This is a genomic window from Streptomyces hebeiensis (assembly GCF_052983195.1).
In genome coordinates, this window is sequence record NZ_CM129812.1 from 1,095,296 (window position 1) to 1,207,691 (window position 112,396).

Consider the following 112,396-nt stretch of genomic DNA (forward strand, 5'->3'; position numbering starts at 1 on the left):
GCAAGTACGGACCAAGCCATCACGTAACGTGACAGCGGGCGTGCCCCATACCGACCAGTCGGAAATCAACCCGGGAGAGTGGCCAACTCGGCTTGACCACGGGGCGGGACAGGTCTTACGTTCTCAATGTGCGGCTTTTCGGAGCCGCCGCGGACGCGAAGCCCCCGGTTGTTCCCCCGTGATCGGGGGCTTCGTTCTGCCTTTTTCGCCCCACCCACACCTCGGACCCCCCTGACACGCTCACCCTGGGTCACCGCCTCGAGTCCCTGCGGTGCCCTTATTCGCACACGCTCCGCGCAGGTACGATGCCTCTGGGTGCGGTCAATTCCCGTCCGCGAAAAGGTGGTTCAGCGCGCTGCCCGTGGGCGCCCGCCCGGCGGGACGTCACGGGGGCACGGTTTGTGGGGGACCTGATGGAAATCGGCACGCAGGGCACCGGAGCCCCCGCCGACCTCGCCTGGGTGCGCGGCGTGGACGCCTACACCATGGGGGCCTACCCCCAGGCGGAGGAGGAGTTCAGGACGGCGGTCCGGCTCGACGCCGGAATGGCCGACGGCTGGCTGGGGCTGCACGCGCTGCGCGTCGACACCACCTCCGCCCTGCTGCACATGTACCGCCACCGGGACCGCTTCGGCGAGCAGCGCTCCCGTCACCGGCGCACGCTCAACTCCTGGTACTGGCTGGGCTGGTGGGTCCAGCCGTTGCTGGAGAGCGGGCGCGACCTGCTGCTCGCGCACGCCTCGCACTGGCTGGACGGCCGGCACGTGCCGGAGCTGGACCGGGCGCTGGCGGGGCTGCCCCCCGTGGACGCCGACCCGCAGGTGCGCTTCCTGCACGCCTGCCGCGCCTATCTGGTCAAGGACTGGGAACAGTTGGTGCGCCACACGGACCCGCTCGCCGACGATCCGCTGCTGGGGATCGAGGCGGGACTGTTCGGCGGGATGGCGCGGGTCCGGCTGGAGATGTACGGGCAGGCGCTGCCCCTGCTGTCCACCGCGCTGATGCGCTGCCGCAGCGAGCAGCCCCAGCGCAAGGAGCTGCGCTACTGGCTGGCGCGGGCGCACGAGGGGACGGGGCGCAGCGCGGCGGCGCTGCCGCTGTACCGGGCGGTGCACCGGCTCGATCCCGCCTTCATGGACACGGCGGCCCGGCTCGCCGCGATCACGGACTCGGACGGCTACGAGGGCCCCGACGACCCCGGTCTGGCATCGGTGACGCTGGGGGGCTTCGGCCAGGAGATGATGGACGCGGTCGACGCGCAGGGCGATCTGGAGGGGCCTCCGGGGTCCGATGTCCTGCTGGGCGGTGAGGGCGGACCACCGCTCGGCGGCGGCGCGGCGCCGGTGGTGCCGGATCCGCCGACGCCCGGGCGGGACGCGCGCGACCCCCGGGAGCTGCGGGACGGGCGGGAGGTACGGGACGTGCGGGAGAAGGCCCCACCGCCCGTGCCCCCGCAGCCGGGGGTCCCGGTGCCGCTCCTGGGCCCGCGCTTCCCGGACGGCCCGACGGATCCGGAGCTGCTCGCCGAGGCGCTGGCGGAGCTGGAGCGGATGGTCGGCCTGGAGCCGGTGAAGCGCCAGGTCAAGGCGATCTCCGCACAACTGAACATGGCGCGGCTGCGGGCCGGGGAAGGACTGCCCGTCCAGCCGCCGAAACGTCACTTTGTCTTCTCCGGTCCGTCGGGCACCGGGAAGACCACGGTCGCGCGGATTCTCGGCCGGATCTTCTACGCGCTCGGCCTGCTGCACGGCGATCACCTGGTGGAGGCCCAACGGGCTGACCTGGTGGGCGAGTTCCTCGGCCAGACGGCGGTGAAGGCGAACGAGCTGATCGACTCGGCGATCGGCGGGGTGCTGTTCGTGGACGAGGCGTACAGCCTGTCCAACTCCGGCTACAGCAAGGGCGACGCGTACGGCGACGAGGCGCTCCAGGTGCTGCTGAAACGCGCCGAGGACAACCGCGACCACCTGGTGGTCATCCTGGCCGGATACCCGGAGGGCATGGACCGCCTGCTCGCCACCAACCCGGGCCTGTCGTCCCGTTTCACCAGCCGGGTGGACTTCCCGAGCTACCGGCCGCCGGAACTGACGGCCATCGGCGGTGTCCTGGCGGCGGAGAACGGGGACGTCTGGGACGAGGAGTCGGCGGACGAACTGCGCTCGATCAGCGGGCACGTGGTGGAGCAGGGCTGGATCGACGAGCTGGGCAACGGCCGCTTCGTCCGCACGCTGTACGAGAAGAGCTGCGCGTACCGGGACCTGCGCCTGTCCGGCTACCGAGGCGTCCCGACCCGCGACGACCTGGCGACCCTGCGCCTGCCGGACCTGATGCAGGCGTACGGCGAGGTACTGTCGGGCCGGGGCCCGGCGGACCGGGGACGCCGGACGGACCCCCCGCCGGAGGTCTGAGCGGGGCCCTGGGCCGGGTGTGAGACGTCCCGGGCCGGGGGCCGAGCTCATCGCGGTCGGCGACTTCGACGACAAGTCCGTCCGGCCCCGGAAGCGAGGGCGAGCCCACGGAGACGGGGCGGGCCCCGGAGAGGGGCCACGGCCCGAAACCGGAGTGAGCCCTCGGGGGCCGGGGCGGCCCGGCCCCCGAGGGCGGCGGCTCAGCCGGCCAGGACCTGGGTCGACCGGTCCTGCCGGCGCTGTTCGCCCACCAGGGGCGTCCGGGCGGCGGTCAGGCGGTGTGACGGGTCGCGGACCTCACCGACCAGCATCTCCAGCACGTCCTCCAGCGCCACCAGCCCGAGCACCCGGCCGGACGCGTCCGCGACCTGGGCCAGATGCGTCGCCGCGCGGCGCATCACGGTCAGGGCGTCGTCCAGCGGGAGTTCGGCCCGCAGCGTCGCCATCGGCCGCCACACGTGCTGCGGCACGGCCCGTTCGGCGGCCTCCAGGTCCAGCACGTCCTTCACGTGCAGGTAGCCCATGAAGGCCCCGCCGCCCTCCGCGCACACCGGGAAGCGCGAGTAGCCGGTGCGTACCGTCAGCTCCTCGATCTCCCGCGGGGAGACCGTCGGCTCCACCGTCACCAGGGACGCGCGGGTGAGCAGGACGTCGGTGACCGGGCGGCTGCCCAGCTCCAGCGCGTCCTCCAGCCGCTCCTGCGCCTCCGGCTCCAGCAGCCCGGCCTGGCCGGAATCCTCGACCAGCCGGTTGAGCTGATCGCTGGTGAAGACCGCCTCCACCTCGTCCTTGGGCTCGACCCGGAAGGCGCGCAGCACCACCCGGGCACAGGCACCGAGGCCGGCGGTCACCGGGCGGCACAGCCGGGCGAAACCGACCAGGCCGGGGCTGAGCCAGAGCGCGGTCTTCTCAGGCGCCGCCATGGCGAGGTTCTTCGGGACCATCTCCCCGATGACCAGGTGCAGGAAGACCACCACCGCGAGGGCTATGACATAGCCGAGCGGATGGATCAGCCCCTCGGGCACGTGCACCGCGTGGAAGACCGGTTCCAGCAGCCGCGCCACCGTGGGCTCGGCGACGGCGCCGAGCGTCAGCGAGCAGATGGTGATGCCGAACTGCGCGGCGGCCATCATCTGCGGCAGGTTCTCCAGCCCGTACAGGGCCTGTCTGGCGCGTGCGGAACCGAGGGCGGCGTGCGGCTCGATCTGGCTGCGCCGTACGGAGACGAGGGCGAACTCGGCTCCGACGAAGAATCCGTTGGCGAGCACGAGCAGGAGCGCGAAGGCGAGTTGGAGGGCGCTCATCGGGCGCCCTCCGCCACCGGGAGGGACTCGGCCGGCGCGGCGGGCCGTGAACCCGGCGGCACGCCGGGCCACCCGCCCTCCGACGCCTGCTCCGAGGTCTGCCCCGGTGTCCACTCCGCGGTCCGGTCCGAGGTCCGGTCCGGTGTACGCTCCACGGTTTCCACCGGGACGTCACCGGTCCGTACCAGCCGGACCCGTTCCGCCCGGTAGCGGTCCACCTGGCGTACGTACAGCCGCCAGCCGGGCAGTTCGGCCCGGTCGCCGGGGGCCGGGATACGGCCGAGGAGGTCGGCCACCAGGCCCGCCAGTGTCTCGTACGGCCCCTCGGGCGCCGCCAGGCCGATCCGGCGCAGCGTGAGGACCCGGCAGCTGCCGTCGGCCTCCCAGGCGGGCCGGCCGTCCTCGGGCGCGCCGGGAGCCAGTTCCGGCCGGCCGTCGGCCTCCGCGTCGTGCTCGTCGCGGACCTCGCCGACCAGTTCCTCGACGATGTCCTCCAGAGTCACGACCCCGGCCGTGCCGCCGTACTCGTCCACCACGACGGCTATGGGCTGCTCACTGCGCAGCCGCCCCAGCAGCTGCTGTACGGGCAGCGTCTCGGGGACCAGCAGCGCCGGAACCGCGATCCGGCCGGCCGGGGTGCGCAGCCGCTCCGCCACCGGCACCGCGAGCGCGTCCTTGAGGTGCACCATGCCCACGATCTCGTCGATGCGGTCCCGGTAGACCGGGAAGCGCGACAGACCGGTGGCTCGGGTCAGGTTCAGGACGTCCGCCGCGGTCGCTCCGGTCTGGAGGGCGCTCACCTTCACCCGGGGGGTCATCACGTGCTGCGCGGTGAGCCGGCCGAGGGAGAGGGTCCGGACGAACAGGTCGGCCGTGTCCTGTTCGAGCGCGCCGGCCCGCGCCGAGTGCCGGGCCAGGGAGACGAGCTCGCCGGGGGTGCGGGCCGAGGCGAGTTCCTCGGTCGGCTCGACGCCCAGCAGCCGCACCAGCCGGTTGGCGACGGCGTTGAGCAGGGTGATCACCGGACGGAAGACGGTGGAGAAGAGGTGCTGCGGGCCGGCCACGAACCGGGCGACCTGGAGCGGCTTCGAGACCGCCCAGTTCTTCGGTACGAGTTCGCCGATCACCATCTGGATCGCCGAGGCGAGCAGCATGCCGATCACGACGGCGATGCCGGAGACGGCACCGTCGGGCAGGCCGGTGGCCGAAAGCGGCCCGTCCAGCAACTGCGCGAGGGCCGGTTCGGCGAGCATGCCGACGACGAGCGAGGTGATCGTGATGCCCAGTTGGGTGCCGGAGAGCTGGAAGGACAGCTCCCGCAGGGAGGCCACGACGGTCCGGGCGCGCCGGTCACCGGACGCCGCGGCGCGCTCGGCGTCGGGCCGGTCGACGGTGACGAGGCCGAACTCGGCGGCCACGAAGAAGCCGTTGGCGAGGATCAGAAGGAAAGCTGCCACGAGCAGCAGGAGGGGGATGGTCATGCCGCCGCCTCCTCGGAGGGGGCGGCGCAGGTACTACCGGACGATCCGTCCATTGCTGGAGGGAGTCACTCCTCGGGTCGCAGGGGTCCCGCGGGCCGGTGAGCCGGCCGTCGTGTGCGGGAGGGGCGCACTCGGCGCCTCCGCACACCAGAGTAAACAAGACAGGCCCCGTCGGGCAGTGCCGTGGTCCGTCTCCTCGCGGGAGCGGACGCCGGGGTACGGAGGCCCGGCCACGCGGGGTGCCCGGGGAGCCCGGGCCCGGTCACCCGCCCGCCGACAGGCGCCGACGAGCCACGAGGACCGGACCGGGGCCACGGCCGGACGGGGTACGGAACGGGGCCGGTCCGGTGACGCGGTCAGGCGCCGGAGGTGCCCGGGGAGTCCGGCGTCTCCGGAGAGCCCGGGGAGTCCGAGGCCCCCGGGGCGGATGACTCGGTGCCCGATGACTCCGTGCCCGATCCCCGCGACTCCGTCAGCGCCCGCAGGGCCCTGGCGTCCCGGATAGCCCGCGCCTTGCCGATCCCCGGCTGGATGCCGAGGGCCGGCAGACTGCTGCCGTCACTGAGGTCGAGGAAGACCCAGGGATCGCCGGGACGCAGATTGACCCGCAGGATCTCCGCCCAGTCGAGCCGGCGGCTGCGCGTGATGTTGACCACGGTCACCCCCGCCTCGTCCGCGACCACCTTGGGCCGGCTGAGCAGCGCCAGGACGCCGAGGAAGAGCGCGGCGGTCAGGATGAAGCTCAGCCGCTCCCCCGGATTCAGCTTCTCCAGCAGCAACGCGACCGCCGTTATGACCGCGAACATGACCACTCCGACGGTCAGCAGCACGATCCGGGTACGGACCGGCCGGAAGGTGACCGGAAGCGCGGGCGCGGGAGCCGGCTGGGGCGCGGGGGCAGGCATGACTTCTCTTCCGTGCTGATGCCGCGCAGGCGGATGCGGCAGTCGGGTCGGGACGGCGGAACGGCGGGGCGGCGGAGGTGACGTGGGACGGCTGGGGCGACGGGCGGGACCGTGCCCGGGGCCCCGTGCCCGGTGGCCGCAGCCGTGGCCGGTTCTCGTCGGGTCAGAGTCGGCAGGCGTGGATCGCGGTGGTCAGGATGGCGCGGGCCCCCAGGTCGTAGAGGTCGTCCATGATCCGCTGCGCCTCCTTGGCGGGGACCATCGCGCGCACGGCGACCCAGCCCTTGTCGTGCAACGGGGACACGGTCGGTGACTCCAGTCCCGGGGTGAGGGCGACGGCGCGCTCCAGGTGCTCGGCGCGGCAGTCGTAGTCCATCATCACGTACGTACGCGCGACGAGCACGCCCTGGAGACGGCGCAGGAACTGACGCACCTTGGGCTCGTCCGCGTCCGCGCCGGTCCGGCGGACGACGACGGCCTCGGACGTCATGATGGGCTCGCCCACCACCTCCAGCCCCGCGTTGCGCAACGACGTGCCGGTCTCCACGACATCGGCGATGACCTGCGCCACACCGAGCTGGATGGCCGTCTCGACCGCCCCGTCGAGGTGGACGACGGACGCGTCGATGCCGTGGTCGGCGAGGTGCTGCGCGACGATCCCCTCGTACGAGGTGGCGACGGTCATCCCGCCGAAGTCCTCGACGCCGCCGGCCGTGCCGGGTTTGGTGGCGTAGCGGAAGGTCGAGCGGGCGAAGCCGAGCGGCAGGATCTCCTCGGCGTCGGCGCCGGAATCCCGCAGCAGGTCGCGGCCGGTGATGCCGATGTCGAGCTTGCCGGAGCTCACGTAGATGGCGATGTCACGGGGGCGCAGGTAGAAGAACTCGACCTCGTTCTCCGGGTCGACCAGGACGAGTTCCTTGGACTCCTTGCGCTGCTGGTAGCCGGCCTCATGGAGCATCGCCGACGCGGGGCCGGACAGTGAACCCTTGTTGGGAACGGCGATGCGCAGCATGAAAGGCATTCCTTTGTACGGAGACAGGTGAGTGCGGGTGTACGAGTACGTCGGGTGCGTGGGATGCGGTGGCGCGACCGGGGACGGCGGGGCGTACGTCGGATACGTCAGAGATGGGCGTACACGTCGTCGAGGGAGATCCCGCGCGCGACCATCATCACCTGGACGTGGTAGAGGAGCTGCGAGATCTCCTCGGCCGTGGCGTCCTTGCCCTCGTACTCGGCGGCCATCCACACCTCGGCCGCCTCTTCGACGACCTTCTTGCCGATGGTGTGTACGCCCTTGCCCACCAGTTCGGCGGTGCGGGACGTGGCGGGATCGCCGTCGGCGGCCTTCTGCTGGAGCTCGGCGAAGAGCTCCTCGAACGTCTTCTTGGACATGGTGTCGCCTACTTTACGCGGCTCGCCGAGGGCCCCTGCGCCAGGGCCCGCGCGCCGGCTCCGGGGGCCGGCGCGGGGCACGCGGCAGCACCCGGATCAGGCGACGGCCCGCAGCGCTGCCACGGTGGCGACGGCGGCGGTGACCGCCTCGTGGCCCTTGTCCTCGTGCGAGCCCGGCAGGCCCGCGCGGTCCAGGGCCTGCTCCTCGGTGTCGCAGGTCAGCACGCCGAAGCCGACGGGCACGCCGGTGTCGACGGAGACCTGGGTGAGGCCCTGGGTGACGCCCTGGCACACATAGTCGAAGTGCGGGGTGCCGCCGCGGATGACGACGCCGAGGGCGACGACGGCGTCGTAGCCACGCGCGGCGAGGACCCGGGCGGCGACCGGCAGTTCGAAACTGCCCGGCACGCGCACCAGGGCGGGGTCGTCGATGCCGAGATCGCCCAGGGCGCGCAGGGCGCCGTCGACGAGTCCGTCCATGATCTTCTCGTGCCACTGGGCCGCGATGACGGCGACCCGGAGGTCTCCGCAGTTCCGTACGGTCAGCTCGGGTGCGCCCTTGCCGCTCACGTCGTACCTCATCCACTCTCTCCGCCGTACCCGGCGGTGCTCGCGCGGTGCTCTTGGCGTCCGGTACCGGTTCGGCCGGACCGGGTCACTGGTTGCCGCAGACGGACACCTCGGCGGTGTCCAGCCACGGCAGGTCATGGCCCATCCGGTCACGCTTGGTGCGCAGGTACCGGAGGTTGTGCTCGCCCGCCTGTACGGGCATCGGCTCGCGTCCGGTGACCCGCAGGCCGTGCCGGAGGAGGGCGGCGGTCTTGTCGGGGTTGTTGGTCAGCAGGCGCAGGCTGCGCACCCCGAGGTCGCTGAGGATCCGCGCGCCCGCCGCGTAGTCACGGGCGTCCGCGGGCAGCCCGAGTTCGAGGTTGGCGTCGAGGGTGTCGTGGCCGCGTTCCTGGAGCTCGTACGCGCGCAGCTTGGACAACAGGCCGATGCCGCGGCCCTCGTGGCCGCGCAGGTAGACCACCACTCCGCGCCCGGCGGCGGCGACGCGCCGCATGGACTCCTCCAACTGCGGGCCGCAGTCGCAGCGCTGGGAGGCGAAGATGTCGCCGGTGAGGCATTCGGAGTGGACGCGGACCAGCACGTCCTCGCCGTCGCCGAGGTCCCCGTGGACGAGGGCGACGTGCTCGACCCCGTCGACCGTGGAGCGGTAGCCGTAGGCGGTGAACGCGCCGTGGGCCGTCGGCAGCCGGACCTCGGCCTCGCGGCGCACGGTCGGCTCCGCGCCGCGGCGGTAGGCGATCAGATCCTCGATGGAGATGATCGACAGGCCGTGCTTGCGGGCGAACGGGACCAGTTCGGGCAGGCGCAGCATCACGCCGTCCTCGCCGGCGATCTCCACGATCGCGCCGGCCGGGCGCAGCCCGGCGAGCCTGGCCAGGTCGACGGCGGCCTCGGTGTGCCCGTTCCGCGCGAGCACCCCGCCGGACCTGGCGCGCAGCGGGAAGACATGGCCGGGCCTGACGAGGTCGCTCGCCTCGGCCGCCCCCGAGGCGAGCAGCCGGAGCGTGGTGGCCCGGTCGGCGGCGGAGATCCCGGTGGTGACGCCGTGGGCGGGGCCCGCGTCGACGGAGACCGTGAAGGCGGTCCGCAGGGACTCGGTGTTGCGGCCGACCATCTGCGGCAGGTCGAGCCGGTCCAGCTCGGCGCCTTCCATGGGGGCGCAGATCAGGCCGCGGCACTCGCTCATCATGAAAGCGACGATCTCGGGGGTCACCTTCTCGGCGGCCACGACGAGGTCGCCCTCGTTCTCGCGGTCCTCGTCGTCCACGACGACGACCGGGCGGCCCGCCGCGATGTCGCGTACGGCCTGCTCCACGGGGTCGAGGGAGAACTCCCCCGCGGTGCCGGACGGTCGGGACGTCATGCTGCTGCTCCTTCCAGGGGCACCGCGGCGGCGCGGGACCGGAGCCACCAGTCGCGCATCCCCCACAGGACGAGGGCGAGGTAGACCACGTACACCAGGCCCGAGAAGGCCAGTCCGCTGCTGAAGGCGAGCGGTACGCCGACGATGTCGACCAGCAGCCAGGCGAACCAGAACTCGACCAGCCCACGGGCCTGGGCGACCATCGCGGCGAGCGTGCCGACGAAGATGTACGCGTCGGGCCAGGGGTTCCAGGACAGTTCGGGGACGGCGACGAACAGCCCGCCGACGGCGAGGGTGCCCACGGCCGTGCCGGCCAGCAGCACCACCCGCTCGCGCCCGCTCGCGAAGCGGACGGCGATCGAGCCGTCCTGGGCCTGCTGCCTGCCGCGCTGCCACTGCCGCCAGCCCCACAGGGCCACGCCGATGACGAGCAGTTGCTTGCCGACGCCCCCGCTGAGCTGGGCGGAGGCGTACGCGCCGACCAGGATGGCCCCGGACAGCAACTGGGCGGGCCAGGTCAGGATGGAGCGCCGCCAGCCGAGTGCCAGGGCCGCCAGGCCGATGACGTTGCCGATCATGTCGGACCACAGGATGTGCTGACCGACGGCCGTGAAGGCCTCGCCGTTCAGCCAGGACAGGACGCTCATCGGGAGGGCTCCCCGGCTCGGTCGCCGAGCATCCGCTCGACGTACTTCGCGATGACGTCGACCTCCAGGTTGACCGGGTCGCCCGGCCCCTTGAGACCGAGGGTGGTCAGCGCGAGGGTGGTGGGAATGAGGCTGATGGTGAAGTGCTCGGCTCCGGCCTCGACGACCGTGAGGCTCACGCCGTCGACGGTGATCGAGCCCTTCTCCACGACGTAACGGCTCAGCCCGGCGGGGAGGGAGACGGTGACGACCTCCCAGTGCTCGGACGGCTCACGCCCGACGATGGTGCCGGTGCCGTCGACGTGGCCCTGGACGATATGGCCGCCGAGCCGGCCGCCGACGGCCGTGGGCCGCTCCAGGTTGACCCGGGAGCCGGGCACGAGCGCGCCGAGGCTGGAGCGGTTCAGCGTCTCGGCCATCACGTCGGCGGTGAACTCGCCGTCCGCGAGGTCGACGACCGTCAGACAGACGCCGTTGACGGCGATGGAGTCGCCGTGCTTGGCGTTCTCGGTGACGAGGGGACCGCGCAGCCGGAAGCGGGAGGAGTCGCCGAGGTTCTCGACGGCGGCGACCTCACCCAGTTCTTCGACGATTCCGGTGAACACTCAACGCTCCTTCGTGGCGGGGCCGTCGGCGGGAACGCGGACGGCGGCGGCGACCTCGGCGGCCGGGCCGGGGACAGGGGACTTGGCTGCGGCGGACTCGGGCAGGGCGGCGGGCTCGGTGACGGGAGGCTCCGTGACGGCGGACTCCCGGGTGGCGGGTCGCGTGGCAGGGACCTCCGGCACGGCGGTGATCCTCACGTCGGTGCCGATCCGTACGGTCTCCGTCATACGGAGCCGCAACGCGTCGGCGAGGGTGGCGATTCCCGCGTCGGAGAGCGCCGCCGGGCCGGCGCCGAGCAGGACGGGGGCCAGGTAGCCGATGACCCGGTCGACCGCTCCCGCGGCGACGAAGGAGCCGGCCAGGGCCGGCCCTCCCTCGAGGAGCACGGAGCGCACGCCGCGCGCGTCCAGGGCGGCCAGCAGGGCCGGCACGTCGAGACCGCGGGCGGCGCGGGGCAGTCGTACCACCTCGGGCAGATGACCGGCGGCCCGGAGATCGGCGTCCTCGGCGACCGCGACGAGCGTGGCCGATGCGCCGTCCAGGATCCGGGCCCCGGGCCGCACGGCGGTGCCCTCGGTGTCCACGACGACGCGCAGCGGCTGGACGGCGTCCGGGACGCCCCGTACGGCGAGATGGGGGTCGTCGGTGCGGGCGGTGCCCGCACCGACGACGACCGCGTCGGCCTCGGCGCGCAGCCGGTGCGCATCGGCGCGCGACTCGGCGGAGGTGATCCAGCGGCTGGTGGCGTCGGCGGCGGCCGAGCGGCCGTCGAGGGTGGCCGCGTACTTCCAGGTCACGTGCGGGCGGCGCAGGCGTACGGAGGTGAGCCAGGCGACGTTGCCGGCCTCGGCCTCCTCGGCGAGCAGCCCCCGCTCCACCGCGACCCCGGCCGCGCGCAAGGTGCGGGCGCCGCCGCCCGCCCGGGGGTCCGGGTCGGCGACCGCGTAGACGACCCGGACCACACCCGCGTCGAGGAGCGCGCGGGAGCAGGGGCCGGTGCGGCCGGTGTGGTCACAGGGTTCCAGGGTGACGTACGCGGTGCCGCCACGGGCCCGTTCCCCCGCCGCCCGCAGGGCGTGGACCTCGGCGTGCGGCCCGCCGGCCCGCCGGTGGTAGCCCTCTCCGGCCGGCCGTCCCGCGCTGTCGAGGACGACGCATCCGACGACGGGATTGGGGCTCGTACGGCCCAGGCCGCGAGCGGCCAGCACGAGGGCCCGACGCATCGCGTCGGCGTCGGTCACGGTGTCCGCTTCGGTGGCCACCCGGGTCCTCCTGCCTCTTCGGGCACGGACTCCGGGGCCTGTCGATGACGACAGAATCAGCGGGAACGCATACGCCGGGACGCCGGGACCGACGATGTGGATCGTCCGAGGACGACCATCGACGGCGACGCACCTGCCACGGCCCGCCGCGCACTGCCTCCCATCCGGACTTTCACCGTCGGTCCAGGAATTTCACCTGGTCAACCGCCCACTGGATGCGGGCGGGTCGCGGACTGTAACCGCCGGTTCGGAATTACACCGACCCCGGAGTGCGCTGCTTCTGGTACGGGACCAGTCTGCCACGGCTGATCGTCGGCCATCCGGGGCAGGGATGTGTCCTGTCTCACAGAACGGCGGGATCCGGGGCCGCACCGGGCCCACCGCGGGGCGGCGCCCGGAGCGGACTTCGGGGGCCGATCGGGCGACGCGCGGGGCCCGGCGCCCGTGATCCTCACCGCCGCGGCCGGATCGGCCCTCCGTGGTGAAGTCGCTCACACGTCCCCGGCGAACAGCGCGTCCTGCGCCGCCTCACGGGCCGTCAGCAGCGCGCCCCGCAGGACCGCCGCGCCGCCCAGCGCGCTCGCCCTGACCTCCGTGCGCAGCGGCGACAGCGCGGCGAGCCGGGTCTCGGTACGGGACGCCAGGGCCGCCCCGCCCGCCTGGCCCATCTCACCGCCCAGGACGATCCGGCCGGGGTCGAGCACCGCGCTCACCGCCGCCGCGCCGAGCGCCAGCCGGTCGGCCAGGGCGTCGAGGAACTCGCCGGGGGCCGCCCCCCGCCCCGCGACGGCCGCCCGGACAAGCGCGGCGGACGGCGGCTCGGCCGCCACCGGCACCGCCTTGACCCCGTACCGCTCCGCGAGCGCGCTCACCGCCCCCGAGCCCGCCAGCGAGTGAAAGCCACCGTCGCAGGCGACCGCCGAGGGCAGTCGCGAGGTGCCGGGGACGGGCAGGAAGCCGATCTCGCCCGCGCCGCCCGAGGCCCCTCGGCGCAGCTTCCCGTCGAGCACGAGGGCCGCCCCCACGCCGTGGCCGAGCCAGAGCAGGACGAAGGTGTCCGGGCCGTGCGCCGCTCCCAGCCGGGCCTCCGCGAGCGCGGCCAGATTGGTCTCGTTCTCCACCAGGACGGCCGCCGCCAGCCGCTCCTGGAGCGCCCCGACGAGCCGGCGGTGCCAGGCGGGCAGGCCCGAGGTGTCGCGCAGCTCGCCGGTGACCGGGTCGACCAGTCCGGGCGCGCCGATGCCCACACTGTGCAGCCGGCTCGCGCCGGCTTCGCGGACCGTCCGTTCCAGCAGGGTCGCGACCCGCTCCACGGCCGTCTCGGTGGCGGTGTCGCCGCCGACGGGAGAGGCGGCCTCCGCCAGGGTGGTGCCCAGCAGGTCGGCGACGACGACGGCGACGCCGTCCGTCCGTACGTCGAGGGCGGCGAGGTGCGCGCGATCGGCGACGATCCCGTACAGCCGGGCGTTGGGGCCCCGGCGCCGGCCCCCCGCCTCACCCACCACCCTGACCAGCCCCGAGTCCTGGAGCCGGTCCACCAGATCGGCGACGGTGGGGCGGGAGAGCCCGGTGAGCGAGGTCAGCTGTCCTGCCGTCAACGGGCCCTCCCGGAGCAGGCGCAGGGCCAGCCGGTCGTTGATGGCCCGGGCGGTGCTCGGGGATGCGGCCATGCCGGGATCCTTCCAGAAGGGCCGAGCGGAGTCTATTTATCAGGAAGGGTTCCTGATAGTTTACTGCAGCCGCTGACGGCTGCGGCAGCGGCGGCACCGGCGAGGTGTCCGCCGGTAGGGGCAGTCTCTCGGGAAGGTCGGGGCCGATGCCGGCTGAAGAGGTCGCTGGGGAGTTCGCCGGAAAGCCCGGTGGACCCGATGGACGTGACGGAAAGACCGCCGGGGCCGCCGGAGGCGTCCACGACAAGCGGCGGTGGGGGCGCGCCCGGGTCGCGATCGCCCTCGTTTTCTGTGTGCACGGCTCGGTGACCGGCAGCTTCGCCACCCGGATCCCCTGGATCCAGGACCACACCGGCGTCAGCGCGGGCCAGCTCGGACTGGCGCTCGCCTTCCCCGCGCTGGGGGCCTCGGTGGCGATGCCGCTGGCCGGGGCGATCAGCCACCGCTTCGGGGCGCGCACGGCGCTGCGCGTCCTGCTCGCCCTGTGGACCCTCGCGCTGACGCTGCCGTCGCTCGCCCCCGATCTGGTGCTGCTGTGCGCGGCGCTGTTCCTGTACGGCGCCTCCTCGGGCCTGTCCGACGTGGTGATGAACGCCATCGGGGTGGAGGTCGAGAACCGGCTCGCCAAATCGATCATGTCCGGCCTGCACGGCATGTGGAGCGCGGGCGCGCTGATCGGCTCCGCGGCCGGCACGCTCGCCGCGCACCTGGGCAGCGACGCGCGCCTGCACCACGCGCTCGCGGCCGCCGTGCTCACGGCGGCCGGGCTGGCCGCCTGCCAGGCGGTCCCGGAGGTGCGCGGCACACGGGACGAGGAACCGCCGCCCCGGTTCGCGCTGCCGCCGAAGTCCGCGGTGCTCATCGGCGCGGTCGGCTTCTGCGCGGTCTTCGCGGAGGGCGCGAGCCTGGACTGGTCGGCGGTCTACCTGCGGGACGCGCTGGACACCTCGGCCGGGCTCGCGGCGGCCTCGACCACGGCGTTCGCGCTGACCATGGCGGTGGCGCGGCTCGTGGGCGACCGGGTCGTCGACCGGTTCGGCGCCGTACGCGCCGTACGCGTGGGCGGGGCACTGGCGACGGCGGGCGGGGCGATGGTGGTCGCGGCGCCGCATCCCGCGGTCGCCATGGCGGGCTTCGGGTTCATCGGGCTCGGGGTGGCCGTGGTCGTCCCGCTCGCGTTCGCCGCGGCGGGCCGGGCGGGCCCGAACCCGAGCCAGGCCATCGCAGGCGTCGCCACCATCACGTACACCTCGGGCCTGATCGCGCCCTCGGCGATCGGCGCGGTCGCGAACGCGACGTCGCTGGTGGTCTCCTTCGGGCTGGTGACCCTGCTGGCCTGCGGGCTGATGGTGGGTGCCGGGGCGCTGCGCGCGGGTGACCGGCGCGCGGCCCCGGTCACCACGGGCGAGCCCGCCCCGGCGGCGGACCCGACGACCTGAGCCACGGCCGCGGGTTCCCGCCGCGCGGGCCCACGGTGCGGTACGGGCTTTGACGCCGCACGGGCCGCCGGGCCGTACGGGCTGCGCGCCGAGCCGCCCGGCCAGATCGCGGCTCTCGGTTACCGTCGACGATCCCGGTCTTGCCGACGGCGCCGAGGTGGTCGACGACCTCGCAGCGCACTCCGGGGCTGACGGCGCAGCCTCGCTCGGCGAGCAGGGGCCGCACCCCGCCGATTGCGCGGACGACGGTGGAGCGGTCCACGCCGAACCAGCAGGCCAGTACGTCATGGGTGGTCGCGTGTCGGAGGTGCACGAGGGTGGCCAGGAGTCGGTCGACGAAGACCAGCCGGTGTTTCGCGCCGCGCCCACGGTCCGCTTCCGTGGCCCGGCCACACGCCGGGCCGGGTGGCGTTCATGCCGCAACAGGTCCGGCTCAGCCACGAGTTCGGCAATCGGCCGACAGTCCTGTGATCCTCCGGTCGCTGGTGATCGTTTCACGAGAGGCGTTCCCCACCACACGACCATGATCGACGATCAGGAACCCGACGCGTCACCGTTACGGCACACGCACTTGCAAGGGTTGTCCCGTGATCCCCGGCGGGCGCACGACGACAGCCACGGCACCTCGCCGGATTGTCGCAACGCCCGCGTACATCCAGGATGCGGGCACCCCTCCGCCGTGCGAAGCAGCGCATCTGACGGCGCCTGCTGATCCACCGGGGATTACGGGACAGGCCTCAGACAGCGAGGAGCCCTGGTGCGGCGAGTTGACCGTCAACTTTACCGCCTTTAAAGTACATTCATGATTAGCAATCACATCTCTGCGGACGAAGCGGCGGCGTGTGTCGCCGCCGGTGAGAAGGCCGGCGCTGAGGCTCGTCGCGCGACCCGCTGGTTCCCGGTGTTCGTGGGCCTGCAGGCGGGGTTTGCGCTCGCGTTCACCTTCGCGGTCGATGTCCTCCACGTGTACTACTGGACGGCGTTCGGGCTCCTGTCGCTGGGCTCGATCTCGATCTGGACGATCGCACTGAGGAATCAGGTCTCCGCGCCTCGCAACGGTCTGCGGAACATGCAGATCGCGGTGGCGACATGGTTCGCGCTCTACACCCTGATGCTCGATCCGGCTCTTCAGCTCGTCGGAGCGACCCGGCCGTGGTGGTGGATGCTCGCCGGTGTCATCGCCGTCAGCCCGATCGTGGCGTGCCTCTTCGCGAGCTCCAGGCGATGAGCCACCCACGCAAGGACCTCGACTCGCTCATCCACTCGCCCGTGAGATTCTCGCTGCTGGCGGCGCTGCGGAACCTCGAAGACGTCGACTTCCGGTTCCTCGCCGACCTGCTGGAGGTCAGTGACTCCACGCTCTCCCAGACGCTGACCGTGCTGTCGGATGCCGGGCTGGTCACGGTGCGAAAGGAGCCGGTGGGGCGCCGCACCCGCACCTGGGTCGGCATCACCGACACCGGACGCGACGCGTTCGCGCATCACCTGGCCACTTTGCAGGCCATCGTCGATTCCGGCACCGGCACCGCCGCGGCAGCAGACCCCGAACGGAGGGCCACGACGTGACCACCTCCGCCGGCCTCGCGACACCGGATGACCTCGGCCCTGCGGCCGATGCACTCGCTGCGAGGTTCGGCGGTCACGGCCTGCAGACCCCGCCCGGCCTCATACATCACAGCGACAAGGACTCTCACTACACCAGCCTGACGTTCGGTCAGCGATGCGACGCGGCGGCGATCCGGCCCTCTACCGGCCGTACCGGCTCGGTCGGCATCGTAGTCCCCGGCGGCAATTACCGGGCGCTACTGGCGCCCTTGTCGTAGTCGGTGGTGCCGCCGTCCAGGAGGGGAGGCTGCTGGGTTCCGGCGGCCTTCGAAAGCCAGCGCAGGGCGTGGTAGCCGGTCAGAACTATGAGCGTGCCCAGCGCGATGCCGGACAATTCGAAGTTGTCGGTGAACTTCAACGAGACACCGCCGATGCCGATGATGACGCCGGCTGCGGTCGGCACCAGATTGAGGGGCTGGGAGAAGTCGACCTTGTTGCGAACCCAGATCTGCGCACCAAGCAGCCCGATCATCCCGTAGAGAATCACCGTGATCCCACCGAGAACCCCGCCGGGGATGGCCGCGACGACGGCGCCGAACTTCGGGCATAGCCCGAACAGCAGCGCGAAGCCCGCGGCGGCCCAGTACGCGGCGGTGGAGTAGACGCGGGTCGCGGCCATCACACCGATGTTCTCCGCATACGTGGTCGTCGCGGGTCCCCCGACCGCGGTGGACAGCATGGTCGCCGCGCCGTCCGCGGCAATGGCCCGGCCCATCTGGTCATCCAGCGGATCCCCCGTCATCTCACCGACCGCCTTGACGTGCCCCGCGTTCTCGGCGATGAGCGCTACCAGGACGGGCAGGGCGACCAGGATCGCCGAGGCGGAGAAGTTCGGGGCGTGGAAGGTGGGCACGCCGATCCATTCGGCATTGGAAACCCCGGAGAAGTCGATCCGCCAGTGATCGGTGATCTTGCCTGACCCGTCCGCCGAATGAATCTTGCCCAGGGTCTTGTCGAAGATCCAGGACAGGCCGTACCCGAAGACCAGGCCCAGGAAGATTGCGATGCGGGCCCAGAAGCCGCGCAGCACCACCAGGGCAAGGCCGGTGAACAACATGGTGGCCAGCGCCGTCCACTGGTCCTGGGGCCAGTATGTGGAAGCTGTCACCGGGGCCAGGTTGAAACCGATGAGCATGACCACCGCGCCGGTCACCGCAGGCGGCAGCACCGCATGGATCACCCGGGCGCCCAGTACATGGATGGCGATGCCGCACCCGGCCAGACACGCACCGACCACCAGCAGGGCGCCCGTCAAGGTGCCGGCATCCCCGCCCTGGCTCGCGATGACTGCGGACACGCCCACGAAGGACAGCGAAGAGCCCAGGTAGCTGGGAATACGGCCACGGGTCATCAACAGGAACAGCGCCGTCGCCACCCCTGACGCCATCAGCGCCAGGCTCGGATCCAAGCCCATAAGGATCGGGGCGACGAAACACGCGCCGATCATCGAAACGACGTGCTGGGCACCCAAGCCGATGGTGCGCCCCCAGGACAGACGCTCATCGGGCCTGACGACCTCGCCCGGCCGCAGGTGCTTGCCATCGCCGTGCAGCTTCCACCCGACGCCCGCCATTATCACTCTCCGCTTTCCCATGGCCCGCACGCCGCGGAGCCGAGGTGATTAATAGCCGAACACCCTCATCGAGACAAACCGAGTCAGTCGACGCATTGCGTGTGGCGCTCGGCTGGCCTCCGTCAACCCTGGGCCTCGGACCGCCCAATCATGCCGGCAGGCTGACCAGCAGGCGGCATGGTCTCGCTCAACACAGGACGTACGGCCCCGATGCAGCCGGCCAAGCGCATCGAAACTCCCCCACCGACCTCGGTCCGGCTGCGCCCCGTCAGCACGACACAGGCGCCTACCACCGTACGGCGCCGCAAGCGTGGCCTCGTTTACATTCGCGTCTCCATCGCCCCTCCCGACGTGATCAGTCCGGAACTCCGGATCGGGCATGGAGCTGGCCGTGTATGGTCGGAGCCACATTCGTGGCCCCGGTCCTCATCGGCCTCGACCCGAACCTCGCGATCATGATGTCCGGTGTCGCGACCATCATCTTCCTGCTGGCGACGCGCGGCCGGGTGCCGAGTTGCCTGGGCTGTTCGCTCTCGTTCGTCGGGGTCGCGGCCACGATCCGGACCTCGGGCGGCGACAGCGCCACCGTCACCGGGGCGGTCCTCGTCGTTTGCGCCGTGCACGTACGACACGGAAGACACCGACGACGCGGGCGATACGGGCGATACGGGACCGCGGACCGGCCCGGAGGGGAACGGGGGAGGCGGCACGGGAGAACGGCGCCGTCAGCCGCTGTCCGGCCACCGTACGGCGGGCCCGCGCTCGCGTGACGCGACGGGGTCCGGCCCGGCGAGACGCGGTACGCCGGGCCCCGCCGTTTCCCGCGCGCGGCCCCGGCGACACCGGGCGGCCCGGCGTCGCGCGGGCGATCGCCGTTCCCCGCGCGCGGACTCAGCCCGTCACCGGCGTGTAGGCGTATTCCGGCGCGAACGTCCCCGCCGCGCCCTCGCACCCGCCCGACTCCCCCCGCAGCTCGACCCACCACAGCAAGGCGTCGATCCGCCGCCTCGCCCGTGTCGGTCGTCGGCGCCCGGCCCGCCGGACCGCACCACCGGCCGTTCGCCGGGCGAGGATGGGAGCGGCCGGATCCAGCCGGTCACGCCCCCACCGGCACCACAAAAGGTTGATGAATTAACTACTGCTGTGCTTACGGTGGTTCCCCGACCCGTCCGCCACGAAGGAGTGCACGCATGCCGGTCACACTCGGTCTCGGTCTTCCGCAGTTGAAGCACCACGTCCTCGGCCGCGACGTGGCCGCCGTGGCGCGCGCCGCGGAAGAGACCGGTTACGAGAGTCTGTGGGTCTTCGAACGCGTCCTCTTCCCCGAGCCCGCCACCCAGGGCCTGTTCGGTGTGCCGGGCGTCCCGTGGCCCGACACGTACCGCAGTGTGGCGGACCCGCTGGTCACGCTGACGCTGGCCGCGGCGGCCACCGAACGGGTCCGGCTCGGCACCAGCGTCCTGATCGCGCCGTTGCACGTCCCGTTCCAACTGGCCCGGACGCTCGCCTCGCTGGACGCGGCGAGCGGCGGCCGGGTGGTCGCCGGTTTCGGCACGGGCTGGTCGCACGACGAGTACGCCGCCGCCTCCGTCGCCCCGTTCGACAAGCGCGGCGCGGTGCTGGACGAACTGCTGGACGTGTGCGCGGCCGTGTGGGGGCCGGACCCGGTCTCGTACACGGGCGAGCTGACCACCATCGCCCCGTCCGAGGTGGGCCCCAAGCCGGCCCGGCCCATCCCGGTCCTCCTCGCCGCAGCCGGCCCGCGCGCCAAACGCCGGCTGGTGGACCGGGCGGACGGCTGGATGCCGGTGGCCATGGGGGCGCGGGAACTGACCCGGGAGTGGCGGCACCTGCGCGAACTGGCCGAGGAACGGGGCAGGACGAGGCCGCTCGACGCCTGCGTCCGCATCAACGCGCAGTACAGCGCGAAGCCGTACGAGGGCGACGGCCGGCAGCCCTTCCAGGGCAGTGTGGCCCAGATCGTCGAGGACCTGGTGGCGCACGCGGAGTCCGGCGTCCCCGGATTCCTGCTGGACGTCCAGACCACGACCCGGGACGCGGCCGAACTGATCGACGTGGCGGCCGAGGTGTACACGGCTGCGCGCGCGGCGGGCGTGTGACGGACGGCCCGCAGCCCCGTGTACGCGGGGCCGGCGCCCGGCGGCAGAGATCCCCGGCCCACACGGACCGGGGATCTCCGTGTCTACGGTTTCAGGTTGACTTTGCTGGCCGTGAAGCAGTTGCGGTCCTTGTGCTGGGACTCCTGCGTGGTCGCTGGGCCCGTGCGGACTGGTATGACGACGCCCGCGCCCGGCTGCGCTCCGCGTCCCTCACCCGCACCCTGCGCACGCCGCTGTTACCACTGGACGGTCCGCCCGCGCCCGCGCCGTGCTCGGCCGCACCCGCGCCGCTGTCCTGCGCGGCGACACGCCGGCTCCTCGATGACCGCATGCGAGAACAGCGAGGACGCTGCTCGGTTACTCGACCAGCAGCCCCGCCCGCAGCCGCCCGGTGATCCGGGCCAGCAGCCGGGAGACGTGCATCTGCGACACCCCCAGCTCGGCGCCGATCTCGGACTGCGTCATCTCGTCGCCGAACCGCATCCGCAGGATGCGCCGCTCCCGGTCGTCCAACTCCTCCATCAGCGGCTTCAGCGCCTGGACGTTCTCCGCCGTCTCCAGTCCCGCGTCGGGCGCGCCCAGCCGGTCCGCGATCGCGCCCGTGTGGTCCGATTCATCCGCGGGCATGTCGATCGAACCGGCCGTGTAACCGTTGCTCGCGACGACACCCTCGATGACCTCGTCCTCGTCCAGGCCGAGGTGTTCGGCCAGTTCGGACGTGGTCGGCGCGCGGTCGAGCCGGTGCGAGAGCTCGTCGGTCGCCTTGGCCAGGTCGATCCGCAGCTCCTGGAGCCGGCGGGGCACGTGCACGGCCCAGCTGGTGTCCCGGAAGAACCGCTTGATCTCGCCGACGATGTAGGGAACGGCGAAGGTCGCGAACTCCACCTCCCGCGTGAGCTCGAACCGGTCGATCGCCTTGATCAGGCCGATGGTGCCGACCTGGACGATGTCCTCCATCTGGTCGGCCCTGTTGCGGAACCGGGCAGCCGCGTAGCGGACCAGGGCCAGATTCAGCTCGATCAGCGTGTTCCGGACGTAACTGTGCTCGTGGGTGCCTTCCTCCAGCTCGGCCAGCCGGGTGAAGAAGACCTTGGAGATGTCCCGGGCGTCCTTGGGCGCCATCTCCGCCGGACATTCGACGTAAGGGAGATCCAGCTGCGCCGCCTCGGCCCGCTGCTGGGATCCGTACCGCGCGTCTTCGGTCGGGACCGTGCTCGCCGTGGACACTTCGTCCTCCCCTTTGGTGCGTGTTCCGCTGTCAGTGGAGGCCCGTCTACCCGGTTCCGCCCGGGACATGCGTGGGAGTTCTCGCGGATCTCGCACCGGTTCGCCGGGAGTCCGCGCGGATCCCGTCCCGGCTCGGGCCGTCCGGCCACCGCGCGGAGCGCGCGAGTCGCGCCGTGGCCGGCCGGGACGGTGTGCCGCGGTGCGGTGGCCTTGGCCTGCCCCGTTACCTTTCTCGTGGCTCCGAAATGGGGCGCCTGGCCCCCGGGCCCGGTATGGCTGTCTGCCCCCTGTCGAGGTGATGACCTGGGGGGTGTTGCCGCCGGGTCTCGGGGCACCGCTTGACCGCTGATGAGGGGCCTGACGACCGCCCGGCCCGGCGCAACGCCGGACCACTTCGGGGACGGGATGTCTGCGTAACGTGGTTGCCGGCGTGTGGTGCCGCAGGGACGGCCAGGATCGGGCACGAGTGCACGTCGAGGGGGCACGCGAGCATGGTCGACACCGTCGACATAGATCTGTTCCTCGGCCTTGACCTGGGCAAAGAGTTCCACCACGCCCATGGTCTGACCGAGCTGGGCAAGACCGTCCACGACAGGCGGCTGCCCAACACCGAACCGAAGCTGCTGGAACTGTTCGGAAAGCTGGTCACGAAGTTCGGTACCGTCCTGGTGGTTGTGGACCAGGTCGCCAACATCGGCGCACTGCCGATCGCCGCGGCCCGCGCGGCAGGCTGCCGGGTGGCTTACCTGCCCGGTCTGTCGATGCGGCGGGCCGCCGATCTCTACCCGGGTGAGGCCAAGACCGACGCCCGCGACGCCTTCGTGATCGCGGACACGGCCCGGACCATGCCGCACACTCTGCGCGCGATCGACCGGGACGACGAGACGCTGGCGGCGCTTACCATGCTCACCGGCTACGACAACGACCTGGCCGGCGAGGTGAACCGCACCACCAACCGGCTGCGCGGCCTGCTCTCCCAGATCCACCCCTCCCTGGAACGCGTGCTCGGCCCTCGTCTGGCCTACCCCTACGTTCAGGCCCTCCTGGCGAAGCACGGCTCTCCCACGAAGATCAGGAAGCTGGGGCGTGCACGCTGCGAGGCCCTGCTCCGGGCGCACGGCTCGCGCAAGGCCGCTCACCTCACCGGGGAGATCTTCGACGCACTGGCCGAGCAGACCCTCGTGGTCCCGGGCACCGAGACCTCCGCGCTGATCGTGCCCGGCCTGGCCGCGCAGCTCGCCGCCGCCCACACCCAGCGACGCCAGGCCGAGCAGGAGATCGCCGCCCTGCTGGAGGCCCTCCCTCTTTTCCACCTCCTGACGTCCCTGCCCGGCATGGGCGTCAGGACCACAGCGGCCGTGATCGTCGCGATCGGTGACGGCACCACCTTCCCCACCGCCGGACACCTCGCCTCCTACGCCGGACTCGCCCCGGCCACGAAGTCCTCGGGCACCTCCATCCGCGGCGAGCACGCACCCCACCGCGGCAACCGGCTCCTCAAACGTGCCCTGTTCCAGGCCGCGTTCGCCGCGATCGGCTGCAAAACCGACCCGTCCTCCCGGATCTACTACGACCGCCAACGCGCACGCGGCAAGACCCACACCCAGGCGATCCTCCGCCTGGCCCGCCAGCGCGTGAACGTCATCCACGCGATGATCCGCACCGGCGCCCTCTACGAAGCACGCACCCCCGGCGACGTCGACCTCGCCGCCTGACGACTCCACCACCCCTGCCCTCCAGGCCCCATCACGCCCGCGCACCGGCACGGTCGCTCCGGCCCGGCCGGCCACCGGGCTGCCCATCAGCCACCCGATCCGCCAGGAACGTCCCGCTTCGCGGGACGTTCCCGAAAACCAGGATCAATCCCTACAAGCCGACGCCGCCGGGGTTGACGAAACAGATAGGGGCACCCCCCGCTCAGCGTTGCCGCGGCCCAGCGGCGTTGCCGCGGCTCAGCGTTGACGCGGCTCAGCTCCAACTGGCGTGCAGCGGCTGGCCCTCGGCGTAACCGGCGGCGCTCTGTACGCCGACGACCGCGTTCTCCGCGAACTCCTCAAGGGTGTTGGCGCCGGCGTACGTGCACGCCGAGCGCAGTCCCGCGATGATCGAGTCGATCAGGTCCTCGACGCCGGGGCGCTCCGGGTCCAGGAACATCCGGGACGTGGATATGCCCTCCTCGAACAGCGCCTTGCGCGCCCTGTCGTAGGCCGACTCCTCGCTCGTGCGGTTGCGGACGGCGCGGGCCGACGCCATGCCGAAGGACTCCTTGAACAGCCGTCCGTCGGCGGACTGCTGGAGGTCGCCGGGAGACTCGTAGGTGCCGGCGAACCAGGAGCCGATCATCACATTGGAGGCGCCCGCCGCCAGGGCCATGGCCACGTCGCGGGGGTGCCGGACGCCACCGTCGGCCCAGACGTGCTTGCCGTACTTGCGCGCCTCGGCAGCGCACTCCAGGACCGCGGAGAACTGCGGCCGGCCCACCCCCGTCATCATGCGGGTGGTGCACATGGCGCCGGGGCCGACGCCGACCTTGATGATGTCCGCGCCGGCGTCGACGAGGTCGCGTACGCCGTCGGCGGCGACCACGTTGCCCGCGACGACCGGCACCGTGGGGCCGAGCGCGCGGACGGACTTGACCGCGGCGAGCATCGACTCCTGGTGGCCGTGCGCGGTGTCGACGACGAGCGTGTCCACGCCCGCCTCGAGGAGCTGCGCGGCCTTGCCCGCGACGTCCCCGTTGATCCCGACGGCGGCGGCGATCCGCAGCCGGCCGTCGGCGTCGGTCGCGGGCGTGTAGAGGGTGGCGCGCAGCGCGCCCGTGCGGGTCAGCACCCCGACCAGTGCGCCGTCGGCGTCGACGGCCGGGGCGAGCTTGCGATGGGCGTTGTCCAGGGTGAGGAACGCGTCGCGCGGGTCCGTGTCGGCGGGAATCACCAGCAGGTCCTTCGACATGACCTCGGACAGCTGCGTGAAGCGGTCCACCCCGGCCAGGTCGTGCTCGGTGACGACACCGACGGGCCGGTTCCCGCCGTCGACCACGACTCCCGCGCCGTGGGCGCGCTTGGGCAGCAGGGACAGCGCGTCGCCGACGGTCTGGGCCGGGGCCAGGACGATGGGGGTGTCGAGGACGAGATGGCGCGCCTTGACCCAGGAGACGACCTCCGCGACGACGTCTATCGGAATGTCCTGGGGTATGACCACGAGGCCGCCGCGCCGGGCAACGGTCTCGGCCATGCGGCGCCCCGCGATGGCGGTCATGTTCGCGACCACGAGGGGGATCGTGGTGCCCGTGCCGTCGGTGGTGGACAGGTCCACGTCTTGCCGGGAGCCGACGGCGGACCGCCTCGGCACCATGAAGACGTCGTCGTACGTCAAGTCGTACGGCACCGAAGGACGTAGGCTCGTATCCCCGGACTGGGGGTTCAAAAAGCGCATAAGGCCAGGGTACGGGCTATCGCTCGCAAGTGGCTTTACTTGGATCGGCACGCAAAATGGACCCCAGACGCCTCCGACGGGGGGCGGCGTCCGGGGGCCGGCGGGCGGCAGAGAGCCGACCGGAGGGCCTCCGCCCTCATCCCGTGCGACAGGAGGGCACCCCGTCGCACGGGGGTCCAGAGGGTCAGTCGTCCCACACGTGGATCGCGCTTGATCGTGGAACGAAGGCGTAGTGGGTGACCGGCGGATTGATGTACCCGCCCTTGTGCATCGGACATGCGCAGGTGCGCAGATAGCCCAGCTTCCGGTTCGGCTCCGCTGTCCCGTCGACCCGGTACTCCGGCACCGTCTCGGTCCGGGTGCCGTCAGAGGCGACCCGGTAGACGCGAATCGTCATGTCCACTGCACCGCCACCTTCCCGCGACGACGGAAGACACGGACGCGCAGCCCCGGGCAGGTGCACGACGGGATCCAGACGCCCGGACGCCGCGCCGGCCGTGCCGGTCGACGGCTCATGTCGGCGGGGAGTCCCGCGATCGACGTCGTCACGCCCTCTCCCCCGTCTTCGCGTTCGCAGCGACGGCCGCCCGCTTCCACACGCTGCGCAGACTCCGCGCCGTCGGGCAGTCCACGCCGTACTCACGGCACGGCTGGCACTTCTCCATGTGCTTCAGCAGCGCGCGGTACGCGGTCTTGACGGCCCCCTCCAGGGCCGGCCGACGGTTCTCGGCGTGATCCCGGAGCCCCGTGTCTTCCACCGGGCGGGAATGACTAATCTGTTCCATTGTTGGCGCTCCTTCATAGCGCTGACCACGTCCCGGGCCGTTCGCGCGGCGCCGGGACACTTACGCCTACGAAGGATTTCGCACGACGGGTGAGACGAGGTAGGGGCATCAGCAGGGGCAAGCTCCCACGCACGCCTGTGTGTTCGCCCGCGCAGGGGCGCCTGTAGGGGCAAGATGGGTGCATGTCCATGGGAGCACTGATCAGGGACCTTCGGCGGGCTCATGGTTGGAGCCAGGGGCGGCTAGCCTCAGAAATCAACGACGCTTTCGGCACGGCCCTTGAGCGGGAGTACATCAGCCGCTGGGAGCGTTGCAGGACGGTACCCGGGCCCTACTACCTCCGGTGTCTGTCCGCAGTCCTGGACGTTCCGCTGGCTGTTCTTGAGGGTGAAGTGAAACGACGCACATTCATCAGTGACATTGCCGCTACTGCGATAGCTCCCGTGGTCGCGTCGGATCTCCTGTCCGCCGGCTTCGCCGCTCGCCTCGATGGCGGACCGACACTCGACGCGTGGGAAGACCGGCTTTCCACGTACGGCACTGAGTACATGAGCCTTGGCGCGTCGGACATTCAGCGCCGCGTGTCGGGAGAACTCGTCATCGTTCAACAACAGCTCGATACCCCGCATCTATGGTCGGTCGCGAGCCGCCTGATGACGCTCTATGCCAAGACCTTCCCCGGCTCGGACGGCTCGAAGACCGTCGGCTGGTACCGCACGGCCGCGCGTGCCGCCGACGAGAGTAGCGACGAGAACACTCGTGTATGGGTGCGCGGCCGCGCGGCTATCGCACTGGGCTACGAAGGCGCGTCCCTTGGCGTGGCCGATCTTCTCGCCGATCAGGCAATGGCGATTTCCGACCGGCCGTCCCTCGGACTCCTCAACGCCGTCATGGGCAAGGCGCATGTGGCTGCTATTCGCGGGGACCGAGACACGGCGTACATTCTGGCGGACCAGGGCCGGAGAATTTTCGACGCTGCCGGGTCGGACAACGAGCCAAGCGATTACGCCGTCCCTTGGTGGCGGATGAACGTCTTCCTGTCCCTGCTGTTCGCCAGGCTCGGCGATGAGAGGCTCGCCGTCGAAGCACAGGCGAACGCACGCCGCGAACTCCCCCCTTCACTTCCGCGGTTCGCCACCCACCTGGAGCTTCACCGCGGACTGATGCTCGCGCGCTCCGGGGACAAGGCGGGCGGGATGGCGTACGCCCAAGGCGCCATGGACGCGCTTCCACCTGAAAAGCACTCGCTGACGTTGCGAATGCTGATGGACGAGGTTGCGGCCTGACATCACGCAGGAAGCCCATGAGAGCGCATGCGACGTCGCCACGGACGCCCGTGCTCTTGGGAACAGAACTGCCTTACGCGTCCGCGCCCCGGTTCCTGGTCCGGGCGGGGACGGCTCGGGGCGGGTCACTCCGCCGGGCGCGCGCACCGTACGCGTACGGTGACGCGGATCTCGCGCGCGGCGCGGGCCGGCCGTACGCCCGACGAGTGGCCGACGGCGTCCATCGGCGCCGCTCGGCCCGCCACCGGCAGGGCGCCCACCGGTGTCGCGCCGCTCGGACGGCACGTCGCCCCGGCTCTGGCGAGCATCGCCCCTCCGGGGCCGACCGGCCACCGGATCACCGGGCCCCGGCGCCGTGGCCGTGGCCGTGGCCGTGACCGTGACCGTGACCGACGGTACGTGCCGGGCGCCGCGCGCCACGAACCCGCGCGGTGGCGGACCGCCGTCAGTCCGCGTCCGGGTCGCAGCGCTCCAGGGCCGGGCGGGGTCCCGGGGCGAACTCCGTCAGCAGGAAGTCCGCCGCCGCCGTGTCGGTGACGAGGCTCGTGACCAGCCCCGACCGCAGTACCGCGCCGATCGCCTCGCCCTTGCGCAGCCCGCCCGCGATCGCCACCACCTCCGGGACCCGCCGCAGCCGCTCGGCCTCGACCGTGATGCACCGTTCGCCCAGGTCGCGCCCCACCCGGCGGCCCTCGGCGTCGAAGAGGTGCGCGGACATCTCGGCGGCGACCCCCAGCGTGGCGTAGTGGCCGCGCTCCTCCTCGGTGAGCATGTCGTGCACCGTGGAGATGCCGGCCTCCCACGAGCCGATCGACACGGCGGCCACCGTGACCTTGTCGAAGTAGTCGAAGGCGCGCGCGATCCCGGTCTGGTTGCGCAGCGCGGCGGCCGTCGCCGGGTCGGGCAGCAGCATCGGAGCGTAGATGGGGTGTGCCTCTCCCCCGGACACCTGTGCGGCACGCCGTACCGCCTCCACCGAGCCGCGCTCGGCGGTGCCCGCGTCGTACACGCCCGTGAGCTGGACGACGGTGCACGGCGGCAGCCGGTCGAGCGCCGCCGCCATGTGAATCGTGGACCGGCCCCAGGCCAGTCCCAGCACATCGCCCTCGGTGACCAGCTCACCGAGGAGATCGGCGGCGACCTCGCCGAGGTTCTCCGGGTCCGGCGACTCGTCCACGCCCTCGGCGGGCGATTCGACGACCACCGCGTGCCGCAGCCCGTAGCGGGCGCGCAGCGCGTCGGAGCGCTCCGCGTCCAGCTCCGCGGGCACCCTGATCTCGATCCTCACGAGGTCGCGTTCCAGGGCCGTCTCCAGGACCCGGGCCACCTTGAAGCGGCTGACGCCGAACTCCTCGGCGATCTGGATCTTGGACTTGCCCTCCAGGTAGAAACGGCGGGCCATGGCCGCCGCCTGCACCAGCTCCGCGGGTCCCATCCGCAGGGCTGACCGACCCGCCGACATTGCAGACACCGCGATCTCCTCACTGCTGTTCACACTCTGCTGTTCACACTGTGGACTCGCATCGCATCCTGTCAGATGCGGCGGTCCTTGATCGGCCCCGAGGGGCCGCGTTCACGTTCCCGTGGCCCACTGGCCCACTGGCCCCGGGGCCACCGGCACCCGGCTCACTCGGTCCCCGCGCCCGGGGACGCGTGGCGGCTCAGTGACCGCACGCCCAGGCGGCCGAGCCGGTTGCCTCCTCCGCCTGGTTGCGGAGCATCCGGACCGCCGCCGCCGGGTCGTCCGTCCCGTACACCGCGGAGCCGGCGACGAACACGTCCGCGCCCGCCTCCGCGCACCGTTCGATCGTCGTCGCCGAGACCCCACCGTCCACCTGGAGCCACAGTTCGAGACCGTGCTTGGCGATCAGCTCCCGGGTACGGCGGATCTTCGGCAGCATGATGTCCAGGAACGCCTGGCCGCCGAAGCCGGGCTCCACCGTCATGATCAGCAGCATGTCCAGCTCGGGGAGCAGGTCCTCGTACGGCTCCACGGGCGTCGCGGGCTTCAGCGCCATGGAGGCCCGCGCCCCCTTGGCGCGGATCTCCCGCGCGAGCCGTACGGGCGCGGCGGCGGCCTCCACGTGGAAGGTCACCGAACCTGCGCCCGCCTCGACGTACTGCGGGGCCCAGCGGTCGGGCTCCTCGATCATCAGGTGGCAGTCCAGCGGGATGTCCGTCGCCCGCGCGAGCGACTCGACCACCGGCGCCCCGAGGGTCAGGTTCGGTACGAAGTGGTTGTCCATGACATCGACATGGAGCCAGTCCGCGCCTTCGACCGCCTTCGCCTCCTCGGCGAGTCGCGAGAAGTCGGCGGACAGGATGCTGGGATTGATCTGCGCCATGTGCCAAGCCTGCCATGCTCCGGACCGCTTCCTGACCGTTCCTGACCGTCAGGCGGAGATCGGAACGTGCCCGTGGACCGGGCGACGGCCCGTCGGCCCCCGCCGAACCTCGCAGTCGACGCAATTCACATGTTTCGGCAGCGGTACGAAAGCCTCCGGTCCGGCCGGACCGGAGGCTTTCGTACGGACCGGCCGACCTGGTTCGGATTCACTCGGCCCCGTTCGCCGCGCTGCCCCGCTCGTCATCTTCGTAGGGCCGCGTACGTACATCTACGAACACCTACAGACAACAACGGACACGCGGCCGAACATCGTAGGGACATTTACGGACGCGCGGAGCCCCTACGATTGCGGGGTTCACGGAGATCTCACGGATCACGGTCGTCGGCGGTTCACGCGGTCCGCCGCAGCAGCGCCAGATACATCGCGTCCGTGCCGTGCAGGTGCGGCCACAGCTGTACGTCGGGCCCCTCCCCCAGCGCCGGTACACCCGGCATCAGCGGCCGGGCGTCGATCCACTCGGCCCGGACCGCGGGACCACCGCGCCCATGGCCGGTGCCGCGCCCGCGCAGGACGTCGTCCACGACGACCCTGGTCTCGGCGAGGTGCGGAGAACAGGTCGCGTAGCCCACGACACCGCCGATCCGTACGGCCTCCAGCGCCTCGCGCAGCAGAGCGCGCTGGAGCGGCGCGAAACCGTCCAGGTCCTCCGGGCGGCGCCGCCAGCGCGCCTCGGGCCGCCGACGCAGCGCGCCGAGGCCCGAGCAGGGGACGTCGACCAGGACCCGGTCGAAGGTACCGGGGGCCCAGGCCGGACGCGTACCGTCCGCGACGACGACCTGGTACGGCCCGGGGTTCCCGGCCAGTGCCCGCTCGACCAGCCGGGCCCGGTGCGGCTGTTTCTCGGCGGCGAGCAGGGCGGCCCCGCGCCCGGCGGCCAGCGCGCCCAGCAGGGCCGCCTTGCCGCCGGGCCCCGCGCAGCCGTCCAGCCAGCGCGTGTCCCGGCCCTCCAGGGGCGCGGCCGCGAGGGCGAGCGCGACGAGCTGGCTGCCCTCGTCCTGGACGCCGGCGCGCCCTTCCCGTACGGCGTCGACCGCGCCCGGCTCACCGCCGTCGGCGAGCCGTACGGCATGGGGCGACCAGCGGCCGGGGAGCCCGCCCTCCTCGCCCAGCGACGCCAGCAGCTCCTCGGTGGTGGCCCGGCCCGGCCGGGCCACGAGGGTCACCTCCGGCCGCTCGTTGTCGGCCTCGAGGAGTTCCTCGATACCGGCCCGGCCGCCGCCCAGGGCGTCCCACAGCGCGGAGACGATCCAGCGCGGATGGGAGTGCACGACCGCGAGATGGTCCTCGGGGTCCTCGTCGTACGGTGGGGCGACCCGCCGTACCCAGGTCTCCAGGTCGTCCTGGGCGATCTTGCGAAGGACGGCGTTGACGAACTTTGCCCGGCCGTCCCCGAGGACCACACGGGCCAGCTCCACGCTGGCGGAGACCGCCGCGTGACTCGGGATCCGCGTGCCCAGCAGCTGGTGCGCGCCCAGGGAGAGCACGTCGAGGACCGGCGGGTCGACCTCGCGCAGCGGCCGGTCGACGCACGAGGCGATGATCGCGTCGTAGGTGCCCTGACGGCGCAGCGTGCCGTAGACGAGTTCCGTGGCGAGCGCCGCGTCCCGCGCGTCGAAGCCGCCGCTCTCGCGGGCCTTCCTGAGCAGCGGCGGGAGGACGAGGTTCGCGTACGCGTCCCGCTCGTCGACGGCCCGCAGCGCGTCGAAGGCGAGTACCCGGACAGGGTCCTTCTTGGGGCGGCGGTACGGCTTGGCGGGACGGCGACGGGCCTGGTCGTTCAAAGGTGCTCCGCGGTGAGAGGGGTCGATCCCCGCCAGCGTACGTCCGGCGGCCCGGCGCGCGGGCGGGCAGGGTCGGACGGCGAGACGGGCGGCGGGTGAACCCAAGGCCGCCGGGCGACGGGGAGTCCGGCCGCCGGGCCCGTCCGGAGACGGTCCCGGCACGCCGAGGGCAGGGGAAAGGGCCGGGACAGGGGCAGGGACCGACGGGCCACCGTCCGATTCGGCCCAGCGCGATCAGACTCGGTCCGCTCCGAACCGGCCCAGTCCGAACCGGTCCGCTGAGATCAGGTCCGGTCAGGCGGGCGCGCCCAGGCGCTCACCCTGCGCGATCCGTACCCCCCGGGCCCAGTCGGCTGCGCGCATCGGCTTCTTGCCCTGCGGCTGGACCCAGCGGAGTTCGACGTCGTGCGAGCCGGTGCCCACATGGACGCTGTTCTTGGCGGCGGCGATCTCGCCGGGTGCCAATTCCCCGCGGTCGGGCAGCGGCGTCACCTGGATCAGCTTGAGCCGCTCGCCGCGGAACACGGTCCAGGCCCCGGGCGCGGGCGTGCAGGCGCGCACCAGACGGTCCACGCGCAGCGCCGGCGCGGCCCAGTCCACCCGGGCGTCCTCGACATTGATCTTGGGCGCGAGGGAGACGCCCTCGGCGGGCTGCGGCTCCGGCTCGAGCGTGCCGTCCTCGATGCCGTCCATGGTCGCGACGAGCAGACCCGCCCCGGCGAAGGCCAGCCGGGTCAGCAGGTCCCCGCTGGTGTCCGCGGCACGCACCTGCTCGGTGAGCACGCCGTACACCGGCCCGGAGTCCAGCCCCTCCTCGATCCGGAAGGTGGACGCGCCGGTGACCTCGTCCCCCGCCAGCACGGCGTGCTGCACGGGCGCGGCGCCGCGCCAGGCGGGCAGCAGCGAGAAGTGCAGGTTCACCCAGCCGTGCGTGGGCACGTCGAGGGCGACCCGCGGCAGCAGCGCGCCGTAGGCGACGACCGGACAGCAGTCGGGGCCGATCTCGCGCAGCCGTGCCAGGAAGTCCTCGTCGCGCGGCCTGGCCGGCTTGAGCACCTCGATCCCGGCCTCCTCCGCGCGCTGCGCGACCGGGCAGGCGACGAGCCTGCGGCCGCGCCCCGAGGGCGCGTCGGGCCGGGTCACGACGGCGGCGACCTCGTGCCGGTCGGAGGCGATGAGTGCGTCCAGGGCGGGTACGGCGACCTCGGGGGTGCCGGCGAAGACGAGCTTCATCGGTGGCTGACTGCCTCTCGGGCTGATGGCGTACGGGGCGGGGCGGGCGGGCTGTCGCCGGGTGACCCGGCCGTCGGACCGGCCGACCGGACGGACCGGCGCGACGAGCAGCGCACCAGTCTAGGGTCCGCCCGCCGTCAGCACTCCCGGGGGCCGCTCGCCGTCCCGGGGCGTACGGCGGCCCGGGGGCGTACGGCGGCCCGGGGGCGTACGGCGGCCCGTGCGCCCCGCCCGTGGACGGATACGCCCCGCAGCGTGACCACAACGGCCGTCGGCGCGTTGTCAAGACAGATTGACCCACGGGCCGCTCGCAATCGGCCCGGTCCTTTTCAACGCCGGTTCGAGAGGCTTGTTCATGGCCGACCACGCAACCCACGACGCACAAGCCCGGGCAAGTCTGCACCTGTTGGTGCGGGACATCGAGCGGGTACGACGGCAGGTGGACGCGCTGCGCACCCTCACCGCCCAGTTGGGCAATGTCTACCGCCCACGGCGCTCGGGCCCCGCCACGGGCTTCGTCGTCTACGGCAGGGCCCCCGCCCCCACCGTCCGGCTCGCCCAGGAGCTGCGCGACAGCGTCGAGACGCTGGTGACGGCGGCGGTGGACTTCGACCGCTCGCTGGGATTCTCGTGGGACGCCGTGGGATCGGCACTGGGCGTCACCAAGCAGGCGGTGCACCGGCGTTACGGCACCCGCAGGGCCGCGCAGCAGGCGAGCGCGGCCGACACCGACCGCGCGCAGGACGCCACGACGCCCCGTCAGCACCCGACGACCGTCCCGGGCACCCCCCTCCCGGCGGTCCCGGCGGCTCGTTCGATGCCTCCGCAGCCGACGGCGGGCGCGCAGTCGCTCCGCGGCGAGTCCCGCACGACCGCCTTCCCGGGCCCGCGCGGCGGCTGACCCGTCCGTCGCCGCCGGGCGCACCGGGAGCATCAGCCGCCCTGCGACGCGGAACGAGGCAGGTCGGCGGCGCGGGCCCGTCCCAGGGCGGGGGCGGCGCCGAAGGCCCTGGCCCCAGGATCGGGGCGGTGCGGCCGTCAGCCGCCCGACCGCACCGCACTCACGTGGGCCCCACGCCGCCCACGCGGCGGCCGCTCCCGCCCACGGCGTACGTCTCAGCCGATGTCCGGCGGGTCGATCCTGACCCGCACGGGATCGCCGCCCCGGGCGGACCGCCCCGCCCGCGCCGCCTTCAGGGCGGCCGCCAGCGCGGCCCCACTGCCGGGCGGCACCCGCACCAGAGCCCGCTCCCAACGCTCCCCCGGTGGCGGGTCGCCGGTCCTGCGGGGCCGGCCCGGATCGGTCATCGGCAGGGGCACGGGCCCCAGCACCTCGGCGTCGCCCGGCAGTGCGACCGAGGCGAGGAACGCGGTCAGCGCGTCCGGCGGGCCGGTCACGGCGGCCATCCGGGAGACGGGCGGGAATCCCAGCTCCGCGCGCTCGGCCAGTTCACGCCGGGCGTGGCCCACCGGGTCCCAGCGGACCAGCGCCTGCACCGGACGCAGCGTCGGTTCCGCGACCACCACCACCGTGCCGCCCTCGGCCTGCCCGCGTACCAGCGAGCCCGCGTGTATCCAGCGGCGCAGCGCTTCCTCCCCCGCCCGCAGATCGGGGCGGCCGAGCATCGCCCAGCCGTCGAGCAGCAGCGCGGCCGCGTAGCCGCCGTCGGCCACCGGCTCGGCGCCGGGGGTGGACACCACGAGCGCGGGGCGGTCGGGAACGGATTCCAGCACATGGTCCCGCCCCGACGTACGGACCGGGACGGCGGGGAACGCCCGGCCCAGTTCCTCCGCCGTACGCCGTGCCCCCACGACCCGCGCGCGCAGCCGGGTGGAGCCGCACTCCGCGCAGTGCCAGCCCGGCTCGTCCCGGCCGCACCAGCCGCAGCGCAGGTCCCGTTCGGCGGGCGCCTGGAGCGGGCCCGCGCAGTGCCGGCACCTGGCGGGCGCCCGGCAGCGCTCGCAGGCCAGCCGCGGCACATAGCCGCGCCGGGGCACCTGTACGAGCACCGGCCCGGTCCTGAGCCCGTCCCTGACGGCCTGCCAGGCGAGACTGGGCAACCGGGCCACCCGGGCCGCCTCGTCACGGGCCAGCTCGCCGTCGCCGACCGTACGGACCAGCGGGGCGGCCGCCCGCACCCGCTCTCGGGGCGCCGCGAGGGGCAGCGCCCAGCCGGTCGCGACGAGCTGGGCCGCCTCGACCGTGCAGGACGTGCCGCCCAGCAGGAAACCGCACTGGTCGTGCGCGGCGCGCAGCAGCAGCACCTCACGGGCGTGCGGCTGGGGGGCGTGCTGCTCGCTGTGGCTGCTGTCGCCGTCGTCCCAGACGGCGACCAGCCCCAGGTCCTGGACGGGCGCGAACATGGCCGCCCGGGTCCCGACGACCGCCCGTACGGAGCCGCGCCGGACGGCGAGCCACTGCCGGTACCGCCGCTCGGGGCCCGCCTCCGCCGTCAGCAGCGCGTGCCGCCCCTCGCCGAGGAGCGCGGTGAGCGCGGTGTCGACCCGCGCGGCGGCCCGCCCGTCCGGCACGACGACCAGCGCGCCCCGCCCGGAGGCCAGCGTCGCCGCGACGGCGGCGGCCAGCTCGCCCGCCCAGTGCGGCCCGGGCAGCGCCGTCCACACCGCCCGCGGGGACCCGCCGCCCGCGAGCGCGTCGAGGAACGCCGGCCCGTCGGCATACCGCTCCCAGGTGCCCGGCCCGGGTGCGGCGGGCGGCGGCAGCGGCTCCGGCGAGGGCTTGGCCTCGGCGCGCGCGTTCCGCGGCGGGACGGCGAGCTGGAGGACATCGGCCAGGGTGCCCGCGTAGCGGTCCGCGACCGCCCGGGCGAGGCCGAGCAGCTCCGCGCTGAGCACCGGCTCCGGCGACACCACGTCCGCCAGCGCGGCGAGCGGCCCCGAGTAGTCCGAGGCGGCCCGCCGCTCGACGATGAACCCGTCGATCAGCCGCCCGCCCTCGCGCCGCCCGCCCCGCACCTGATGTGCCCCGGCCCCGAAGCGCACCCGCACCCGCACCCCGGGCCGGGCCACCTCGTCGAGCTCCTCCGGCACGGCGTAGTCGAAGAACTGGTCGAGATGCAGCACCCCCTTGTTGACCACCACCCGCGCGACCGGCATCTCCCCCGCCAGCGCGGCCCCCCGCCATGTCCGCGGCTTCGCCCGCGGCACTCGCGCCGTGCGCACCGTCTCCCGGATCAGCGCAAGCTGCTCCGGCCCGCCACCGGCGGATTCCCCGGACTGCCTGTCGTCGCTGCGCACAGTTCCATACCTACCAGACCGCACCGACACACCCTTCTCCGTCGCGTCCGGCGTCCGCGAGCGGCGCCCCCGGCACACGCGGAACGGCCCCGACCGTCCTCGAGGGGCGGTCCGGGGCCGTTTCCGTACGGCTGTGGGGCGGTGGGGCGGGTCAGACGCCCGCGGCCTTGCGCAGCTCCTCCACGCGGTCCGTGCGCTCCCAGGTGAAGTCGGGAAGCTCGCGGCCGAAGTGGCCGTACGCCGCGGTCTGGGCGTAGATCGGGCGGAGCAGGTCGAGGTCGCGGATGATCGCGGCGGGGCGGAGGTCGAAGACCTGGCCGATGGCCTGCTCGATCTTGTCCGTGTCGACCTTGGCGGTGCCGAAGGTCTCCACGAAGAGGCCGACGGGCTCGGCCTTGCCGATCGCGTACGCGACCTGGACCTCGCAGCGCGACGCCAGGCCCGCGGCGACGACGTTCTTGGCGACCCAGCGCATCGCGTAGGCGGCGGAGCGGTCGACCTTGGACGGGTCCTTGCCGGAGAAGGCGCCGCCGCCGTGGCGGGCCATGCCGCCGTAGGTGTCGATGATGATCTTGCGGCCGGTCAGGCCGGCGTCGCCCATCGGGCCGCCGATCTCGAAGCGGCCGGTCGGGTTCACCAGCAGGCGGTAGCCCTCGGTCTCCAGCTTGATGCCGTCGTCCACGAGCTGCTTGAGGACGTGCTCGACGACGAATTCGCGCACGTCGGGGGCGAGCAGCGAGTCCAGGTCGATGTCGGAGGCGTGCTGCGAGGAGACGACGACCGTGTCGAGGCGGACGGCCTTGTCACCGTCGTACTCGATGGTGACCTGGGTCTTGCCGTCGGGGCGCAGGTACGGGATGGTCCCGTTCTTGCGGACCTCGGACAGACGGCGCGAGAGCCGGTGGGCCAGGTAGATCGGCAGCGGCATCAGCTCGGGCGTCTCGTCGCTGGCGTAGCCGAACATCAGGCCCTGGTCGCCGGCGCCCTGCTTGTCGAGCTCGTCCTCATCGCCCTCCACCCGCTTCTCGTACGCCGCGTCCACGCCCTGGGCGATGTCGGGGGACTGCGCGCCGATGGACACCGAAACGCCGCAGGAAGCGCCGTCGAAGCCCTTCTTCGAGGAGTCGTAGCCGATCTCCAGGATCTTGTTGCGCACCAGCTGGGGGATGGGCGCGTAGGCCTTGGTCGTCACCTCGCCGGCCACGTGCACCAGACCGGTCGTGATCAAGGTCTCCACGGCGACCCGGGAAGTCGGGTCCTCCCGGAGCAGCGCGTCAAGAATGGTGTCGCTGATCTGGTCAGCGATCTTGTCGGGGTGACCTTCGGTCACGGACTCCGAGGTGAACAGACGGCGGGACACATCGCTCCCTGGGGTTGCAGCGGCTGCTGGCTGATCATGGGTGGAACGGCGGAGGGGCCGGGCCCGCCGACATTCCACGACCACTTTATCGGTCGTACGAGGCTACAGGGCGAAGTGTCTCGATCTGTGGGAGTCCCCGTCGCCCGCGGCACTGCATTATGCGACACACCGGTTCGGCGTGGCCAGGGCCGCCGGACCGGGGCTCGACCGGTTCTCGAGCCGTCCCCGCTCCCCCGTGCGCCCGTGATCCGCCGCCCGCGCCCGCGCCCCGCCCGCAACGGGGTATTCACGCAACGCCGGACGGACCGGGCGCCATGGCCCGGTGCGCGCTCAGCCCGCGAGCCGCGCCGCCACCTGGTCCCAGACCACGTCCGCCAGCGCCTCCTTCGGCCCGTGCGGCACCGGTGTCTCACTGCCGTCCGCCGCCAGGACCACCGCTTCGTTCTCCTCCGAGCCGAACGTCTTCCGTTCCCCCACCTCGTTCACGACGAGCAGGTCGCACCCCTTGCGCCGGAGCTTGGAGCGCCCGTTGGCCAGGACGTCGTCCGTCTCCGCCGCGAAGCCCACGACCACCTGCCCCGGGTGGGCCCGCTCGGCCGAGATCTCGGCGAGGATGTCCGGGTTGCGGACCAGGACGAGCGGCGCGGGCTCCTCGCCGTCCTTCTTCTTGATCTTGCCCTGGGCGTAGTCGGCGGGCCGGAAGTCCGCGACCGCCGCCGCCATCACCACCGCGTCGGCCTCCGCGGCGGCCTTGAGCACGGCCTCCCGCAGCTGCACGGCCGTGCCCACGTGGACCACGTCCACGCCCGCCGGGTCCGCCAGCCCCGTGTTCGCCTCGATGAGCGTGACGCGCGCGCCACGGGCGGCGGCCGTTCCGGCCAGTGCGTAGCCCTGCTTGCCCGAGGAACGGTTCCCCAGGTAGCGCACCGGGTCGAGCGGCTCGCGCGTACCCCCGGCGCTGACCACCACATGGCGCCCGGCCAGGTCGGGCCCGGTGACGCCCCGGGCCAGCACCCGGCGGCAGACCTCGAAGATCTCCCCGGGGTCGGGCAGCCGTCCCTTGCCGGTGTCCACGCCGGTGAGCCGGCCGACGGCGGGCTCGATGACAACGGTGCCGCGGCGGCGCAGTGTCGCCACGTTCTCCCGGGTGGCCGGGTGCTCCCACATCTCGGTGTGCATGGCCGGGGCGAGGACGACCGGACAGCGCGCGGTGAGGAGCGTGTTCGTGAGCAGGTCGTCGGCGAGCCCGTGGGCCGCCCTGGCGAGCAGGTCGGCGGTGGCGGGGGCGACGACGACCAGGTCGGCGGACTGCCCGATCCGGACGTGCGGGACCTCGTGGACATCGGTCCAGACCTCGGTCGCGACCGGGTGGCCGGAGAGCGCGGACCAGGTCGCCTCCCCCACGAAGTGGAGCGCGGAGGCGGTCGGTACGACGTGTACGTCGTGCCCGCTCTCCGTGAGCCGGCGCAGCAGTTCGCACGCCTTGTACGCCGCGATGCCGCCCGCGACTCCCAGCACGACCTTCGGCTCGGCCACCGTGCCTCTCCCCTCGTCCGGGACCCTCCGGCCCCACGTCTCATCCTCCGACATGACACACCACAGGCCCGGCAGTCGTGCTGCCGGGCCTGTGGTGGAAGTGCGCCGCGAAGACCGTGCGCCCGTCGGGACCGTACGCCCGTCCGGGCCGTGCGCCTTACTGGGCCGGGCCCTCGATGGCCTCGGACGTCAGCAGACCCGCGTTGATCTCGCGCAGGGCGATCGAGAGCGGCTTCTCGTGGACGTGCGTGTCCACCAGCGGACCGACGTACTCGAGCAGGCCCTCGCCGAGCTGCGAGTAGTAAGCGTTGATCTGACGCGCGCGCTTGGCGGCGTAGATCACGAGGCTGTACTTCGAGTCCGTGGCCTCGAGCAGCTCATCGATCGGCGGGTTGATGATGCCCTCGGGCGTGGTGATGGAAGAGGACACTCTCTAGCCTTCCGAAGAAAATTCAAGGAGATCGTGATCGAAGGGACCACGACAGATCATGCGACTGCCACCAAGGCTAGCAGTTCGCGCGCCACGTCCTCGACGGAGGTGTTGACCAGCGTCGTATCGAACTCCGACTCCGCGGCCAGCTCGACCTTGGCGGCCTCGAGCCGGCGCTCGATCACCTCGGCCGACTCCGTCCCCCGGCCGGTGAGCCGGCGCACCAGCTCCTCCCAGCTCGGCGGCGCCAGGAAGACCAGCCGGGAGTCGGGCAGGGACTCCTTGACCTGTCGCGCGCCCTGGAGGTCGATCTCCAGCAGGACGGGCTCCCCCGCCCGCAGCCGGTCGAGGACCGCCTGGCGGGGGGTGCCGTAGCGGTTGCCCGCGAACTCCGCCCATTCCAGCAGCTCGCCGTTGGCGACCAGCTTGTCGAATTCGTCGTCGGAGACGAAGAAGTACTGGACACCGTCGCGCTCGCCGGGGCGCGGCTTCCTGGTGGTGGCCGACACCGAGAGCCAGACCTCGGGGTGGACCTTGCGCATATGCGCGACGACCGTGCTCTTGCCGACCCCGGAGGGGCCGGAGAGCACGGTCAGCCGCGGTCGTACCTCTGCTGCCATGCGGCGATTATCCAGGTTCCCGGCAGTGCCCGGGAACGTCAGGCTCCGCCGCCGCCGAACTCCCGCTCGAGCGAGGCGATCTGGTTGGAGCCGAGACCACGTACACGACGGCTCTCGGAGATGCCGAGCCGCTCCATGATCTGCTTGGCGCGGACCTTGCCCACGCCGGGCAGGGACTCGAGCAGGGCGGACACCTTCATCTTGCCGATGACGTCGTTCTCCTGTCCCTGCCTGATGACGTCATGGAGGGAGGCGCCGGAGTGCTTGAGTCGATTCTTGACCTCGGCCCGCTCCTGGCGAGCCGCGGCGGCCTTTTTGAGCGCGGCTGCGCGCTGTTCAGGGGTAAGGGGCGGAAGAGCCACGCCTACGTCACCTCGGATGTCGAACTGTCGGATACGGACCGGTGCGGGACCTGATCGCCCCACACCAGGCGAGCAACGGGCAACGCACTGCACGTGAACTGCACGTCGGCTCTCGACGGAGACTAGCGGCCATGACCGCCCGAGTCAGCGAGAACAGACGAAAAGTCCTGGTCAGCATCGCATAGGTGCGACGTTTTGGTCATTTTGTCCAGGTATTTGGACAGGAACTTGGCCATCGTCCCAGCTGGAGTTCCCCCGCGCTGTCGCCTCCGGCTCCGTCCCGGGCTCTCCGCCGACCGGGTTCAGGGCGGGCCCGGGTCGGACGGAGGACGTCCTCAGCCGCCCGCGACCGCCGTCCGTACCTCGTCGGCGAACCGCAGCGCGGCCTCCCGCAGCGCACTGACGTCCGGTCCGTGACGCAGAACACCCCGGCTGACGCTCGGGACGACGTCCCCGACGGCCGCCCCGAACACCCGGGGCAGATCCGCCGGGGTCGCGCCCTGCGCGCCGATGCCGGGAGCGAGCAGCGGACCGTTGATCGCGAGATCCGCGCCCGGGTCGCCGATCGTGGCGCCGACGACCGCGCCGGCCGAGCCGAGGGGCGTGGCTCCCGCGTTCTCCGCCGCCAGGTGGTCCAGCATCACCTGGGCCAGCGACCTGCCGTCCGCGGCCGTGGCGCGCTGTACCTCGGCGCCCTCCGGGTTGGAGGTGAGGGCCAGCACGAAGACTCCCGAGCCGGCCGCGGCCGCGGCGTCGAGCGCGGGCCGCAGGGACCCGAAGCCGAGGTACGGGGAGACCGTCACCGCGTCCGAGAACAGCGGCGAGTCCGGCGCCAGGTAGGTCCGCGCGTACGCGTCCATGGTCGAGCCGATGTCACCGCGCTTGGCGTCCATCAGGACCAGCGCCCCGGCCGCCCGCGCCTCGGCCACCGCCTTCTCCAGTACGGCGACGCCGCGCGAGCCGAAGCGCTCGAAGAACGCCGACTGCGGTTTCAGCACGGCGACCCGGTCGGCCAGCGCCTCCACCGTCGTACGGGTGAAGCGTTCCAGGCCCGCGACGTCGTCGTCCAGGCCCCAGGCCGTGAGCAGCGAACCGTGCGGGTCGATGCCCACGCAGAGCGGGCCGCGGGTGTCCATGGCGCGCCGCAGCCGGGCCCCGAAGGGCTCCGGGACCGGGCGGCCGGTCCTCGTACCGACGGGCGTGGTGCCGGGAACGGCGGGCGGCGTGGCGCCGGGCGTGCGGTCGGTCATTCGGTCACCTTCCGGGTGTCTGCTCCGACGGCCTCGGCGAGCGTGGCGTAGGGGCTGGCGGCCAGCCGGGCCGCGAGCCCGTGGTGGATCTCACGGCTCCACAGCGGCCCCTCGTAGATGAACGCGCTGTAGCCCTGCACCAGGGTGGCGCCGGCGAGGATGCGTCGCCAGGCGTCCTCGGCGTTCTCGACGCCGCCCACGCCGACCAGCGTGATCCGGTCGCCCACCCGGGCGTACAGCCGGCGCAGGACCTCCAGCGAGCGCGCCTTCAGTGGCGCTCCCGACAGGCCGCCCGTCTCGGCGGTCAGGGCCGGGTCCGAGGCCAGGCCGAGCCCTTCCCTGACGATGGTGGTGTTGGTGGCGATGATGCCGTCGAGGCCGAGTTCGACGGCGAGGTCCGCGACGGCGTCGATGTCCTCGTCCGCGAGGTCGGGCGCGATCTTCACCAGGAGCGGGACCCGGCGGCGGGTGACGCCGCGGTCGGCGGCGGCCCGTACGGCGGTCAGCAGCGGCCGGAGCTGGTCGACCGCCTGGAGGCCGCGCAGGCCGGGGGTGTTGGGCGAGCTGACGTTGACCACGAGGTAGTCGGCGTGGGCGGCCAGGCGCTCGGTGGACAGGACGTAGTCGGCGACGGCCTCGCTCTCGGGGACGGCCTTGGTCTTGCCGATGTTGACGCCGACCGTGGTCCTGAAGACGGGCCTGCGGGCCGCGAGCCGGGCCGCGACGGCCGCGGACCCGTCGTTGTTGAAGCCCATCCGGTTGATCAGGGCCCGGTCGGGCGTCAGCCGGAAGAGCCGGGTGCGGGGGTTGCCCGGCTGCGGCCGGCCGGTGACCGTGCCGATCTCCACATGGTCGAAGCCGAGCATCGCGAGGCCGTCGATACCGACGGCGTTCTTGTCGAAGCCGGCCGCGAGCCCGAAGGGGCCGTGCATCCGCAGGCCGAACGCCTCGGTGCGCAGCTCCTTGTGGCGGGGGGCGAGGAAGGCCGCCAGAAACGTCCGCAGGACGGGGACGCGCGCGGTGAGCCGGATCCACCGGAACGCCAGGTGGTGGGCCGCTTCGGGGTCCATCCGCCGGAACACGAGCCGGAAGAGCAAGCGGTACAGGTGCATGGGAGGGGGCGTCCGTCTTCTTCTCGTCGGACCTCAAAGGTCGGTGGGGTCTCGTCGGAAGGGGGGACACCGAGGCCGGTGTCCCCCCTTCCGACGGGACGGGCTTGCCTGCCGCCGGCGGTCAGACCTGGCGCGCGGCCGTCAGGTGTGCCGCGTGTTCCTGGAGGGAGCGAACCCCGACCTCGCCGTTCTTGAAGGCGTCGATGCCCTGGACGGCGGCGGCCAGCGCCTGCACCGTCGTCAGGCAGGGGACGCCCCGGGCCACCGCGGCCGTCCGGATGTCGTAGCCGTCGAGGCGGCCGCCGGTCCCGTACGGGGTGTTGACGATCAGGTCGACGCCGCCGTCGTGGATCAGCTGGACGATGGTCTTCTCACCGCCGGGCCCCTCGCCCTCGCTCTGCTTGCGCACGACGGTCGCGTGGATGCCGTTGCGCTTGAGGACCTCGGCGGTGCCGGAGGTGGCGAGCAGTTCGAAGCCGTGCGCCACCAGCTCGCGCGCCGGGAAGATCATCGAGCGCTTGTCGCGGTTGGCGACGGAGATGAAGGCGCGGCCCTTGGTGGGCAGCGGACCGTACGCGCCGGACTGCGACTTGGCGTACGCCGTGCCGAAGGCGGAGTCGATGCCCATGACCTCCCCCGTCGAACGCATCTCCGGTCCGAGGACGGTGTCCACCCCGCGCCCGTGGATGTCGCGGAACCGCGACCACGGCATCACGGCCTCCTTGACGGAGATCGGCGCGTCCAGCGGCAGGGTGCCGCCGTCGCCGGTCGCGGGCAGCAGGCCCTCGGCGCGCAGCTCGGCGACGGTGGCGCCCAGCGAGATGCGGGCCGCGGCCTTGGCGAGCGGTACGGCCGTGGCCTTGGAGGTGAAGGGGACCGTACGGGAGGCGCGCGGATTGGCCTCCAGGACGTACAGGATGTCCCCGGCCATCGCGAACTGGATGTTGATCAGCCCGCGTACGCCGACGCCCCGGGCGATGGCCTCGGTCGAGGCGCGCAGCCGCTTGATGTCGAAACCGCCCAGCGTGATGGGCGGCAGGGCGCACGCCGAGTCGCCGGAGTGGATGCCGGCCTCCTCGATGTGCTCCATGACGCCGCCCAGGTACAGCTCGGTGCCGTCGTAGAGCGCGTCCACGTCGATCTCGATGGCGTCGTCGAGGAAGCGGTCCACGAGGACCGGCCTGCTGGGACCGATCTCCGTGGACTCGGCGATGTACGCGGAGAGCCGGGTCTCGTCGTACACGATCTCCATGCCGCGTCCGCCGAGGACGTACGAGGGCCGTACGAGCACCGGGTAGCCGATCTCGTCGGCGATGGCCTTGGCCTCGTCGAAGGTGGTGGCCGTGCCGTGCTTGGGCGCGGGCAGCCCGGCCTCGGCGAGGACCCGGCCGAAGGCACCCCGGTCCTCGGCCGCGTGGATCGCCTCGGGAGGCGTGCCGACGACCGGTACGCCGTTGTCCTTGAGCGCCTGCGCGAGTCCGAGCGGCGTCTGGCCGCCGAGCTGGACGATGACGCCCGCGACCGGTCCGGCCTGCGTCTCGGCGTGCACGATCTCCAGGACGTCCTCCAGGGTGAGCGGCTCGAAGTAGAGACGGTCGGAGGTGTCGTAGTCGGTGGAGACGGTCTCCGGGTTGCAGTTGACCATGACGGTCTCGTAGCCGGCGGCGCCGAGTGCGAAGGAGGCGTGCACGCAGGAGTAGTCGAACTCGATGCCCTGGCCGATCCGGTTGGGGCCCGAGCCGAGGATGATCACGGCGGGCTTCTCGCGCGGCGCGACCTCGCTCTCCTCGTCGTAGGACGAGTAGAAGTACGGCGTCCTGGCCGCGAACTCGGCGGCGCAGGTGTCGACCGTCTTGTAGACCGGACGCACGCCGAGGGCGTGCCGCACCTCGCGGACGACGTCCTCGCGCAGACCCCGGATCGCGCCGATCTGGGCGTCGGAGAAGCCGTGCCGCTTGGCCGCCGCCAGGAGTTCGGGCGAGAGCTCGGGCGCGGCGGCCAGCTCGTCCGCGTACTCCTTGATCAGGAACAGCTGGTCCACGAACCAGGGGTCGATCCGCGTCGCCGCGAAGACCTCCTCGGGGGTGGCTCCGGCGCGGATCGCGCGCATGACGGTGCTGATCCGGCCGTCCGTGGGGATCCTGGCGGTCTCCAGCAGCGCGTCCTTCACGCCCGGCTCGTCGAGGCCCTGGTCGGCGCCGCCCGGCTCGTCGGTGAAGGAGAACTGGCTGCCGGACTTCTCCAGGGAGCGCAGGGCCTTCTGGAGCGCCTCGGTGAAGTTGCGGCCGATGGCCATGGCCTCGCCCACCGACTTCATGGTGGTGGTGAGGCTGGAGTCGGCGGCGGGGAACTTCTCGAAGGCGAACCGGGGCACCTTGACCACGACGTAGTCGAGCGTGGGCTCGAAGGACGCCGGGGTCTGCTCGGTGATGTCGTTGGGGATCTCGTCCAGCGTGTAGCCGACGGCGAGCCGGGCCGCGATCTTGGCGATCGGGAAACCGGTGGCCTTGGAGGCCAGCGCGGAGGAGCGGGAGACGCGCGGGTTCATCTCGATGACGATGACCCGGCCGTCCTCGGGGTTGACGGCGAACTGGATGTTGCAGCCGCCCGTGTCGACGCCGACCTCGCGGATGACGGCGATGCCGATGTCCCGCAGGACCTGGTACTCGCGGTCGGTGAGCGTCATCGCGGGCGCGACCGTGATCGAGTCGCCGGTGTGCACGCCCATCGGGTCGAAGTTCTCGATGGAGCACACGACCACGACGTTGTCGTTCTTGTCGCGCATCAGCTCCAGCTCGTACTCCTTCCAGCCGAGGATGGACTCCTCCAGGAGGACCTCGGTGGTCGGGGAGAGCATCAGGCCCTGTCCGGCGATCCGGCGCAGGTCCTCCTCGTCGTGTGCGAAGCCGGACCCCGCGCCGCCCATGGTGAAGGAGGGCCGGACGACGACGGGGTAGCCGCCGAGTCCGTCGACCCCGGCCAGCACCTCGTCCATCGAGTGGCAGATGACCGAGCGGGCGGACTCGCCGTGGCCGATCTTGGCGTTGACGGCCGCGACGACCTCCTTGAAGAGGTCACGGTCCTCACCCTTGTTGATCGCCTCGACGTTGGCGCCGATCAGCTCGACGCCGTAACGGTCGAGCGTGCCCGCGTCGTGCAGCGCGATGGCGGTGTTGAGCGCCGTCTGGCCGCCGAGGGTGGGCAGGAGCGCGTCGGGGCGCTCCTTGGCGATGATCTTCTCCACGAAGTCGGGGGTGATCGGCTCGACGTAGGTGGCGTCGGCGATCTCCGGGTCCGTCATGATCGTGGCGGGGTTGGAGTTGACCAGGATCACCCGCAGGCCCTCGGCCTTGAGGACCCGGCAGGCCTGGGTGCCCGAGTAGTCGAACTCGGCGGCCTGGCCGATGACGATCGGACCCGATCCGATGACCAGGACGGACTGGATATCGGTGCGCTTAGGCACGCTGGGCCTCCATGAGCTCTGCGAAGCGGTCGAACAGGTACGCGGCGTCATGCGGGCCCGCGGCCGCCTCGGGGTGGTACTGGACGCTGAAGACCGGCCGGTCGAGCAGCCTGAGCCCCTCCACGACGTCGTCGTTGAGGCAGACGTGGGAGACCTCGGCGCGGCCGTAGGGGGTGTCGGAGACGCGGTCGAGCGGGGCGTCCACGGCGAATCCGTGGTTGTGCGCGGTGACCTCGACCTTTCCGGTGGTCCGGTCCTGCACGGGCTGGTTGATGCCCCGGTGGCCGTACTTGAGCTTGTACGTGCCGAAGCCGAGCGCCCGGCCCAGGAGCTGGTTGCCGAAGCAGATGCCGAACAGCGGCGTGCCGCGCTCCAGGACGCCCTTGACGACGGTCAGGTCGGCGGTCGCCGGGTCGCCGGGGCCGTTGGAGAGGAAGACGCCGTCGGGTCCGCAGGCGTACACCTCGTCCAGGGTGGCGGTGGCGGGCAGGACGTGCACCTCGATGCCGCGCTCGGCCATCCGGCGCGGGGTCATGCCCTTGATGCCGAGGTCGAGGGCGGCGACGGTGAGGCGCTTGGTGCCGACGGCGGGGACGACGTAGGCCTCCTCGGTGGCGACCTCGGCGGACAGGTCGGCACCGGTCATCTCGGGGGCCCGGCGGACGCGGTCCAGCAGCGTCACGTCGTCGGCCACCGCCTCGCCGGAGAAGATGCCGACCCGCATCGCGCCGCGTTCGCGCAGGTGGCGGGTGAGCGCGCGGGTGTCGACGCCGCTGATGCCGACGACGCCCTGGGCGGCCAGCTCGTCGTCGAGGGAGCGCCGGGAGCGCCAGTTGGAGGGGGTGCGGGCGGGGTCGCGGACGACGTAGCCGGAGACCCAGATCCGCTTCGACTCGGGGTCCTCGTCGTTGACGCCGGTGTTGCCGACGTGCGGGGCGGTCATCACCACGACCTGGCGGTGGTAGGACGGGTCGGTGAGGGTCTCCTGGTAGCCGGTCATGCCGGTGGAGAAGACGGCCTCGCCGAAGGTCTCCCCCACGGCCCCGTAGGCGCGGCCGCGGAAGGTGCGGCCGTCCTCCAGGACCAGTACGGCGTCGGGCGCCGTGGGGCGGGTGCTTCCCCCGGTGGAGGTGGTCATCGTGCGGGGCCTTCCTTCGTGGTGGTGCTGAGGTGGTTCGGGGGGCCGACGGTCCCGTCGGCGGTCGTGCGGACGGCACCGGCTCCTTCGACGGCCGCGTTGAGGGCCTCGACCCAGTCAGCGTGTTCGGCGGAGCGGTCGGAGCGGAAGCCGGAGTCGATCAGCGTGTCGCCGTGGCTCCAGGTGACGATCAGCAGGCCGCCCTCGGTGAGGACCTTGCCCGCGATGCCCTTGTCGAGCCGGGCCTCGCGCAGTTGCCCGGCCGGGACGAAGAAATCGGCCGCCCCCGGGCGTACGACGGTGAGGCCCGCGTCCGTGAGCGTGAGCTCCGCCCGGCTGCGGACGCCCAGGCCGTGCGCCACGATGCGGTCGAGCCACTGCCCGGCCGTCGTGGAGCCGTGGTAGCGGCCCGTCATGCGCAGCACGGGCTCGCCGGGGCTGTCCGGCGCGGTGGGCAGCTCGGGCAGCGCGGACTGGAGGCTGCCGCGCCACCGCCAGCCCTGGCGCATCAGCCAGTACACGAAGGCGATGAACAGCAGCAGTCCGGCCACCCAGCCGAGGCGGGCGGCCCAGTCGGTCACGTCCGCCGACTTCTGCTCGGCGGCCAGGGGCAGGAGGTGCTTCGCGCTTGTCACGCTTGTTGTCAGGCTTGTCACGCCAGAATCCCGTCGACGACCGTGGCACGGCCCCGCAGGAAGGTGTGGGTGACGCGTCCCGGCAGCTCACGTCCCTCGTAGGGGGTGTTACGGCTGCGGGAGGCGAAACCCGCGGGGTCCACGGGACCACGGTAAGCCGGATCGACCAGAGTGAGGTTCGCGGGCTCGCCTGCCGAGACGGGACGGCCGTGCGACTCGAGACGGCCGATGAGGGCGGGCCGGAACGACATCCGGTCGGCGACCCCCGCCCAGTCCAGCAGTCCGGTCTCGACCATCGTCTCCTGGACGACCGAGAGCGCCGTCTCCAGGCCCACCATGCCCATGGCCGCGGCGGCCCACTCGCAGTCCTTGTCCTCGTGCGGGTGGGGCGCGTGGTCGGTGGCGACACAGTCGATCGTGCCGTCGGCCAGGGCCTCGCGCAGGGCCGTCACGTCGGCCTCGGTGCGCAGCGGCGGGTTCACCTTGTAGACGGGGTTGTACGACCGCACGAGCTCGTCCGTGAGCAGCAGGTGGTGCGGGGTGACCTCGGCGGTCACCTGCCAGCCCTTGGACTTCGCCCAGCGGACGAGCTCGACGGAGCCGGCCGTGGAGAGGTGGCAGATGTGTACCCGGGAGCCGACGTGAGCGGCGAGGAGGACGTCACGGGCGATGATCGACTCCTCGGCGACGGCGGGCCAGCCGCCGAGGCCGAGTTCGGCGGAGACGACGCCCTCGTTCATCTGGGCGCCCTCGGTGAGCCGTGGCTCCTGGGCATGCTGGGCGACGACCCCGTCGAACGCCTTCACGTACTCCAGCGCCCGGCGCATGATCACGGCGTCGTCCACGCACTTGCCGTCGTCGGAGAAGACGCGCACGCGCGCGGCGGACTCGTGCATGGCGCCCAGCTCGGCCAGGTTCTTGCCCTCCAGGCCGACGGTGACGGCGCCGACGGGCTGGACGTCGCAGTAGCCGGATTCCCGGCCGAGCCGCCAGACCTGCTCGACCACACCGGCGGTGTCGGCCACGGGGAAGGTGTTGGCCATGGCGTGGACGGCGGTGAATCCGCCGACGGCGGCGGCCTTGGTGCCGGTCAGGACGGTCTCGGAGTCCTCGCGGCCGGGTTCGCGCAGATGGGTGTGCAGGTCGACCAGGCCGGGCAGCAGGACCTGCCCCGCGGCCTCGACGACCGTGGCGTCCCCGGCCTCGATGCCGGTGCCGACGCGGGCGATGGTCTCGCCGTCGATCAGGACGTCCGCCGCCTCGCCGCCGAGGATCTTCGCGCCCCGGATCAGGATCGTGCTCATGGTTGCGTGTTCTCCTCGGTACGGGGGAGCGAGTGGGTGACGGCGGGCTCGTTGCCGCCCAGGAGCAGGTAGAGCACGGCCATCCGGATCGAGACGCCGTTGGCGACCTGTTCGACGGCCGTGCAGCGGCCGGAGTCGGCCACCTCGGCGGTGATCTCCATGCCCCGGTTCATCGGACCGGGGTGCATCACGACGGCGTGCCCGGGCATGCGGCCCATCCGGTCGCCGTCGAGGCCGTAGCGGCGCGCGTACTCCCGCTCGGTCGGGAAGAAGGCGGCGTTCATCCGCTCGCGCTGCACCCGCAGCATCATCACGGCGTCGGAGTCGGGCAGTACCCGGTCGAGGTCGTAGGAGACCTCGCAGGGCCACCGCTCGACCCCGATCGGGACCAGGGTGGGCGGGGCGACCAGGGTGACGTGCGCGCCGAGCGTGTGCAGCAGCAGCACGTTGGAGCGGGCGACCCGGCTGTGCAGCACGTCACCGACGATCGTGACGCGCCGCCCTGCGAGGTCGCGCCCGAGGCCCGCGTCCGCGCCGACCAGCCGACGGCGCAGCGTGAACGCGTCGAGCAGCGCCTGGGTGGGGTGTTCGTGCGTGCCGTCGCCCGCGTTGACGACGGCGCCGTCGATCCAGCCGGAGGTGGCGAGCCGGTACGGGGCACCGGAGGCGCCGTGCCGGATGACGACGGCGTCGGCGCCCATGGCCTCCAGGGTCAGCGCGGTGTCCTTGAGGGACTCGCCCTTGGAGACGGAGGAGCCCTTGGCGGAGAAGTTGATGACATCGGCGGAGAGCCGCTTGGCGGCGGCCTCGAAGGAGATCCGGGTGCGGGTCGAGTCCTCGAAGAACAGGTTGACGACGGTGCGGCCGCGCAGGGTCGGCAGCTTCTTGATGGGCCGGTCGGCCACCCGGGCCATCTCCTCGGCCGTGTCGAGGATCAGCACGGTCTCGTCGCGGCTGAGATCGGCGGCGGAGATCAGATGGCCGGGTGTGCGGGGGTTCGTCCCCGGGGGGCGCAGCATCGGGAGGGTGCTCCGGTGTGTCGGTGTGCGGGCGTACGGGCACGCGGAGGCGCGGCCGTACGCCCGGGTGGCGTACGGAGGGCGTCGCTGCCGCTACTGCTCGCCCGCGGCGGCGGCCTGCTGGGTACCGGTGGCCTGCTGGAGGCCGAGCAGCACGGTGTCCCGGCCGTCCTCCTCGGCGAGCTGGACCTTGACCGTCTCGCGCAGGGAGGTGGGCAGGTTCTTGCCCACGTAGTCGGCGCGGATCGGCAGCTCGCGGTGGCCCCGGTCGACCAGCACGGCGAGCTGGACGGCGCGGGGCCTGCCGATGTCGCCGAGCGCGTCCAGGGCGGCTCTGATCGTCCGGCCGGAGAAGAGCACGTCGTCCACGAGGACCACGAGCCGCCCGTCGATCCCGTCGCCCGGGATGTCGGTGCGGGCCAGCGCGCGGGCGGGCCGCAGGCGCAGGTCGTCGCGGTACATCGTGATGTCGAGGGAGCCGACGGGGACCGGCCGACCGGTGATGTCTGCGAGCTTCGCGGCCAGTCGGCGGGCGAGGAAGACCCCGCGGGTGGGGATGCCGAGCAGGACGACGTCGTCCGCGCCCTTGGCGCGTTCGACGATCTCGTGCGCGATGCGGGTGAGGACCCGCGCGATGTCGGGGGCCTCCAGAACGGGGCGCGCCGCACCGGCGTCCACAGCCGTTTTCCCGGGGCTGCGCGCGTTTCCTGTGTCCATACGAAACGGACCTCCTTCTCCGCCTCACGGGACGGACATTAAAGGACGTCGAAACCAAAACTACGCCGACCAGGTTAACAGGGGGCACCGACAGGCCCGCCGCCGCCCCGGCGCGGGACGGCCCGACGGCCCCGTGGTGGCACTGGTCCGTACCTCCCGGCTTGACTGATTCAGGTAACGCTGCGTAACCTCACAGTGAGTTACCAGACTTCGTCCGGGGAGCTATATGTCCAGCGAATACGCAAAGCAGCTCGGGGCCAAGCTCCGCGCCATCCGCACCCAGCAGGGCCTCTCGCTGCATGGCGTCGAGGAGAAGTCCCAGGGCCGCTGGAAGGCAGTGGTGGTCGGTTCGTACGAGCGCGGCGACCGTGCCGTCACGGTGCAGCGCCTGGCCGAGCTGGCGGATTTCTACGGGGTTCCGGTGCAGGAGCTCCTTCCCGGTACGACACCCGGCGGCGCCGCCGAGCCGCCGCCGAAGCTCGTCCTGGATCTGGAGCGCCTCGCGACCGTGCCGCAGGAGAAGGCCGGTCCCCTCCAACGCTACGCGGCGACGATCCAGAGCCAGCGTGGTGACTACAACGGCAAGGTGCTCTCGATCCGCCAGGACGACCTGCGCACGCTCGCCGTCATCTACGACCAGTCGCCGTCCGTCCTGACCGAACAGCTGATCAGCTGGGGCGTCCTGGACGCGGACGCGCGCCGGGCGGTCGCCCACGAGGACAGCTGATCCGGTCGGCCGGGCCCCGCCCGGCCTCCGACCGGTCACGGTGCGGACGTCAGGCGCCGGAGGGCGGCCCCCCGTCGGACGGGGGGCCGCCCTCCGGCGCGTTCCGGGGCCGCTCCCCCGACGGACGTCAGTCGGTCGCGGCGCGGCGCAGGCTCGGCTTCAGTTCCTTGAACCGGCCGAGCATCCCGTTCACGAAGGACGGGGACTCGTCGGTGGAGAATTCCTTGGCGAGCTGGACCGCCTCGTCGATCACCACGGCGTCCGGGGTGTCGTCCACCCACAGCAGTTCGTAGGCGCCGAGGCGCACGATGTTCCGGTCGGCGGCCGGCATCCGGTCCAGCGCCCAGTCCACCGCGTAGGTGGTGATGAGCTCGTCGATACGGGCCGCGTGGCGCGCGTATCCCTCGACCAGGTCCATGGTGTACTCACCGACCGGCGGCTGGCGGTCGTCGGTCCGGGCGTGCCGTACCCAGTCCGCGAGGACGTCCCGTACCGGCGCCTCGCGCTGGTCGGCCTCGAAGAGGATCTGGAAGGCGCGCTTGCGGGCCTTGTTCCGGGCGGCCACGGTTAGCTGTTCACCCGGCCGAGGTACTCGCCGGAGCGGGTGTCGACCTTGATCTTCTCACCCGTGGTGATGAAGAGCGGGACACCGATCTCGTAGCCGGTCTCCAGCGTGGCGGGCTTGGTGCCACCGGTGGAACGGTCGCCCTGGACGCCCGGGTCGGTGTGCTGGATGGTCAGCTCGACGGCGGCCGGCAGCTCGACGTAGAGCACCTCGCCCTCGTGCTGGGCGACGCTGGCGGTGAAGCCCTCGATCAGGAAGTTGGCGGCGTCGCCGACGGCCTTGCGGTCGACGTGCAGCTGATCGTAGGTCTCCATGTCCATGAAGACGAAGTAGTCGCCGTCCATGTAGGAGAACTGCATGTCACGGCGGTCAACGGTGGCCGTCTCGACCTTCACACCGGCGTTGAAAGTCTTGTCGACCACCTTGCCGGAGAGCACGTTCTTCAGCTTGGTGCGCACAAAGGCGGGGCCCTTGCCCGGCTTGACGTGCTGGAACTCGACGACGGACCAGAGCTGGCCCCCGTCGAGCTTGAGCACCATGCCGTTCTTGAGGTCGTTCGTGGAAGCCACGGTTGCGGAATCTCCTGGACTGAAAGCTGGCGGACGACCGAGGGTACGCGCTAGAGCGCGAGCAGTTCCTTGGTCGTGATGGTGAGTAGCTCGGGTCCGCCGTCCGCCTCGGGGCGGACGACGAGCGTGTCATCGATCCGGACCCCGCCCCGGCCCGGGAGGTGAACCCCCGGCCCGACGGTGACCGGCACACAAGCGTCCAGTTTACCCATGGCCGTGGGGGCGAGCTGAGGGTCCTCGTCAATTTCCAGGCCGACACCGTGTCCCGTACGGGGTGCGAGCCGCTCACCGTGGCCCGCGGCCTCCAGCGGGGCCCGCGCCGCCCGGTCCACGTCCCGGTAGCCCGCGCTCGGTACGAGGGTCTCCCGCCCGGCCCGCTGGGCGGCGAAGACCAGCTCGTACAGCTCGATCTGCCACTGGGCGGGTGAGGTCCCGATCACGAAGGTGCGGCCGATGAGGCACCGGTACCCGCGGTAGTCGGCGCCGAGGCCGACGGAGAGGAAGTCCCCCTCCTCCACCCGCCGGTCCGACGGCGGGTGTCCGTGGCGGCCGGAGTTGGGGCCGGTGGCGACGGTCGTGGGGAACGCGGGGCCGACCGCTCCGTGGTCGACGAGCCGGCGCTCCAGCTCCAGCGCGAGATGGCGTTCGGTCCGGCCGACGAGGATCGACTCTAGCAGCTCGTTCAGCGCCTGGTCGGCGATCTCGGCCGCGATCCGCAGGCAGCCGATCTCCTCCTCGTCCTTGACGATCCGCTGTTGTTCGACGGCGCGGCCCAGGTCGTCCAGGCGGAGCCGGGGCGCGGCCGCACGGATCTCGCGGTGCCGGGCGACGGTCAGATGGTGTTCCTCGACGGCGAGCGAACCGGCGGTGGCGGCGGCGAGGACACCGGCGGCGACGGCGGGGTCGCCGGCCCCCGGCAGGACCGTCAGCCGCAGCCCGGCGGCGGGCCGCCCGTCGAAGGCGTCGGCCGCCGGTGCGCGGGGACACAGCAGCGTGTCCCCGTCGGGGCCGAGCAGCAGGACGGCGCCCCGCGGGGCCGCGCCCGCGAGATAGCGGACGTTGGCGGGACGGGAGACCAGGGCCGCCGCGTCACCGGCCGCCGCGCACCGCTCACGCAGCCGCGCGCGACGGGCCGCATACACGTCGGACATGACCCGATCGTATGAGCGTCGTGCCTCCCCGGCCGGTTCGGCGCGTCCGACCGGGGTGCGGACGGGACGCACCTGCGGACGCGGCGCGCACGCCGGCCGGGGCGGGGACCGGAAACCGCGGCGGGGAACCGCCGGCCCGCCCGGGCCTCACCAGTTCGGCGGGCTCTTCAGGGCGCGTGCGAGGACATCGTCCAGGGCCCGGGCGGTCGTCTCCACGTCGTACTTGGAATTGTCGATGATCGGCAGCCCCGAGCCGTACCAGCCGGCCATCCGGCCGTGGATGCCGGCGACCTCCTCGTCGGAGAGCCTGCGGTTGCCGCTGCGCTCGGCGTTGCGCTCCAGCACGACCTCCAGCCCGGGGAGCAGGACGACGGGGAGCAGGCCGGGGCCGACATGGCGTTTCCAGCCGCCGAGCCCGACGACCGGGCGGTCGGGGAAGACCGCGTCGTCGAGGATGCAGGAGATGCCGTTGGCCAGGAAGTTGCGCGCGGCGAAGCCGCAGGTGCGGCGGGCCAGCCGGTACTGCGCCTCGGAGTGGTCGTTCCAGCCGTCCTGCGGGTCGGCGAAGCCGGAGCAGACCCATTCGCGGACGTCGTCCAGGCTGATGTGCGCGGTGGACACGGGCCGGTTCCTGGCCCAGTGGCGGGCGACGGTCGTCTTGCCGGCGCCGGCGGGCCCGATCAGCAGGACGGCGAGCGTCGCGGTGCCGGTGCCGCTGTCGGCCGGCGGCGGCGCGGGGACGGGCACCGGTCCCCCGGGCGGGAGCTGGACGTGCCCGGTGGATTCCCCCCTCGGCCCGCCGCCCCGCGGCGGTGCGGGCGGCGGCGCGGCGTGCTGCGGCGCGGGGCCGGGAGGCTGGTGCGGGGGCGCCGCGGGCGCGTGGTGCGGCTGCGGCCGGCCGGGCACCGGCCCGGGGGGCTGGTGCGGGACGGCGCCCGGATGAGGTCCCGCCGCCGGATGCGGACCGGAACCGACCGGGCCGGCTCCCCCGTGAGGGCCGGAGGCCGGGTAACCGCCGGGGCCCGGGTACATGCCCTGGCCCTGGTACGGACCGGGCGCCTGCGGGATCCCCGCGCCGGGCGCCCCGCCGGAGCCCTGCCGCGCCACCGGGCCGCCCGGCCGTGCTCCGTACCCCGGCCGGCCGGCTTCCGCGGCTCCCGGCGCCGGGGGGTACTGCGGGACCGGAGGTCCGCCCGCGACGCTCGCGGACGGGCCTGGGACCGGTCCGCCCCGCGATATCCCCGGCGACGGCGCCTGGTGCCCCCACCCGCCCGGGGTCTGCCCCGGCCTCCGGGAGGGCGGCAACGGAGCCGGAGCCCCCACTGCGTGCTGCATCCGGTGCCACTCCGTCTCGTGCGACTGACTCGTGCGACTGTGACCGCGACCGCGGCCCGTGCCCCTCCGGCACGGTCGTCCGGCGGGGCACTGGTCGGCGGCCTGACGGGCCGCGCGCTACCGAACGGTACCGCCCCCGGCCGTCGACGTGGGAACGTCTCCGGCATTCCCATCGTGCCCCGTCAGGACCCCTCAGCCCGTCAGTTCCTCCGCGAGCGCCCGCAACGCCAGCCGGTACGAGCCGATTCCGAACCCCGCGACCGTACCGCTCGCCACCTCGGCGACCACCGATGTGTGGCGGAACTCCTCGCGCGCGTGGGGGTTGGAGATGTGCACCTCGATCAGCGGCGCGGTGCGCTGTGCCGCCGCGTCCCGCATCCCGTACGAGTAGTGCGTGAACGCCCCCGGGTTGAGAACGACCGGAATCGAACCGTCCGCGGCCTCGTGCAGCCAGCGGATCAGCTCGCCCTCGTCGTTCGTCTCCCGCACGTCGACGTCGAGGCCGAGCTCCTTGCCGAGGGTCCGGCAGACGTCCACCAGGCCCGCGTACGAGGTCGCCCCGTAGACATCGGGTTCGCGCGAGCCCAGCCGGCCCAGGTTGGGCCCGTTGAGAACGAGGACGCGCCGTGTCACGCGGACACCTCCCCGTACGCGGCGAGCAGCACCGCCGGGTCCGGTCCCTCCAGCACGGTCGGCTTGGCCAGGCCGTCCAGCACGATGAAGCGCAGCAGGTCACCGCGCGACTTCTTGTCGACCTTCATCGTCTGCAGCAGCTTGGGCCACTGGTCGCCCCGGTAGGTCAGCGGCAGTCCGACGGACTCCAGCACCGCGCGGTGCCGGTCGGCCGTCTCGTCGTCCAGCCGCCCGGCGAGCCGGCCCAGCTCGGCGGCGAAGACCATGCCGACCGAGACGGCCGCGCCGTGCCGCCACTTGTAGCGCTCGTTCTTCTCGATGGCGTGCGCCAGGGTGTGGCCGTAGTTGAGGATCTCGCGCAGTCCGGCTTCCTTGAGGTCGCCCGAGACGACCTCCGCCTTGACCCGGATCGAGCGCTCGATCAGCTCGGCGGTGTGCGGCCCCGCGGGTGTGCGGGCGGCCCCCGGGTCGGCCTCGACCAGGTCCAGGATGACGGGGTCCGCGATGAACCCGGCCTTGATGATCTCGGCCAGTCCGCTGACGTAGTCGTGGACGCCGAGGGAGTCCAGCGCGGCGAGGTCGCAGATGACGCCGGCGGGCGGGTGGAAGGCGCCGACGAGGTTCTTGCCCTCGGCGGTGTTGATCCCCGTCTTGCCGCCCACCGCCGCGTCCACCATGGCCAGCACGGTCGTGGGCACGGCGATCCAGCGCACCCCGCGCAGCCAGGTCGCCGCCACGAAACCGGCCAGGTCCGTGGTGGCGCCGCCGCCGACCCCGACGATCACGTCGGTGCGGGTGAAGCCGGTCTGCCCGAGCGCCTTCCAGCAGTAGGCGGCGACCTCGGCGGTCTTGGCCTCCTCGGCGTTGGGCACCTGGACCGCGATGGCCTCGTACCCCTGGTCCGCGAGGTCCTGGCGCAGCGCCTCGCCCGTGCCGGCGAGCGCCTCGGGGTGGATGACGGCGACCCGCCGGGCCCGGGGGCCGACGAGCGTGGGCAGCTCGCCCAGCAGCTGCCGGCCGACCAGCACCTCGTAGGGGTCGTGCCCGGCCGAGCCGCCGACCTGGATCCGGGTGACTGACTGGTCCGTCATGCGGGATTCTCCTTGGCGTGCGTTCCCGGGGCCCCGGCGTCGTCCGCCGCCGGGCCCGCCTCGGGGAGGTGTTTCAGCTCCAGGGCGTCGAGGACGGCGTCGGCGACCTCGCCGGGTGTACGGCCGTCGGTCGTGACGACCACCCGGGCCACTTCCGTGTAGTGGTGGCGGCGGGCCTCCATCAGCCGTTTCCACTCCTGCCGGGGGTTGACCGCCAGCAGTGGCCGCGCCGTGTTCAGCCCGACGCGCCGGGCCGCCTCGGCGACCTCCATCGACAGGAAGACCACGGGCAGCCCGGCCAGCAGCTCACGGGTGCCGGAGTCCAGCACCGCGCCGCCACCGAGCGCGAGGACACCCCGGTGTTCGGCGAGCGCGAGCCGTACCGCCTCCCGCTCCAGCGACCGGAAGTGCGCCTCGCCGTTGTCGACGAAGATGTCGGCGATCTCACGGCCCTGCGCGGCGACGATGTCGGCGTCGCTGTCCCTGAAGCCGGTGCCGAGCCGCTCCGCGAGCAGTTCGCCCACGGTGGTCTTGCCGACGCCCATCGGCCCGACCAGCACGATCACCGGCGTCTGCGCCTGCGCCGGCCGTTCCCCGCTCATCGGATCCGGAGGCTGTCGAGGTACGAGCCGACGTTGCGGCGCGTCTCCGCCACGCTGTCCCCGCCGAACTTCTCCGCGACCGCGTCCGCCAGGGTCAGCGCCACCATGGCCTCGGCCACGATGCCGGCGGCCGGCACCGCGCACACGTCCGAACGCTGGTGGTGCGCCTGCGCCGCCTCCCCGGTGGCCACGTCGACGGTCGCCAGCGCCCGCGGCACGGTCGCGATCGGCTTCATCGCGGCCCGTACGCGCAGCAGCTCGCCGGTGCTCAGCCCGCCCTCCGTACCGCCGGAGCGGCCCGAGGCACGCCTGATGCCCTCGTCGGTCGTCACGATCTCGTCGTGCGCCCGGGAGCCGGGCACCCGCGCCAGGTCGAAGCCGTCACCCACCTCGACCCCCTTGATCGCCTGGATCCCCATCAGGGCGGCGGCCAGCCGGGCGTCCAGCCGGCGGTCCCAGTGCACGTGCGAGCCGAGTCCGACGGGCACCCCGTACGCGAGGACCTCGACCACGCCGCCGAGCGTGTCACCGTCCTTGTGGGCCTGGTCGATCTCCGCGACCATCGCGTCGCTGGCCTCCGGGTCCAGGCAGCGCACCGGGTCCGCGTCCAGCCGCGCCACGTCGTCCGGCGTGGGGTAGACCCCGTAGGGCGCCTTGGCCGTGGCCAGCTCGATCACGTGGGACACGATCTCGATCCCGGCCGTCTCCTTCAGGTACGACCGGGCGACGGCGCCGAGCGCCACCCGCGCGGCGGTCTCCCGGGCGCTGGCCCGCTCCAGGACCGGCCGCGCCTCGTCGAAACCGTACTTCTGCATGCCCGCGAGGTCGGCGTGGCCCGGCCGGGGCCGGGTCAACGGCGCGTTGCGCGCCAGCTCCGCCAGCTCGGCCGGATCCACCGGATCGGCCGCCATGACCTTCTCCCACTTCGGCCACTCCGTGTTGCCGACCATGACCGCGACCGGTGAGCCCAGCGTCAGGCCGTGCCGCACCCCGCCGAGGAAGGTGACCTCGTCCCGCTCGAACTTCATCCGCGCGCCGCGACCGTAGCCGAGGCGTCGCCGGGCCAGATGATCCGCCACCGCGTCCGTGGTGATCGGCACACCGGCGGGAAGCCCCTCCAGCGTCGCCACCAGTGCCGGGCCATGCGACTCCCCCGCGGTCAGCCAGCGCAACCTGCTCAACGGTGCTCCTCATCTTCGCGCCTGGAACGACAAGCGGCTCACCGGGTGCGCGGCCCCGGTCCGCCACTGTCGATCCTCCCACGGGGAGGGCCCGGCCCCGCCTCCGGTCCAGCAACCGGACGCGGTTCCACACATCCGGAACCACTCGCACGGTCCCACCGCGCGGGCCTCCGCCCGGAGCGGCCCTACCGGGCGCCGAGCGCCTGCTCACCCGCTTTGCGCATCGCGGCGAGGGGGGCGGGCGCGCGGCCGGTCATCTGCTCGACCTGCTGCACCGCCTGGTGGACGAGGAGGTCGAGGCCGGAGACGACCGCGCCGCCCCGGGCCGACCAGGCGGCGGCGAGCGCGGTGGGCCAGGGCTCGTACAGCACGTCGAAGAGCGCGCCCGGCCGCTCCGGCAGCCGCGACGCGAGCGCGTCGGTGGTGCCGGCCGGGGTGGTCGCGATCACCAGCGGCGCTTCAAAGGCCGCGGCGGCCGCGGCCCAGTCCGCCGTGCGGACCTCGACACCGAGCCGGTCGCCCCACCCGCGCATCTCGGCCGCGCGGGCCTCGCTGCGCACGTACGCGGTGACCGGGCCGGCGCAGATCCGGGACAGGGCCGCCAGCGCCGAGGACGCGGTGGCGCCCGCGCCCAGGACCGCGGCGGACTCCACCGCCGTCACCCCCCGCTCCCGCAGGGCCGCCACCATGCCGGGGATGTCGGTGTTGTCACCCCGCCGCCGGCCGTCCGCGCCGAACACGACGGTGTTGACCGCCTCGACCGAGGCGGCCGTGTCCGAGATCTCGTCGAGCGACGGGATGACCGCCCGCTTGAGCGGCATCGTCAACGACAGGCCCGCCCAGGAAGCGTCCAGCCCGGCCAGGAACCCCGGCAGAGCGGCCTCGTCCACCTCGAAGCGGTCGTACGACCAGTGGCCGAGGCCGAGCTCCGCGTACGCGGCGCGGTGCAGCACCGGTGAGAGGGAGTGCGCGATGGGCGACCCCAGGACGGCCGCCCGGCGCGTCTCAGCCGCCGCTGCCGCGGGAGTTGAACTTGTTCTTGAGCTCCTGGAACTCATCATGGGTCTTGGCGAACTCCGTCTTGTGCTTGCCGTCGGTCGCCACGAAGTAGAGCCAGCCGTCGTCGGTCGGATCCAGCGCGGCAGCGAGTGCCTCGGGGCCCGGGTTGCTGATCGGGCCGGGCGTGAGGCCCTTCTGAGTGTAGGTGTTGTACGGGTCCTGGTTGCTGTTGATCTCGGACTCGCTGATCTCGATCTCGCTCTGGCCCTTGAGGTAGTTGAAGGCCGAGTCGAACTGGAGCAGCTGGTTCGTTTCCGTGTTGGTGGGCTTGAGGCGGTTGTAGACGACCTCGGCCATCTTGCGGAAGTCGTCCTGCGTCTTGCCCTCGACCTGCACGAGGCTGGCGACGGTGAGCAGGTCCCAGGGGCTGTCGAGGTCGTACTTCTTGGCGTTGCCCTCCAGGTCCAGCTTGTTGTACTCGGCGTTGGAGCGGGCGACCATCTTCTTGAGGACGTCCTCCGGCTTGGTCCCCTTCGCCACCGGGTAGCTGGCGGGGTAGAGGAAGCCCTCCAGCGGGTCCTTCACCGGTGAACCGCTCTTCGCCCACTTGGGCAGGCCCAGCTGGCCGTAGTGCTCCTTCGCCGCCTTCTCCGTCGTCCCGTCGGGCAGGTCCAGCTGCTTGTCGATCTGTGCGTAGACCTTGGCGTTGCGGGTGCCCTCGGGAATGATCAGGGAGTTGTGGCTGCTGGGGCTGAGCATCCGCTCGACCGCGCTCGCCGCGGACATCTCCTTGGCCAGGGTGTAGACACCCGCCTGGATCGTGTTGCCCTTGGGGTTGGCCTGCTGCGCGGCGACGAACGCGCGCTGGCTCTTGACCACGCCGTTCTTCACCAGGATGGCGGCGATCTCGTAGCCGGCGGAGCCCTGCGGGATCTCGACCTGGATCGTTCCCGAACCCTTGCCCGCGAAGTCCGGCGGCGGTCCGTACCTGTCGGCCCAGAACTGGAAGCCCACGTAGCCGACCCCGCCCACCCCGCCGACCAGCACCACCGTGACGAACAGGCAGGCCACACCGTTGCGGCTCTTCTTGCCCTTGCCGGTCTTGCCGCCCTTGCCCCGGCGGTCGCGGCGGGCCGGGCCGCCCGCCGTCTCCCCGGCGCCGTCGTCCCCGGTCGTCTCCTTGGTGTCCCGGGCGTCGTCGTCCGCCGTGCCGGCGTCGGGACCCGGCTCGGGGTCGCGGTGCGCGGGCGGCCGGGGCGGCGGGTAGGCGTCGGGGGTGACGTAGTCGTCCGGCCGCTGTTCGGGGCCGCCCGCCTGCCGCACGTCGTAGGGGGGTGCGGGCTGGCCGCCGTACGGCATCGCGGCCTGCTGGCCGGTGTCCCAACCGCCGTTGTACTGGGGGTCGTTGTACTGGGGATCGTTGTACTGCGGATCGTTGTACGGGGTTCCGCCGTAGTGCGCATCGTCGTGCTGGGCGCCGCTGTACCGCTGCGGAGGCTGCTGCCCCTGCGCCCCGTACGAGGGGTCGTGGTAGGGCTGCTCGGGGGCCGGGGCGTAGTGGTGCTGGCCACCGTGGAACTGGCCGCCCGCATACCCGTCGCCGACCTGCTGACCGGTGTACTGGGGTTGCGGCTGCGTCTGGTGGACCTGCTGGTACGGATCGTGCCCGGTCTCGTAGTACGTCTGGGGCTGTGCCTGCTGCGCGTACACCTGCTGCGGCTGCCCACCGTGGGGAGCGGCGCCGTCCACGGACGCCTGCGCTCCCCACCCCGGGCCCCCGTACTGGGGTTCCTCAGGGTGCCACGGTTCGGAGCCTGGGCCCCGGCCATAGTCAGTCATCGATCCCCTTGAGCCGCGAGGCGCGGGTACCGCGTCACGGGCACGGCTTCCGTCTCGCCTCTTTACTGTGCGGCGGCTGTTCGAAACCGCCGCATCGCGCGGAACGTTACCGTATCGCGATCAGATGACCACTTCGACGCCATCACCCGGAGGATCACCGGAGACCCGTTCGGCCTCCAATGCACTCTGGAGAATGACGACCGCCGCCACCTGGTCGATCACGGCGCGGCCCTTCTTGGATCTGACGCCCGAGGCGCGCAGCCCCTGACTGGCCGTCACGGTGCTCATCCTCTCATCCACCAGTCGTACCGGCAGCGGCGCGATGCCCCGCGCGAGGTCCTGGGCGAACGCGCGTACCTTCACGGCCGCCGGTCCCTCGCCGCCGTGCAGCGAGCGGGGCAACCCCACGAGCACCTCGATGGGCTCGTACTCCGTCACGATCTGCCGCAGTCGCCGGTGGGCCGCCGGGACGTCGCGCCCCGGCACGGTCTCCACCGGTGTGGCGAGGATCCCGTCGGGGTCGCAGGAGGCGACCCCGATCCGGGCGTCCCCGACGTCGATCGCGAGTCGGCGTCCGCGTCGCATCGGCGTCAGCCCGCCTCGCCGACCAGGCGTTCGACGGCGGCGACGGCGTCCCCGACGGCGGCCGGGTTCTGGCCACCGCCCTGGGCGACGTCGGGCTTGCCGCCACCGCCGCCGCCGAGGGTCTTGGCGGCGGTACGGACCAGGTCACCGGCCTTGAGCCCGCGCCGGCGGGCGGCCTCGTTGGTGGCGATCACCGTCAGCGGGCGGCCGCCCGCGGTGGTGAACAGGGCGACGACGGCCGGCCGGTCGGCGGCCCCCGCCTGCTGGTCCAGCCGGCCCCGTACGTCGAGGACCAGCCGGCGCAGGTCGTCGGCCGAGGTGCCGTCCGGGACCTGCCCGGTGACCAGGGCGGTGCCGCGCACGTCCCTGGCGCTCTCGACCAGCCCGGCGGCGGCGGCGAGCACCTTCTCGGCGCGGAACTTCTCGATCTCCTTCTCGGCGTCCCGCAGCTTGGCGAGCATCCCGGAGATCTTCTCGGGCAGTTCCTCGGAACGGCCCTTGACCAGCTCCTGGAGCTGGGCGACGACGGTGTGCTCCTTGGCCAGGAAGTTGTAGGCGTCGACGCCGACGAGGGCCTCGATGCGCCGTACGCCGGAGCCGATGGACGACTCGCCGAGCAGCTTCACCAGACCCAGCTGGGCGGTGTTGTGCACATGCGTACCGCCGCACAGCTCCTTGGAGAAGTCACCGATGGTGACGACCCGGACCCGCTCGCCGTACTTCTCGCCGAACTCGGCGATGGCGCCCTGCTTCTTGGCCTCGTCGATGCCCATGACCTCGGCGTGGACGTCCAGCTCCCGGGCGAGGACCTCGTTGATCTTCTGCTCGACGTCGGTGAGGACCGTGCCGGGTACGGCGGCGGGCGAACCGAAGTCGAAGCGGAAGCGGCCCGGCGAGTTCTCCGAACCGGCCTGGGCGGCCGTCGGGCCGAGCGCGTCGCGCAGCGCCTGGTGGGTGAGGTGCGTGGCGCTGTGGGCGCGGGCGATGGCGCGGCGCCGGTGGCCGTCGATGGCGGCGTAGGCGGAGGCGCCGACCGTCACCTCGCCGACCTGGACGGTTCCCTTGTGCACGGAGACGCCCGGGACCGGCTGCTGCACGTCGCGGACCTGGATGACGGCGCCGGAGTCGAGCCTGATCCGGCCCTGGTCGGCGAGCTGGCCGCCGCCCTCGGCGTAGAAGGGGGTGCGGTCGAGGACGACCTCGACGTCGTCCCCCTCGGTGGCGGCGGGCGAGGGCACCCCGTCGACCAGCAGGCCGACGACCGTCGACTCGCCCTCGGTGGCGGTGTAGCCGGTGAACTCGGTCGAGCCACTGGTGTCGGCCACGGCCCGGTAGGCGGAGAGGTCGGCGTGGCCGGACTTCTTGGCCCGGGCGTCGGCCTTGGCGCGCTCCCGCTGCTCCTTCATCAGGCGGCGGAAACCGGACTCGTCCACGGACAGGCCCTGTTCGGCGGCCATCTCCAGGGTGAGGTCGATCGGGAAGCCCCAGGTGTCGTGGAGCAGGAACGCCTTGTCGCCGGAGAGGACGGTGCCGCCGGTGGCCTTGGTCTCGCTGACGGCGGTGTCGAGGATGTTCGTCCCGCCCTTGAGGGCCTTGAGGAAGGCGGCCTCCTCGGCCAGGGCCACGGTCTCGATCCGCTTGCGGTCGGTCACCAGCTCCGGGTACTGCTCCCCCATCGTGGCGATGACCACGTCGACCAGGTCGGCGACGACCGGCCCGGTGGCACCGAGCAGCCGCATGTTGCGGATGGCGCGGCGCATGATGCGGCGCAGCACGTAGCCGCGGCCCTCGTTGCCGGGGGTGACTCCGTCCCCGATGAGCATCACGGACGTGCGCATGTGGTCCGTGACGACGCGGAGGGAGACGTCGGTGTTCTCGGCGTCGCCGTAGCGGACGCCGGTCAGTTCGGTGGCCTTGTCGATGACGGCCATCGAGGTGTCGATCTCGTACAGGTTGCGCACGTCCTGGAGGATCATGGCGAGGCGTTCGAGGCCGAGACCGGTGTCGATGTTCTTCGACGGCAGGTCGCCGAGGATCGGGAAGTCGTCCTTGCCGCTGCCCTCGCCGCGCTCGTACTGCATGAAGACCAGGTTCCAGATCTCCACGTAGCGCTCGTCGTTGACGGCGGGGCCGCCCTCGACGCCGAACTCGGGGCCCCGGTCGTAGTTGATCTCGGAGCAGGGGCCGCAGGGGCCGGGGACGCCCATGGACCAGAAGTTGTCCTTCTTGCCCAGGCGCTGGATGCGCTCGGCCGGCACGCCGATCCTGTCGCGCCAGATCTGCTCGGCCTCGTCGTCGTCGAGGTAGACCGTGATCCACAGCCGCTCGGGGTCGAGGCCGTAACCGCCCTTGTCCCGGGGCGTGGTGAGCAGCTCCCAGGCGTAGGTGATGGCGCCTTCCTTGAAGTAGTCGCCGAAGGAGAAGTTGCCGCACATCTGGAAGAACGTGCCGTGCCGGGTGGTCTTGCCGACCTCTTCGATGTCCGGCGTACGGACGCACTTCTGCACGCTGGTGGCGCGCGGGGCGGGCGGCTTGACCTCCCCCAGGAAGTACGGCTTGAAGGGCACCATGCCCGCCGGGACCAGCAGGAGAGTCGGGTCGTCCGCGATGAGCGACGCCGAAGGCACGACGGTGTGCCCGCGCTCCTCGAAGAAGCTCAGCCAGCGGCGGCGAATTTCAGCCGACTCCATCAGTGGTCCTCATTCCGGTCGTACGGATCGTAGGAGTGTGCGGTTCTGGGGTGTTCGTCGGTACGGGAGGTCTCGGCGGTACGGGAGCTGTCGCCGGTACGGGGGGTGCCGGCGGCCGGGAGCCGGTCGGACGGGCGGAGCCGCTCGGCGTATTCGATCGCGGCGCGCCGCCGGGGCGCGGGCAGTGCCGGATCGGCCGGTGCGTCCAGGCCGAGGGCCGCGCCCAGTTCGGACTCGCGCCGCACCATGCCGGTGCGGACGTCGACGGCGAACTCCCGCACGCGCAGGCCGACTCGGGCCCCCGCGTCCAGCGCCTTGTCGGCGGCCTGGGCCGCGAGGCTCTCCGGGGTCAGCTGCCTCAGCTTGCGGTTGACCTTGGTGGTGGCCCAGACACCGGCGGCCGCGCCCGCTGTGAACCAGAACGTACGGCGGAACATCGCTGCGTCAGTCCCTCTTCTTTCCGTTCTTCCCGTTCTTCCCGCGCCTGTCGGAGGGGAGCGTACGGCCGACGACCACCCTGCGGCGGGCCGCCGGACCGTCGGCCGGCTCGCCCGTGGCCGCCGCTCCCCGGCGGTTCATGGCCTGGCGCACGCCGTAGCCGAAGGCCGCGACCTTGACCAGGGGGCCACCGAAGGTGGAGGCCACGGTCGTGGAGAGCGCGGAGGCGTTGGAGGTGACTTCCTGGACGTCCGTCGCGATGGCGTCGACCCGGTCCAGCTGGGTCTGCGCGGAGCGGACCGTCGCCGAGGCGTCCGCCAGCAGGGGCACGGCCTGCTCGGTCACGTCCGCCACGAGTCTGGTGGTCGCCTTGAGCGTCTGTGCCAGCCTCACCAGCACCACGGCCAGGAAGGAGACCAGGATGGCCCAGAACACGGCCACCAGGATCCCGGCAACCTCTCCACCGGTCACACCGCACCGCTCCCTGATTCTTCGGATTGCCGGCACCGTGGCCGACTGTCATCTGGAAGGCGACTGGGAAGTCGTCCTCAGACCCTATCGCGCCCGGGGCCAGGTCCCGTACCGCATTAAGGGGTCCCCGCGGCGGCGGGCCGTGCCCCCGTACGGGGCTCCGCGTACCGTCCGGCGAACGCGGCAGCCCGCCGCTCCCACCTGCGAGGGCGGGCGGCGGCGGGCCGTGGCGCCGCTGGGACGCGGCGCTGGGGTGCGTCCGCGTCAGCGGGCGTAGTACTCGACGACCAGCTGCTCGTCGCAGATGACCGGGATCTCCTTGCGCTGCGGGTCACGGTCCAGGCGGAACGCCAGGGCCTTCAGGTTGACCTGGAGGTAGCGCGGGGTCTCGCCGTCGGTGTCGTAGCCACCCTCACGCGCGACCTGGAAGGGAACCTTCGAGCGGCTGCGCTCGCGGACCATCACGACGTCGTCGGGACGGACCCGGAAGGACGGCTTGTCGACCTTGGAGCCGTTGACCTCGATGTGGCCGTGGACGACCATCTGACGGGCCTGGTAGATGGTGCGGGCGATGCCCGACCGCAGCACCAGGGCGTCGAGGCGGCGCTCCAGCTCGATCACCAGGGCCTCGCCGGTCTTGCCCTCGGCCTTGCGGGCGCGGTCGTACGCGCGGACCATCTGGCGCTCGCTGATGTCGTACTGCGCGCGCAGGCGCTGCTTCTCCAGCAGACGGACCTTGTAGTCACTGTTCTGCTTGCGTCCACGACCGTGCTCACCCGGCGGGTACGGACGGGCCTCGAAGTACTTGACGGCCTTCGGCGTCAGGGCGATACCGAGCGCACGGGACTTCTTGACCTTGGGACGCGACTGGTTAGGCACGTTCTCCAGACCTCCATTGTAGGTTAGGTTAGGCTCACCTTACTCAAAGGAGATCGCATGTCTCGACCCTGGGAACACCACACGCATCACGAACAGCCTCGACGCACAGGGCACCGACTCGACGGAGGTCCGATCAGCTCATGGTCAGCCGCGTCCCAGCGGGCTTGAAACCGCCCGGATGCCGTCAGCAGCCGAGCGCACACGAACTCTCGTACAGGGTACATGCTCGGCGGTGCTGCTCATTCCGGGGCTGGAGGCGGCGGGGCCCTGCCAGCTCATGCCCGATTCACGGCACATCGGACCGGACGGGGAGGTGTGCCTCGTCTTCCCGGCCGGCTCCCCCGCCGTCCCGTACCGGCTTGGGGAAGTCGAAGTGCTGTTCGACGCGGCGGCCCGCTGAGGGACCCCGGGCCCCGCGGAACCGGTCAGCCGCCGCCGCGCAGCCGCTCGCGCACCTTGTCCACGACATCGGCGTAACGCGCCTCCGCGCCGTACCGCGTCGGCTCGTAGTACCGCTTGCCGCGCACCCCGTCGGGCGCGTACTGCTGTGCGGCGATGGCGCCCGGCACGTCGTGCGGATAGACATAGCCCTGGGCGTGCCCCAGCTTGGCCGCGCCCTTGTAGTGCCCGTCCCGCAGATGCGCCGGGACCGCGCCCGCCAGGCCCTTCCTGACGTCGTCGAGAGCCGCCCCGATCGCGGTCGTCGCCGCGTTCGACTTCGGGGCGAGTGCCAGCGCGATCGTCGCGTGGCTGAGCGTGAGCGCCGCCTCCGGGAAGCCGATCATCGCCACGGCCTGGGCGGCGGCCACCGCCAGTGGCAGGGCGGTGGGGTCGGCGAGACCGATGTCCTCGCTCGCCGAGATCATCAGCCGCCTGGCGATGAACCGGGGGTCCTCCCCCGCGTCGATCATGCGCGCCAGGTAGTGCAGCGCGGCGTCGACGTCGGAGCCCCGGATCGACTTGATCAGCGCGCTCGCCACGTCGTAGTGCTGGTCGCCGTCCCGGTCGTAGGCGACCGCCGCGCGGTCGACGGTCTCCTCCACCGTGCCGAGCGAGATCTCATCCTCGCCCTTGTCGAGCGCGGCCCCGGCCGCCGCCTCCAGCGCCGTCAGCGCGCGCCTCGCGTCACCCCCCGCGATCCGCAGCAGATGAGCCTCCGCGTCACCGGACAGTGTCACCGCGCCGCCCAGGCCGCGCTCCTCGGTGAGCGCCCGGTGCAGCAGACCGCGCAGGTCGTCGTCGTCGAGCGGCTCCAGTGTGAGCAGCAGGGAACGGGAGAGCAGCGGGGAGATCACCGAGAAGTACGGATTCTCCGTGGTGGCCGCGACGAGGGTGACCCAGCGGTTCTCCACGGCGGGCAGCAGCGAGTCCTGCTGGGCCTTGCTGAACCGGTGGATCTCGTCCAGGAAGAGAACGGTCTCCTTGCCGTAACCGCCCGAGGCGCGGCGGGCACCGTCGATGACGGTCCGTACCTCCTTGACGCCCGCGGTGATCGCGGACAGCTCCACGAAGCGCTTGTTGGTCGCCCTGGAGACGACGTAGGCGAGAGTCGTCTTGCCGGTGCCAGGCGGCCCCCAGAGGATCACGGACGACGCCCCCGCGGGCCCTCCGTTCCCCTCCCCCACCAGCCGGCGCAGCGGGGACCCCGGCTTCAGCAGATGCCGCTGCCCCACCACCTCGTCCACGACGCGCGGACGCATCCGGACGGCCAGGGGACTGCTGGACGGGTCCTTTTCCTGCCGTTCTTCGGCCGCTGCGGTAAAGAGGTCGGGCTCCACGCGGAAAGCCTATGACACTTCTTTATGGGGCTCGGTTCGCCTCCGGGGCGCTTTATGCCCCTGTCGACGGTCGACCGTGCTCGGCTCCTCGTTCCTCGGAGCCTCCGCCCACGCGGCGGAGCCGCATATCGAGCACAACCTCCCTTCCGACAGCGGCGCGCCCCTTCGGCTCACTCGCCGGCGGACGTGGCTACCCCGGCCGTATCAGGCACCCCGGCGTGCCCCCGCGCCTCCGGGGGGCGAACCCGGTCCTCGGGTCAGCTCGTCCAGAAGTCCCACCAGCGCGTGAGGACCAGCATCCCGATCACCCCGATGTGCACCGCCGGCAGCACCCACGTGAACTCGTCCAGGAACCCCCGCACCGCACCCGGCGCCGCGATCACACCACTACGCACATTGTGCGAGGTCACGTACCAGAACATCAGGATCGTCGCGACCCACGCCAGCGAACACCACAGACACAACGCGTTGATCTCGTACAACGACTGGTACTGCAGCCACGTACAGAACCCCACCCCGAACAGCGTGCCCGCGTTCAGCCCCAGCCAGAACCACCGCCGGTACCGCGCCCCCGCCAGCAGCCCCATCCCCACACAGACCACCACGCCGTACGCCACCAGCCCCAGCATCGGATTCGGAAAACCGAACACCGACGCCTGATCACTCTCCATGACACTGCCGCACGACACCACCGGATTCAGACTGCACCCCGGCGTGAACCCCGGATCCACCAGCAGCTTGAACTTGTCGATCGTGATCACCCACGCGGCCAGCAACCCCGCCGCCCCCGTGACCACCAACAACAGCGCCAACGCCCGGCTCCCACCGACCGTGTGCACGGCACGTGTCTCCTCCTGGTCCGAGGAGATGTCGTCAACCGTCGCACGTGTCATATCGCCGTTCCGTCCATCGCTGGGAGGCCGATAGGGGCACGGCCATTCTGCCGCACACACCCCCATGACCACCGTTCACCGTGCATAAGTGGCCATCGGGCGAGTACGTGGCGGGCGGCGGGCGCGCGGGGCACCGGGCGGGGCGCCCCATGAGTGAGGGCCCGGACGGTCGGCCGACGACCGTCCGGGCCCTCACACGTGGGGGAATCGCTCAGCCGAGCCGGCGGATCAGCTCCGGGACGAGGGCGTCGAGCGCCACCGCCTCCTGCTCGCCGCTCTCCATGTCCTTGAGCTGGGCCACGCCCTCGGCGAGATCACGCTCGCCCGCGACGATCGAGTAGCGCGCGCCCGAGCGGTTGGCGGACTTCATCGCGCCCTTGAGGCCCCGGCCGCCGAAGGCGAAGTCCGTGGCGACTCCCGCCTTGCGCAGTTCGGTGACCACCGCGAACAGCCGCCTGCGCGCCTCCTCGCCGAGCGGCACCGCGTACACGCTGGTGGCGGCCGGGATATCGAGTTCGATGCCCTCGGCCTGGAGCGCCAGGACCGTACGGTCCACTCCGAGCGCCCAGCCGACCGACGGCAGGGCCGGGCCGCCGATCATCTCGGACAGCCCGTCGTAGCGTCCGCCGCCGCCCACCGCGGACTGCGAGCCGAGGCCGTCGTGGACGAATTCGAAGGTCGTGCGCGTGTAGTAGTCGAGTCCGCGCACCAGCTTCTCGTCGTCCTCGAACGCCACCCCGGCGGCGCTCAGCAGTTCCCGCACCTCCTCGTGGTACGCCTTGCACGCGTCGCACAGGTAGTCCCGGAACAGCGGTGCGCCGACGAGCTGCTTCTGGACCTCGGCGCGCTTGTCGTCGAGCACCCGCAGCGGGTTGATCTCGATCCGGCGGCGGGTGTCCTCGTCCAGGTCGAGCCCGCGCAGGAAACCCTGGAGCGCCTCCCGGTAGACCGGCCGGCACTCCTGGTCGCCCAGCGAGTTGAGCAGGATACGGAAGTCCGCCAGGCCGAGCGAGCGGTACGCCTGGTCGGCCAGGATGATCAACTCGGCGTCCAGTGCCGGGTCCTCGGCCCCGATGGCCTCGGCGCCGACCTGGGAGAAGTGGCGGTACCGGCCCTTCTGGGGGCGCTCGTAGCGGTAGTACGAACCCGAGTACCAGAGCTTGACCGGGAGGTTGCCCGCCTTGTGCAGGTTGGCCTCGAGCGCGGCGCGCAGCACGGAGGCGGTGCCCTCGGGGCGCAGTGCCAGCCGGTCGCCGCCCTTGGTCTCGAAGGCGTACATCTCCTTGGAGACGATGTCGGTGGACTCGCCGACGCCCCGGGCGAACAGCTCGACGTTCTCGAAGCCGGGGGTCTCGACGTATCCGTAACCGGAGTTGCGCAGGGGCTCGGAGATCGCGTCCCGGACCGCGAGGTAGGTCGCGGAGACGGGCGGGATCAGGTCGTACGTGCCCTTGGGGGCCTGGAAGGCGCTCATGGAGATCGGTGCTTCACATTCCTCGTCGTGGAGCGGCGCTCGGGCCGCTGCCGGCGGCCACCTCCCGCAGATACGGGTTTGCGGCGCGCTCCCGGCCGATGGTGGTCTGGGGGCCGTGGCCGGAGAGGACCACGGTCGAGTCGTCGAGCGGCAGGCACACCCGGCCCAGTGACTCGAGCAGCTCGGCGTGGTCGCCACCGGGCAGGTCGGTGCGTCCGACGGAGCCGGCGAACAGCAGATCGCCCGAGAAGAGGACCGGCGGGATGTCGGCTCCGCCGGTGGCCTCGGGCAGTCCGAAGGTCACCGACCCCTTGGTATGGCCGGGCGCGTGCGCGACGGTGAACTCCAGCCCCGCGAGGGCGAGTCGGGCGCCGTCGGTCAGCTCCTTGACGTCGTCCGGCTCGCCCACGGTCAGCTCGCCCATCAGCGGCATCCCGATGGAGCGGCCGAGGGCCTTCTCCGGGTCGCTCATCATGTAGCGGTCCTCGGGATGGATCCAGGCCGGTACGTCATGGGCTCCGCACACCGGTACCACCGAGGCGACATGATCGATGTGGCCATGGGTGAGGACGACGGCGACGGGCTTGAGCCGATGCTTCCCGACGGCGTCCGCGACGCCCTGGGCGGCCTGGTGGCCCGGGTCGATGATCACGCACTCCTCACCCGCGGCCCGGGCGACCAGGTAACAATTGGTCCCCCAGGCCCCGGCGGGGAACCCGGCAATGAGCACGATCGTCCTTATGTGTCGTCCGTCGGAGAACGCATCGCCCGTCGGGGGAATGCGGCAGACCAGAGCCTACCGGCGCTCCTCAATCCACAGCGAACCCATATAGCGTACGGGCCAGTCAGGCCGATGGCTCACAGCGACCGATGGCTCACAGCGACGAGGAGAAGACCCGGTGGTCAACAGCGATCAGAGGCGGCGCCAGCTCGCGCGGGAGAAGTTCGAGCGGCAGCAGCGGCGCAGGGCGGAGGCCCGGGGCAAGGCGAAACGGCGCAATGTGATCATCGCGTCCACGCTGGCCGTGGTGGTGGCCGCCGGCGTCGGCGCGTACGCCACCGGTCTGACCGACGGCGCCAAGGAGAAGGACGACAAGGCGGCGGAGGCCGCGGCCCCGCCCTCGCCGTCGGCGAGCGAGAGCACCACCCCGGAGCCGAAGATGGCGATCGACGCCTCGGCGAAGTACACGATGATCCTCAAGACCGATCAGGGCGACATCCCGGTCGCGATGGACGCGAAGAAGACGCCGCACACGGTGAACTCGTTCAAGTCACTCGCGGACAAGGGCTTCTTCGACAAGACGAAGTGCCACCGGCTGACCACGCAGGGTATCCACGTCCTCCAGTGCGGTGACCCGAAGGGCGACGGCACCGGCGGGCCGGGCTACACGATCGAGGACGAGAATCTTCAGAGCCTGGGCAAGCCCGCCGCGGACGGCCTCGTCACGTACAAGGCGGGCACGGTCGCCATGGCGAACACCGGCCAGCCGCACACCGGCGGCAGCCAGTTCTTCCTGGTCTACAAGGACTCCAAACTCCCGCCCGCCTACACCCCGTTCGGGACCATGGACGACGAGGGCCTGAAGGCCGTCGAGACCGTGGCGAAGGCCGGAGTGGAGGGCGGCGGGGGCGACGGCCCGCCCAAGACGGCCGTCACGGTCGAGAAAGCGACGGTCGACAAGGTGTGACCTTGCGAATTTCGGCCGCGCTGAGTGCGGACAGCCGGGCGGCCGGTCGCCTAGATTGGCGTTGTGCGGGGCGGGCGAGGCCCGCCCTTGGAAACTGTGGACGATGCCCGGGGAGCCCATCCCCTCACGGGCATCAGGTGGAGGAGGCGCTGTGAGCAGCGACCCGTGGGGCCGTGTCGACGACACAGGCACCGTGTACGTGCGGACGGCCGAGGGCGAGCAGGTCGTCGGATCGTGGCAGGCCGGCTCTCCGGAAGAGGCTCTGGCCTATTTCGAGCGCAAGTACGAGGGCCTGGTCGTCGAGATCGACCTCCTCGAACGGCGGGTGAGGACCACCGACCTGTCCGCGAAGGATGCGATGGCCGCCATCGACCATCTGCGGACACAGGTCGACGAGCACCACGCCGTGGGAGACCTGGACGCGCTGCGCGCGCGGCTCGACTCCCTGGTGGCGACCGTCGAATCGCGTCGTGAGGAGCGCAAGGCGCAGCGCGCCAAGCAGGCCGACGAGGCGCGCCGGGCCAAGGAGGCGCTGGTCACCGAGGCCGAGGAGCTGGCGCGGAGCGACCAGTGGCGGGCGGCAGGCGAGCGGCTGCGGGCCCTGGTGGACACCTGGAAGGGCCTGCCGAGGCTCGACCGGAAGTCGGACGACGAGCTGTGGCACCGCTTCTCGCACGCCCGCTCGGCGTTCTCGAAGCGGCGCAAGGCGCACTTCGCGGCGCTGGACGCGCAGCGCGAGGAGGCCCGTAAGGCCAAGGAGAAGCTGGTCGCGGAGGCCGAGGCGCTGTCCGGTTCGACGGACTGGGGGGCGACGGCCGCCCGGTACCGCGAGCTGATGGCGGACTGGAAGGCGGCGGGCCGCGCCCAGCGCGAGGCGGAGGACGACCTGTGGAACCGCTTCCGCGGCGCCCAGGACGTCTTCTTCGCGGCGCGCGGCGAGGTCTTCGCCGAGCGGGACGCCGAGCAGGCCGAGAACCTGAAGCTGAAGGAGGAGCTGGCGGTCGAGGCCGAGCGGCTGCTCCCGGTCACGGACCTCAAGGCGGCCAGGGCGGCCTTCCGGTCCCTGAACGAGCGCTGGGAGGCCATCGGGCACGTGCCCCGGGACGCGCGGCCCAAGGTCGAGGGCCGGATGCACGCGGTGGAGCGGGCGCTGCAGGAGTCCGAGGAGAACGAGTGGCGCCGGACGAACCCGGAGGCGCGGGCGCGCGCCGAAGGTCTGACGGGCCAGCTCCAGGCGGCCGTGGACAAGCTGCGCGGCCAGATCGACGCGGCGCGCGCGGCGGGCAACAACGCCAGGGCGGACAAGCTCGCCAAGGAGTTGGAGGGCCGCCAGGCACTGCTGGACCAGGCACTGAAGGGCCTCCAGGAGTTCGGCGGCCAGTGAGGCGCGACGAGAGGGGTTCCCCGTACGTTGAGGTACGGGGAACCCCTCTCGTCGTCCGTTACGGCCTGCGCGCCGAGGTGACCCGGTAGACGTCGTAGACGCCCTCGACGCCCCGTACCGCCTTCAGCACGTGCCCCAGGTGCTTCGGGTCGCCCATCTCGAAGGTGAACCGCGAGGTGGCGACCCGGTCCCGGGAGGTCTGGACGGCCGCGGACAGGATGTTCACGTGCTGGTCGGAGAGCACCCGGGTGACGTCCGACAGCAGCCGGGACCGGTCCAGCGCCTCGACCTGGATGGCGACCAGGAAGACCGACGACTGGGTCGGCGCCCACTCGACCTCCAGGATCCGCTCGGGCTGCTGGGACAGGGAGTCCACGTTGACGCAGTCCGCGCGGTGCACGGAGACGCCGCTGCCCCGGGTGACGAAGCCGATGATGGGGTCGCCCGGGACCGGCGTACAGCAGCGGGCCAGCTTCACCCAGACGTCGTCGACGCCCTTGACGACCACCCCGGGGTCGGCGTTCGAGCGGCGCTTGCTCCGGCCGCGCGAGGGCGGGGCGCTCTCGGCGATGTCCTCGTTGGCGGCCTCCTCGCCGCCGAGCGCCTGCACCAGCTTCTGGACGACGCCCTGGGCGGCCACATGGCCCTCGCCGATGGCCGCGTACAGGGACGAGATGTCGGGATAGCGCATCTCGTGCGCGAGCGTGACGAGCGAGTCCCCGGTGAGGATCCGCTGGATCGGCAGATTCTGCTTGCGCATGGCACGCGCTATGGCGTCCTTGCCCTGTTCGATCGCCTCGTCGCGGCGTTCCTTGGAGAACCAGGCGCGGATCTTGTTCCTGGCCCGGGGCGACTTGACGAAGCCCAGCCAGTCGCGCGAGGGGCCGGCCCCGGACGCCTTGGAGGTGAAGACCTCCACGAGATCGCCGTTGTCGAGCGTCGATTCGAGCGGGACGAGCCGCCCGTTGACGCGCGCTCCTATCGTGCGGTGGCCGACCTCCGTGTGCACGGCGTACGCGAAGTCGACGGGGGTGGCCCCGGCGGGCAGCGCTATCACGTCGCCCTTGGGCGTGAAGACGAAGACCTCGTTGCGGGAGAGGTCGAAGCGCAGCGACTCCAGGAACTCGCCGGGGTCCTCGGTCTCCTTCTGCCAGTCCAGCAGCTGGCGCAGCCACGCCATGTCGTTGACGGTGTCCTGGCCCGCGCCCCTGCCCGCGTGCCGGGGCACGTCGGTGCGGACCTTGGAGGCGCCCGCGACGGCCTCCTGCTTGTACTTCCAGTGCGCGGCGATCCCGTACTCGGCGCGACGGTGCATGTCGAAGGTGCGGATCTGGAGCTCGACCGGCTTGCCGTTGGGCCCGATGACCGTCGTGTGCAGCGACTGGTACATGTTGAACTTGGGCATCGCGATGTAGTCCTTGAACCGTCCGGGGACCGGATTCCACCGGGCGTGGACGGTGCCGAGCGCCGCGTAGCAGTCACGGACGGTGTCGACCAGGACGCGGATGCCCACCAGGTCGTAGATCTCCGCGAAGTCCCGGCCGCGGACGATCATCTTCTGGTAGACGCTGTAATAGTGCTTGGGCCGGCCGGTGACGGTGGCCTTGATGCGGGCGGCGCGCAGGTCCGACTGGACCTCGTCGGTCACTATGGCCAGGTACTCGTCCCGCTTGGGGGCGCGCTCCGCGACGAGCCGGACGATCTCGTCGTACATCTTCGGGTAGAGGATCGCGAACGCGAGGTCCTCCAGTTCCCACTTGATGGTGTTCATGCCCAGCCGGTGGGCCAGCGGAGCGTAGATCTCCAGGGTCTCGCGGGCCTTCTTCTCCTGCTTCTCCCGTTTGAGGTAGCGCATCGTGCGCATGTTGTGCAGACGGTCCGCGAGCTTGATGACCAGGACGCGCGGGTCCTTGGCCATGGCGACGACCATCTTGCGCACGGTCTCGGCCTGCGCGGCCTCGCCGAACTTGACCTTGTCCAGCTTGGTGACGCCGTCCACCAGGAGGGCCACCTGGTCGCCGAAGTCGCGGCGGAGCGTGTCCAGGCCGTACTCGGTGTCCTCGACCGTGTCGTGCAGCAGGCCCGCCATCAGGGTGGCCGGGTCCATGCCCAGCTCGGCGAGGATGGTCGTGACCGCGAGGGGGTGGGTGATGTACGGGTCGCCGCTCTTGCGCTTCTGGCCGCGGTGCCAGCGCTCGGCGACCTGGTAGGCGCGCTCGATCTGGCGCAGGGTCGCGGTCTCGATCTTGGGGTCGTTGCCGCGCACGGTCCGCAGCAGGGGCTCCAGGACCGGGTTGTACGGCGACGAGCGCTGCACCCCGAGCCGGGCGAGGCGGGCCCGTACGCGGTTGGAGGAGCCGCCGGAGCGGGGCGCGGCCGTGGGGCCCGGCTTGGGGGCGGTGACGGGGGTCGCGGGGCGCTCCGGGGCCGGGCGTCGCTCGGCGGGCGCCGAGGCCCGGCGGTCGGGCGGCGCGGGCTTCCCGGCGGGGCTCTGGCCGGGGCGCGCGTCGGAGGTGCCTGCCGGAGCGTGCGCGGTCGTGCGCGCGGCCGTTCCGTCCGCCGGGACGGACGTGTCCCTGGCCGCGGCGGCTGCGGCCCGCGGCTGGTCCTGGCGGGGCTCGGACGGCACGGCGGCCACTGGCTGGACCTCGTCTGGCAAGAGCGCTCCTCGTAGCGGATCCAGGGCCCGGGTCGGGCCCGGGGAACTTCCATGGTACTGACCTCAGGGGTCCGGTTCTCCCGGGGGCGGAATCGGACCGGGGTCCCACAACGCGGGACGGGCACCCGGTTGTTCCCGGGTGCCCGTCCGTCGTGTGCGCGCCGCGCGTATCGACCACGCGTGGCTTCCGCCCGCGCTCAGAGCGTGATCAGGGCCTCCAGCGGCGCCCCGTGCAGGGCGGGCTCCAGCCGCTCCCGGCCCTTCAGGAACGCGAGCTCCATCAGGACGGCGACGCCGACGACGTCGGCGCCCGCCCGCCTGACCAGCTCCAGCGACGCCTCGGCGGTGCCACCGGTGGCGAGCACGTCGTCGATGACGAGGACGCGGTCCCCCGCCTCCAGGTCCTCGGCGTGCACCTCGATCTCGGCGGTGCCGTACTCCAGCTCGTACGCCTGTGCCAGGGTCGCGCCGGGGAGCTTGCCCGCCTTGCGTACGGGGATGAACCCGACGCCCGCGCGGACCGCCACCGGCGCGGCGAGGATGAAGCCGCGCGCCTCCAGGCCGATGATCTTCGTCGCCCCGTGCCGTACGCACGTCTCGGCCAGCGCCTCCGTCAGCGCGGTGAACGCCTTCGGGTCGGCCAGGAGCGGGGTGATGTCCTTGAACACCACTCCGGGCTTGGGGTAGTCGGCCACGTCACGGATGCGGCTGAGCAGCAGCTCCCGCGTGCTCTGGTCGGTCATCGGCGCCCGCCCGTGGACCGGCCGCGTCCACCGCGGCCACGCTGACCCGCCACGGCGGGTGCCGCGTCCTGCGGGTCGTCCTCGCCACTGCCCACGGCCGCACCGGAGGCGCCGGCGTCCGCGCCCGCCTCGGCGGCCTCGCCCTTGGCGGCGGCGGCCTCCCGCTTGGCGAGCACCCGCTTGCGCAGCGCCCGCATCTTCGGGTCGCGCTCCTTGAAGTCGGCGACCAGCGGGGTGGCGATGAAGATCGAGGAGTACGCGCCCGCCGCGAGGCCGACGAAGAGCGACAGCGAGATGTCGTTCAGCATGCCGGCGCCGAGGACGCCACCGCCGATGAACAGCAGTCCCGCCACCGGCAGCAGCGCGACCACGGTGGTGTTGATGGACCGCACCAGCGTGCTGTTGATCGACCGGTTGGCGATCTCGCCATAGGTCCAGCGGGTCTGCTTGGTGATGTCCTTCGTGCCTTCCTTGAGGCTGTCGAAGACCACCACCGTGTCGTACAGGGAGTAACCGAGGATGGTCAGCAGACCGATCACCGTGCCCGGGGTGACCTCGAATCCCACCAGCGCGTACACACCGACGGTGATCGTGAGGTCGTGGATCAGGGCGATCAGGGCCGCGAGGGCCATCCGCCATTCGAAGGCGATCGCGAGGTAGATCACCACCAGGATCATGAAGATCCCGAGGCCCGTCCACGCCTTGTTGGCGATGGTCTCGCCCCAGTTCGGACCGACGAGATCGGCGTTGATCTTCGTCTCGTCGACCTTCAGGTTGTCGGCCAGCTCGCTCTTCACGGCGTTGGCCTGCTGGGTGTCCAGCTCGGTGACCTGGATCCGCAGTCCGCCGCTGCCGAGTTTCTGGACGATCGCGGGGTGCCCCGACGCCTTCTGGGTGATCTCCTGGGCCTGGGTCACCGTGGCACTCGTGCTCGGGGTGGTGAAGACGGCGCCGCCCTGGAACTCGATGCCCAGGTGCAGGCCGCGCACCGCCAGGCCGACGATGGCCGTGATGGTGATCAGGATCGAGATCCCGTACCAGATCTTGCGCTTCCCGACGAAGTCGTAGCCGACTTCGCCGCGGTAGAGCCGGGCGCCGAGTACGCCGAGTCTCGACATCTCACGCCTCCTTCGGGTCGATGGGGGCGCTGATACGGCGGGAGCGGCGCAGCGGCGGCTGGACGCCGAGCCTCTTCGGGTCCAGTCCGGACCAGGAGTGGCCACCGGCGAAGAACTTCTTCCGGGCGAGGAGCGTCATCACCGGCTTGGTGAAGAAGAACACCACGACCACGTCGAGCAGGGTGGTCAGACCGAGGGTGAAGGCGAAGCCCTGGACCTTTCCGACGGTCACCAGGAACAGCACCGCGGCGGCGAGGAACGACACGAAGTCGGAGACCAGGATCGTGCGCCGGGCGCGCGGCCAGGCCCGCTCGACCGCGGGCCGGAGCGTACGGCCCTCCCGGATCTCGTCGCGGATCCGTTCGAAGTAGACGATGAACGAGTCCGCGGTGATACCGATGGCGACGATCGCTCCGCAGACCGCGGGCAGGTTCAGCGCGAACCCGATGGCGGGGCCGAGCAGCGCCATGATCGTGTACGTCAGGATCCCGGAGGCGATGAGGCTGACGATCGCGATCGCGGCGAGGCCCCGGTAGTAGGCCACCAGGTAGACGATCACCAGGGCGAGGCCGATCGCACCGGCGATCAGGCCCGCCTCCAACTGCTCACCGCCCAGCGCGGGCGTGACCGTCGTGACGCTCTGCTCCTGGAAGCTGAGCGGCAGCGCGCCGTAGGAGAGGATGTTCCCCAGGTCCTGGGCGGACTGCTGGTCGAAGCTGCCGGAGATCTCGGCGCTGCCGCCGAGCCGCTGGCTCACCGAGGGCGCCGAGACCACGTTGCCGTCGAGCACGATGGCGAACTGGTTCATGGGCGGCTGCTGCTGCGAGAGCTTGCCGGTGATCGACTGGAACTTCTTCGTGCCGGCCCCGGTGAAGTCCATCGTGACGATCCACATGCCACGCTGCTGGTCGAAGACGCCCTGGGCGTCGTCGACGTCCGTGCCCTCGACCTCGGCGGGACCGAGGATGTACTTCTCCCACTGGCCCTGGGTGTTCTTGCCGCAGGCCACGATCGTGTCCTTGGGCGAGGTCCCCTGGTTGGCCTTGGTACGGGCGGCCTGCGTCGTGCAGTCCAGCTCCTCGAACTTCTTCTGGAGGGCCGCGGTCCCCGGGTCGGCGGACGGCGCCGGGCTCGGCGAGTCCTTCGGGGAGTCCTTGCCGTCGGAACCCTTGTCCGAGCCGCCGGAGTCGGAGGAAGCGCCGGGAGAGGGAGTCTCGTCCGCCGTGAGGGCGCCGGTGACGGCCCGGCCCTGGGCGGTGGCGTCGGCGGAGGGCTTGGCCGGGTCGGACGGCTTGTCGGCCGTCTCCCCGGCCTTGTCGCCCTTGTCCGCCGCGTCACCCTCGCCCGCCGAGGCTCCCGGCGAAGGGCTCCCGGAGGGCTTCGGGGCGGTCGGGGTGCCGGCCTGGTAGGTCAGCACGGGCCGGAAGAACAGCTGGGCGGTCGTACCGACCTGCTCCCGGGCCTGCTTCTCGTTGGTGCCCCGGGGGATGTTGACGATGATGTTCTTCTCGCCCTGGGTCTGGACCTCGGCCTCGGAGACGCCAAGACCGTTGACACGGCGCTCGATGATGCTGACCGCCGTGTCCATGTTGGTCTTGTTGATGGCGTTCGGCTTGCCCGGCGTGTTCTTCGCCTCGAGCGTGATGCTCGTGCCGCCGGCCAGGTCGATCCCCAGCCGCGGAGTGACATGACCGGACCAGAACATCCCGCCGGTGAGGGCGACCATGGCGATCAGGAAGAACACCAGGGTGCGCCCCGGCCTCCCTGGCGAGCCCGCCGGCTTTCTGCCCTTGCCCTTGTTAGGTGCTGCCACCTTCTCGATTCTCCCTGTCCAACCGCCCCGGTCCGGGTGTGTGCCGGAGCGGCCACGAAGTGTAGTGGGGGCCTGCCCCCGCAGGATTCCGCCCGGTCCGTGGGCGGCGGTGGCCGCCCGGCCGGCCGGCCGCCGTGGACGTGGCTACTTCGCGTCGGTGTCGCCGTCGCCCTTGCCGTCCTTGGGCTCGGGCTTCGCGTCCTTCACGTCCCGGGCCGCGTCGCCGTCGGCCTCGGCGCCCTTCACCAGGTCGATCTTGGTGCCGTCCGTCGTGTCCTCGGCGCCCTTGGCGTCCTTCTCCGGCTTCTCGGCGGCCTCGGCCGCGGTGTCGCCCGAGGCAGTGGCGTCGGCGTCGGTCAGCGAGGAGGCGTCGTCCGGGACGACGACGGAGGTGTCGTCACCGATCGGGTCGTCGCCGTGCACGATGCGGTTGTACTCGTCGTCCTCCAGCACCGCCCCGATCGCGTTCTTCGCGTAAATGGCGTGCACGCCGGGAGCGACCTCGAGCAGGACGGTGTCGTGGCGCACCTCCTTGACCGTGGCGTACATGCCCCCGATGGTGCGGACACCGGAACCGGACTGCATCTGGTCACGCATCGCAACAGCTTGCTGCTGCTTCTTCTTGGCGGACCGGGTCATCAGGAGCATCGCTCCGATGAGCAGGATGAAGGGGAAGAGGGCAGCGAGACTCACGGGAGGGTACTTCCTTCGCACGACCGCGCTGTCGAGCGGCCTGGTCTACGGGGGGTGGGCACGCCGACCATGAAGGGCGGCATCGGCGGAGTCTAAGCGAGTCCGCATCGTTGGAACAACGCCCGGCGAGGCGTCGGGGTTCCTGACCCGGGGCGCCCGCGTCGCGGCTCGCGCCCCTCACGCTCCGAACAGGCCCTGTTGCCCGCCCGCGCCGGGCGTCTGCGGCGGGGGTACGAGCCCGAGGTGGGACCAGGCCGCGGGCGTGGCGATCCGGCCGCGCGGCGTGCGCGCCAGCAGTCCCTCCCGTACGAGAAAGGGCTCCGCGACCTCCTCCACCGTCTCCCGCTCCTCCCCCACGGCCACCGCCAGGGTGGACAGCCCCACCGGCCCCCCGGCGAAGAGCTTGAGCAGGGCGTGCAGCACCGCCCGGTCGAGCCGGTCCAGACCGCGCGAGTCGACCTCGTACACCTTCAGGGCCATGGCCGCCACCTCACGGGTGATGCGGCCGTCGGCCTTGACCTGGGCGTAGTCACGGACCCGGCGCAGCAGCCGGTTGGCGATGCGGGGCGTACCCCGGGAGCGGCCGGCGATCTCGGCCGCCCCTTCGGCGTCGATCTCCAGCTCCAGCAGGCGCGCCGAGCGGTGCAGCACGCGCTCCAGTTCGGCGCTCTCGTAGAACTCCATGTGGCCGGTGAAGCCGAAGCGGTCACGCAGCGGGGGCGGCAGCAGTCCGGCCCTGGTCGTTGCCCCGACCAGGGTGAACGGCGGCAGCTCCAGCGGGATGGCGGTGGCGCCGGGTCCCTTGCCGACGATGACGTCGACCCGGAAGTCCTCCATCGCCATGTAGAGCATCTCCTCCGCCGGGCGGGACATCCGGTGGATCTCGTCCAGGAAGAGGACTTCACCCTCCTGGAGGGAGGAGAGGATCGCTGCGAGGTCCCCGGCGTGCTGGATGGCGGGGCCCGAGGTGATCCGGATCGGCGCGTTCATCTCCGCCGCGATGATCATGGACAGCGTGGTCTTGCCGAGGCCCGGTGCCCCGGAGAGCAGGACGTGGTCGGCGGTGGCGCCCCGGGCCCGGGCCGCCTTCAGGACCAGGTCGAGCTGCTCGCGCACCCGCTCCTGGCCCACGAACTCGCCCAGCGACGTGGGCCGCAGCGCCGCCTCGACCGCCTGGTCCTCGCCGTCGGCGGACGCGCCGACGAGCCGTTCGGCCGCATCCGCCCTCGGCGGGGTCGGGGTCTCGCTGCTGGTGTCGTCCGGGTTCACGCGGTTTCACCTCGGGGAGTCGGGCGCGTCGGGGCGCCCGGGAAGTACGGCACGGCGCGGGGCCCGGTCCATGCGCCCCCGTGTGGCGGGAGCGGACCGGACGGGGCTCACCGCGTTCTGTTCAGGCTCTGGAGAGCGGCGCGCAGCAGCTGCGGCACGGGCGGCTGCCCGCCGTCGGCGAGGGCGGCCTCGGCCTGCGGGGTGACCTGGGCGACGGCCTCGTCCGCGTCCCGGGCCGAGTAGCCGAGGCCGATGAGGGCGGAGTGCAACTGCTCGGCCCAGGAGGCGGGGGCGGCGGCGACCGCCCCCGGCCGCGCCCCGCCCGTGCCGACCGGCTCGCCGAGCCGGTCCTTCAGCTCCAGCAGGAGCTTCTGGGCGCCCTTCTTGCCGATGCCGGGGACGGCGGTCAGCGCCTTCTCGTCGCCGGTGGAGACCGCGCGGCGCAGGGCGTCGGGAGTGTGCACGGCGAGCATGGCCTGGGCAAGCCGGGGTCCGACGCCGCTGGCGGTCTGCAGCAGTTCGAAGACCTGCCGCTCGTCGTCGTCCGCGAAGCCGTACAGCGTCAGGGAATCCTCGCGGACCACCAGGGACGTGGCGAGCCGCGCTTCCTGGCCGATCCGCAGCTCGGCCAGCGTGGCGGGAGTGCACTGGACGGCCATGCCGACGCCGCCGACCTCGACGACCGCCGTGGTCGGGGCGAGGGCTGCGACCGGGCCGCTGACGAAGGCGATCATCGCGTGACCTTCCGTACGGGGGAGGACGGGGGCGAGGCGGGAAGGCGGGCGGGGCGGGCCGCGGACTGTGCCTGCCGCAGGCGGTTCAGGGCGGGCGCGCGCCAGATGTGACAGATGGCGAGCGCGAGGGCGTCCGCGGCGTCGGCCGGTTTGGGCGGCGCGGCCAGCCGGAGCAGCCTGGTCACCATCGCGCCGACCTGTGCCTTGTCCGCCCGGCCACTGCCGGTGACAGCGGCCTTGACCTCACTGGGGGTGTGCAGGGCGACGGGGATGCCGCGCCGGGAGGCGCAGAGCACGGCGACCGCGCTGGCCTGCGCGGTGCCCATGACCGTACGGACATTGTGCTGGGCGAACACCCGCTCCACCGCGACGAGTTCGGGCCGGTGCTCGTCCAGCCAGTCCGTTATGCCCTGCTCGATGGCGACCAGCCGGTCGCCGATCTCCGCGTCCGAGGGCGTACGGACCACGCCGACGCCGAGCATCGTCAACGGGCGGCCCGCCGTGCCCTCCACGACGCCCACACCGCACCGGGTCAGCCCGGGGTCGACTCCCAGCACCCGCATCGCACCCCCACTCTTTCGATCACTCGTTCCACCCTCGAGTGAAAACCCTGATCAGCACAGTAGCGGTCGCCACTGACAACGGGCGGGCCGACATGGTCGGGGCGGTGCGGGACGGCGACCGGGCGCCCAACCGGCCGACGGGCGACCGGACCCGTCGGCCCGTCAGGTGCGGGCGGTCAGGTGAGGCGGGTCGGGTGAAGCCGCGTCAGTCAGGCGTCGACCTTCTCCATCACGTCGTCCGAGACGTCGAAGTTGGCGAAGACGTTCTGCACGTCGTCGCTGTCCTCCAGGGCGTCGATCAGCTTGAAGATCTTGCGGGCGCCCTCCTCGTCCAGCTCGACCTGCATGGTCGGCACGAAGTTGGCGTCGGCCGAGTCGTAGTCGATGCCGGCCTCCTGGAGCGCGGTACGGACCGCGACCAGGTCGGTGGCCTCACTGAGCACCTCGAAGGTGTCGCCGAGGTCGTTGACCTCCTCGGCGCCCGCGTCCAGCACCGCGCCCAGCACGTCGTCCTCGCTCAGCCCGCCCTTGGGGACGATCACGACGCCCTTGCGGTTGAAGAGGTAGGAGACGGAGCCCGGGTCGGCCATCGAGCCGCCGTTACGGGTCATCGCGACGCGGACGTCGGAGGCCGCCCGGTTGCGGTTGTCGGTGAGGCACTCGATGAGCACCGCCACCCCGTTCGGTCCGTAGCCCTCGTACATGATCGTCTCGTAGTCGGCGCCACCGGCCTCCAGGCCGGCGCCGCGCTTGACCGCCGAGTCGATGTTCTTGTTGGGCACCGAGCTCTTCTTCGCCTTCTGGATGGCGTCGAAGAGGGTCGGGTTGCCGTCGGGGTCGGCGCCGCCGGTGCGCGACGCGACCTCGATGTTCTTGATCAGCTTCGCGAAGAGCTTGCCGCGCTTGGCATCGATCACGGCCTTCTTGTGCTTCGTCGTAGCCCATTTAGAGTGGCCGGACATCTGCCTGTCTCCTTCGCGTAACCGGTTCTGCTCCTTCGGCAGCGATCCTACCGGGCTCGGCTCACCCCGAGTCGCGCACCATCTCACCGAAGAGCCGGTGCAGCCGGTGGTCGCCGGTGAGCTCCGGGTGGAACGACGTGGCCAGCGCGTTTCCCTGACGTACGGCCACGACGTGGCCGCCGTGCTCGGCCAGCACCTCGACCTCGGCGCCCACCGACTCCACCCAGGGCGCCCGGATGAAGACGCCTTCCACGGGCCCGCCGTCGACGCCCGCGACCGCCACCGCCGCCTCGAACGACTCGTTCTGCCTGCCGAAGGCGTTCCGGCGGACGATCATGTCGATCCCGCCGATCGTCTCCTGCCCCGAGCGGGGATCGAGGATCTTGTCGGCCAGCATGATCATCCCGGCGCAGGTGCCGTACACCGGCAGCCCGTCCCGTACCCGGGCGCGCAGCGGCTCCAGCAGCCCGAAGAGCGCGGCGAGCTTGGACATGGTGGTGGACTCGCCGCCGGGGATCACCAGCCCGGCCACGGAGCCGAGTTCCTCGGGGCGGCGTACGGTCCTGGCCTCGGCGCCCGTGGCGGCCAGGGCGGCGAGGTGTTCCCGTACGTCGCCCTGCAGTGCCAGGACCCCGATCACGGGAGCCCGCGTTCCGGAGGTGGTGGGCATCTGCGGTTACCAGCCCCGGTTCGCGTAGCGCTCGTTCTCGGGGAGCGTGTCGCAGTTGATGCCGACCATGGCCTCTCCCAGATCCCGGGACGCGTCCGCGATGATCTTCGGGTCGTCGTAGAAGGTGGTCGCCTTCACGATCGCGGCGGCGCGCTTGGCCGGGTCGCCGGACTTGAAGATGCCGGAGCCGACGAAGACACCCTCGGCGCCGAGCTGACGCATCAGCGCGGCGTCGGCGGGGGTGGCCACACCACCGGCGGAGAACAGCACCACGGGCAGCTTGCCGAGTTCGGCGACCTCCTTGACCAGCTCGTACGGGGCCCGCAGCTCCTTGGCCGCCGCGTAGAGCTCGTTGTTGTCGCAGCCGCGCAGCTTGGCGATCCCGCCCTTGATCTGCCGCAGGTGCCGGACGGCCTCCACGACGTTGCCCGTGCCGGCCTCGCCCTTGGAACGGATCATGGCCGCGCCCTCGGCGATCCGGCGCAGCGCCTCGCCCAGGTTGGTGGCGCCGCAGACGAACGGCGTGGTGAAGGCCCACTTGTCGGAGTGGTTGACCTCGTCGGCCGGGGTGAGCACCTCGGACTCGTCGATGTAGTCCACGCCGAGGGACTGCAGGACCTGCGCCTCCACGAAGTGGCCGATCCGGGACTTGGCCATGACGGGGATCGAGACGGCGCCGATGATGGACTCGATCATGTCCGGGTCGGACATCCGGGCGACGCCGCCGTCCTTACGGATGTCGGCGGGCACCCGCTCCAGCGCCATCACGGCGACCGCGCCGGCGTCCTCGGCGATCCTGGCCTGCTCCGGGGTGACGACGTCCATGATCACACCGCCCTTGAGCTGCTCCGCCATGCCGCGCTTGACGCGTGCGGTGCCGGTCTCGGGGGTCTGGGGGGTGGTGGGGAGCGTGCTGGACACGGAAGCGACCTCTCAAGGGGGCTGAAAGCGGAGAACTGCCACCGAAAGGAGACGCCGCGGACGCCACCCGGGACAAGGGCCAATGAACAGCCGGTGGATCGTTCCCGTCGGTCAGGCGCTGCCCGGTCGGTCCGCCAGGGCGGCGGGTGGCTCGTCGTCCATCTCGAACGCCAGCGGAAACGCGGCGTGGCCCGCCAGCCGGAACCAGCGGACCGTACGGTGCCGCCGCAGGGCGCGGGCGGCGCGCACGGCGTCGTTGTGGAACCGCCGGGCCATCGGCACCCGGCGCACGGCCGCGGCCAGCTCCCCGGCGGCCTCCTCGCCGCCCGGCGCCGCCCGTACGGCCTCCACCTGCGCCGCCTCCCCGAACACGGCGCGCAGCGCCTGGCTCAGCTCGCTCTCCGCGACCTCGCGCTGCTCCTCCTCGGCCTGCCGGGCGGCGTGCGCGGCCTGGTACAGCACGATCGACGCGGCGGGATCGAGCACCCCCGAGGTCGCCAGCTCCTGCGCGACCGACGCCCGCCGCAGGAGCTGCGCGTCGAGCGCGGCGCGAGCGGCGTCGATGCGCGTGTGCAGACGATCGAGACGGCCGGCTGTCCAGCTGAGGTAGAGCCCGATCGCGACGACGGCGACGACGATCCAGATGAGGGTTTCGATCACGCGGCCCAACGTTACCGGTCGCCCTCGCAGCGGGCCGTGGGGTGCGCGGGCGCCCGGTGGGCGGTGCCGGGGGCCGGTGGACGGCTACAGCTGTGCGGTCCGCGACCACCGGCGGACACCTCCGGGCCCCGGCCGGGGCCCGCGCCCCGCGGGGACCTCGTCAGTCCCGCGCCAGGCCGAACCTCGCCCGCAGCCCCGGCCGGTCGTCCGTCGCCACCGACGCCGCCCCGTCCGTCACCGTCTCGTACACCGCCAGGATGTCCGCCCCGACCGTCGACCAGTCGAACCGCCGCACGTGCGCGCTCCCCCGCTCCCGCAGTTCCGCCCGCCGCGCCGCGTCCCCCAGCAGGCGTACCGCCGCGTTCGCCAGGGCGTCCGCGTCCTCGTTGGTGAACAGCTCGCCCGCCGCGCCGTGGTCCAGGACCTGCGCGAACGCGTCCAGGTCGCTCGCCAGGACCGCCGCGCCCGCCGAAAGCGCCTCGACCAGGATGATGCCGAAGCTCTCACCGCCGGTGTTCGGCGCGACGTACAGGTCGACGCTGCGCAGCAGCCGCGCCTTGTCCTCGTCGCTGACCATCCCGAGGAACTCGACACGCTCCCGCATCGGCGCCGAAAGCGACTCCACGGCCTCCTTCTCGTCCCCGCGCCCCGCCACCAGCAGCCGGGCCTCCGGGTACGCCGCGAGGATCTTCGGCAGGGCCCGCATCAGCACCGGCAGCCCCTTGCGCGGCTCGTCGATGCGGCCGATGAAGCCGATCGTGCGGCCCTGCCACGCCGGCTCCTCCCCGGCCTTGGCGAAGAAGTCGACGTCGACGCCGTTCGGGATGACCACGGCGTCGCCGCCCAGGTGTTCGACCAGCGTGCGGCGGGCGTACTCGCTCACCGCGATCCGGGCGCTGATCTTCTCCAGCGCGGGCTGGAGGATCGGATACGCCGCGATCATGGCCCGCGAGCGGGGGTTCGAGGTGTGGAACGTCGCCACGATGGGGCCCTGCGCCGCCCAGCAGGCGAGCAGCCCCAGGGACGGCGAGGCCGGCTCGTGGATGTGGATCACGTCGAACGTGCCGTCGTGCAGCCACCGCCGCACCCGGGCCGCCGACAGGAAACCGAAGTTCAGCCGCGCCACGGAGCCGTTGTACGGCACGGGCACCGCGCGGCCGGCGGAGACGACGTACGGCGGCAGCGGGGTCTCGTCGTCGGCGGGCGCCAGGACGGACACCTCGTGTCCCCGTCGGATCAGGTGTTCCGCCAGGTCCCGGATGTGGAACTGGACGCCGCCCGGCACGTCCCAGGAGTACGGGCAGACGATGCCGATCTTCACCGGGACTCCTGTCGGGACGGCCCCTGGTCGCGGGAGCCGGGTCGTGAGGACTCCTGCTGGGCGGCCCCCTGGCGCGGGGGCCCCGGTCGGGAGGATTCCGGTCGGGGCTCCCGTCGCGGCCCGGAGGACCCGTCCAGATCGGCGATCCACAGTCGCTGCAGCATGTGCCAGTCCTCCGGGTGCTCGGCGATCCCGCCGGCGAAGGCATCGGCCATCGCCTGTGCCATCACAGACGTCTTCTCGGCGCGCGTGCCTGTCCCGGGCACCTCGACGGGCGGCAGGACGCGCCCCCGCATCACCGTCGCGCCGTCGTACCACAGCGTGACCGGCAGCAGCAGCGCCCCGGTCTGCTGGGCCAGCAGCGCCGGGCCCGCCGGCATCCGGGCGCGGTGGCCGAAGAAGTCCACCTCGACACCGGACTCCGCCAGGTCCCGGTCCGCGACCAGGCACACCAGCCCGCCGGCGCGCAGCCGGCGCGCCAGGGCGCCGAAGGCGGACCCGCCGGTGTGCGGCAGCACCTCCATGCCCAGGCCCTCGCGGTACGCCACGAACCTGTCGTACAGCGACTCCGGCTTCAGCCGCTCCGCGACCGTCGTGAAGGGCACCCCGAGGACCCTGGTGGCCCAGACGCCGGCCAGGTCCCAGTTGGCCAGGTGCGGCAGCACCAGTACGACACCGCGCCCGGTGGCCAGCGTGTCGGTCAGCAGGTCGATGTCCTTGATCTCGACGCTGTCGCGCACCCGCTCCCTGCTCCAGGCCGGCAGCCGGAACGACTCCATCCAGTACCGCGTGTACGAGCGCATGCCGGCCCGGGACAGGGCGGCCAGCCGCTCGGGGCCCGCGTCCGGCACCACCCGGGCGAGATTGGCCTCCAGCCGCAGGACGCCCTTGCCGCGCCGCTTCCACGCGGCGTCGGCGACGGCCCGGCCGAGGGCGCCGGCCACCGGCTCGGGCAGCTTCTTGACCGTGCTCCAGCCGAGGCCGTACAGCGCGTCGATCAGCCGTTCGCGCACCTCGCTCATGACGCCGCCTCGCTTCCCCGCCGGCCACTGTCGGCACCGCTCGGCCCGTCGGACGGCTTGCCGGAGCGACCGTCGGACGGCCCGTCGGCGCGCGCCGCCGCGTCGGCCTCCGCCGCTTCCCGCCGTACGGTGACGACCCGCTGGCCGAGCGTCACCGCGCTGCCCACGGCAACGGTCCACAGCGCGATCGGCAGCAGGATCCCGATGCCCGGCACCCCGAAGGCGCCCAGTCCGGCCAGCCCGGCCGCGACCAGCGAGATGACCAGCCGCTCCGCGCGCTCCACCAGCCCGTTGACGGCGACCGGCAGCCCGATCGACTCGCCCCGCGCCTTGGTGTACGACACGACCTGGCCGCTGGCCAGGCAGAAGATCGAAACCGCGCAGAGGACGTTGTTGTCGCCGGTGCCCGCGTACCAGAGTGCGAATCCGCCGAAGACGGCGCCGTCTGCGACCCGGTCGAGCGTCGAGTCCAGGAAGGCGCCCCAGCGGCTGGAGATGCCCGCCTGCCGGGCCATGTTGCCGTCGACGAGGTCCGAGAAGACGAAGACCGTGATGACGATCGTCCCCCAGAAGAACTCCCCGCGCGGGAAGAAGACCAGCGCGCCCGCCATCACCCCGACGGTACCGACGAGCGTGACCGCGTCGGGGCTGACTCCACGACGGAGCAGAAACGCTGCGAACGGTGTGAGGACACGCGTGAAGAATGCACGCGCGTACTTGTTCAGCATGGCCTTCCCGAGGTTCGGTGTGCCGGGCGGCCCCTACGGCCACCGGCGGGCCGGCCGGTCCAGGTCCTGGGGCCGACAGGTCAGGCCCATCGTAGCCACGCCCCCATCGCCGCACCGCCGCCCACCCTGGCCGGGGCCGCGGGTACGACGTATGGACGCACCATGGCCGGAGTGCGAAGCTCGAAGGACCGGCGAGGGTGCCGTGGGAGCCGCCGGACGGCTCTCCGCCCGCCTCGCCCGCTCCCCGACTCCCCCATACCACTCATCTCCCTCCATCCCCCCCCATATCCCCTCACCGTGCCACCGATCAGGAGGCAGGAATCATGGGCGACAAGGCGCACACCCACCCCGGGGCCGCCGGCAGGGCGACGACGGCCGACCGGCCCGCGTCCGTACGGAACGTGGTCCTGGTCGGCCACAGCGGCTCGGGCAAGACCACACTCGTCGAGGCGCTCGCGCTCACCGCGGGCGCGCTGAGCCGGGCGGGCCGGGTCGAGGACGGCGCGACGGTCTCCGACTACGACGAGATCGAGCACCGCCAGCAACGGTCCGTACAGCTCTCCCTCGTCCCCCTGGAATGGGGCGGGTACAAGATCAATCTCCTGGACACCCCCGGATACGCGGACTTCGTCGGGGAGCTGAGGGCCGGTCTGCGGGCGGCGGACGCGGCCCTCTTCGTCGTCTCGGCCGCGCAGGAACCCGAGGCCGTCGCCGGTGCCACCCGCGTGCTCTGGGAGGAGTGCGCGGCCGTCGGCATGCCCCGCGCCCTCGTCATCACCCACCTGGACACGGCCCGCACCGGTTTCGACGAGATGACCGCGATCTGCGCGCGGATCTTCGGCGGGGACGACCCCGACGCGGTGCTGCCGCTGTACCTGCCGGTGTTCGGCGCCCCCGGCCCGGACGGCCACGCCACGGCCACCGGGCTGGTCGGACTGCTCTCCCAGAAGATCTTCGACTACGCCTCCGGGGAGCGCCGCGAACTCCCGCCCGACCCGGACCGGCTGCCGGTGATCGAGGAGTTCCGCAACCGGCTCATCGAGGGCGTCATCGCCGAGAGCGAGGACGAGACTCTCATGGACCACTACCTCGGCGGAGGTGAGGTCGACGTCAAGACGCTCGTCGCGGACCTGGAGAAGGCGGTCGCGCGGGGCGTGTTCCACCCGGTGCTCGCCGCGGCGCCCGCCGCGCCGGGTGCCCGGCAGGGCCTCGGCACGGTCGAACTGCTCGATCTGATCGCGAACGGCTTCCCCACCCCGCTGGAGCGGCCGGCACCCGCCGTGACCACGCCCGACGGCGCCCCGCGCCCGGAGATCTCCTGCGATCCGGACGGGCCGCTCGTCGCCGAGGTGGTCAAGACCGCCTCCGATCCGTACGTCGGCCGGATGTCCCTGGTACGGGTCTTCTCCGGCACGCTGCGGCCGGACGAGACGGTGCACGTCTCCGGCCACGGCCTCACCGACCGCGGCCACGAGGACCACGACGTCGACGAGCGGATCGGGGCGCTCTCCTCCCCCTTCGGCAAGCAGCAGCGGGTGCTGGCCCACTGCGTGGCGGGGGACCTCGCGTGCGTGGGCAAGCTCTCCCGCGCCGAGACCGGGGACACGCTCTCCGCCGCGGCGGACCCGCTCCTGATGGAGCCCTGGACCATGCCCGACCCGCTGCTGCCGCTCGCGGTGCGGGCGCACAGCAAGGCCGACGAGGACAGGCTGTCCCAGGGGCTGGCACGGCTGGTGGCGGAGGACCCGACGATGCGCCTCGAACAGAACCCGGACACCCGCCAGGTGGTGCTCTGGTGCCTGGGCGAGGCGCACCGGGAGGTGGCGCTGGACCGGCTGCGCGGCCGGTACGGGGTCCAGGTGGACGCAGTACCGTACAAGGTCGCCCTGCGGGAGACCTTCGGCGCGCGGGCGGCGGGGCGCGGCCGGCACGTCAAGCAGTCCGGCGGCCACGGGCAGTTCGCGATCTGCGAGATCGAGGTGGAGCCGCTGCCGGCCGGGTCCGGCGTCGAGTTCGTGGACAAGGTGGTCGGCGGCGCGGTGCCGCGCCAGTTCATCCCGTCCGTCGAGAAGGGGGTGCGGGCACAGGCCGCGCGCGGGGTCACGACCGGGTACCCGCTGGTCGACGTCCGCGTCACGCTGCTCGACGGCAAGGCCCACTCGGTGGACTCCTCCGACGCCGCGTTCCAGACGGCGGGCGCGCTGGCGCTGCGCGAGGCGGCCGGGGAAGGGGCGATCCAACTGCTGGAGCCGGTCGCGGACGTGGCGGTCCTGGTGCCCGACGCGTATGTCGGACCGGTGATGAGCGACCTGTCCGGGCGGCGCGGCCGGGTGGTCGGCACCGAACAGGCCGGTCCGGGGCGGACGTTGATCCGGGCGGAGGTGCCGGAGCTGGAGCTGGGCCGCTACACGTTGGACCTGCGGTCGGTCACCCACGGCGCCGGCCGGTTCGACCGCTCGTACGCCCGCCACGAGCCGATGCCGACGGCCGTCGCGGACCGGCTCGGTGAACGGGAGGCGGCCGAGGTCTAGTGCCGCGACCGGCAAGGTTTGCCCGTCAAGGAGCGGCGTGCCCGCGCCGTTGCCGGGAGGGGCGACGCGGGCACGCCGCCGGTACGCTCCGGGTGCGTCGCCGCCTCCCGGCTACGTGGCCCGGCACCACAGCCGACGCCTCCCCGGGGAGGGCGCGCGCACCGGCGCACGCCCCCAGGCGCTCCCGAGCGCCCGCGCACGCCTCAACTGGCGGCGAGCATCGGCGCGTACGCGTACGCACGTGCCGGTGGCCGAAGACGGGCGGACCCCCTGACGCGGAGAGTGCCGCACGGTTACGCTGTGATGCGCAGCTCCAGCAGGTGTGCGGGGCACGCGAGCCGGGAAGAGGCTCGGGCGGCAGGACTACTCGCGTTTACGTGCGGCAAGGGGGCGGCGGCGATGGCGGACGGGTTCGACTTCAGCCCAGGAGCGCAGGTGCCGCTCCAGGGCGCGGCCGGCCAGACCGCGGCGACCCATGCGCTCGCTTCGGCGGCGTACCGGGACAGCCCGATGGAGGAGATCCTCAAGGCCGACAACGAGTGGCACAAGTCCAAGGTGACCAAGGGCCGTTTCTCGCTCTTCGAGCCCAATCTCGGCGAGGCGTTCTCGCAGGCCGTCCGGGTGCGGATGCTGGGCGCCGGGCGGGCGGCGCTCATCCAGTCCTTCGGCATGGAGCCGCAGACCGTGGTGGAGCACGCCCTGGCGGCCGGCCACATCCGCAAGGAGCGGGACACCAAACTCACCGCCGTGACCGTCGTGTTCGGCGTGCTCTTCCTGCCCGGCCTGCTGATCTGGCTGGGCGTCTTCCAACTGCGCCGCACCCTCGCGGGGTCGAAGGACAAACGGACCGGACTGCTGGGCAACGGGGCGCTGCTGGCCGTGGGGGTACTGGCCGTGATCTTCCTGATCCGGCTGCCGTTCGACGGCGTCCTGGGCTGGTACCTGCGCGCCATGCTCGTCGCCCCCGTCATCGGCTGGGTGCTCGCCAAACGGATCTGTGAGTCGACCGCCAAGGACCTGCGGGAGCGCTGGGACGGCCTCCTGTCGGGCGGCGGTCTCGGCGCCAAGATCCCCGACGCGGTCCCCGGCAATCCCGGCGACTCGGCCCGGGAGGCGCTGCGCCAGAGCCTCCAGAACCTCACCGCCGAGCAGCACTCGAACATGGTCTTCTACGCCGGCCCCAAGGGCATTCTCGGCATGGGCACGCGCTGGGGCAGCTGGCAGCTCGCCGAGGAGCTGGTCCCCAAGGAGCCGGGCAAGGAGATCCACCAGTTCCGCAGCTACGACGTGATACGGGCGATGCACGACCAGCTGAAGCTGCTGGAGCGGGGCCCGCTGAACTCGGGCGGCTTCCCGAAGCCCTCGGTCAAGCACTGGATCGTCTCGGCGGTCGGTGAGGGCGCCGGCTCGGTGTCCCGGCGCGAGGGGCAGGACGTCGAGGCGTTCCAGGTCAAGCCGCACGAGATACAGCGGATCTGCAACGAGCAGCAGTTCGGCAGCAACGAGCGCCACTACCTGGGCGTGCAGTTCGTCCTCTGGGACGGCCAGCTGATCATCACCATGATGATCACGGTCACCGTGCTGCACGAGACCCTGCGCATCGAGATCACCGGCCACGCCCTGGGCCCGGTGCACCCCCTCTTCACGACGAAGTCGTCCCCGAAGACGATCACCAAGCCCAAGACCGTCCGGTTCTGGGAGACCACGTCGACCACCCTGCCCCTGGTCGAGCCGAAGGAGGTCGTCCGGCTCGCCGTGCGCGCGCCCCTCACCTGGTACCCGCCGGTCCTCGACTTCCTCGGCGGTAAGCTCTCCCTGCCCGAGCCCTTCGGCCTGCGGCACGCCTGGGCGGACCAGCCGTGGCGGCACCGCTTCATGGCCGACGACGCGATGCGCGCGGCGACCCCGATCCTGCGGGTGGCGCACAACGCCGCGCTGAAGGTCCTGGACGAGCACGGCGTGGACACCGAGCGCTTCGGAAACCGCTCCCTGTCCCTCGGCGGCGCGGTCCAGGACGCCGCACCGAAGAAGGCCGACGTCTACGACGCGTAGGCCGACCACGAGCAGACGGGACGACAGGCACGGAGCGACAAGGACGCGGGCATGTGGAGGCGCGCCCGCGTCGCTACGTCCCGTGGCGGCGGCAGCGGGAGCCGCCGCCTACGGCTCGACGGAGGCGGGCCAGGCGTCCGCGAGCATCGCGCGGGTGTCGGCGAGCAGCTGCGGCAGCACGCGCGTATGTCCGACGACCGGCATGAAGTTGGCGTCGCCGCCCCAGCGCGGCACGACGTGCTGGTGCAGGTGGGCGGCGATCCCGGCGCCCGCAGCGACACCCTGGTTCATCCCGATGTTGAACCCGTGCGCACCCGACGCCGTACGCAGGGCGGTCATCGCGCGCTTGGTGAAAGCGGCCAGCTCGGCGGTCTCGGCCTCGTCCAGCTCCGTGTAGTCGGCGACGTGCCGGAAGGGCACCACCATCAGGTGCCCGCCGTTGTACGGGTAGAGGTTGAGCACCGCGTACACCCGCTCACCGCGCGCGATGACCAGGCCGTCCTCGTCGGACTTCGCCGGGATCGAGCAGAACGGGCACCCGTCGTCGGCACCCGGCCCCGTGGGCTTGTTCTCACCCTGGATGTAGGCCATCCGGTGGGGCGTCCACAGACGCTGGAACGCGTCCTGGGTGCCCACTCCGATCTGCTGTTCCGGCTCACTCGTCATGCTGTGCAGCATATGACTTCGGGCCCCCCGAGCGTGTCGCCGGGCCCGCGCCGCAGGGCCTGCGGGGATGCTGGGCGGATGCATGTCCGCCCCGGCCCCGACCGGCTGCGCCACTGGGAACAGCGCACGGATCTGCCCCTGCTGGTGGCCTCGCCGGTCTTCCTCGCCTGCTACGCGGTACGCGTCCTCGCGCAGGGCGCCGACCCGATCCTGCGCGATCTCGCGCTGGCCCTGGCCCTGACGATCTGGGCGGGGTTCGCGCTGGACTACGGGGTACGCCTGGTCCTCAGCGGCCAGGGCATCGGCTTCGTACGGACGCACTGGCTGGACACGGTCGTCCTGCTCCTGCCGCTGCTGCGGCCCCTGCGGATCGTCGACACGTACACGACGGTCCAGCGCCGTCGCGAGCACCCCCGGCTGAGCCTGTACGGGCGGGTGATGTCCTATGCCGGGATCACCTCCGTCCTGCTCAGCTTCTCCGCCGCCCTCGCCGTCTACCAGCTGGAACGGGACGCGCCCGGCGCGACGATCGTGACCTTCGGTGACTCGGTGTGGTGGGCGTGCTCGACGATCACGACGGTCGGGTACGGGGACGCGACGCCGGTGACCCCGCTCGGACGGTCGTGCGCGGTGTTGCTCATGGCATGCGGAGTCGCGCTGCTGGGGGCGGTGACGGGTTCGTTCTCGTCGTGGCTGGTCCAGGTCTTCGGCCGAGAGGAGCGAAACGGCCAGGAGCCACCGGTCGGACGCTGAGGACACGGAGAGGCCCCCGGGAGCCGACGACGCTCCCGGGGGCCTCCGATGCCGGTGGCGGCCGGCCGTCACACCTGTACGCGGCGCTCCACCACGTCGACGAGCTTGGCCAGCGCCTCGTCACGCGGAACGCCGTTCTCCTGCGATCCGTCGCGGTGGCGGAAGGACACCGTGCCCGCGTTCATGTCGTCGTCACCGACGATGATCATGAAGGGGACCTTCTGCTTCTGCTGCGTGCGGATCTTCTTCTGCATGCGGTCGGACGACGCGTCCACCTCGACCCGCAGGCCCTTCTTCCGCGCCTCGGCCGCGAACTCCTGGAGATAGGGCACGTGCGCGTCACCCACCGGGATGCCCACCGCCTGCACCGGCGCCAGCCACGCGGGGAACGCGCCCGCGTAGTGCTCCAGCAGCACCGCGAAGAACCGCTCGATCGAGCCGAACAGCGCGCGGTGGATCATCACAGGCCGCTGCTTGGTGCCGTCGGGGGCGGTGTATTCGAGATCGAACCTTTCGGGGAGGTTGAAGTCGAGCTGCACGGTCGACATCTGCCAGGTCCGCCCGATGGCGTCGCGCGCCTGCACCGAGATCTTCGGGCCGTAGAAGGCGGCACCGCCCGGGTCGGGGGTGAGCGGCAGCCCCTGCTTCTCGGCCACCTTGCGCAGGACCTCGGTGGCCTCCTCCCACGCCTCGTCCGACCCGACGAACTTCTCCGGGTCCTTCGTGGACAGCTCCAGGTAGAAGTCGGTCAGACCGTAGTCGCGCAGCAGGTTCAGCACGAAGGTCAGCGTCGAGTCCAGCTCGTCCGCCATCTGCTCGCGGGTGCAGTAGATGTGCGCGTCGTCCTGGGTGAAGCCGCGGGCCCGGGTCAGGCCGTGCACGACGCCGGACTTCTCGTACCGGTACACCGTTCCGAACTCGAAGAGGCGCAGCGGCAGTTCACGGTAGGAACGGCCCCGCGCGTCGAAGATCAGATTGTGCATCGGGCAGTTCATGGGCTTCAGGTAGTAGTCCACACCCTCGTCGAGCTGCATGGGCGGGTACATCCCGTCGGCGTACCAGTCCAGGTGCCCGCTCTTCTCGAAGAGCGCGCCCTTGGTGGCGTGCGGCGAGTAGACGAACTCGTAGCCCTCCTCCTCGTGCCGGCGGCGCGAGTAGTCCTCCATCACGCGGCGGATGATGCCGCCCTTCGGATGGAAGACGGCGAGACCGGAGCCGACCTCGTCGGGGAAGGAGAACAGGTCCAGCTCGTTGCCGAGCTTGCGGTGGTCGCGCTTCTCGGCCTCGGCCAGGAAGTCCAGGTGCGCCTTCAGTTCCTCCTTGGAGGGCCACGCGGTGCCGTAGATGCGCTGGAGCATCGGGTTCTTCTCGCTGCCCCGCCAGTACGCGGCGGCGTTCCGCATCAGCTTGAACGCGGGGATGTTCCGGGTCGTCGGCAGGTGCGGCCCCCGGCACAGGTCCTTCCAGCACAGCTCGCCGGTCTTCGCGTCGAGGTTGTCATAGATGGTCAGCTCACCGCCGCCCACCTCGACGTCCGCGCCGTCGTCGGTCGAGGCGGCGCCCTTGATTCCGATCAGCTCCAGCTTGTACGGCTCGTCCGCCAGCTCCTCGCGGGCCGCCTCGTCGGTGACGACGCGGCGCGAGAAGCGCTGGCCGCGCTTCTGGATCTCCTGCATCTTCTTCTCGATGGCCTTGAGGTCATCGGGGGTGAAGGGGGTGGCCACGTCGAAGTCGTAGTAGAAGCCGTCCCTGACCGGCGGGCCGATGCCCAGCTTGGCCTCGGGGTGCAGCTCCTGCACGGCCTGTGCCATGACGTGCGCGGTGGAGTGGCGCAGGATGCCCAGACCGTCCTCGGAGGAGATCTCGACGGGCTCGACGACCTCGCCGTCGGAGACCTCGTACGCGAGGTCCTTCAGCTCGCCGCCCACGCGGGCCGCGATCACGGTGCGCTCGCCGTGGAAGAGCTCGGCCGCCGTAGTGCCCGTCGTCACCACGCGCTCTTCCCGCTCGGAATCGCGTTGGATGATCACACGGACGTCTGACACCGGTCTCTCCTGACTGAAGGGGCGCGACAGCGGACACTGCGCGTTCTGAATCGTACCGAGCCGCCGGGGCCACTCGCGAAACGGATTACCGGCCGAAGAGCGCAGCGCCCGGGCGAGGGCCGGGGCCGACCTCCGGGCCTCGGCCGGGGCGCCCCCGTGGACCGCACGCGCTCACAACCGTTCCGGTCCGGCGTCGTCGGCCCCGGCCTCGGGGCTCAGGCCGGGCTCGCCCCCTGCCGACCGCCCGGACCGCCCGGACCGATCGCCCGGACCGATCGTCCGGTCGGCCGGACGCGCGCGCCCGACGCAAGCGGAACGAATCGGCGCCCGCCGGGACGACAGCCGTACGATCCCCGCCCCCGGCGGAAAGGCGGCGAGGCATCCCCGGGCCACCGAAGGCCCGCCCGTCCTGAACGGCGCGTACCGCACGACCTGTCCGGGTATCAACCGGATCGGGCAGTGGACGAGCGTCATCTGCCGTGCGGGCGCGAGGAGTTCGGAAATGACGTACTGGTTCGAGGGGCCGTTGGCGGCATTTGACACGGAGACGACAGGAATGGACGCCGAGCAGGACCGGATCGTCTCGGCCACCGTGGTCGTCCAGGACATACCGGGAGGCCGGCTGCGGGTGTCCCGCTGGGTGATAGATCCGGGGGTGCCGGTGCCGTCGGAGGCCACCGCCGTCCACGGCCTCACCGCGGACTTCCTGCACCGCAACGGCCGGTGGCCGGCGCCGGCCGTGGAGGAGCTGGCCGGCGAGGTGGCGGCCCAGTGCGCGGCGGGCCGTCCCCTGGTGGTGATGAACGCGCCGTTCGATCTGACGCTGCTGGACCGCGAGTTGCGCCGGCACCGGGCCTCGTCACTGGAGGGCCGCCTGGCGGGGGTTCCGCTGCGGGTGCTGGACCCCCTCGTGCTCGACCGGCACCTGGACCGCTACCGCAAGGGCCGCCGTACGCTCACGGACCTCTGCGCGCGGTACGGCGTCGAGCTGGACGAGGCACATGACGCGTCGTCCGACGCGCTGGCGGCGCTCGAGGTGGTGCGGGCGGTCGGCCGGCGGTTCTGCGCCCGGATGGAGCGCCTGACGGCCGCCGAACTGCACACGCTCCAGGCCGTGTGGCACGCGGCACAGGCGCGCGCCGGGCAGACCTGGTTCTCGCGCAACGGCGCGCAGGAGCCGGTGGACACGGCGTGGCCGTTCAGGCCCGCACTGCCCGCCGCGGCCTGACCGCCCGATGTCCGCGCGAACGGCCGGGCGGCGGAATGAGTCAACGAGTAAAGGCCGACCCGTCATGGACGGACCGGCCTCTCCTGGTGGGCGATACTGGGTTCGAACCAGTGACCTCTTCGGTGTGAACGAAGCGCTCTCCCGCTGAGCTAATCGCCCGGGAACGGACTGAACCATACAGGTCTCGACGGCTTTCCTTCAAACCGGATACGACGTACTCGCGCCGGCCCCGGCGCCGCACTCGCCGGTCGCGGAGAAGGCCCCGCCACGGCCCAGCAGTCGACCCGACTCGACGCGCGCGGGGGCCGGTTGCCGATGCGCCGGGCTTCGCACCGCCTCCTGGACGGCACGAGGACGGCGTACGGGCCGCTCGCCGGCCGGACGCGCCGATCACGGGGAGCCCGCGAAGGCCCGGGTCCGCGGAAGATCCGCGTACGGCAAAGGCCCCGGGACCTGTCGGTCCTCGGGGCCTCGGCTCCGGACGTGGGCGATACTGGGTTCGAACCAGTGACCTCTTCGGTGTGAACGAAGCGCTCTCCCACTGAGCTAATCGCCCGGGCGCACCGCACACATTACCCGATGTCAGCGGTGCTCCTCGCCGCCCGCCCGGTCACTGGTCGATCTTCCAGGGCATGACGAGGCCGAACTTCCACAGATAGATCCCGGCCAGCACGGCCACGATCACCACACCGATGCCGGTGAGGATGAGGTTCCGCCGCCTGACAGCGGGGTCCAGGGCACGCTGGGCCGCCTCGGTGACCTTCCGCCGGGTCCAGCGGAGCACGAGCTGCGCCCAGACGAACTCGGTCGCCCAGATCGCCATGCCCGCGAAGATCACCAGCCAGCCGGGGCCCGGCAGCGGAAGCATGATGATGCCCGTGATCACCACCGCGAGGCCGACGAGGAAGACGCCGACCTGCCAGCTCAGGTGGAGCGGCCGTGAGGCCTTGATGAATCGCGGCGCGCGCGAGCCGAGCGGCCGCCCGCCCGTCGCCGCGTCGCCCGCCACCGCTTCCGTCGCGGCGTCCACGTCCACGACCGTCGGCACCCCGCCACGCCCCCGCTCGTCACTCTCCGCACGCATAGGGCTCAATCTACCCGAGCCCTCGCCTTCACCGGAATGGCGGTATGCCTCGAAGTCACACACCGCTGTACGAGGTACCCGAAGGATCACAAAACAGACAGAGGGGTTTACAACGGCACCGTAGGTGGCATGTCGATTTCGCCGACGTGCGAATCCCCGAGCGCACACTGAGCGAAAGGCCCTGGCGCTTATGAACACCACGGTCAGCTGCGAGCTGCACCTGCGCCTCGTTGTATCGAGCGAGTCCTCACTGCCTGTACCGGCGGGCCTGCGGTATGACACGGCCGATCCCTATGCCGTGCACGCCACCTTCCACACCGGAGCCGAAGAGACGGTCGAATGGGTCTTCGCCCGCGACCTGCTCGCCGAAGGGCTGCACCGGCCCACCGGCACCGGCGACGTCCGGGTCTGGCCGTCCCGCAGCCACGGTCAGGGCGTCGTCTGCATCGCGCTGAGCTCCCCGGAGGGCGAAGCCCTGCTGGAGGCCCCCGCGCGGGCCCTGGAGTCGTTCCTGAAGCGGACCGACGCCGCGGTGCCTCCGGGCACCGAGCACCGTCACTTCGACCTCGACACGGAACTCTCACACATCCTGGCCGAGAGCTGAGCCAGACCGAGAGCTGCTCGGCGCCGTCCGACTCGGGGAGACGGCGCCGCGCGGACAACCTCATACGGAGGACACCGGCGCCGTCGCCGCGGAAACCACCGCGGAGAGGGCGCCGGCGCGCGTGATCGGGGCACGGCACGCGCACGGGGCGCCGACGCCGGGCACCGCGGCCGATGGCCGTCGTGGCCAGGGACGACGGCGGACGGGGACGGCCGCGGTGGGAGTGATCACCGCTGACGCGTACGGCCACGGTCGGGCGGTCGGCGCGGGAGGACACGACCGCCCCGGGGACGCGGCGGTCAAGGCGGGCCGGGCGGGCGCGGGCCGCCGCCGGTGGCGGCCCGCGCCCGCCCGTATGTTCCCCGCCCGCCCCCGTCCCCCGCCGCCCGGCAGGGACTAAAGTCGGCGGGATCGGCGGGCGCACCGGCCCGCGGGCAGGCCAGGGAGCGGACCGTGCTGATTCCACACGACACCCGGATCGCCCTCGCCACCGTCACGGACCTGGTGAACACCGCGCCACGGACGCGCGCCGGGGACGGCGCGGCCGACCGGCTCGCGGATGTCGAGGCGCTCTACGGCTTCCTCCGCGCCCACGACATCAGCGGGGTGGGTGAGCTCGGCGAGCGGGACCTGCGCGCCGTACAAGCCGTACGGAGACGCTTCACGGAGGTGGTCGCGGCCCCGGACCCGCGCACCGCGGCCGAGCTGATCAACCGGCTGGTGGCCGCCGCGGGGACGACCCCGCAGCTGACCGACCACGACGGTTACGACTGGCACGTCCACTACTTCGCCCCGGGAGCGTCGGTCGCCGACCATCTCGCCGCCGACGGCGGCATGGCCCTGGCCTTCATGGTGGTGGCCGGCGAACGGGAACGGCTGCGGCGGTGCGGGGCCCCGGACTGCGGGCACGCGTTCGTCGACCTGTCGCGCAACCGCTCGCGCCGTTACTGCGACAGCCGGACCTGTGGCAACCGACTGCACGTGGCCGCCTACCGGGCACGCCGCAAGGAAGCGGCCGGTTGACGTTCACAGCAGGAACAAATCGTGCACCGCCGCCATCAGCAGCAGCGAGCCGATCACCGCCAGGAAGATCATCAACGGCGGCTGGGACAGCGCGAAAAGGCAACCGCGCTGCTCATCGGTGGGTGCGGGAGGTTCATCCCGGGAGGTATCGAGCATCTCGGGGCGATGATGACCTACCGGAATCCCGGCCACCGGCCAACACGTGTAACCAGGCCGGGAGTTCATCATATTCCGTGGATTGTGGCCGGGAATCCCCTACGCGGAGCGCCGAGTTGTGATCCATGTCGCGCGCAGCACTGGGTCACAGCCGGCATGTGGGCCGCTGACCTGCGCCGACGACCGCTCTCGTGTTCCTCGTGGCCGCGCGCCGCAGGTCAGGTCCGTCAGATGCCGTGCTTCTTGAGGATGGCCTCGATGTCGCTGAAGTCGTCCTCCTGGGCGGCGGGCCGCTTGCCCGCCGGGCGGCGCTCGGCGGGCCCGGCGCCCGGGCCGAGCGAGGGCGCGGACGCGGCCGGCTCGACCGCGTCCCCCCGGGCCGCCCTGGCGGCCGCCCTGCGCTCCTTGCGGCTGCCGCCGGCCCGGCGCTCCACGGCCCGGGTCGTCATGAAGAGCAGCCAGGCCACCGCGAGAACACCGAAGCCGGCCCACGCCGTCGGGCTGAAGGCCGTGTTGGCGGCCCACTTCACCAGTCCCGTCATCACCAGCGCGGCCGGGATCAGGGCGTAGGCGGCGATCCTCGTCGCCGCGAGGAAACGCTTGCGGTACGCCGTGATCGCGGCGATGCCCAGGCCCGCCGCCGACACCGCCGCGCAGATCGTCTCGGCAATCATCGGGTCCTCCAGGCAGAGCGTGTCATCGGCCGAACCGGTCTTCCCTCCCATCGTGCACCTGGCGGACCGTTCCGGGCCACGGCGGGGTGCCCACTCCCGGCGGATCTCGGGGAGATCTCGGGGGCGGTGTCCTCCCCAGGTCCCAGACCGGTCCGTGGCCCGACGGGCGGGGAGGCGATCGGGTCCTGCGAGACTGGCCCCATGAGCGACTCCTCACCCGCCCGCGTCGTCCTCGACGTGTGGTGCGAACTCCAGTGCACCGACTGCCGTGCCGCCCTGACCGATCTGCGTACCCTGCGCGAGCGCTACGGCGACCGGCTGGAGCAGCGGCTGCGGCACTTCCCGCTGGCGAAGCACAAGCACGCCTACGCGGCGGCGCAGGCCGCCGAGGAAGCCGCCGAGCAGGGCCGGGGGTGGGAGTACGCGGAGGCGCTGCTGGCCCGGGCGGAGGACCTGGCGGCCCGCGGCGAGCCCGTTCTGCTGGAGGTGGCGCGCGAGCTGGGCCTGGACGCCGAGGAGTTCGACACCGCGCTGATCGACGGGCGTCACCTCCTGGCCGTGGACGCCGACCAGGCCGAGGGAAGGGCGATCGGCGTCACCGGCACCCCGACATATGTCATCGGCGACGAACGTCTCGACGGCGGCAAGAGCCAGGCGGGGCTGCGGGAGCGGATCGAGGAGATCGCGGACCGGCTGCTGGCGTCGGCCGGGGACGCCTGACCGCGTGCCGCCGCCGGGCCCTTTCGGCTCGCTTACCGGTACGCGAGCCGAAAGGGCCCGGCGGTCACAGCAACCGCTTGAAGAAGTTGTGCCGGGTGGTCGCGTAGCCGAGGGATGCGTAGAGGCGGACGGCCGGGGTGTTGTCCGCGAAGACGTGCAGTCCCAGCTCCGTATGCCCGGCGGCCAGGGCGGTCCGCTCGGCGAGGAGCATCAGCGCGCGCCCGTGGCCCTTGCCCCGCTGCTCCTCGACGACGACCACCTCGTACACGTACGCGCCCGACGTGCCGGGGCTCAACTCGCGGCGCGCGACCCAGACATGGCCGACCACCGCACCCTGGTGGACCAGTACCTCGATCGAGGTGCCGGGCGTGGCGAGGCCGTCGGGCAGCAGCTTCGCGAAGCTCTCCCGCGACTTGGCGCGGGCCACGTCCGGGGACAGGCCGCGGTCGATCCAGCTCTGGGCGTAGTCGTCGTACGCGCCGGCCAGCCACCGCTCGTACTCCGCGGCGGTCATGGACCGGGTCTCGACCCCCGCGGGCAGCTCCGGCGGGTGCGCGGGCAGCGTCTTGACCATGTTGCGGCTGCGCTCGGTGTAGCCGAGGGATTCGGCCAGGCGCAGTGCGGCGTGCGCGGCGGGCGGCACGGAGGCCGTCATCAGGCCGCAGCCCCAGCCGCGCGCGATCTCCTCGGCGGCGAGCGCGGCGACGGTGGCGCGACCGCGCCGCCGGTCGGCCTCGTCGATCCGCAGCGTCGGCACGGACACGGCCGTGTGACCGAAGACGGGGTCCGTGGCCAGCTCGATCGATCCGACGGGACGGCTGTTCACACAGACGTCGTAGGTGCGCGACCTGCCGCCGTCGGCGGTCTCGTGAAGCGGCCCGGCCGGCCGCAGGGTGGTGGTCATCACAGGGTGTTGTACCCCCCGCGCGGTGGCGCGTCATCCGATTAAAGGATGACGCGGGCCGGGCCGTCGTCCCACCGGTGCGGGCCGGTCTCTCACGGGTCCAGGTCGGCGCCCGCGCGCTCCTCGAAGACGCGCATCGCCTTGCTGGTCACCGGCCCCGCCGCGCCCGGGAGTTCACGGCCGTCGACATGGCTGACGGCCTGTACGTCGCGCGTCGAGGAGGTCAGGAAGATCTCGTCGGCGCGTTCCAGGACGTCCAGCGGCAGGTCGGTCTCCCGGGCGCCGGACCATTCGGCGACGAGTGCCCGGGTGATGCCGGCGAGGCAGCCGGAGGAGAGCGGCGGTGTGTGCAGTTCGCCGTCGAGGACGACGAAGACGTTGGAGCCGGTGCCCTCGCAGAGCCGGCCCACGGTGTTGGCGAACAGCGCCTCGGTCGCGCCGCGTTCGTGGGCGCGGGCGAGCGCGACGACGTTCTCCGCGTACGACGTGGTCTTCAGGCCGGTGACGGCACCGCGCTCGTTGCGTGTCCAGGGGACGGTGATCACGGCGGTGTCGTCCGGGCGGCGTGTGATGGCGGCGCCGGCGACGACCAGGGTGGGGCCCTTGTCGCCCCGGTCGGAGCTCAGGGGCGACAGCCCGCCGGTGTAGGTGATCCGCAGCCGGCCGAGGTCCACGGGGTCCGCCTCCAGGACGGCGGCACAGGCGCGGCGCACCTCGTCGTGGTCGGGGGCGGGCAGCCCGAGGCCCCGGGCGGAGCGGGTGAGCCGGTCCAGGTGGCGGGTGAGGGCGAACGGGCGCCCCTGAATGGTCTTGACCGTCTCGAAGACGCCGTCGCCCACGGTGAGGCCGTGGTCGAACACGGACACCAGGGCTCCCTCGGCGGTCACCAGTCCACCGTTGACCCAGATCTTCATCTACGCGGTCCTTCCACTCGCCTCGTATGCTCCCGACGCTATCGCGAGCAGCCGGGAGGCCTTCAGTTCCGTCTCCTCCCACTCCCCCTCCGGATCGGATCCCCAGGTGATCCCGGCCCCCGCGCCGAAGCGCAGCACGGGCCGGGCCGCCGTGGCGCGGTCGATCCAGAAGGTGCGGATCCCGACCGCGAGCGCGGCGGTGCCGCGGTCCGCGTCCACCCAGCCGATTCCGCCGCAGTAGGGGCCGCGCGGGGCCGCCTCCAGTTCTTCGATGATCTTCAGGGCGCTGGACTTGGGGGCGCCGGTGACCGAGCCGGGCGGGAAGGTGGCGGCCAGCAGTTCGGGCCAGCCGGCCCGGCCGGCGAGCCGCCCCCGTACGGCCGAGACCAGGTGGACGAGGCCGGGGTGGGGCTCGACGGCGCACAGGGCGGGCACGGTGACGGATCCGGTGGCGCAGACCCGGCCGAGGTCGTTGCGGACGAGGTCCACGATCATGACGTTCTCGGCGTGGTCCTTGTCCAGCAGGTCGGCGGCGGTGCGGCCGGTGCCCTTGATGGGGCCGGACTCGACGACGCGGCCGGTGCGGCGGAGGTAGAGCTCGGGGGAGGCGGTGGCAATCTCCACGCCGTGCGCCGGCAGCCGGATCGTGCCCGCGTACGGGGCGGGGTTGTCGCGGGCCAGCAGGGCCGTGAGCGCGTCGACGTCGGCCGTAGCGGAGTCCGGCCCGGGCAGCGGCGCGGACAGCACGCGGCAGAGGTTGGCCTGGTAGACCTCGCCCGCCGCGATGTGCTCGCGGATACGGCGTACGCCCGCTGTGTACGCGGCGCGGTCGAGGGAGGACGTCCAGTCACCGGGCCCCGGTCCGCGCCATCGGCCGGGCTCGGGAGCGGGCACCGCGGCGGGCCGCACATCGGCGAAGCGGGCGCAGGTCAAGCGCCCCTCGAAGTCGGCGGCGACCGCCCAGAAGCCGGTGGAGTCGAGCGCCTCCGGATCATGGGTGACATCCCGCAGCCCCGTGGCTACGAGGCCGCCGAAACGGGCCAAAGGCGCGAGGTCGTACACGTTTGCGAGTCTAGTGCCCCTCCCGGCGAGGTTCGCCCCGTCACGGCACCGGCGCCCCGCCCGGCGGCGTGCACCGCGTCGCGACGCCCGGTGCGCACGCCCCTCACCGGGCAACCCCGCCGGTCGCGGCCCCGCGCCGGCCGCGGGCCCCTGCCTCGCCCCGCCCCTCGCCGCGGGCCCGGCCCGGGCCCGCGGCGAACGCACCGCAGCACGCTGCGGAAACGCGTTTTTGTACTGGCCCCGGAATCCGCTAGAGTTCAACACGTCGCCGGGCCGCGCAACTGGACCCGGAAAACGGCACGCGGACGTAGCTCAGTTGGTAGAGCGCAACCTTGCCAAGGTTGAGGTCGCCAGTTCGAACCTGGTCGTCCGCTCGGACAGTGGGGGATCTTCACGGAGTTCCCGCACTCCTGGTGGAGTGGCCGAGAGGCGAGGCAACGGCCTGCAAAGCCGTCTACACGGGTTCAAATCCCGTCTCCACCTCCAAGGACGATTAGCTCAGCGGGAGAGCGCTTCCCTGACACGGAAGAGGTCACTGGTTCAATCCCAGTATCGTCCACTGAATCCTGGATCCGTCCGGATTCCCCCGCGCGATTAGCTCAGCGGGAGAGCGCTTCCCTGACACGGAAGAGGTCACTGGTTCAATCCCAGTATCGCGCACGCGGCACACGCACCAACGCAGGTTCACCTGCGCGATTAGCTCAGCGGGAGAGCGCTTCCCTGACACGGAAGAGGTCACTGGTTCAATCCCAGTATCGCGCACGCATGGGGAGCCCCCGGTCGGATCATCGACCGGGGGCTTCTTCTGTGGCCGGTGACCAGGGGGGGACCGGCGGGGCGGGCACGCGAAACGGCCGGTCAGCTCCCCAGCTGACCGGCCGATCACTGCCGTCCGCCGCACCCCCGTCCCCACGGGGTTTTGGCCGGATGTCCCCGACCCGGGCCGCTCTCCCGGGTCCGGGGCGCCGCTCAGCGCCCCAGCATCACGCCCACGGACGACGCCTGTGTCACCACTGCCTCCCAGCCGCCGAAGGCGACCACGAGCAGTGCCGCCAGGGGGAGGACCATCGCCGTCGCCACCAGCGGGTGGCGCCTGCCGGACGGGCGGGCGGCGAACGCGGCGAACGCCCTGCGCCCCCGTGTCCGGATCATCGCCCGCGCTGCCGTGTCCGCCATGTCCCTCTCCCTGTCCGTTCAGGAGCGGCGGGTGTCGACCTCGGGGGACGAGTGCTGCACCCGCCGCATGGCCCCAACACTAGGGACCGGGCGGACGTACGGCGTCATGCCCGCGTACCGATTGCCGGGCCTCCCGGAGGATGACGCGCGCGCCCGGGACGTACTCCCCTGGGTGGAGAGCGGGTCCTAGGACTGGGGGGATTCCCTGAGAGGAGGACGCTGCGCCGGTGCGTCCACGGGCGCCGGCTGCTCGACCAGCGCGAGCACCCGGCTCGCCATGAAACGCGCCGTCCTGACCACCGCCCCGCTACGGGTGACTTCGCTCACTTCCACCACGCCACGGCGCACGGCCGTCTCCACCCGGCGGCCCGCCCTGCTCGCCACCACTTCGTACGTACGCGTCGTGTCCCCGGCGTCCACGACTATCTCCACACGGTCACCCTTCACGATCCAATCCCCCTTCTGTACCGGATCTTTGGGATCTCGCACGGAGCGGGGACCCGGGATCGCTCCGCCCGCGGCCCCGCCCCCTGACCACTTCTCAAGTTTCCCACCCGGCACTGACAATCGGTCGGTCCGCGAGGGCGCGGCCTATGAGCGCACCGGGGTGCGGGTACGTAAGCTGTGCCACGTCACACGGACGACCGGGCAGCGGGGATGGACATGGCGATGATGCGGCTCCGGCGCGAGGACCCGCGTGTCGTCGGCTCGTTCAGGCTGCACCGGCGGCTGGGCGCGGGCGGCATGGGCGTGGTCTACCTGGGTTCCGACCGGCGGGGCCAGCGCGTCGCGCTGAAGGTGATCCGGCCGGATCTGGCCGAGGACCAGGAGTTCCGGTCGCGGTTCGCCCGTGAGGTGTCCGCCGCCCGACGGATCCGGGGAGGCTGTACGGCGCGTCTCGTGGCCGCCGATCTCGAAGCGGACCGGCCGTGGTTCGCCACCCAGTACGTCCCCGGGCCCTCGCTGCACGACAAGGTCAACGAGGAGGGCCCGCTCACCGCGGCCGAGGTGGCATCGGTGGGTGCCGCGCTGTCCGAGGGGCTGGTGGCCGTGCACGAGGCGGGGGTCGTGCACCGCGACCTCAAGCCGTCGAACATCCTGCTCTCCCCCAAGGGACCGCGCATCATCGACTTCGGCATCGCCTGGGCGACCGGCGCGAGCACGCTGACGCACGTGGGCACGGCCGTCGGCTCGCCCGGGTTCCTGGCCCCCGAGCAGGTGCGCGGCGCGGCGGTCACGCCCGCGACGGACGTGTTCTCGCTGGGCGCGACGCTGGCGTACGCGGCCACCGCCGATTCGCCGTTCGGGCACGGCAGTTCCGAGGTCATGCTCTACCGGGTGGTGCACGAGGAGGCCCAGCTGTACGGGGTGCCGGACGCCCTCGCGCCGCTGGTGCGGGCCTGTCTGGCGAAGGACCCGGAGGAGCGGCCCAGCACGCTCCAGCTGTCCATGCGGCTCAAGGAGATCGCCGCGCGGGAGGCGCAGGGGCTGTCCGACAGCCGGCCGTTCGTCCGGCGGGCCCGGGAGGGGCAGGAGCCGCCGGCGCCCCGGCTGACCGAGCGGTACACGGAACGCGCCGCCGAGCGCATGTCCGACCGCGGCTCCGTCGGCTCCCCCGGCCGGGCTCCGGGCGGCCAGGGATCCCGGTCCGCCGGTCCCCCACGCGGTACGGGCTCCTCCCCCCGGCCCGGTGGCGCGCGGGCCCCGCGGCCCCGTGGCGGCTCGCCCACCGGAGGGAGCAGGCGGACCGGCGCGCGGCCCTCGGCCTCCGGACTCAGACCGGCCAATCCGCGCCTGCTGCGGCAGCGGCTGATCGTCTTCGTCGTGGTGACGCTCATCGTGGCACTGGGGATCGCGGCGGCCCAGCAGCTCTGAGGGGCCTTTCACTGTGCCCGTCCGGTGGCCGGCGGGCCCGTCAGCTCTCCGGGCGGCCCGCCGTGACCGCGTAGAAGGCGACCGCCGCGGCGGCACCGACGTTCAGCGAGTCCACCCCGTGTGCCATGGGGATACGGACCCGGGTGTCGGCCGCCTCGAGCGCCCGCCGGGACAGCCCGTCGCCCTCCGCGCCCAGCATCAGCGCGACCCGTTCCATCCGGTGCGGCGCGACAGTGTCCATCGGCACCGCCGCCGCGTCCGGGGTGAGGGCCAGCAGCCGGAAACCCGCTTCCCGGACGGCCTCCAGCGCGGTCGGCCAACCGTCGAGACGGGCGTACGGGACGGCGAAGACCGCGCCCATGGAGACCTTCACCGAACGCCGGTAGAGCGGATCGGCGCAGTCCGGGGAGAGCAGGACCGCGTCCATCCCGAGCGCGGCGGCGCTGCGGAAGATCGCGCCGATGTTGGTGTGGTCGTTGACCGCCTCCATCACCGCGACGCGGCGGGCCGTACGCAGCACCTCGGCCGTCGTCGGCAGCGGTTTACGGCCCATGGAGGCCAGGGCGCCCCGGTGCACGTGGTAGCCGGTGACCCGCTCGGCGAGCCGGGGCTCGACCACGTACACCGGTGCCCCGGCGGACTCGATGACGTCCCGCATCGCGTCCGCCCACCTGGCCGACAGCAGCATGGACCGCATCGCGTACCCGGCCTGCCCGGCACGGCGGATGACCTTCTCTCCCTCGGCGATGAACAGGCCCTCGGCCGGTTCCCGCCGACGGCGCAGTTCCACGTCGGTCAGGCCGGTGTAGTCCCGCAGGCGCGGGTCGTCGGGGTCGTCGACGGTGATGAGGTCAGCCACGGCCGGGCGCCGCCCCGGTCGGGTCCGCGTCGGCCGGGGCGGGGACCGCGCCGGCCGCGGTGCGCGGCGCGGTCCCCGCCGTGGCGGCCCGGGTGTCGGCCGCCACGGCCACCACGTCCCCGATGACGATGACGGCGGGCGGCCGTACCTGTTCGGCCCTGGCCCGCTCCCCCACCGTCGCGAGCGTCGCGTCCACCCTGCGCTGGGCGGCCGTGGTGCCCTCCTGGACCAGGGCGACGGGTGTCCCGGGGTCCTTGCCGTGCGCGACGAGCGCCTCGGCGATGGCGCCGATCTTGTCGACGGCCATCAGCAGCACGAGCGTGCCGCGGAGCCGGGCCAGCGCGGCCCAGTCCACCAGGGAACGGTCGTCGTCCGGCGTGACATGACCGCTGACGACGGTGAACTCGTGGGCCACCCCCCGGTGGGTGACGGGGATCCCGGCGGCGCCGGGCACGCTGATGGAGCTGGAGATGCCGGGCACCACCGTGCACGGGACGCCCGCCCGGGCGAGCGCCTGCGCCTCCTCCATGCCGCGCCCGAACACGAACGGGTCGCCGCCCTTGAGCCGTACGACCGCCTTGCCCGCCCTGGCGTGTTCGATCAGCGCCTCGTTGATGGCCTCCTGGGCCATGGCGCGGCCGTACGGGATCTTCGCCGCGTCGATCACCTCGACGTGCGGCGGCAGTTCGTCCAGCAGGTCGCGCGGGCCCAGCCGGTCGGCGATCACGACATCGGCCTCGGCCAGGAGCCGCCGGCCGCGCACGGTGATCAGGTCGGGGTCGCCGGGGCCGCCGCCGACGAGGGCGACGCCGGGGGTGCGGGTGCGGTGCTGGGGGGCGGCGAGGGTGCCTTCGCGCAGTCCCTCGACGATGGCGTCCCGTACGGCGGCGGAGCGGCGCGGGTCGCGGCCGGTGAGCACGGCGACCGTGACACCCTCGTCCCGGCCGGTGGCCGGGGTCCAGGCGGTGGCGGCGTCCGCGTCGTCGCTGCGGACACACCAGACGCGGGCGCGCTCGGCCTCGGCGGAGGCGGCGCGGTTGGCCTCGGGGTCGCTGGAGGCGACGAGGACGTACCAGGCGCCGTCGAGGTCGCCCTCCTGGTAGCGCCGGCGCTCCCAGCGGATCTCCCCGCTCGTCGCCATGGCCTCGACGGAGGGCGTCGCGGACGGCGAGACGAGCAGGACGTCCGCGCCGGCCGCGATGAGCGCGGGCAGCCTGCGCTGGGCGACCTGACCGCCGCCGAGGACGACGACGCGCCGTCCGGCGAGGCGGAGTCCTACGGGGTAGGCGGGGTGCGTCGTCTGCGCGGCGCGGTCGGCGTGCTCGGCCATATCGGTAGGGGCTCCTCGGACAGCGGGCGGGTGGTGCGGCGCGGGCGTGCGGTGCGCATCGCGCCGGGCGCGTTGCGCGGTGCGGCCGGGCGCGGGACACGGGCTGCCGGCCGCGGGCCGCTGCGTCGGTGAAGCGGCTGGTGGGGGCGGGTGGCCCGAGGATCAGCTTACGGGGCTGCGGCGCGCGGGGGTGCGCCCACCACGCTCTGTCCCGGCCCTTCCTCGGGCGCGCCCACCGCGGCAGACGCCACGCCGCGCCCGGTCCGGCGTGTCCGGTCCGGCGTGTCCGGTCCGCCCGGGGACGTGCCCGGGGCCGGCGGGTACGGGGCGGAGGCCCGCTCCCGTGTACCAGGGGGCGGAGCCGGGGACGGACGGCCGCCGGGCCCGTCTGGGCTCACGGCCGATCCCGCGGCTCCGTGTGCCCGGCGTCCGGACCGGGAGGGGCGGCCTCCCCGCCGGGTCCGTGGATGCGCGGAGGCCCGACGGGGCAGCGGCCCGCTACTTCTCCGTCACCCCCGCCGAATCGAACGTCGCCACCTCGTGCATCGCGCGCGCGGCGCTCTGGATCACCGGCAGGGCGAGCAGCGCGCCCGTGCCCTCGCCCAGGCGTAGGTCGAGGTCCACCAGCGGACGCAGGCCCAGCTTGTTGAGGGCCACCACATGGCCCGGTTCCGCGCTGCGGTGGCCCGCGATGCACGCCGCCAGGGCTTCCGGCGCGATCGCGCGCGCCACCAGCGCCGCCGCCCCCGCGCTCACACCGTCCAGGACCACCGGTGTCCGCATCGACGCGCCGCCGAGCAGGAAGCCGACCAGCGCCGCGTGTTCGAGACCGCCGACGGCGGCGAGGACGCCGATGGGGTCGGACGGGTCGGGCTGGTGGAGTTCGAGCGCGCGGCGCACCACGTCGACCTTGCGCGCGTGCATCTCGTCGTTGACGCCCGTGCCGCGCCCGGTCACCTCCGCCGGGTCCTGGCCCGTGTAGACGGAGATCAGCGCGGCGGACACGGTGGTGTTGGCGATGCCCATCTCGCCCGTCAGCAGCGCCTTGTTGCCCGCGGCCACCAGGTCGCGCGCCGTCTCGATGCCGACCTCGATCGCGGACAGGACCTCTTCGCGGGTCAGCGCGTGTCCGGTCGTGAAGTCGGCCGTGCCGGCGCGGACCTTGCGCGGCAGCAGGCCCGGGGTGGC

The 112,396-nt window shown here is 72.3% G+C and carries 102 protein-coding genes, 7 tRNA genes, 4 pseudogenes and 1 riboswitch (2 of these 114 cut by a window edge); of the genes and pseudogenes, 28 read left to right on the plus strand and 85 right to left on the minus strand.

Annotation, left to right across the window (positions count from 1 at the left end):
- Both ACU6P3_RS04630 and ACU6P3_RS04635 read left to right on the plus strand, forming a co-directional pair.
- Nucleotides 1–27 carry the final stretch of a uridine kinase family protein gene (locus ACU6P3_RS04630; RefSeq protein ID WP_447196044.1) on the plus strand. 576 nt of this gene lie to the left of the window's left edge, so 27 of the gene's 603 nt are visible here — the last part of the coding sequence; its start codon lies beyond the left edge, outside the window; its stop codon occupies nt 25–27.
- A 386-nt stretch (nt 28–413) separates the two neighbouring features.
- Nucleotides 414–2,408, plus strand: coding sequence for an AAA family ATPase (locus tag ACU6P3_RS04635; RefSeq protein ID WP_447196045.1), 1,995 nt, complete (start codon nt 414–416; stop codon nt 2,406–2,408).
- A 200-nt stretch (nt 2,409–2,608) separates the two neighbouring features.
- On the opposite strand, the gene ACU6P3_RS04640 is transcribed toward ACU6P3_RS04635, so the two are convergent.
- From ACU6P3_RS04640 to ACU6P3_RS04690, 11 genes and pseudogenes are all read right to left on the minus strand, one after another.
- Nucleotides 2,609–3,712, minus strand: coding sequence for a hemolysin family protein (locus ACU6P3_RS04640; RefSeq protein ID WP_447196046.1), 1,104 nt, complete (start codon nt 3,710–3,712; stop codon nt 2,609–2,611).
- Entirely contained in the window at nt 3,709–5,193 is a 1,485-nt protein-coding gene (locus ACU6P3_RS04645) for a hemolysin family protein (protein WP_447196047.1), read from the minus strand. The genes ACU6P3_RS04640 and ACU6P3_RS04645 overlap by 4 nt, the downstream gene beginning before the upstream one ends.
- Nucleotides 5,194–5,636: 443 nt before the next feature.
- Nucleotides 5,637–6,098 (minus strand): annotated as a pseudogene (locus tag ACU6P3_RS04650) (PH domain-containing protein); the annotation flags it as partial.
- Between the two features lie 163 nt (nt 6,099–6,261).
- Complete coding sequence (gene hisG / locus ACU6P3_RS04655) at nt 6,262–7,110, minus strand: ATP phosphoribosyltransferase (protein ID WP_030757007.1); 849 nt, start codon at nt 7,108–7,110, stop codon at nt 6,262–6,264.
- 107 nt (nt 7,111–7,217) lie between these two features.
- Entirely contained in the window at nt 7,218–7,490 is a 273-nt protein-coding gene (locus ACU6P3_RS04660) for a phosphoribosyl-ATP diphosphatase (protein WP_344277509.1), read from the minus strand.
- Nucleotides 7,491–7,586: 96 nt separating this feature from the next.
- A complete protein-coding gene (gene ribH / locus ACU6P3_RS04665) occupies nt 7,587–8,060 on the minus strand; it encodes a 6,7-dimethyl-8-ribityllumazine synthase (protein WP_447197763.1) in 474 nt (157 codons plus the stop codon).
- Between the two features lie 85 nt (nt 8,061–8,145).
- Entirely contained in the window at nt 8,146–9,423 is a 1,278-nt protein-coding gene (locus tag ACU6P3_RS04670; protein WP_447196048.1) for a bifunctional 3,4-dihydroxy-2-butanone-4-phosphate synthase/GTP cyclohydrolase II, read from the minus strand.
- A complete protein-coding gene (locus ACU6P3_RS04675; protein ID WP_030756995.1) occupies nt 9,420–10,070 on the minus strand; it encodes a nicotinamide mononucleotide transporter family protein in 651 nt (216 codons plus the stop codon). Before ACU6P3_RS04675 ends, ACU6P3_RS04670 begins: the two co-directional genes overlap by 4 nt.
- Nucleotides 10,067–10,675 carry a riboflavin synthase gene (locus ACU6P3_RS04680; RefSeq protein WP_344277497.1) on the minus strand — a complete coding sequence of 203 codons (609 nt, stop codon included), beginning with the start codon at nt 10,673–10,675 and terminating at the stop codon, nt 10,067–10,069. Before ACU6P3_RS04680 ends, ACU6P3_RS04675 begins: the two co-directional genes overlap by 4 nt.
- 177 nt (nt 10,676–10,852) lie before the next feature.
- Nucleotides 10,853–11,899 (minus strand): annotated as a pseudogene (ribD, locus tag ACU6P3_RS04685) (bifunctional diaminohydroxyphosphoribosylaminopyrimidine deaminase/5-amino-6-(5-phosphoribosylamino)uracil reductase RibD); the annotation flags it as partial.
- Nucleotides 11,900–12,084: 185 nt separating this feature from the next.
- A riboswitch (FMN riboswitch) is annotated at nt 12,085–12,215 on the minus strand.
- Nucleotides 12,216–12,429: 214 nt separating this feature from the next.
- A complete protein-coding gene (locus tag ACU6P3_RS04690) occupies nt 12,430–13,608 on the minus strand; it encodes an ROK family transcriptional regulator (protein ID WP_447196049.1) in 1,179 nt (392 codons plus the stop codon).
- 146 nt (nt 13,609–13,754) lie between these two features.
- Here ACU6P3_RS04690 and ACU6P3_RS04695 point away from each other — a divergent pair, with 146 nt between their 5' ends.
- On the plus strand, nt 13,755–15,047 hold the full coding sequence (locus ACU6P3_RS04695) for an MFS transporter (protein ID WP_447196050.1): 1,293 nt from the start codon (nt 13,755–13,757) through the stop codon (nt 15,045–15,047).
- Here ACU6P3_RS04695 and ACU6P3_RS04700 read toward each other — a convergent pair.
- Nucleotides 15,004–15,360 carry a helix-turn-helix domain-containing protein gene (locus tag ACU6P3_RS04700; RefSeq protein ID WP_447196051.1) on the minus strand — a complete coding sequence of 119 codons (357 nt, stop codon included), beginning with the start codon at nt 15,358–15,360 and terminating at the stop codon, nt 15,004–15,006. The two genes, ACU6P3_RS04695 and ACU6P3_RS04700, sit on opposite strands and share 44 nt — an antisense overlap.
- Nucleotides 15,361–15,849: 489 nt before the next feature.
- Here ACU6P3_RS04700 and ACU6P3_RS04705 point away from each other — a divergent pair, with 489 nt between their 5' ends.
- From ACU6P3_RS04705 to ACU6P3_RS04715, 3 genes are read left to right on the plus strand one after another with little or no spacing between them, the layout of a single operon-like run.
- The gene (locus tag ACU6P3_RS04705) at nt 15,850–16,275 is read left to right on the plus strand and encodes a hypothetical protein (protein ID WP_447196052.1); all 426 of its coding nucleotides are present in this window, start codon (nt 15,850–15,852) and stop codon (nt 16,273–16,275) included.
- Nucleotides 16,272–16,613 carry a transcriptional regulator gene (locus ACU6P3_RS04710; RefSeq protein ID WP_030743084.1) on the plus strand — a complete coding sequence of 114 codons (342 nt, stop codon included), beginning with the start codon at nt 16,272–16,274 and terminating at the stop codon, nt 16,611–16,613. The genes ACU6P3_RS04705 and ACU6P3_RS04710 overlap by 4 nt, the downstream gene beginning before the upstream one ends.
- Nucleotides 16,610–16,870 carry a hypothetical protein gene (locus ACU6P3_RS04715; RefSeq protein ID WP_447198202.1) on the plus strand — a complete coding sequence of 87 codons (261 nt, stop codon included), beginning with the start codon at nt 16,610–16,612 and terminating at the stop codon, nt 16,868–16,870. The genes ACU6P3_RS04710 and ACU6P3_RS04715 overlap by 4 nt, the downstream gene beginning before the upstream one ends.
- Here ACU6P3_RS04715 and ACU6P3_RS04720 read toward each other — a convergent pair.
- Nucleotides 16,840–18,225 carry a uracil-xanthine permease family protein gene (locus ACU6P3_RS04720; protein ID WP_447196053.1) on the minus strand — a complete coding sequence of 462 codons (1,386 nt, stop codon included), beginning with the start codon at nt 18,223–18,225 and terminating at the stop codon, nt 16,840–16,842. The two genes, ACU6P3_RS04715 and ACU6P3_RS04720, sit on opposite strands and share 31 nt — an antisense overlap.
- A 161-nt stretch (nt 18,226–18,386) precedes the next feature.
- On the opposite strand from ACU6P3_RS04720, the pseudogene ACU6P3_RS04725 reads away from it, so the two are divergent.
- Nucleotides 18,387–18,845, plus strand: a pseudogene (locus ACU6P3_RS04725) (solute carrier family 23 protein); the annotation flags it as partial.
- A gap of 570 nt (nt 18,846–19,415) precedes the next feature.
- Entirely contained in the window at nt 19,416–20,345 is a 930-nt protein-coding gene (locus ACU6P3_RS04730; RefSeq protein ID WP_447196054.1) for an LLM class F420-dependent oxidoreductase, read from the plus strand.
- 357 nt (nt 20,346–20,702) lie between these two features.
- Here the strand turns inward: ACU6P3_RS04730 and ACU6P3_RS04735 are convergent, their stop codons facing one another.
- Complete coding sequence (locus ACU6P3_RS04735) at nt 20,703–21,572, minus strand: RNA polymerase sigma factor SigF (RefSeq protein ID WP_447196055.1); 870 nt, start codon at nt 21,570–21,572, stop codon at nt 20,703–20,705.
- Between the two features lie 491 nt (nt 21,573–22,063).
- On the opposite strand from ACU6P3_RS04735, the gene ACU6P3_RS04740 reads away from it, so the two are divergent.
- Nucleotides 22,064–23,287, plus strand: coding sequence for an IS110 family RNA-guided transposase (locus tag ACU6P3_RS04740; protein WP_447193012.1), 1,224 nt, complete (start codon nt 22,064–22,066; stop codon nt 23,285–23,287).
- A 253-nt stretch (nt 23,288–23,540) separates the two neighbouring features.
- On the opposite strand, the gene ACU6P3_RS04745 is transcribed toward ACU6P3_RS04740, so the two are convergent.
- The 3 genes from ACU6P3_RS04745 to ACU6P3_RS04755 form a co-directional block, all read right to left on the minus strand.
- On the minus strand, nt 23,541–25,007 hold the full coding sequence (locus ACU6P3_RS04745; RefSeq protein WP_447196056.1) for a GuaB1 family IMP dehydrogenase-related protein: 1,467 nt from the start codon (nt 25,005–25,007) through the stop codon (nt 23,541–23,543).
- Between the two features lie 184 nt (nt 25,008–25,191).
- Nucleotides 25,192–25,410, minus strand: a complete 219-nt coding sequence (locus ACU6P3_RS04750) for a hypothetical protein (RefSeq protein ID WP_447196057.1) — start codon at nt 25,408–25,410, stop codon at nt 25,192–25,194.
- Nucleotides 25,411–25,552: 142 nt separating this feature from the next.
- Nucleotides 25,553–25,792, minus strand: coding sequence for a hypothetical protein (locus ACU6P3_RS04755; protein WP_447196058.1), 240 nt, complete (start codon nt 25,790–25,792; stop codon nt 25,553–25,555).
- Nucleotides 25,793–25,974: 182 nt separating this feature from the next.
- Between ACU6P3_RS04755 and ACU6P3_RS04760 the strand changes: the two genes are divergently transcribed.
- Nucleotides 25,975–27,078 carry a helix-turn-helix domain-containing protein gene (locus tag ACU6P3_RS04760; protein ID WP_447196059.1) on the plus strand — a complete coding sequence of 368 codons (1,104 nt, stop codon included), beginning with the start codon at nt 25,975–25,977 and terminating at the stop codon, nt 27,076–27,078.
- Nucleotides 27,079–27,203: 125 nt separating this feature from the next.
- Here the strand turns inward: ACU6P3_RS04760 and ACU6P3_RS04765 are convergent, their stop codons facing one another.
- The 5 genes from ACU6P3_RS04765 to fmt all read right to left on the minus strand — a co-directional run bounded on the left by ACU6P3_RS04765 (nt 27,204) and on the right by fmt (nt 32,500).
- Nucleotides 27,204–27,386, minus strand: a complete 183-nt coding sequence (locus ACU6P3_RS04765; protein ID WP_447196060.1) for a hypothetical protein — start codon at nt 27,384–27,386, stop codon at nt 27,204–27,206.
- 137 nt (nt 27,387–27,523) lie between these two features.
- Nucleotides 27,524–28,573, minus strand: a complete 1,050-nt coding sequence (locus tag ACU6P3_RS04770; RefSeq protein ID WP_344277451.1) for a sugar-binding transcriptional regulator — start codon at nt 28,571–28,573, stop codon at nt 27,524–27,526.
- Between the two features lie 166 nt (nt 28,574–28,739).
- Nucleotides 28,740–29,423, minus strand: a complete 684-nt coding sequence (gene rpe, locus ACU6P3_RS04775) for a ribulose-phosphate 3-epimerase (protein ID WP_447196061.1) — start codon at nt 29,421–29,423, stop codon at nt 28,740–28,742.
- Nucleotides 29,424–29,815: 392 nt separating this feature from the next.
- Complete coding sequence (locus ACU6P3_RS04780) at nt 29,816–31,267, minus strand: RsmB/NOP family class I SAM-dependent RNA methyltransferase (RefSeq protein WP_447196062.1); 1,452 nt, start codon at nt 31,265–31,267, stop codon at nt 29,816–29,818.
- A 294-nt stretch (nt 31,268–31,561) separates the two neighbouring features.
- Complete coding sequence (fmt, locus tag ACU6P3_RS04785; protein ID WP_447196063.1) at nt 31,562–32,500, minus strand: methionyl-tRNA formyltransferase; 939 nt, start codon at nt 32,498–32,500, stop codon at nt 31,562–31,564.
- Between the two features lie 355 nt (nt 32,501–32,855).
- Here fmt and ACU6P3_RS04790 point away from each other — a divergent pair, with 355 nt between their 5' ends.
- Nucleotides 32,856–33,401 (plus strand): hypothetical protein, encoded by a 546-nt coding sequence (locus ACU6P3_RS04790; protein WP_030756930.1) that lies wholly within the window; start codon nt 32,856–32,858, stop codon nt 33,399–33,401.
- Nucleotides 33,402–33,616: 215 nt separating this feature from the next.
- On the opposite strand, the gene ACU6P3_RS04795 is transcribed toward ACU6P3_RS04790, so the two are convergent.
- The 14 genes from ACU6P3_RS04795 to pyrR all read right to left on the minus strand — a co-directional run bounded on the left by ACU6P3_RS04795 (nt 33,617) and on the right by pyrR (nt 50,704).
- On the minus strand, nt 33,617–35,758 hold the full coding sequence (locus ACU6P3_RS04795; RefSeq protein WP_447196064.1) for a primosomal protein N': 2,142 nt from the start codon (nt 35,756–35,758) through the stop codon (nt 33,617–33,619).
- A gap of 151 nt (nt 35,759–35,909) precedes the next feature.
- A complete protein-coding gene (metK, locus tag ACU6P3_RS04800; RefSeq protein ID WP_344277405.1) occupies nt 35,910–37,118 on the minus strand; it encodes a methionine adenosyltransferase in 1,209 nt (402 codons plus the stop codon).
- A 330-nt stretch (nt 37,119–37,448) separates the two neighbouring features.
- Nucleotides 37,449–38,654, minus strand: a complete 1,206-nt coding sequence (coaBC, locus tag ACU6P3_RS04805; protein ID WP_447196065.1) for a bifunctional phosphopantothenoylcysteine decarboxylase/phosphopantothenate--cysteine ligase CoaBC — start codon at nt 38,652–38,654, stop codon at nt 37,449–37,451.
- A gap of 157 nt (nt 38,655–38,811) precedes the next feature.
- Complete coding sequence (gene rpoZ / locus ACU6P3_RS04810) at nt 38,812–39,084, minus strand: DNA-directed RNA polymerase subunit omega (protein WP_003970369.1); 273 nt, start codon at nt 39,082–39,084, stop codon at nt 38,812–38,814.
- Between the two features lie 56 nt (nt 39,085–39,140).
- Entirely contained in the window at nt 39,141–39,704 is a 564-nt protein-coding gene (gmk, locus tag ACU6P3_RS04815; RefSeq protein ID WP_030756922.1) for a guanylate kinase, read from the minus strand.
- Nucleotides 39,705–39,742: 38 nt separating this feature from the next.
- Nucleotides 39,743–40,066: an integration host factor, actinobacterial type gene (gene mihF / locus ACU6P3_RS04820; protein ID WP_030756919.1), complete on the minus strand. Its 324-nt coding sequence runs from the start codon at nt 40,064–40,066 to the stop codon at nt 39,743–39,745.
- Nucleotides 40,067–40,401: 335 nt separating this feature from the next.
- Complete coding sequence (gene pyrF, locus ACU6P3_RS04825; RefSeq protein WP_447196066.1) at nt 40,402–41,316, minus strand: orotidine-5'-phosphate decarboxylase; 915 nt, start codon at nt 41,314–41,316, stop codon at nt 40,402–40,404.
- Entirely contained in the window at nt 41,313–42,422 is a 1,110-nt protein-coding gene (locus ACU6P3_RS04830) for a quinone-dependent dihydroorotate dehydrogenase (protein WP_447197764.1), read from the minus strand. Before ACU6P3_RS04830 ends, pyrF begins: the two co-directional genes overlap by 4 nt.
- A 127-nt stretch (nt 42,423–42,549) precedes the next feature.
- Entirely contained in the window at nt 42,550–45,891 is a 3,342-nt protein-coding gene (carB, locus tag ACU6P3_RS04835) for a carbamoyl-phosphate synthase large subunit (RefSeq protein WP_447196067.1), read from the minus strand.
- On the minus strand, nt 45,884–47,029 hold the full coding sequence (gene carA, locus ACU6P3_RS04840; RefSeq protein WP_447196068.1) for a glutamine-hydrolyzing carbamoyl-phosphate synthase small subunit: 1,146 nt from the start codon (nt 47,027–47,029) through the stop codon (nt 45,884–45,886). Before carA ends, carB begins: the two co-directional genes overlap by 8 nt.
- The gene (locus tag ACU6P3_RS04845; protein ID WP_447196069.1) at nt 47,026–47,664 is read right to left on the minus strand and encodes a PH-like domain-containing protein; all 639 of its coding nucleotides are present in this window, start codon (nt 47,662–47,664) and stop codon (nt 47,026–47,028) included. Before ACU6P3_RS04845 ends, carA begins: the two co-directional genes overlap by 4 nt.
- Nucleotides 47,665–47,681: 17 nt before the next feature.
- Nucleotides 47,682–48,968, minus strand: coding sequence for a dihydroorotase (locus ACU6P3_RS04850; RefSeq protein ID WP_030756901.1), 1,287 nt, complete (start codon nt 48,966–48,968; stop codon nt 47,682–47,684).
- Nucleotides 48,965–49,987 (minus strand): aspartate carbamoyltransferase catalytic subunit, encoded by a 1,023-nt coding sequence (locus ACU6P3_RS04855; RefSeq protein ID WP_447196070.1) that lies wholly within the window; start codon nt 49,985–49,987, stop codon nt 48,965–48,967. Before ACU6P3_RS04855 ends, ACU6P3_RS04850 begins: the two co-directional genes overlap by 4 nt.
- Before the next feature lie 93 nt (nt 49,988–50,080).
- A complete protein-coding gene (pyrR, locus tag ACU6P3_RS04860) occupies nt 50,081–50,704 on the minus strand; it encodes a bifunctional pyr operon transcriptional regulator/uracil phosphoribosyltransferase PyrR (protein ID WP_447196071.1) in 624 nt (207 codons plus the stop codon).
- A gap of 226 nt (nt 50,705–50,930) precedes the next feature.
- Between pyrR and bldD the strand changes: the two genes are divergently transcribed.
- On the plus strand, nt 50,931–51,431 hold the full coding sequence (gene bldD, locus ACU6P3_RS04865) for a transcriptional regulator BldD (protein ID WP_030756891.1): 501 nt from the start codon (nt 50,931–50,933) through the stop codon (nt 51,429–51,431).
- Between the two features lie 127 nt (nt 51,432–51,558).
- Here bldD and nusB read toward each other — a convergent pair whose 3' ends face one another.
- The 15 genes from nusB to rpsD form a co-directional block, all read right to left on the minus strand.
- Nucleotides 51,559–51,996 (minus strand): transcription antitermination factor NusB, encoded by a 438-nt coding sequence (nusB, locus tag ACU6P3_RS04870; protein WP_030756888.1) that lies wholly within the window; start codon nt 51,994–51,996, stop codon nt 51,559–51,561.
- 2 nt (nt 51,997–51,998) lie between these two features.
- Nucleotides 51,999–52,565, minus strand: coding sequence for an elongation factor P (gene efp, locus ACU6P3_RS04875; RefSeq protein ID WP_030756885.1), 567 nt, complete (start codon nt 52,563–52,565; stop codon nt 51,999–52,001).
- Between the two features lie 50 nt (nt 52,566–52,615).
- Complete coding sequence (locus tag ACU6P3_RS04880) at nt 52,616–53,716, minus strand: aminopeptidase P family protein (protein ID WP_447196072.1); 1,101 nt, start codon at nt 53,714–53,716, stop codon at nt 52,616–52,618.
- Nucleotides 53,717–53,863: 147 nt separating this feature from the next.
- Complete coding sequence (locus ACU6P3_RS04885) at nt 53,864–54,748, minus strand: AAA family ATPase (RefSeq protein ID WP_447197765.1); 885 nt, start codon at nt 54,746–54,748, stop codon at nt 53,864–53,866.
- A gap of 495 nt (nt 54,749–55,243) precedes the next feature.
- On the minus strand, nt 55,244–55,684 hold the full coding sequence (gene aroQ / locus ACU6P3_RS04890; RefSeq protein WP_030756877.1) for a type II 3-dehydroquinate dehydratase: 441 nt from the start codon (nt 55,682–55,684) through the stop codon (nt 55,244–55,246).
- A complete protein-coding gene (gene aroB / locus ACU6P3_RS04895) occupies nt 55,681–56,775 on the minus strand; it encodes a 3-dehydroquinate synthase (protein ID WP_447196073.1) in 1,095 nt (364 codons plus the stop codon). The genes aroQ and aroB overlap by 4 nt, the downstream gene beginning before the upstream one ends.
- Complete coding sequence (locus ACU6P3_RS04900) at nt 56,772–57,377, minus strand: shikimate kinase (protein ID WP_447196074.1); 606 nt, start codon at nt 57,375–57,377, stop codon at nt 56,772–56,774. The genes aroB and ACU6P3_RS04900 overlap by 4 nt, the downstream gene beginning before the upstream one ends.
- A complete protein-coding gene (aroC, locus tag ACU6P3_RS04905; RefSeq protein ID WP_030756873.1) occupies nt 57,374–58,558 on the minus strand; it encodes a chorismate synthase in 1,185 nt (394 codons plus the stop codon). Before aroC ends, ACU6P3_RS04900 begins: the two co-directional genes overlap by 4 nt.
- A 185-nt stretch (nt 58,559–58,743) precedes the next feature.
- Nucleotides 58,744–59,616 carry a shikimate dehydrogenase gene (locus ACU6P3_RS04910; protein WP_447197766.1) on the minus strand — a complete coding sequence of 291 codons (873 nt, stop codon included), beginning with the start codon at nt 59,614–59,616 and terminating at the stop codon, nt 58,744–58,746.
- The gene (mltG, locus tag ACU6P3_RS04915) at nt 59,564–61,396 is read right to left on the minus strand and encodes an endolytic transglycosylase MltG (protein WP_447196075.1); all 1,833 of its coding nucleotides are present in this window, start codon (nt 61,394–61,396) and stop codon (nt 59,564–59,566) included. Before mltG ends, ACU6P3_RS04910 begins: the two co-directional genes overlap by 53 nt.
- 120 nt (nt 61,397–61,516) lie before the next feature.
- Entirely contained in the window at nt 61,517–61,981 is a 465-nt protein-coding gene (gene ruvX / locus ACU6P3_RS04920; protein WP_030756866.1) for a Holliday junction resolvase RuvX, read from the minus strand.
- Nucleotides 61,982–61,986: 5 nt separating this feature from the next.
- Nucleotides 61,987–64,671 (minus strand): alanine--tRNA ligase, encoded by a 2,685-nt coding sequence (gene alaS, locus ACU6P3_RS04925; protein WP_447196076.1) that lies wholly within the window; start codon nt 64,669–64,671, stop codon nt 61,987–61,989.
- Nucleotides 64,671–65,108 (minus strand): hypothetical protein, encoded by a 438-nt coding sequence (locus ACU6P3_RS04930; RefSeq protein ID WP_447196077.1) that lies wholly within the window; start codon nt 65,106–65,108, stop codon nt 64,671–64,673. Before ACU6P3_RS04930 ends, alaS begins: the two co-directional genes overlap by 1 nt.
- A gap of 7 nt (nt 65,109–65,115) precedes the next feature.
- Nucleotides 65,116–65,580, minus strand: coding sequence for a DUF948 domain-containing protein (locus ACU6P3_RS04935; protein ID WP_447196078.1), 465 nt, complete (start codon nt 65,578–65,580; stop codon nt 65,116–65,118).
- Nucleotides 65,581–65,844: 264 nt separating this feature from the next.
- Nucleotides 65,845–66,459, minus strand: a complete 615-nt coding sequence (rpsD, locus tag ACU6P3_RS04940) for a 30S ribosomal protein S4 (protein ID WP_030756854.1) — start codon at nt 66,457–66,459, stop codon at nt 65,845–65,847.
- A 52-nt stretch (nt 66,460–66,511) separates the two neighbouring features.
- Between rpsD and ACU6P3_RS04945 the strand changes: the two are divergent.
- A pseudogene (locus tag ACU6P3_RS04945) lies at nt 66,512–66,808 on the plus strand (hypothetical protein); the annotation flags it as partial.
- A 76-nt stretch (nt 66,809–66,884) separates the two neighbouring features.
- On the opposite strand, the gene ACU6P3_RS04950 reads toward ACU6P3_RS04945, so the two are convergent.
- From ACU6P3_RS04950 to ACU6P3_RS04965, 4 genes are all read right to left on the minus strand, one after another.
- Complete coding sequence (locus ACU6P3_RS04950; protein ID WP_447196079.1) at nt 66,885–68,237, minus strand: replication-associated recombination protein A; 1,353 nt, start codon at nt 68,235–68,237, stop codon at nt 66,885–66,887.
- A 257-nt stretch (nt 68,238–68,494) separates the two neighbouring features.
- On the minus strand, nt 68,495–69,130 hold the full coding sequence (locus ACU6P3_RS04955; protein ID WP_447196080.1) for a vitamin K epoxide reductase family protein: 636 nt from the start codon (nt 69,128–69,130) through the stop codon (nt 68,495–68,497).
- 211 nt (nt 69,131–69,341) lie between these two features.
- Entirely contained in the window at nt 69,342–70,604 is a 1,263-nt protein-coding gene (gene hisS, locus ACU6P3_RS04960) for a histidine--tRNA ligase (RefSeq protein WP_447196081.1), read from the minus strand.
- Between the two features lie 13 nt (nt 70,605–70,617).
- Nucleotides 70,618–71,334, minus strand: a complete 717-nt coding sequence (locus ACU6P3_RS04965) for an MBL fold metallo-hydrolase (RefSeq protein WP_447196082.1) — start codon at nt 71,332–71,334, stop codon at nt 70,618–70,620.
- Nucleotides 71,335–71,503: 169 nt separating this feature from the next.
- On the opposite strand from ACU6P3_RS04965, the gene ACU6P3_RS04970 reads away from it, so the two are divergent.
- On the plus strand, nt 71,504–72,292 hold the full coding sequence (locus ACU6P3_RS04970) for a peptidylprolyl isomerase (protein ID WP_447196083.1): 789 nt from the start codon (nt 71,504–71,506) through the stop codon (nt 72,290–72,292).
- A 151-nt stretch (nt 72,293–72,443) separates the two neighbouring features.
- Nucleotides 72,444–73,676 carry a DUF349 domain-containing protein gene (locus ACU6P3_RS04975; RefSeq protein WP_447196084.1) on the plus strand — a complete coding sequence of 411 codons (1,233 nt, stop codon included), beginning with the start codon at nt 72,444–72,446 and terminating at the stop codon, nt 73,674–73,676.
- A 58-nt stretch (nt 73,677–73,734) separates the two neighbouring features.
- Here the strand turns inward: ACU6P3_RS04975 and ACU6P3_RS04980 are convergent, their stop codons facing one another.
- From ACU6P3_RS04980 to pgsA, 15 genes are all read right to left on the minus strand, one after another.
- Nucleotides 73,735–76,335, minus strand: a complete 2,601-nt coding sequence (locus ACU6P3_RS04980; protein ID WP_447196085.1) for a RelA/SpoT family protein — start codon at nt 76,333–76,335, stop codon at nt 73,735–73,737.
- 197 nt (nt 76,336–76,532) lie between these two features.
- On the minus strand, nt 76,533–77,078 hold the full coding sequence (locus tag ACU6P3_RS04985) for an adenine phosphoribosyltransferase (RefSeq protein WP_030754262.1): 546 nt from the start codon (nt 77,076–77,078) through the stop codon (nt 76,533–76,535).
- On the minus strand, nt 77,075–78,196 hold the full coding sequence (gene secF, locus ACU6P3_RS04990; protein ID WP_447196086.1) for a protein translocase subunit SecF: 1,122 nt from the start codon (nt 78,194–78,196) through the stop codon (nt 77,075–77,077). The genes ACU6P3_RS04985 and secF overlap by 4 nt, the downstream gene beginning before the upstream one ends.
- A 1-nt stretch (nt 78,197) precedes the next feature.
- Entirely contained in the window at nt 78,198–80,009 is a 1,812-nt protein-coding gene (gene secD / locus ACU6P3_RS04995) for a protein translocase subunit SecD (protein WP_447196087.1), read from the minus strand.
- A gap of 144 nt (nt 80,010–80,153) precedes the next feature.
- On the minus strand, nt 80,154–80,702 hold the full coding sequence (yajC, locus tag ACU6P3_RS05000; RefSeq protein WP_447196088.1) for a preprotein translocase subunit YajC: 549 nt from the start codon (nt 80,700–80,702) through the stop codon (nt 80,154–80,156).
- Nucleotides 80,703–80,879: 177 nt separating this feature from the next.
- A complete protein-coding gene (gene ruvB / locus ACU6P3_RS05005) occupies nt 80,880–81,971 on the minus strand; it encodes a Holliday junction branch migration DNA helicase RuvB (RefSeq protein WP_030754273.1) in 1,092 nt (363 codons plus the stop codon).
- Nucleotides 81,972–82,078: 107 nt separating this feature from the next.
- Nucleotides 82,079–82,705, minus strand: coding sequence for a Holliday junction branch migration protein RuvA (gene ruvA, locus ACU6P3_RS05010; RefSeq protein ID WP_447196089.1), 627 nt, complete (start codon nt 82,703–82,705; stop codon nt 82,079–82,081).
- Nucleotides 82,702–83,268: a crossover junction endodeoxyribonuclease RuvC gene (gene ruvC, locus ACU6P3_RS05015; protein WP_447196090.1), complete on the minus strand. Its 567-nt coding sequence runs from the start codon at nt 83,266–83,268 to the stop codon at nt 82,702–82,704. The genes ruvA and ruvC overlap by 4 nt, the downstream gene beginning before the upstream one ends.
- A gap of 209 nt (nt 83,269–83,477) precedes the next feature.
- Nucleotides 83,478–84,230 (minus strand): YebC/PmpR family DNA-binding transcriptional regulator, encoded by a 753-nt coding sequence (locus tag ACU6P3_RS05020; RefSeq protein WP_030754282.1) that lies wholly within the window; start codon nt 84,228–84,230, stop codon nt 83,478–83,480.
- Nucleotides 84,231–84,291: 61 nt separating this feature from the next.
- On the minus strand, nt 84,292–84,900 hold the full coding sequence (gene pdxT, locus ACU6P3_RS05025) for a pyridoxal 5'-phosphate synthase glutaminase subunit PdxT (RefSeq protein WP_344277150.1): 609 nt from the start codon (nt 84,898–84,900) through the stop codon (nt 84,292–84,294).
- 6 nt (nt 84,901–84,906) lie between these two features.
- Nucleotides 84,907–85,821: a pyridoxal 5'-phosphate synthase lyase subunit PdxS gene (pdxS, locus tag ACU6P3_RS05030; RefSeq protein ID WP_447196091.1), complete on the minus strand. Its 915-nt coding sequence runs from the start codon at nt 85,819–85,821 to the stop codon at nt 84,907–84,909.
- Nucleotides 85,822–85,932: 111 nt separating this feature from the next.
- Nucleotides 85,933–86,481 carry a LemA family protein gene (locus tag ACU6P3_RS05035; protein ID WP_447196092.1) on the minus strand — a complete coding sequence of 183 codons (549 nt, stop codon included), beginning with the start codon at nt 86,479–86,481 and terminating at the stop codon, nt 85,933–85,935.
- A 160-nt stretch (nt 86,482–86,641) separates the two neighbouring features.
- A complete protein-coding gene (locus ACU6P3_RS05040) occupies nt 86,642–87,802 on the minus strand; it encodes a glycosyltransferase family 4 protein (protein ID WP_447196093.1) in 1,161 nt (386 codons plus the stop codon).
- The gene (locus ACU6P3_RS05045) at nt 87,799–88,824 is read right to left on the minus strand and encodes a phosphatidylinositol mannoside acyltransferase (RefSeq protein WP_447196094.1); all 1,026 of its coding nucleotides are present in this window, start codon (nt 88,822–88,824) and stop codon (nt 87,799–87,801) included. The genes ACU6P3_RS05040 and ACU6P3_RS05045 overlap by 4 nt, the downstream gene beginning before the upstream one ends.
- Complete coding sequence (pgsA, locus tag ACU6P3_RS05050) at nt 88,821–89,552, minus strand: phosphatidylinositol phosphate synthase (RefSeq protein ID WP_447196095.1); 732 nt, start codon at nt 89,550–89,552, stop codon at nt 88,821–88,823. The genes ACU6P3_RS05045 and pgsA overlap by 4 nt, the downstream gene beginning before the upstream one ends.
- Nucleotides 89,553–89,875: 323 nt before the next feature.
- Between pgsA and ACU6P3_RS05055 the strand changes: the two genes are divergently transcribed.
- Both ACU6P3_RS05055 and ACU6P3_RS05060 read left to right on the plus strand, forming a co-directional pair.
- Nucleotides 89,876–92,083, plus strand: a complete 2,208-nt coding sequence (locus ACU6P3_RS05055; RefSeq protein WP_447196096.1) for an elongation factor G-like protein EF-G2 — start codon at nt 89,876–89,878, stop codon at nt 92,081–92,083.
- Between the two features lie 399 nt (nt 92,084–92,482).
- Nucleotides 92,483–94,135, plus strand: coding sequence for an AbeC-like domain-containing protein (locus tag ACU6P3_RS05060; RefSeq protein WP_447196097.1), 1,653 nt, complete (start codon nt 92,483–92,485; stop codon nt 94,133–94,135).
- A gap of 108 nt (nt 94,136–94,243) precedes the next feature.
- Here the strand turns inward: ACU6P3_RS05060 and ACU6P3_RS05065 are convergent, their stop codons facing one another.
- Nucleotides 94,244–94,813, minus strand: coding sequence for an HIT family protein (locus ACU6P3_RS05065; RefSeq protein WP_447196098.1), 570 nt, complete (start codon nt 94,811–94,813; stop codon nt 94,244–94,246).
- Between the two features lie 66 nt (nt 94,814–94,879).
- On the opposite strand from ACU6P3_RS05065, the gene ACU6P3_RS05070 reads away from it, so the two are divergent.
- Nucleotides 94,880–95,554, plus strand: coding sequence for a potassium channel family protein (locus tag ACU6P3_RS05070; protein ID WP_447196099.1), 675 nt, complete (start codon nt 94,880–94,882; stop codon nt 95,552–95,554).
- A 68-nt stretch (nt 95,555–95,622) separates the two neighbouring features.
- Here the strand turns inward: ACU6P3_RS05070 and thrS are convergent, their stop codons facing one another.
- Nucleotides 95,623–97,599 carry a threonine--tRNA ligase gene (gene thrS / locus ACU6P3_RS05075; RefSeq protein WP_447196100.1) on the minus strand — a complete coding sequence of 659 codons (1,977 nt, stop codon included), beginning with the start codon at nt 97,597–97,599 and terminating at the stop codon, nt 95,623–95,625.
- A gap of 502 nt (nt 97,600–98,101) precedes the next feature.
- Here thrS and ACU6P3_RS05080 point away from each other — a divergent pair.
- Entirely contained in the window at nt 98,102–98,827 is a 726-nt protein-coding gene (locus tag ACU6P3_RS05080; RefSeq protein WP_447196101.1) for a 3'-5' exonuclease, read from the plus strand.
- A gap of 84 nt (nt 98,828–98,911) precedes the next feature.
- Here ACU6P3_RS05080 and ACU6P3_RS05085 read toward each other — a convergent pair.
- The 3 genes from ACU6P3_RS05085 to ACU6P3_RS05095 form a co-directional block, all read right to left on the minus strand.
- Nucleotides 98,912–98,986 (minus strand) — tRNA-Val (locus tag ACU6P3_RS05085).
- A 325-nt stretch (nt 98,987–99,311) separates the two neighbouring features.
- Nucleotides 99,312–99,383 (minus strand) — tRNA-Val (locus ACU6P3_RS05090).
- Nucleotides 99,384–99,437: 54 nt separating this feature from the next.
- On the minus strand, nt 99,438–99,911 hold the full coding sequence (locus ACU6P3_RS05095) for a TIGR02611 family protein (protein ID WP_447196102.1): 474 nt from the start codon (nt 99,909–99,911) through the stop codon (nt 99,438–99,440).
- Between the two features lie 190 nt (nt 99,912–100,101).
- Between ACU6P3_RS05095 and ACU6P3_RS05100 the strand changes: the two genes are divergently transcribed.
- Nucleotides 100,102–100,515: an SsgA family sporulation/cell division regulator gene (locus tag ACU6P3_RS05100; RefSeq protein WP_003959770.1), complete on the plus strand. Its 414-nt coding sequence runs from the start codon at nt 100,102–100,104 to the stop codon at nt 100,513–100,515.
- Nucleotides 100,516–100,968: 453 nt separating this feature from the next.
- Nucleotides 100,969–101,538, plus strand: coding sequence for a CGNR zinc finger domain-containing protein (locus ACU6P3_RS05105; protein ID WP_447196103.1), 570 nt, complete (start codon nt 100,969–100,971; stop codon nt 101,536–101,538).
- A 3-nt stretch (nt 101,539–101,541) separates the two neighbouring features.
- Here ACU6P3_RS05105 and ACU6P3_RS05110 read toward each other — a convergent pair whose 3' ends face one another.
- Both ACU6P3_RS05110 and ACU6P3_RS05115 read right to left on the minus strand, forming a co-directional pair.
- Nucleotides 101,542–101,694: a hypothetical protein gene (locus ACU6P3_RS05110; protein WP_199814103.1), complete on the minus strand. Its 153-nt coding sequence runs from the start codon at nt 101,692–101,694 to the stop codon at nt 101,542–101,544.
- Nucleotides 101,695–101,921: 227 nt separating this feature from the next.
- Nucleotides 101,922–102,368: a hypothetical protein gene (locus ACU6P3_RS05115; protein WP_344277201.1), complete on the minus strand. Its 447-nt coding sequence runs from the start codon at nt 102,366–102,368 to the stop codon at nt 101,922–101,924.
- Nucleotides 102,369–102,569: 201 nt separating this feature from the next.
- On the opposite strand from ACU6P3_RS05115, the gene ACU6P3_RS05120 reads away from it, so the two are divergent.
- Nucleotides 102,570–103,088 (plus strand): DsbA family protein, encoded by a 519-nt coding sequence (locus ACU6P3_RS05120; protein ID WP_447196104.1) that lies wholly within the window; start codon nt 102,570–102,572, stop codon nt 103,086–103,088.
- 64 nt (nt 103,089–103,152) lie between these two features.
- On the opposite strand, the gene ACU6P3_RS05125 is transcribed toward ACU6P3_RS05120, so the two are convergent.
- The 3 genes from ACU6P3_RS05125 to ACU6P3_RS05135 form a co-directional block, all read right to left on the minus strand.
- Nucleotides 103,153–103,992, minus strand: coding sequence for a GNAT family N-acetyltransferase (locus ACU6P3_RS05125; protein WP_447196105.1), 840 nt, complete (start codon nt 103,990–103,992; stop codon nt 103,153–103,155).
- Nucleotides 103,993–104,084: 92 nt separating this feature from the next.
- On the minus strand, nt 104,085–104,906 hold the full coding sequence (locus ACU6P3_RS05130) for an aminotransferase class IV (RefSeq protein WP_447196106.1): 822 nt from the start codon (nt 104,904–104,906) through the stop codon (nt 104,085–104,087).
- Nucleotides 104,907–105,968, minus strand: coding sequence for a chorismate-binding protein (locus ACU6P3_RS05135; protein ID WP_447196107.1), 1,062 nt, complete (start codon nt 105,966–105,968; stop codon nt 104,907–104,909).
- 301 nt (nt 105,969–106,269) lie between these two features.
- On the opposite strand from ACU6P3_RS05135, the gene ACU6P3_RS05140 reads away from it, so the two are divergent.
- From ACU6P3_RS05140 to ACU6P3_RS05160, 5 genes are all read left to right on the plus strand, one after another.
- A tRNA-Gly gene (locus ACU6P3_RS05140) sits at nt 106,270–106,342 on the plus strand.
- A gap of 38 nt (nt 106,343–106,380) precedes the next feature.
- A tRNA-Cys gene (locus tag ACU6P3_RS05145) sits at nt 106,381–106,454 on the plus strand.
- Nucleotide 106,455: 1 nt separating this feature from the next.
- A tRNA-Val gene (locus ACU6P3_RS05150) sits at nt 106,456–106,527 on the plus strand.
- 29 nt (nt 106,528–106,556) lie between these two features.
- Nucleotides 106,557–106,628, plus strand: a tRNA-Val gene (locus tag ACU6P3_RS05155).
- A 30-nt stretch (nt 106,629–106,658) separates the two neighbouring features.
- Nucleotides 106,659–106,730: transfer RNA gene (locus ACU6P3_RS05160), tRNA-Val, on the plus strand.
- Nucleotides 106,731–106,937: 207 nt separating this feature from the next.
- On the opposite strand, the gene ACU6P3_RS05165 is transcribed toward ACU6P3_RS05160, so the two are convergent.
- A complete protein-coding gene (locus tag ACU6P3_RS05165; RefSeq protein ID WP_030754327.1) occupies nt 106,938–107,144 on the minus strand; it encodes a hypothetical protein in 207 nt (68 codons plus the stop codon).
- Between the two features lie 186 nt (nt 107,145–107,330).
- Nucleotides 107,331–107,591, minus strand: a complete 261-nt coding sequence (locus tag ACU6P3_RS05170) for a DUF8836 family protein (RefSeq protein WP_447196108.1) — start codon at nt 107,589–107,591, stop codon at nt 107,331–107,333.
- Nucleotides 107,592–107,801: 210 nt separating this feature from the next.
- On the opposite strand from ACU6P3_RS05170, the gene ACU6P3_RS05175 reads away from it, so the two are divergent.
- On the plus strand, nt 107,802–109,019 hold the full coding sequence (locus tag ACU6P3_RS05175; protein ID WP_447197767.1) for a serine/threonine-protein kinase: 1,218 nt from the start codon (nt 107,802–107,804) through the stop codon (nt 109,017–109,019).
- A gap of 40 nt (nt 109,020–109,059) precedes the next feature.
- On the opposite strand, the gene ACU6P3_RS05180 is transcribed toward ACU6P3_RS05175, so the two are convergent.
- From ACU6P3_RS05180 to cobT, 3 genes are all read right to left on the minus strand, one after another.
- Entirely contained in the window at nt 109,060–109,878 is an 819-nt protein-coding gene (locus ACU6P3_RS05180) for a TrmH family RNA methyltransferase (protein ID WP_447196109.1), read from the minus strand.
- Complete coding sequence (gene cobA / locus ACU6P3_RS05185) at nt 109,871–111,208, minus strand: uroporphyrinogen-III C-methyltransferase (protein WP_447196110.1); 1,338 nt, start codon at nt 111,206–111,208, stop codon at nt 109,871–109,873. The genes ACU6P3_RS05180 and cobA overlap by 8 nt, the downstream gene beginning before the upstream one ends.
- 498 nt (nt 111,209–111,706) lie before the next feature.
- On the minus strand, nt 111,707–112,396 hold the 3' portion of the coding sequence (cobT, locus tag ACU6P3_RS05190) for a nicotinate-nucleotide--dimethylbenzimidazole phosphoribosyltransferase (protein WP_447196111.1). 3,330 nt of this gene lie beyond the right edge of the window; the window shows 690 of its 4,020 coding nt (coding positions 3,331–4,020); the start codon falls outside the window, past its right edge — the gene reads right to left on this strand; its stop codon occupies nt 111,707–111,709.

What these genes read in the sequence shown, in the direction of transcription:
- ACU6P3_RS04635 (WP_447196045.1), top strand. Translation starts at nt 414, where the DNA reads ATGGAAATCGGCACGCAGGGCACCGGAGCCCCCGCCGACCTCGCCTGG.
- ACU6P3_RS04640 (WP_447196046.1), bottom strand. Translation starts at nt 3,712, where the DNA reads ATGAGCGCCCTCCAACTCGCCTTCGCGCTCCTGCTCGTGCTCGCCAAC.
- ACU6P3_RS04645 (WP_447196047.1), bottom strand. Translation starts at nt 5,193, where the DNA reads ATGACCATCCCCCTCCTGCTGCTCGTGGCAGCTTTCCTTCTGATCCTC.
- hisG (WP_030757007.1), bottom strand. Translation starts at nt 7,110, where the DNA reads ATGCTGCGCATCGCCGTTCCCAACAAGGGTTCACTGTCCGGCCCCGCG.
- ACU6P3_RS04660 (WP_344277509.1), bottom strand. Translation starts at nt 7,490, where the DNA reads ATGTCCAAGAAGACGTTCGAGGAGCTCTTCGCCGAGCTCCAGCAGAAG.
- ACU6P3_RS04670 (WP_447196048.1), bottom strand. Translation starts at nt 9,423, where the DNA reads ATGACGTCCCGACCGTCCGGCACCGCGGGGGAGTTCTCCCTCGACCCC.
- ACU6P3_RS04675 (WP_030756995.1), bottom strand. Translation starts at nt 10,070, where the DNA reads ATGAGCGTCCTGTCCTGGCTGAACGGCGAGGCCTTCACGGCCGTCGGT.
- ACU6P3_RS04690 (WP_447196049.1), bottom strand. Translation starts at nt 13,608, where the DNA reads ATGGCCGCATCCCCGAGCACCGCCCGGGCCATCAACGACCGGCTGGCC.
- ACU6P3_RS04695 (WP_447196050.1), top strand. Translation starts at nt 13,755, where the DNA reads ATGCCGGCTGAAGAGGTCGCTGGGGAGTTCGCCGGAAAGCCCGGTGGA.
- ACU6P3_RS04705 (WP_447196052.1), top strand. Translation starts at nt 15,850, where the DNA reads ATGATTAGCAATCACATCTCTGCGGACGAAGCGGCGGCGTGTGTCGCC.
- ACU6P3_RS04710 (WP_030743084.1), top strand. Translation starts at nt 16,272, where the DNA reads ATGAGCCACCCACGCAAGGACCTCGACTCGCTCATCCACTCGCCCGTG.
- ACU6P3_RS04720 (WP_447196053.1), bottom strand. Translation starts at nt 18,225, where the DNA reads ATGGCGGGCGTCGGGTGGAAGCTGCACGGCGATGGCAAGCACCTGCGG.
- ACU6P3_RS04730 (WP_447196054.1), top strand. Translation starts at nt 19,416, where the DNA reads ATGCCGGTCACACTCGGTCTCGGTCTTCCGCAGTTGAAGCACCACGTC.
- ACU6P3_RS04740 (WP_447193012.1), top strand. Translation starts at nt 22,064, where the DNA reads ATGGTCGACACCGTCGACATAGATCTGTTCCTCGGCCTTGACCTGGGC.
- ACU6P3_RS04745 (WP_447196056.1), bottom strand. Translation starts at nt 25,007, where the DNA reads ATGCGCTTTTTGAACCCCCAGTCCGGGGATACGAGCCTACGTCCTTCG.
- ACU6P3_RS04755 (WP_447196058.1), bottom strand. Translation starts at nt 25,792, where the DNA reads ATGGAACAGATTAGTCATTCCCGCCCGGTGGAAGACACGGGGCTCCGG.
- ACU6P3_RS04760 (WP_447196059.1), top strand. Translation starts at nt 25,975, where the DNA reads ATGTCCATGGGAGCACTGATCAGGGACCTTCGGCGGGCTCATGGTTGG.
- ACU6P3_RS04765 (WP_447196060.1), bottom strand. Translation starts at nt 27,386, where the DNA reads ATGCTCGCCAGAGCCGGGGCGACGTGCCGTCCGAGCGGCGCGACACCG.
- rpe (WP_447196061.1), bottom strand. Translation starts at nt 29,423, where the DNA reads ATGGCGCAGATCAATCCCAGCATCCTGTCCGCCGACTTCTCGCGACTC.
- fmt (WP_447196063.1), bottom strand. Translation starts at nt 32,500, where the DNA reads ATGAAGCTCGTCTTCGCCGGCACCCCCGAGGTCGCCGTACCCGCCCTG.
- ACU6P3_RS04790 (WP_030756930.1), top strand. Translation starts at nt 32,856, where the DNA reads ATGGCCGACCACGCAACCCACGACGCACAAGCCCGGGCAAGTCTGCAC.
- gmk (WP_030756922.1), bottom strand. Translation starts at nt 39,704, where the DNA reads ATGGCAGCAGAGGTACGACCGCGGCTGACCGTGCTCTCCGGCCCCTCC.
- pyrF (WP_447196066.1), bottom strand. Translation starts at nt 41,316, where the DNA reads ATGACCGACCGCACGCCCGGCGCCACGCCGCCCGCCGTTCCCGGCACC.
- carA (WP_447196068.1), bottom strand. Translation starts at nt 47,029, where the DNA reads ATGACCACCTCCACCGGGGGAAGCACCCGCCCCACGGCGCCCGACGCC.
- ACU6P3_RS04850 (WP_030756901.1), bottom strand. Translation starts at nt 48,968, where the DNA reads ATGAGCACGATCCTGATCCGGGGCGCGAAGATCCTCGGCGGCGAGGCG.
- ACU6P3_RS04855 (WP_447196070.1), bottom strand. Translation starts at nt 49,987, where the DNA reads ATGCTGCGCCCCCCGGGGACGAACCCCCGCACACCCGGCCATCTGATC.
- pyrR (WP_447196071.1), bottom strand. Translation starts at nt 50,704, where the DNA reads ATGGACACAGGAAACGCGCGCAGCCCCGGGAAAACGGCTGTGGACGCC.
- bldD (WP_030756891.1), top strand. Translation starts at nt 50,931, where the DNA reads ATGTCCAGCGAATACGCAAAGCAGCTCGGGGCCAAGCTCCGCGCCATC.
- ACU6P3_RS04880 (WP_447196072.1), bottom strand. Translation starts at nt 53,716, where the DNA reads ATGTCCGACGTGTATGCGGCCCGTCGCGCGCGGCTGCGTGAGCGGTGC.
- ACU6P3_RS04885 (WP_447197765.1), bottom strand. Translation starts at nt 54,748, where the DNA reads ATGTACCCGGGCCCCGGCGGTTACCCGGCCTCCGGCCCTCACGGGGGA.
- aroB (WP_447196073.1), bottom strand. Translation starts at nt 56,775, where the DNA reads ATGACGGACCAGTCAGTCACCCGGATCCAGGTCGGCGGCTCGGCCGGG.
- ACU6P3_RS04900 (WP_447196074.1), bottom strand. Translation starts at nt 57,377, where the DNA reads ATGAGCGGGGAACGGCCGGCGCAGGCGCAGACGCCGGTGATCGTGCTG.
- ACU6P3_RS04910 (WP_447197766.1), bottom strand. Translation starts at nt 59,616, where the DNA reads ATGAGTTCCAGGAGCTCAAGAACAAGTTCAACTCCCGCGGCAGCGGCG.
- mltG (WP_447196075.1), bottom strand. Translation starts at nt 61,396, where the DNA reads ATGACTGACTATGGCCGGGGCCCAGGCTCCGAACCGTGGCACCCTGAG.
- ruvX (WP_030756866.1), bottom strand. Translation starts at nt 61,981, where the DNA reads ATGCGACGCGGACGCCGACTCGCGATCGACGTCGGGGACGCCCGGATC.
- alaS (WP_447196076.1), bottom strand. Translation starts at nt 64,671, where the DNA reads ATGGAGTCGGCTGAAATTCGCCGCCGCTGGCTGAGCTTCTTCGAGGAG.
- ACU6P3_RS04930 (WP_447196077.1), bottom strand. Translation starts at nt 65,108, where the DNA reads ATGTTCCGCCGTACGTTCTGGTTCACAGCGGGCGCGGCCGCCGGTGTC.
- ACU6P3_RS04955 (WP_447196080.1), bottom strand. Translation starts at nt 69,130, where the DNA reads ATGACACGTGCGACGGTTGACGACATCTCCTCGGACCAGGAGGAGACA.
- hisS (WP_447196081.1), bottom strand. Translation starts at nt 70,604, where the DNA reads ATGAGCGCCTTCCAGGCCCCCAAGGGCACGTACGACCTGATCCCGCCC.
- ACU6P3_RS04985 (WP_030754262.1), bottom strand. Translation starts at nt 77,078, where the DNA reads ATGACCGACCAGAGCACGCGGGAGCTGCTGCTCAGCCGCATCCGTGAC.
- secF (WP_447196086.1), bottom strand. Translation starts at nt 78,196, where the DNA reads ATGTCGAGACTCGGCGTACTCGGCGCCCGGCTCTACCGCGGCGAAGTC.
- ruvA (WP_447196089.1), bottom strand. Translation starts at nt 82,705, where the DNA reads ATGATCGCCTTCGTCAGCGGCCCGGTCGCAGCCCTCGCCCCGACCACG.
- ruvC (WP_447196090.1), bottom strand. Translation starts at nt 83,268, where the DNA reads ATGCGGGTGCTGGGAGTCGACCCCGGGCTGACCCGGTGCGGTGTGGGC.
- ACU6P3_RS05020 (WP_030754282.1), bottom strand. Translation starts at nt 84,230, where the DNA reads ATGTCCGGCCACTCTAAATGGGCTACGACGAAGCACAAGAAGGCCGTG.
- pdxT (WP_344277150.1), bottom strand. Translation starts at nt 84,900, where the DNA reads ATGCCCACCACCTCCGGAACGCGGGCTCCCGTGATCGGGGTCCTGGCA.
- ACU6P3_RS05045 (WP_447196094.1), bottom strand. Translation starts at nt 88,824, where the DNA reads ATGAGCGAGGTGCGCGAACGGCTGATCGACGCGCTGTACGGCCTCGGC.
- pgsA (WP_447196095.1), bottom strand. Translation starts at nt 89,552, where the DNA reads ATGCTGAACAAGTACGCGCGTGCATTCTTCACGCGTGTCCTCACACCG.
- ACU6P3_RS05055 (WP_447196096.1), top strand. Translation starts at nt 89,876, where the DNA reads ATGGGCGACAAGGCGCACACCCACCCCGGGGCCGCCGGCAGGGCGACG.
- ACU6P3_RS05060 (WP_447196097.1), top strand. Translation starts at nt 92,483, where the DNA reads ATGGCGGACGGGTTCGACTTCAGCCCAGGAGCGCAGGTGCCGCTCCAG.
- ACU6P3_RS05065 (WP_447196098.1), bottom strand. Translation starts at nt 94,813, where the DNA reads ATGCTGCACAGCATGACGAGTGAGCCGGAACAGCAGATCGGAGTGGGC.
- ACU6P3_RS05070 (WP_447196099.1), top strand. Translation starts at nt 94,880, where the DNA reads ATGCATGTCCGCCCCGGCCCCGACCGGCTGCGCCACTGGGAACAGCGC.
- ACU6P3_RS05080 (WP_447196101.1), top strand. Translation starts at nt 98,102, where the DNA reads ATGACGTACTGGTTCGAGGGGCCGTTGGCGGCATTTGACACGGAGACG.
- ACU6P3_RS05095 (WP_447196102.1), bottom strand. Translation starts at nt 99,911, where the DNA reads ATGCGTGCGGAGAGTGACGAGCGGGGGCGTGGCGGGGTGCCGACGGTC.
- ACU6P3_RS05100 (WP_003959770.1), top strand. Translation starts at nt 100,102, where the DNA reads ATGAACACCACGGTCAGCTGCGAGCTGCACCTGCGCCTCGTTGTATCG.
- ACU6P3_RS05110 (WP_199814103.1), bottom strand. Translation starts at nt 101,694, where the DNA reads ATGCTCGATACCTCCCGGGATGAACCTCCCGCACCCACCGATGAGCAG.
- ACU6P3_RS05115 (WP_344277201.1), bottom strand. Translation starts at nt 102,368, where the DNA reads ATGATTGCCGAGACGATCTGCGCGGCGGTGTCGGCGGCGGGCCTGGGC.
- ACU6P3_RS05120 (WP_447196104.1), top strand. Translation starts at nt 102,570, where the DNA reads ATGAGCGACTCCTCACCCGCCCGCGTCGTCCTCGACGTGTGGTGCGAA.
- ACU6P3_RS05125 (WP_447196105.1), bottom strand. Translation starts at nt 103,992, where the DNA reads ATGACCACCACCCTGCGGCCGGCCGGGCCGCTTCACGAGACCGCCGAC.
- ACU6P3_RS05130 (WP_447196106.1), bottom strand. Translation starts at nt 104,906, where the DNA reads ATGAAGATCTGGGTCAACGGTGGACTGGTGACCGCCGAGGGAGCCCTG.
- ACU6P3_RS05165 (WP_030754327.1), bottom strand. Translation starts at nt 107,144, where the DNA reads ATGGCGGACACGGCAGCGCGGGCGATGATCCGGACACGGGGGCGCAGG.
- ACU6P3_RS05175 (WP_447197767.1), top strand. Translation starts at nt 107,802, where the DNA reads ATGGACATGGCGATGATGCGGCTCCGGCGCGAGGACCCGCGTGTCGTC.
- cobA (WP_447196110.1), bottom strand. Translation starts at nt 111,208, where the DNA reads ATGGCCGAGCACGCCGACCGCGCCGCGCAGACGACGCACCCCGCCTAC.